The sequence below is a fragment of the Kitasatospora sp. NBC_00070 genome (genome assembly GCF_045041205.1).
Lineage (GTDB): Bacteria > Actinomycetota > Actinomycetes > Streptomycetales > Streptomycetaceae > Kitasatospora.
In genome coordinates, this window is the sequence record NZ_CP108248.1 from 461372 (window position 1) to 576714 (window position 115343).

General features: G+C 68.4%; 81 protein-coding genes, 1 tRNA gene and 5 pseudogenes. 42 read left to right on the forward strand and 45 right to left on the reverse strand.

Annotation, left to right across the window (positions count from 1 at the left end; translation table 11 throughout):
* The first annotated feature begins 33 nt into the window (after positions 1–33).
* Positions 34–1356, forward strand: coding sequence for a hypothetical protein (locus OHV05_RS37055; protein WP_331730647.1), 1323 nt, complete (start codon positions 34–36; stop codon positions 1354–1356).
* 4 nt (positions 1357–1360) lie between these two features.
* Here OHV05_RS37055 and OHV05_RS37060 read toward each other — a convergent pair whose 3' ends face one another.
* Positions 1361–2377, reverse strand: a complete 1017-nt coding sequence (locus OHV05_RS37060; protein ID WP_331730649.1) for an NAD-dependent epimerase/dehydratase family protein — start codon at positions 2375–2377, stop codon at positions 1361–1363.
* Between the two features lie 29 nt (positions 2378–2406).
* On the reverse strand, positions 2407–2976 hold the full coding sequence (locus OHV05_RS37065; RefSeq protein ID WP_405021681.1) for a hypothetical protein: 570 nt from the start codon (positions 2974–2976) through the stop codon (positions 2407–2409).
* Between the two features lie 20 nt (positions 2977–2996).
* Between OHV05_RS37065 and OHV05_RS37070 the strand changes: the two genes are divergently transcribed.
* Both OHV05_RS37070 and OHV05_RS37075 read left to right on the forward strand, forming a co-directional pair.
* Complete coding sequence (locus OHV05_RS37070; protein WP_405021682.1) at positions 2997–3470, forward strand: transposase; 474 nt, start codon at positions 2997–2999, stop codon at positions 3468–3470.
* Between the two features lie 119 nt (positions 3471–3589).
* Positions 3590–4069: pseudogene (locus OHV05_RS37075) on the forward strand (transposase); the annotation flags it as partial.
* Positions 4070–4501: 432 nt separating this feature from the next.
* On the opposite strand, the gene OHV05_RS37080 reads toward OHV05_RS37075, so the two are convergent.
* Complete coding sequence (locus OHV05_RS37080; RefSeq protein ID WP_331730653.1) at positions 4502–5386, reverse strand: SDR family oxidoreductase; 885 nt, start codon at positions 5384–5386, stop codon at positions 4502–4504.
* A 278-nt stretch (positions 5387–5664) separates the two neighbouring features.
* A tRNA-Lys gene (locus OHV05_RS37085) sits at positions 5665–5741 on the reverse strand.
* A 516-nt stretch (positions 5742–6257) separates the two neighbouring features.
* On the opposite strand from OHV05_RS37085, the gene OHV05_RS37090 reads away from it, so the two are divergent.
* Entirely contained in the window at positions 6258–6911 is a 654-nt protein-coding gene (locus OHV05_RS37090; protein ID WP_331730656.1) for a DUF4360 domain-containing protein, read from the forward strand.
* A 298-nt stretch (positions 6912–7209) separates the two neighbouring features.
* On the opposite strand, the gene OHV05_RS37095 is transcribed toward OHV05_RS37090, so the two are convergent.
* Both OHV05_RS37095 and OHV05_RS37100 read right to left on the reverse strand, forming a co-directional pair.
* The gene (locus OHV05_RS37095) at positions 7210–7641 is read right to left on the reverse strand and encodes a hypothetical protein (RefSeq protein ID WP_331730658.1); all 432 of its coding nucleotides are present in this window, start codon (positions 7639–7641) and stop codon (positions 7210–7212) included.
* A 364-nt stretch (positions 7642–8005) separates the two neighbouring features.
* Complete coding sequence (locus OHV05_RS37100; RefSeq protein ID WP_331730661.1) at positions 8006–9568, reverse strand: FAD-binding oxidoreductase; 1563 nt, start codon at positions 9566–9568, stop codon at positions 8006–8008.
* 297 nt (positions 9569–9865) lie between these two features.
* Between OHV05_RS37100 and OHV05_RS37105 the strand changes: the two genes are divergently transcribed.
* The 4 genes from OHV05_RS37105 (at position 9866) to OHV05_RS37120 (ending at position 17172) form a co-directional block, all read left to right on the forward strand.
* A complete protein-coding gene (locus OHV05_RS37105; RefSeq protein ID WP_331730664.1) occupies positions 9866–10588 on the forward strand; it encodes a type IV toxin-antitoxin system AbiEi family antitoxin domain-containing protein in 723 nt (240 codons plus the stop codon).
* Between the two features lie 1018 nt (positions 10589–11606).
* The gene (locus OHV05_RS37110) at positions 11607–13208 is read left to right on the forward strand and encodes a Vps62-related protein (RefSeq protein WP_331730668.1); all 1602 of its coding nucleotides are present in this window, start codon (positions 11607–11609) and stop codon (positions 13206–13208) included.
* Between the two features lie 180 nt (positions 13209–13388).
* Complete coding sequence (locus OHV05_RS37115) at positions 13389–16586, forward strand: amino acid adenylation domain-containing protein (RefSeq protein ID WP_405021683.1); 3198 nt, start codon at positions 13389–13391, stop codon at positions 16584–16586.
* A 127-nt stretch (positions 16587–16713) separates the two neighbouring features.
* On the forward strand, positions 16714–17172 hold the full coding sequence (locus OHV05_RS37120) for a hypothetical protein (protein WP_331730673.1): 459 nt from the start codon (positions 16714–16716) through the stop codon (positions 17170–17172).
* 23 nt (positions 17173–17195) lie between these two features.
* Here OHV05_RS37120 and OHV05_RS37125 read toward each other — a convergent pair whose 3' ends face one another.
* Positions 17196–18305 (reverse strand): hypothetical protein, encoded by a 1110-nt coding sequence (locus tag OHV05_RS37125; protein WP_405021684.1) that lies wholly within the window; start codon positions 18303–18305, stop codon positions 17196–17198.
* A 552-nt stretch (positions 18306–18857) separates the two neighbouring features.
* On the opposite strand from OHV05_RS37125, the gene OHV05_RS37130 reads away from it, so the two are divergent.
* Genes OHV05_RS37130 through OHV05_RS37140 form a run of 3 tightly spaced genes read left to right on the forward strand, consistent with a single transcriptional unit; the run spans position 18858 to position 24256 of the window.
* Complete coding sequence (locus OHV05_RS37130; protein ID WP_405021685.1) at positions 18858–22616, forward strand: response regulator; 3759 nt, start codon at positions 18858–18860, stop codon at positions 22614–22616.
* Positions 22582–23160, forward strand: coding sequence for a PleD family two-component system response regulator (locus OHV05_RS37135; protein WP_405021686.1), 579 nt, complete (start codon positions 22582–22584; stop codon positions 23158–23160). Before OHV05_RS37130 ends, OHV05_RS37135 begins: the two co-directional genes overlap by 35 nt.
* A 58-nt stretch (positions 23161–23218) precedes the next feature.
* The gene (locus tag OHV05_RS37140; RefSeq protein ID WP_405021687.1) at positions 23219–24256 is read left to right on the forward strand and encodes a BMP family protein; all 1038 of its coding nucleotides are present in this window, start codon (positions 23219–23221) and stop codon (positions 24254–24256) included.
* Positions 24257–24706: 450 nt separating this feature from the next.
* Here OHV05_RS37140 and OHV05_RS37145 read toward each other — a convergent pair whose 3' ends face one another.
* The 5 genes from OHV05_RS37145 to OHV05_RS37165 all read right to left on the reverse strand — a co-directional run bounded on the left by OHV05_RS37145 (position 24707) and on the right by OHV05_RS37165 (position 35197).
* Positions 24707–26167, reverse strand: a complete 1461-nt coding sequence (locus tag OHV05_RS37145; protein WP_405021688.1) for a hypothetical protein — start codon at positions 26165–26167, stop codon at positions 24707–24709.
* 53 nt (positions 26168–26220) lie between these two features.
* A complete protein-coding gene (locus tag OHV05_RS37150) occupies positions 26221–31218 on the reverse strand; it encodes an NAD-glutamate dehydrogenase (protein ID WP_331730687.1) in 4998 nt (1665 codons plus the stop codon).
* Positions 31219–31420: 202 nt separating this feature from the next.
* The gene (locus OHV05_RS37155) at positions 31421–33046 is read right to left on the reverse strand and encodes a sigma-70 family RNA polymerase sigma factor (protein WP_331730689.1); all 1626 of its coding nucleotides are present in this window, start codon (positions 33044–33046) and stop codon (positions 31421–31423) included.
* A gap of 441 nt (positions 33047–33487) precedes the next feature.
* Entirely contained in the window at positions 33488–33862 is a 375-nt protein-coding gene (locus tag OHV05_RS37160; protein ID WP_405021689.1) for a hypothetical protein, read from the reverse strand.
* Between the two features lie 39 nt (positions 33863–33901).
* Entirely contained in the window at positions 33902–35197 is a 1296-nt protein-coding gene (locus OHV05_RS37165; protein ID WP_331730693.1) for an alkyl sulfatase dimerization domain-containing protein, read from the reverse strand.
* A gap of 126 nt (positions 35198–35323) precedes the next feature.
* Between OHV05_RS37165 and OHV05_RS37170 the strand changes: the two genes are divergently transcribed.
* Positions 35324–36550 (forward strand): helix-turn-helix domain-containing protein, encoded by a 1227-nt coding sequence (locus OHV05_RS37170; protein ID WP_331730695.1) that lies wholly within the window; start codon positions 35324–35326, stop codon positions 36548–36550.
* A gap of 4 nt (positions 36551–36554) precedes the next feature.
* Here the strand turns inward: OHV05_RS37170 and OHV05_RS37175 are convergent, their stop codons facing one another.
* Complete coding sequence (locus OHV05_RS37175) at positions 36555–38807, reverse strand: hypothetical protein (RefSeq protein WP_331730697.1); 2253 nt, start codon at positions 38805–38807, stop codon at positions 36555–36557.
* Between the two features lie 150 nt (positions 38808–38957).
* Positions 38958–40493 (reverse strand): bifunctional diguanylate cyclase/phosphodiesterase, encoded by a 1536-nt coding sequence (locus tag OHV05_RS37180; RefSeq protein ID WP_331730699.1) that lies wholly within the window; start codon positions 40491–40493, stop codon positions 38958–38960.
* Between the two features lie 466 nt (positions 40494–40959).
* Between OHV05_RS37180 and OHV05_RS37185 the strand changes: the two genes are divergently transcribed.
* Together OHV05_RS37185 and OHV05_RS37190 are read left to right on the forward strand one after the other, a co-directional pair.
* Complete coding sequence (locus OHV05_RS37185; protein WP_331730701.1) at positions 40960–41211, forward strand: hypothetical protein; 252 nt, start codon at positions 40960–40962, stop codon at positions 41209–41211.
* Between the two features lie 610 nt (positions 41212–41821).
* A complete protein-coding gene (locus OHV05_RS37190) occupies positions 41822–47836 on the forward strand; it encodes a putative Ig domain-containing protein (RefSeq protein ID WP_331730703.1) in 6015 nt (2004 codons plus the stop codon).
* A gap of 730 nt (positions 47837–48566) precedes the next feature.
* On the opposite strand, the gene OHV05_RS37195 is transcribed toward OHV05_RS37190, so the two are convergent.
* Complete coding sequence (locus OHV05_RS37195; RefSeq protein ID WP_405021690.1) at positions 48567–49409, reverse strand: hypothetical protein; 843 nt, start codon at positions 49407–49409, stop codon at positions 48567–48569.
* A gap of 133 nt (positions 49410–49542) precedes the next feature.
* Here OHV05_RS37195 and OHV05_RS37200 point away from each other — a divergent pair, with 133 nt between their 5' ends.
* The 4 genes and pseudogenes from OHV05_RS37200 to OHV05_RS37215 form a co-directional block, all read left to right on the forward strand.
* Positions 49543–50268 carry a hypothetical protein gene (locus tag OHV05_RS37200; RefSeq protein WP_331730707.1) on the forward strand — a complete coding sequence of 242 codons (726 nt, stop codon included), beginning with the start codon at positions 49543–49545 and terminating at the stop codon, positions 50266–50268.
* A 352-nt stretch (positions 50269–50620) separates the two neighbouring features.
* Positions 50621–51364 carry a class E sortase gene (locus OHV05_RS37205; protein WP_331730709.1) on the forward strand — a complete coding sequence of 248 codons (744 nt, stop codon included), beginning with the start codon at positions 50621–50623 and terminating at the stop codon, positions 51362–51364.
* A 196-nt stretch (positions 51365–51560) separates the two neighbouring features.
* Positions 51561–51812 carry a hypothetical protein gene (locus OHV05_RS37210; RefSeq protein ID WP_331730711.1) on the forward strand — a complete coding sequence of 84 codons (252 nt, stop codon included), beginning with the start codon at positions 51561–51563 and terminating at the stop codon, positions 51810–51812.
* A gap of 240 nt (positions 51813–52052) precedes the next feature.
* Positions 52053–52462: pseudogene (locus OHV05_RS37215) on the forward strand (site-specific integrase); the annotation flags it as partial.
* 915 nt (positions 52463–53377) lie between these two features.
* Here the strand turns inward: OHV05_RS37215 and OHV05_RS37220 are convergent.
* Positions 53378–53791 carry a hypothetical protein gene (locus OHV05_RS37220; protein WP_331730712.1) on the reverse strand — a complete coding sequence of 138 codons (414 nt, stop codon included), beginning with the start codon at positions 53789–53791 and terminating at the stop codon, positions 53378–53380.
* A gap of 364 nt (positions 53792–54155) precedes the next feature.
* Here OHV05_RS37220 and OHV05_RS37225 point away from each other — a divergent pair, with 364 nt between their 5' ends.
* Together OHV05_RS37225 and OHV05_RS37230 are read left to right on the forward strand one after the other, a co-directional pair.
* On the forward strand, positions 54156–55154 hold the full coding sequence (locus tag OHV05_RS37225) for a DUF3048 domain-containing protein (protein ID WP_405021749.1): 999 nt from the start codon (positions 54156–54158) through the stop codon (positions 55152–55154).
* Between the two features lie 327 nt (positions 55155–55481).
* Positions 55482–56108, forward strand: a complete 627-nt coding sequence (locus tag OHV05_RS37230) for a GNAT family protein (RefSeq protein ID WP_331730715.1) — start codon at positions 55482–55484, stop codon at positions 56106–56108.
* 325 nt (positions 56109–56433) lie between these two features.
* On the opposite strand, the gene OHV05_RS37235 is transcribed toward OHV05_RS37230, so the two are convergent.
* Positions 56434–57867, reverse strand: coding sequence for a hypothetical protein (locus tag OHV05_RS37235; protein WP_331730717.1), 1434 nt, complete (start codon positions 57865–57867; stop codon positions 56434–56436).
* Between the two features lie 447 nt (positions 57868–58314).
* Between OHV05_RS37235 and OHV05_RS37240 the strand changes: the two genes are divergently transcribed.
* Together OHV05_RS37240 and OHV05_RS37245 are read left to right on the forward strand one after the other, a co-directional pair.
* Positions 58315–58521 (forward strand): hypothetical protein, encoded by a 207-nt coding sequence (locus OHV05_RS37240; RefSeq protein ID WP_331730718.1) that lies wholly within the window; start codon positions 58315–58317, stop codon positions 58519–58521.
* 747 nt (positions 58522–59268) lie between these two features.
* Positions 59269–59709, forward strand: a complete 441-nt coding sequence (locus OHV05_RS37245) for a CAP domain-containing protein (protein WP_331730720.1) — start codon at positions 59269–59271, stop codon at positions 59707–59709.
* Between the two features lie 300 nt (positions 59710–60009).
* Here the strand turns inward: OHV05_RS37245 and OHV05_RS37250 are convergent, their stop codons facing one another.
* On the reverse strand, positions 60010–62070 hold the full coding sequence (locus OHV05_RS37250) for a putative adhesin (protein ID WP_405021691.1): 2061 nt from the start codon (positions 62068–62070) through the stop codon (positions 60010–60012).
* A 265-nt stretch (positions 62071–62335) separates the two neighbouring features.
* On the opposite strand from OHV05_RS37250, the gene OHV05_RS37255 reads away from it, so the two are divergent.
* Both OHV05_RS37255 and OHV05_RS37260 read left to right on the forward strand, forming a co-directional pair.
* The gene (locus OHV05_RS37255) at positions 62336–62554 is read left to right on the forward strand and encodes a transposase (RefSeq protein ID WP_405021692.1); all 219 of its coding nucleotides are present in this window, start codon (positions 62336–62338) and stop codon (positions 62552–62554) included.
* Complete coding sequence (locus tag OHV05_RS37260; RefSeq protein WP_331730724.1) at positions 62544–62747, forward strand: hypothetical protein; 204 nt, start codon at positions 62544–62546, stop codon at positions 62745–62747. Before OHV05_RS37255 ends, OHV05_RS37260 begins: the two co-directional genes overlap by 11 nt.
* A gap of 361 nt (positions 62748–63108) precedes the next feature.
* Here OHV05_RS37260 and OHV05_RS37265 read toward each other — a convergent pair whose 3' ends face one another.
* On the reverse strand, positions 63109–64437 hold the full coding sequence (locus OHV05_RS37265) for a ricin-type beta-trefoil lectin domain protein (protein ID WP_331730726.1): 1329 nt from the start codon (positions 64435–64437) through the stop codon (positions 63109–63111).
* A 398-nt stretch (positions 64438–64835) separates the two neighbouring features.
* On the opposite strand from OHV05_RS37265, the gene OHV05_RS37270 reads away from it, so the two are divergent.
* From OHV05_RS37270 to OHV05_RS37280, 3 genes are all read left to right on the forward strand, one after another.
* Positions 64836–66212 carry an IS1380 family transposase gene (locus tag OHV05_RS37270; protein WP_331730728.1) on the forward strand — a complete coding sequence of 459 codons (1377 nt, stop codon included), beginning with the start codon at positions 64836–64838 and terminating at the stop codon, positions 66210–66212.
* A gap of 230 nt (positions 66213–66442) precedes the next feature.
* Positions 66443–67870: an IS1380 family transposase gene (locus tag OHV05_RS37275; RefSeq protein WP_331730285.1), complete on the forward strand. Its 1428-nt coding sequence runs from the start codon at positions 66443–66445 to the stop codon at positions 67868–67870.
* A gap of 656 nt (positions 67871–68526) precedes the next feature.
* Complete coding sequence (locus OHV05_RS37280; RefSeq protein WP_331730730.1) at positions 68527–68808, forward strand: hypothetical protein; 282 nt, start codon at positions 68527–68529, stop codon at positions 68806–68808.
* Between the two features lie 182 nt (positions 68809–68990).
* On the opposite strand, the gene OHV05_RS37285 is transcribed toward OHV05_RS37280, so the two are convergent.
* Positions 68991–69257 carry a hypothetical protein gene (locus OHV05_RS37285; protein ID WP_405021756.1) on the reverse strand — a complete coding sequence of 89 codons (267 nt, stop codon included), beginning with the start codon at positions 69255–69257 and terminating at the stop codon, positions 68991–68993.
* On the opposite strand from OHV05_RS37285, the pseudogene OHV05_RS37290 reads away from it, so the two are divergent.
* Positions 69189–69811: pseudogene (locus OHV05_RS37290) on the forward strand (transposase); the annotation flags it as partial. The gene OHV05_RS37285 and the pseudogene OHV05_RS37290 sit on opposite strands and share 69 nt — an antisense overlap.
* A 614-nt stretch (positions 69812–70425) precedes the next feature.
* Here OHV05_RS37290 and OHV05_RS37295 read toward each other — a convergent pair.
* The 13 genes and pseudogenes from OHV05_RS37295 to OHV05_RS37355 form a co-directional block, all read right to left on the reverse strand.
* Positions 70426–72120, reverse strand: coding sequence for an ISAzo13 family transposase (locus OHV05_RS37295; RefSeq protein WP_331730733.1), 1695 nt, complete (start codon positions 72118–72120; stop codon positions 70426–70428).
* Positions 72121–72387: 267 nt separating this feature from the next.
* A complete protein-coding gene (locus OHV05_RS37300) occupies positions 72388–72687 on the reverse strand; it encodes a hypothetical protein (RefSeq protein ID WP_331730736.1) in 300 nt (99 codons plus the stop codon).
* A gap of 316 nt (positions 72688–73003) precedes the next feature.
* A protein-coding gene (locus OHV05_RS37305) for an IS5 family transposase (protein WP_331730565.1) occupies positions 73004–73820 on the reverse strand; the annotation gives its coding sequence in 2 pieces (ribosomal slippage) (positions 73004–73472 and positions 73471–73820; 819 coding nt in all).
* A gap of 148 nt (positions 73821–73968) precedes the next feature.
* Positions 73969–74892 (reverse strand): annotated as a pseudogene (locus OHV05_RS37310) (transposase family protein).
* A gap of 64 nt (positions 74893–74956) precedes the next feature.
* Entirely contained in the window at positions 74957–75412 is a 456-nt protein-coding gene (locus OHV05_RS37315) for a hypothetical protein (RefSeq protein ID WP_405021693.1), read from the reverse strand.
* 472 nt (positions 75413–75884) lie between these two features.
* On the reverse strand, positions 75885–77015 hold the full coding sequence (locus OHV05_RS37320) for a glycosyltransferase family 4 protein (RefSeq protein ID WP_331730741.1): 1131 nt from the start codon (positions 77013–77015) through the stop codon (positions 75885–75887).
* A complete protein-coding gene (locus OHV05_RS37325) occupies positions 77012–78550 on the reverse strand; it encodes an oligosaccharide flippase family protein (protein WP_331730744.1) in 1539 nt (512 codons plus the stop codon). The genes OHV05_RS37320 and OHV05_RS37325 overlap by 4 nt, the downstream gene beginning before the upstream one ends.
* Positions 78547–79797, reverse strand: coding sequence for a glycosyltransferase family 4 protein (locus OHV05_RS37330; protein ID WP_331730747.1), 1251 nt, complete (start codon positions 79795–79797; stop codon positions 78547–78549). Before OHV05_RS37330 ends, OHV05_RS37325 begins: the two co-directional genes overlap by 4 nt.
* On the reverse strand, positions 79794–81692 hold the full coding sequence (locus tag OHV05_RS37335) for a hypothetical protein (protein WP_405021694.1): 1899 nt from the start codon (positions 81690–81692) through the stop codon (positions 79794–79796). The genes OHV05_RS37330 and OHV05_RS37335 overlap by 4 nt, the downstream gene beginning before the upstream one ends.
* Before the next feature lie 437 nt (positions 81693–82129).
* Entirely contained in the window at positions 82130–83275 is a 1146-nt protein-coding gene (locus tag OHV05_RS37340; protein ID WP_331730752.1) for a glycosyltransferase family 4 protein, read from the reverse strand.
* Entirely contained in the window at positions 83275–84030 is a 756-nt protein-coding gene (locus OHV05_RS37345) for a polysaccharide deacetylase family protein (RefSeq protein WP_331730755.1), read from the reverse strand. Before OHV05_RS37345 ends, OHV05_RS37340 begins: the two co-directional genes overlap by 1 nt.
* Positions 84031–84033: 3 nt before the next feature.
* The gene (locus OHV05_RS37350) at positions 84034–84339 is read right to left on the reverse strand and encodes a hypothetical protein (RefSeq protein WP_405021695.1); all 306 of its coding nucleotides are present in this window, start codon (positions 84337–84339) and stop codon (positions 84034–84036) included.
* A 187-nt stretch (positions 84340–84526) separates the two neighbouring features.
* Positions 84527–85261 (reverse strand): glycosyltransferase family 2 protein, encoded by a 735-nt coding sequence (locus tag OHV05_RS37355; RefSeq protein ID WP_331730761.1) that lies wholly within the window; start codon positions 85259–85261, stop codon positions 84527–84529.
* Positions 85262–85723: 462 nt separating this feature from the next.
* Here OHV05_RS37355 and OHV05_RS37360 point away from each other — a divergent pair, with 462 nt between their 5' ends.
* Positions 85724–86479 (forward strand): TetR/AcrR family transcriptional regulator, encoded by a 756-nt coding sequence (locus tag OHV05_RS37360; RefSeq protein WP_331730763.1) that lies wholly within the window; start codon positions 85724–85726, stop codon positions 86477–86479.
* A 572-nt stretch (positions 86480–87051) separates the two neighbouring features.
* Here OHV05_RS37360 and OHV05_RS37365 read toward each other — a convergent pair.
* The gene (locus OHV05_RS37365; protein ID WP_331730769.1) at positions 87052–87282 is read right to left on the reverse strand and encodes a hypothetical protein; all 231 of its coding nucleotides are present in this window, start codon (positions 87280–87282) and stop codon (positions 87052–87054) included.
* 552 nt (positions 87283–87834) lie between these two features.
* On the opposite strand from OHV05_RS37365, the gene OHV05_RS37370 reads away from it, so the two are divergent.
* Positions 87835–88488, forward strand: coding sequence for a transposase family protein (locus OHV05_RS37370; RefSeq protein ID WP_405021750.1), 654 nt, complete (start codon positions 87835–87837; stop codon positions 88486–88488).
* Positions 88489–89775: 1287 nt separating this feature from the next.
* Complete coding sequence (locus OHV05_RS37375) at positions 89776–89991, forward strand: hypothetical protein (RefSeq protein ID WP_331730774.1); 216 nt, start codon at positions 89776–89778, stop codon at positions 89989–89991.
* Between the two features lie 171 nt (positions 89992–90162).
* Here the strand turns inward: OHV05_RS37375 and OHV05_RS37380 are convergent, their stop codons facing one another.
* Positions 90163–90291, reverse strand: a complete 129-nt coding sequence (locus OHV05_RS37380) for a hypothetical protein (protein WP_331730777.1) — start codon at positions 90289–90291, stop codon at positions 90163–90165.
* A gap of 860 nt (positions 90292–91151) precedes the next feature.
* On the opposite strand from OHV05_RS37380, the gene OHV05_RS37385 reads away from it, so the two are divergent.
* Positions 91152–91772 carry a hypothetical protein gene (locus OHV05_RS37385; protein WP_405021696.1) on the forward strand — a complete coding sequence of 207 codons (621 nt, stop codon included), beginning with the start codon at positions 91152–91154 and terminating at the stop codon, positions 91770–91772.
* Here OHV05_RS37385 and OHV05_RS37390 read toward each other — a convergent pair.
* A complete protein-coding gene (locus OHV05_RS37390; RefSeq protein ID WP_331730785.1) occupies positions 91690–92520 on the reverse strand; it encodes an IS5 family transposase in 831 nt (276 codons plus the stop codon). The genes OHV05_RS37385 and OHV05_RS37390 overlap by 83 nt on opposite strands.
* Positions 92521–93006: 486 nt before the next feature.
* Entirely contained in the window at positions 93007–94803 is a 1797-nt protein-coding gene (locus OHV05_RS37395) for a hypothetical protein (RefSeq protein ID WP_405021697.1), read from the reverse strand.
* Between the two features lie 955 nt (positions 94804–95758).
* On the opposite strand from OHV05_RS37395, the gene OHV05_RS37400 reads away from it, so the two are divergent.
* Positions 95759–96613, forward strand: a complete 855-nt coding sequence (locus OHV05_RS37400; RefSeq protein WP_331730790.1) for an IS5 family transposase — start codon at positions 95759–95761, stop codon at positions 96611–96613.
* 47 nt (positions 96614–96660) lie between these two features.
* Positions 96661–97833, forward strand: coding sequence for an IS701 family transposase (locus OHV05_RS37405; protein WP_405021698.1), 1173 nt, complete (start codon positions 96661–96663; stop codon positions 97831–97833).
* Between the two features lie 23 nt (positions 97834–97856).
* Here OHV05_RS37405 and OHV05_RS37410 read toward each other — a convergent pair whose 3' ends face one another.
* The 6 genes from OHV05_RS37410 to OHV05_RS37435 all read right to left on the reverse strand — a co-directional run bounded on the left by OHV05_RS37410 (position 97857) and on the right by OHV05_RS37435 (position 102398).
* Positions 97857–98519: a hypothetical protein gene (locus OHV05_RS37410; protein WP_405021699.1), complete on the reverse strand. Its 663-nt coding sequence runs from the start codon at positions 98517–98519 to the stop codon at positions 97857–97859.
* A 636-nt stretch (positions 98520–99155) separates the two neighbouring features.
* Positions 99156–99905, reverse strand: coding sequence for a transposase family protein (locus OHV05_RS37415; RefSeq protein ID WP_331730799.1), 750 nt, complete (start codon positions 99903–99905; stop codon positions 99156–99158).
* A gap of 102 nt (positions 99906–100007) precedes the next feature.
* The gene (locus OHV05_RS37420) at positions 100008–100295 is read right to left on the reverse strand and encodes a transposase (RefSeq protein WP_331730802.1); all 288 of its coding nucleotides are present in this window, start codon (positions 100293–100295) and stop codon (positions 100008–100010) included.
* On the reverse strand, positions 100292–101380 hold the full coding sequence (locus OHV05_RS37425) for an IS110 family transposase (protein WP_331730804.1): 1089 nt from the start codon (positions 101378–101380) through the stop codon (positions 100292–100294). Before OHV05_RS37425 ends, OHV05_RS37420 begins: the two co-directional genes overlap by 4 nt.
* A gap of 182 nt (positions 101381–101562) precedes the next feature.
* Positions 101563–101862 (reverse strand): hypothetical protein, encoded by a 300-nt coding sequence (locus OHV05_RS37430; RefSeq protein WP_331730807.1) that lies wholly within the window; start codon positions 101860–101862, stop codon positions 101563–101565.
* On the reverse strand, positions 101859–102398 hold the full coding sequence (locus OHV05_RS37435; RefSeq protein ID WP_331730810.1) for a winged helix-turn-helix domain-containing protein: 540 nt from the start codon (positions 102396–102398) through the stop codon (positions 101859–101861). The genes OHV05_RS37430 and OHV05_RS37435 overlap by 4 nt, the downstream gene beginning before the upstream one ends.
* An 825-nt stretch (positions 102399–103223) precedes the next feature.
* On the opposite strand from OHV05_RS37435, the gene OHV05_RS37440 reads away from it, so the two are divergent.
* From OHV05_RS37440 to OHV05_RS37460, 5 genes are all read left to right on the forward strand, one after another.
* Complete coding sequence (locus OHV05_RS37440; RefSeq protein ID WP_405021700.1) at positions 103224–104702, forward strand: hypothetical protein; 1479 nt, start codon at positions 103224–103226, stop codon at positions 104700–104702.
* Between the two features lie 253 nt (positions 104703–104955).
* Entirely contained in the window at positions 104956–106056 is a 1101-nt protein-coding gene (locus OHV05_RS37445) for an ISAs1 family transposase (RefSeq protein ID WP_405021701.1), read from the forward strand.
* Positions 106057–106523: 467 nt separating this feature from the next.
* Positions 106524–108629 carry a putative adhesin gene (locus tag OHV05_RS37450; protein ID WP_331730819.1) on the forward strand — a complete coding sequence of 702 codons (2106 nt, stop codon included), beginning with the start codon at positions 106524–106526 and terminating at the stop codon, positions 108627–108629.
* A 635-nt stretch (positions 108630–109264) separates the two neighbouring features.
* On the forward strand, positions 109265–109768 hold the full coding sequence (locus OHV05_RS37455; RefSeq protein WP_405021702.1) for a hypothetical protein: 504 nt from the start codon (positions 109265–109267) through the stop codon (positions 109766–109768).
* A 366-nt stretch (positions 109769–110134) separates the two neighbouring features.
* Positions 110135–110599, forward strand: coding sequence for an SPW repeat protein (locus tag OHV05_RS37460; protein ID WP_331730825.1), 465 nt, complete (start codon positions 110135–110137; stop codon positions 110597–110599).
* Positions 110600–111021: 422 nt separating this feature from the next.
* On the opposite strand, the gene OHV05_RS37465 is transcribed toward OHV05_RS37460, so the two are convergent.
* A complete protein-coding gene (locus OHV05_RS37465) occupies positions 111022–111474 on the reverse strand; it encodes a hypothetical protein (protein WP_405021703.1) in 453 nt (150 codons plus the stop codon).
* Positions 111475–112145: 671 nt separating this feature from the next.
* On the opposite strand from OHV05_RS37465, the pseudogene OHV05_RS37470 reads away from it, so the two are divergent.
* The 3 genes and pseudogenes from OHV05_RS37470 to OHV05_RS37480 all read left to right on the forward strand — a co-directional run.
* A pseudogene (locus OHV05_RS37470) lies at positions 112146–112346 on the forward strand (transposase); the annotation flags it as partial.
* Between the two features lie 1039 nt (positions 112347–113385).
* Positions 113386–113721: a transposase gene (locus OHV05_RS37475; RefSeq protein ID WP_405021751.1), complete on the forward strand. Its 336-nt coding sequence runs from the start codon at positions 113386–113388 to the stop codon at positions 113719–113721.
* 102 nt (positions 113722–113823) lie between these two features.
* Complete coding sequence (locus OHV05_RS37480; RefSeq protein ID WP_405021704.1) at positions 113824–114066, forward strand: transposase; 243 nt, start codon at positions 113824–113826, stop codon at positions 114064–114066.
* Positions 114067–114300: 234 nt separating this feature from the next.
* On the opposite strand, the gene OHV05_RS37485 is transcribed toward OHV05_RS37480, so the two are convergent.
* Positions 114301–115107: a hypothetical protein gene (locus OHV05_RS37485; RefSeq protein WP_331730831.1), complete on the reverse strand. Its 807-nt coding sequence runs from the start codon at positions 115105–115107 to the stop codon at positions 114301–114303.
* Positions 115108–115343 lie beyond the last annotated feature (236 nt).

Here is a 115343-nt window from a genome sequence, read left to right on the forward strand (position 1 = left end):
AGTAGGCGCGACGGACGGGAGACCCCGGCAGTGATGACCGTGCTCGGCCAGCTGATCGAAGACGCCAACATGCCCTTCGGCCGGTTCTTAGCCCTCTACCAGCAGGCAGCCGCCGAGCTGTACGAGGCCACCGGCGAGAAGGCGTACGACGAGCCTGATGTCACCGCGATGACTGTGCACCGGTGGAAGGTCGGAGGAGTCGCGATGCCCCGCCACCCTGCACCCAGCATTCTCGAACGGATGTACAACCTCCCGCCGAAGCACCTGTTCGCCTCGTGTACCGATGGGCCACCCGCGACCCTGCTGGAACCCATGCTCGATGAAAGTGAACTACTCATGACTGCACGTCAGGCCGCCGCTCACGCTGGCGATGCCGCAGGAAACAACCTTCCCGACATGACTCTCGCCGAGCTGGAGGACGACGCCAGGGCTCTGGCCCGCGCGTACCTGGAGCTGCCTCCCTTCGCCGTCTTCGGTCGGGGTCGAGACCTCCTGGCCGTCGCCCAGGCGATGCTGGAGCGCACGCAGATAGTGGCCCAGCGCGCCCGCCTCTACCTGGTCGCCGGCCAGGCAGCTGCCATCCTGGCGACCACCGCCTTCGACCTCGGATCACTTCCCGCTGCAGTGTCCTTCGCTCGCTCGGCCGCCATGTACGGCCAGGTCATCGCGTACGGGCCGCTCCAGGCACATGCGCATGGAACGCTGGCACTCCTCGCTTACTGGGACCGTCGCCCGTCCCAGGCGGTCGAACTGGCCCGCGTCGCGAAGGGCTTCGACGGCCTGGGTGACACCGCCCGTCTGAGGCTCGGCGTCATCGAGGCCCGCGCGTACGCACACCTCGGCAACGCTACGGAGGCCCGCCGCGCTGCCGTAGGCGCTCTGGAGGTCGGCCGGGGTGAACGCGACGAGCTTCACGACGATGTCGCTGGCGAGTTCGGATTCACGCGCCGCCGCGCGCTGATGAGCAACGGCACTACCTACCTGCTGCTCAACGACAGCACCAACGCCATCAGGTCCACGGAAGAGGCGATCGGCCAGATGTCGCGGCCCGGCGGCGGCGCGTCGGACCTGAGCCCACAGGAGAGGACCGACCTCGCGCAGGCTCAGGCCGATCTGGCTCGCGCTCACATCCTCGCTGGCGAACTGGACGGCGCCAGCGAGGCGGTAACCCCGGTGTTCGATCTGCCGCGTGAGTGGCGGGTCGAAGGCGTCACGGATCGAATGCGCAGTCTCCGCGGGGACCTTGCTCTCGCGGGTTCTGGGCAAGCAACGGCTGAACTGGCCGAACGGATCGAGGCTTACGTCGCTGTCGCGGCCAGCGCACAGATCGGATCGATTCCGGCCATTGGGGCTTGACCGCTCAGGCGACGCTGGCGAGCACCAGTGCTTCCTTCTGCGGTCCGATTCCGTGGGCGTGGCGCCTGGGGTGGTCAACCAGTTCCCCACCTGCCTGGAGCCACGCCCACGTCTCCGCGATGGTCTGCTCGACCGGTCGGCAGTGGAGGCCGGCCGCGACGGCACGGCTGGAGTCGACGTTCCAGACGCCGAGGTGCGTCCGCCACAGCGGCAGTTCGGTCCACTGGGTGACCCCGTGGTCGATGAGCAGCTGTTCGTCGGCCCAGGCGGGTGCGCCGGTGCCGCCGGTGACCTTCAGGCACTCCTGGATGAGCGATTCGAACGTGATGCCGGTCGGGTGGGTGACGTTGAAAACCCCACCCTCAGCGGCGGCAGCGCGGTCCAGGGTGAAACGGGCGACGTCCCTGACGTCCACGGGTTGGATCAGCCGTCCGGCAGGTGCGGGTGCGAGGATGCGACCGCCCTGGGCAGCCCGTCCAAGCCACCACGGCAACCGGCCGACATACTCCCCCGGCCCGAGGATGACACCGGGGCGGAGGAAGGTGCAGTCGTCACCGAAAACTGTCTGGACTGCTCGCTCTCCTCCAGCCTTCTGAAAGCCGTAGATCGTCGGGGACCCGTCGGCCCCGGTGTAGCCGAAGTTCTCGTCGGCGTCCGGAGGGCAGTCGAGGATCGGCCCGTCTTCGGTCAGTCTCTCGTGTGGCCAGCCCTGGTAGACCGACACCGTCGACACATGCACCCACCGGGCGACTTGGGAACGCAGAACCGTGGAGCTGAACAGGACCCCCTGCGGGGAGAGTTCGGTGCTGGACGTGTCGATCACCGCGTCCCACGGGCCGTAACCGGCCAGACGCTCAAGGTCTGCGCGCTCCGTACGGTCACCGAGGACGTGCTGCGCACCCTCCGTTGGTGTCCCGGATCGGCCTCTGCTGAACGTGGTGACGTCCCACCCTCGCTGAAGCGCCCCTTCCACCACAGCTCGGCCAAGGAACCACGTGCCACCCAAGACGAGAATCCTCATGGCGCCGATCCTGCCCTGCGGGCCGCTCCCTACGCCAGCTCCTCCAGCAGCACATCGGGGCGCAGGCCGAACGTCCGGCGGCACCGTGGATGAGAGACCGGCCACTCGGCTGCCTCATCTACGGTGCGCAGGCTCCGAGTTGCCTTGTCCAGGTCAGCGTGGGAAGTCCAGCCGCAGTTGGCGCCGTCGAACACCTCGACCATCTGGACACCGGCTTCGCGCCCCTTGTTGAGTGTTCCGGCGTTGTACGCCACTCCGGACTTCGCGAGGGTGGCCGCCTTCGCCCACACCCTCACGGACACCCTTGCCCCGTTGCGGTAGACGACGTGCCCGAGCCGGTGCTCGGTGGAAAGGCGGTCCGCCAGGTGGCGAGCCGCTTGGCGCGCGGTGACGTTGCCGGCCGCCAGGGTGTGGTAGCTCCCGTCGGGCCGCACGGCGCGCGGCGCGGTAGAGGACGTTGGCCATCCTCTCCGCTTTCTCGGACCGCCGGAGGAAGTCGCCGTAGGAGTCCGCCGCCAGGGACTGAAGCGCGTCTCGGTGCTTACTGACGTCGGCGCTTCGGGGTGATTGGCTTGTTCGTGTAGCTGACTGATGGTCATGTGCGCGGTATGCCGTTGGTATGCGTTATGCGGATGGGGGCGGGCTGACGGCTGGAGGCCGGCAGCGTCGCGAGGCGGTGCGGCTGGAGGCCGCGGGGTTGTTCGCCGATGGGCTGGGGCCGCCCGAGGTGGCCCGCAGGCTACGGGTGACCTTGAAGTCGGCCTACCAGTGGCACCAGTTGTGGCGCGATGGCGGTGGGCAGGCTCTGGCCTCTCGTGGTCCGGATGGGTCACGGTGCCGGCTGTCTCCGCGCTGTCTGGAGAAGCTCGCCGCGTACCTGGAGCAGGGACCGGCCGCACACGGCTGGGACGAGGATCAGGTGTGGACCGGTGCGCGGGTGGCCACGCTGACCGGCCGCAAGTTTCACGTCACCTATAGCGTCTCGGGCGCCACCCGCCTGATGCACCGGCTGGGCTTCACCCCGCAGGTTCCCGCGCGGCGTGCAGCCGAGCGCGACGAACAGGCCGTGGCCGCGTGGAAGGTGGTGACCTGAGCGGAGGTAAAAGCGCCCGGGCGGCCTGTGGCGGCTGGATCTGCTTCGAGGACGAAGCCGGGTTCACCCGCAGGCCGCCCAGAGGACGCACCTGGGGACGGCGCGGCATCACACCGGTCGTGAAGGTGAGCGGCCGGGGCTCCGGGAGGGTCTCGGCCGCCGGCCTGATCGCCGTTCGGCCGGGCTCGCGCACCCGGATGTGCCACCGGCTGCGGCGCCACACCGGACGCAAGGGCGAACGCCGCAGCCTCTCCAACGCGACTACATCGGCCTGATCGACGGAATCCACCACCTGGTCAAGGCACCGATCGTACTGGTCTGGGACCGGCTCAACACCCATGTCTCGCACGCCATGCGCGACTTGACCAGCGCGCGGGACTGGCTGACGGTGTTCATCCTGCCCGCCTACTCACCCGAGCTGAACGCGGTCGAGTACCTGTGGGCCCACATCAAGCACAGCCTCGCGAACCTCACCAGCGTCGCCCTCGACCGGCTCGAAGCCCTCGTCCGCAACCGCCTCAAACGACGACCGAGCCGACGTCCTGGACGGGTTCCTCGCCGGAACCGGCCTCTCCCTCGACCTCCCACCACCATCACCTTGGAGCGCCGAGGTCAGTACTCACTACCTTGGACTGCTTCCTCCGGGACCATCCATCCCAGTATCAGGCCGTCCAGGTCATCGGGGGAACCTCAAGCGGTGGGGCACCCCGGGCCTTGGACGTCCCGGCAGGAGGCCGCCGCGTCGTGGCGCAGCGTCACAGCCGGCATGGACCCCGCCGCCTGGCGTCCTGCTCGACAACGCCCCTGACTCCTGGGTGGACCTGCTGCCGGTGGCCTGGCCCGGTGCTGGCCACCAGTCCCGCCCCGCTGCCGGTGAACTGGAGCGACGGTGCCCGTCATCACCGCCTCAGCCGTAACGGCCCGGCATTGCCTTGAGACGCCCTGGCGGGCGGGCCGCTTCGATGTGATCGGCGCACGCGAACACCGGGTGATGACCAGCTGTCATCTTCCAGGTCCTGGCGGCGTACTCCTCACGTCGGGGGTTTCGGGCGTGGCGTCGAACTCGTCGAGCTCCAGGAATGGTGAGGTGACCAGCCCAGGACGGAACGAGCGCGAGCGGAGTCCAGTAGCGCTCGGCAGGGCTGCTCCTCCTGTGCGACGCCACGCCGGTCGGCTCCGGGGAACAGGTTGCTGACCAGCTCACGGCTGTTCGGCGAGGCGGAGGGTACGTCGGCGCACAGCAGCAGCCGGTGGCATCCGGAGAGCGGCGCGTGCAGGGCTCGGTGGACGGCGTCGGCAAGGTCCCGGACATCCAGGAGGGCGCCGTACCGGCGCACCAGAGACGACTCGAACTCTGGCTGCTCGGTGAGCGCCTGATGTGTCATTCGGTGGGTTCCGGACGTGAGGAGGCCCGGCGGGCGCAGGCACACGGTGGGGGTACCGGTGGCGGTAGTGAACGCCGAGCACAGCTCCTCGGCCAGGAGCTTGGAGATCGCGTAGGGAGTGTCCGGGCGGCAGGGGTGATGCTCATCGATCGGCCGGCGGTCGGGGGCGGAGCGACCCGCGAAGTCCCCTAGGACATCGGCCGAGCTCATCACCACGACACGGGTGTGCCCGGCGTTCCGGGCCGCCTCCAGCACGTTGGCGGTGCCCAGGACGTTCGCCCGGAATATCTGCCAGGCCTTTGCGGTCTCCGTCAGGACGGTACTCGGATGGGCCGGCGGATGGTGTCTGTCGGGCCCTGCCAGGTGGACGACCGCTTCCGCGCGGCGTGCGGCCTTCATCAAGGCCGCCGTCTCCAGGACGTCCTGGCCGTCCCTGAGGTCGTAGCCGATGACGGTGTCGCCGTGCTGCTGGAGCAGGTCGGTGACCGCAGCGCCGACCGTGCCGCGGTGTCCTGTGACCAGAACGTCCATGCTCATCCCCTTTGGCCGGGCCCCGGCAGGGCTGGCTGGGCTTAAGCATTAGATTGTCCGGATAAGTACCGCTTTTGACAATCGCCATCTGCTTCCGGCGGAGAACGGAGGCATCTTGCCCCCGCAGCCGGAACGCACAGCGACAGGCAGGCCACAGCGGGTGGCAAATCCCCGGCATCCGCCCCATTCGGCGGCGATTCGGACCGCCCAGGATCCGATCTCCCCTGCGGTGCCATGCGGCACCGGACGGCCATGCCTGGCTTCGGTCCGGTGTGCCCTGGTACGCCGCCGGGGATTCGAACCCCGGACCCGCTGATTAAAAGTCAGCTGCTCTAACCAACTGAGCTAGCGGCGCCCAGAACGACCGTATCTCCAGTGGTCCCAGTCGGGCGGACAACGCGCCGTCGTACTTCGGCAGGTGACTACCGTCATCCCGCGATCACCCTGGCCCCGCACGAGATCATCCGCCCCGGAGACGAGCCCCAGTCTTCACCAGGCGGTGCCGTCCGCATGGATACCGGCCCCGAATCCGCCCGGGCAGCTTCTGGCCGATATCGCCACTTGTGCCCATGGCGGCCCTTCTTGACAGTTCGTCGCATACGCACGCGCGCGTCCCCGGGTCGCCCCGGAGTGGCCTGGCCCGTACACGGCCGATCGCCCCACCAGGTGCGACTCGTCCCACGACCCGCTCCCTGCCCCGCCACTCTGGCGATGTGGGCGCGGCCATCGCCGCCGCCGCCTTCCTCAAGCGAGGCCCGACGCCCGCTGTACGGCCCTCGCATCGCCGTGGTGTCATGGCCACGATCAAAATCTGGCCTCATTCGTCCACTCTCGAATCCGGCCATCCACTCGATCACCAAGGAGATGCCCCATGGCTCTGCGCGCATCGATCCTGACCGCCGGCGTGCTCCTCGCCACGCTCGCCGGCACGGCCCTGCCGGCCCAGGCCGCCACAGTCCTGCCAGCCAATCCGCCCGCGGACCACATCGTCATCGACGTCGCGAGCGTCAACGGCTCCGGCTGCCCCACCGGCACCGCCGCAGTGACCGTCGCAGACGACAACACGGCCTTCACCGTGACCTACAGCGACTACCTCGCCCAGGTCGGCCCCAACTCCCTGCCCACCGACCTGCGCAAGAACTGCCAGGTCAACCTCGACGTCCACGTCCCCCAAGGCTTCACCTACGCCATCGCCTCCGCCGACTACCGCGGCTTCGCCCACCTCGAACCCGGAGCCAGCGCCCTGCAGCGCGCCAACTACTACTTCCAAGGCTCCCCCCAGACCGTCACCTCCACGCACCGCTTCCAGGGTCCGCTGGACGACAACTGGCAGGCCACCGACAGCGTCGGCGTCGCGGCCCTGGTCTGGGCCCCCTGCGGCGAGAAGCGCAACTTCAACATCAACACCGAACTGCGCGTCGCCGCCGGAACCTCCAACCGCAACGCCACCAGCTTCATGACCATGGACTCCACCGACGGCGGCATCAACACCATCTACCAGCTCGCCTGGAAGACCTGCCCCTAACCAGCCCCGGCAGAAGCGCGGGTGCTGCGAAGGCCTGAGGGCCCGTCCCGTACCCGGAACACCTGCCGACACCACCCGATACCCGGTCCGGTCCGCCCTGCACTCCTGGCGGACCGGACCGAACCACGTCCGGCCCCGGCGAGGTGTCACCGGAACGGGGGAAAGGCGGTGGAAGGGCAGGTGCCGCCCGTCGTCATCCCTGCGGTGACCGTACCGGCCCGGCCCGGGATCGCTCCCGACCGGACGTGGCCCTGCCCTCACTACGGGATCGGGCGAGCACCGTCGTCCCGCCGTCCGCTCAGGACCCTCCGTGCTTCCGCTGTCCCGGGATGGTCACGACCTGCTGCGCCGCCCACTCGTAGCGGTAACCCGCCAAAATCCGGCGGGCGGCGGCGGAGTCCGGGACGTCCATCCCCACGTACCGGTGCGCCGAGCGGATGGCGGCCAGGGCCCGTTCGATGCTCCGGGGAGCCAACGGGCTCCCCGTGCGCTCGGTGGGGGTGCTCGACAGATGGAGAACGTAGGCGGCGACCGTCTCCCCCGAGGCAGGGATCGCCGTCCGCCCTTCCCCCCGGCACCACTCGTCGAAAACGGCCAGGTCCGCGAGGTAGGCCCGGCGGGTGGCTGTGGGCAGGGAGCAGCTGCCGGCGGTGCGCCGCCCCGCCTCGTCGAGCAGGTCGTTCACGTCGCGGGGGCGAGGCGGGGCGGGGTAACGGGGGCTCTTGGTCATGCTCTTCCCCTCTTCCCTCTGCTGGCCCGGACGGCCTGGATACAGTGACAGTGTTACATGGCCTGTCAACTAGTAACGTCGCGAGGTCGCACGTAGCAGCTGTGGGCAACTCGTCCATCGCTGCCCGCACTGCGCGTGCGGGAGAGGGGTGCGGGGCACCGCCCGGCTCGAGCGCCGCCGTGCTGATGCGACGGCGGTCGGTGGCGGTGCGGGCTGCCTGGGGCAGGCGTTGGGGGGCCTGGCGGGGCGGTGGCGGTCCCCCGTCGGCGGGGCCGGGGCTGTACGGCCGGTCCTTGCACTGTCCTGCGGTGTCCAGCTCGTCGGCCTGCCGGCCGGGCCCTGTCCGGGCCCGGCCGGAGACGCCTCAGTCCACGAGGACGCCGGGGTTGAGGACGCCGGCTGGGTCGAGGGCGGCCTTGGCCGCGCGCAGGGCCAGTGCGTAGGGATCGGGGCGCTGGCGGTCGTAGCCCGGTCGGTGGTCGCGGCCGACGGCGTGGTGGTGGGTGACGGTGGCCCGGTGCCGGAGCAGCAGGTCCATGGCGGCTGATTTGATCTCGTCCCACATCTCGACCTCCGCGCCCCGTCGCCCGGCCGCGATCACCGTGAAGTAGGGGGCGGCACCGTCCGGGTAGAGGTGGGTGAGCCGGCAGTGGATCAGGCCCTGTGTGCCGGTGATCCGGCGGATGGCGGTTCCGAGCTCCTGTTGGACGTCTTCGTAGAGGCCGGGGAGCCGGTCCCAGGTGCACGCGGTCTCGAAGGTCTCGACGATGGCGCTCATCCGGGCGAGCGCGTCCCGCTGGTACGGCATCCGCAGGAACGCCGAGCGCCAGGATCGCGTGGCCGTGCCCTTCGCCCCGGCCGCCTCGTGGAGTTTGCCACCGTTGCCCAGGGCGATGGCGACGGCTTCCTGGAGGTGGCCGGAAACGGGTAGCTGGGCGGACTCGAACCCCAGCAGGAGCATGGCCTTGCCCTGTGGTGAGGCGCCGGAGACGGCGGCCTCGACGGGGTCCAGCAGTCGGCAGTTGGCGGGGGTGAGGCCGGACTGGACGATCGCCCGGGCGGCCTCGACGGCCGGGGCGAAGCCATCGAAGGAGAGGGCTGCGGACTCCTTGAACACGGGCCGTTCCTGGAGTCTCATCCAGGCTTCCGTGATGACCCCGAGGGTGCCTTCCGACCCGAGGAACAGCGCGTCCGGCGAAGGGCCCGCTCCCGAGCTCGGAAGCCGCCAGGACTGGCTGACCCCGGCCGGGGTCACTACGCGCAGGGACTGGACGAAGGCGTCGATGCGCGTGGGCCCGGTGGCGAAGTGGCCGCCGGCCCGGGTGGCCAGCCACCCGCCCAGTGTGGAGAACTCGAAGCTCTGTGGGAAGTGACGCAGCGTCATTCCCTCGGCGCGCAGCCGGTCCTCCAGCTGGGGCCCGAAGATGCCTGCCTGGATTCTGGCGGCCCGGCCGGTGCGGTCGATCTCGAGGACTTGGTCGAGGGCGGTCAGGTCCAGCGAGATGACTCCCCGGTGGGTGTCTCCTCGGTACTCGACACCGCCGGTCACCGAGCTGCCGCCGCCGAAGGGGACTACCGCGAGGCCGGCGTCGGCTGCCCAGTCGAGCAGGTCGGTTACGTCCTGCTCCCGTTGTGGTGCGGCCACCAGGTCGGGCAGCGGGTCGACGACTCCGTGCAGGGCCCGCATGACGTCCCGGTAGGCCTTGCCGCGGGCGTGGCTCAGCCGCTGCAGCGGGTCCGCGGAGCACAGGTGGGCCAGAGGCGCCGGTGGCGCGATCCGTGCGGCCGGGAGGTCGAGTGCTTTCGGGTCCGGGACGGGCAGCGGTTGTCCGGGGAGGCCTGGCACCAGGCTTCCCAGCGCCGCGCACTCTCCGTCCGACAGGGCCTCGTCCGTCCAGCCCCAGCCCCACCACGATCTGGTGCGCATGCGCCCCCCTCAACTTACCCCCTGGTAATGTGCCTCACGGTAATCTCGCCGTCACGGCGAACGCAAGGGGTCGACCAAGGGCATGCCCGCGCGGAGCACGAGGATCAGGTCCTGGCCATCGCTACCGTGAGGCCCCGCCGGAGCGGGGACGCCGGAGCGGGCCGCACTGGGGAATCCTCTCTTTCGAGCACCCCACTGGGCAGCCATGGCCGGGCGCCGGGGCCGTGCACCGCCTCCGGCCGGGCACCATCGCGCCGCAGAGCCAGTCGGCCCGCCTGGGGATGTGAACCTGGTTTCATGAGACGCGCCGACGTGCTTCAGGTCATGGACGGGCTGGCCCGGGAACAGTGGGGTCTGGTCACGGCCGGCCAGGTGCGCGCACAGGGTCTGGAGGACCGGTGGCTGACCACCTTCGTCCGGGGCGGGGTGCTGACCCGGGTCCGGCTGGGCGTCTACCGCTTCACCGACCGGCCGCCGACGCCCTTCGAGGACATCAAGGCCGCCTGGCTCCACCTCGACCCCAGTGCGCCGGCCAGCCAGCGCACCGCCATGGACCACTTCTCCGGCGCCGTCTCGCACACCACTGCCTGCCGGCTGTGGGGCCTGGGGCTGCAAGCCCTGCCCAATCCCCCGCTCATCGAACTGACCGTGCAACACCACCATCACATCGGCGGCCTGAACCTGCGCCTGCACACCTCAACGGCCGGCCACCCGCTCGCTCATGAGGACACCGCCGTCCTCGACGGGCACCTACCCGTCACCACCGCCCGCCGCACCCTGGTGGACCTGATGCGCACCGAAACCGACCCCGTGGTTGTGGGAACCGTCCTGGCCGAGGCCGCGGACCGCGACTTGGTCGACCTCGATGACATGGCAGAACACCTCCGCCACTACGCTCCGCAGTACGGCCTGCCGACCGCTGCGTTCGGCGAACCGCTCATCGCCTACCTCCTGGGAAAGACCACGGACCGGGGGCGCGCGGCCATGGACCACCGCATCGGCCGGGTGTTCGGGCGCTAGGCCGACCCGGGCGGTGGACGGCACAGAGGCGGAGCGGGCCGATTCCCACCCATCCTGGGGACGCAGCTGACGGCGCCGTGTGGCCGGCGGGTTCGCCCGCTCGTCGGTTCGGGGTTCCACGGCCGCCGCAAGGGGAGGTTCGCGGCGGCCGTGGAACCTGCCAGGCTCGTCGCGATGCGCCGACCCTGGCGGAGTACTTCTGGGGGTTCAGGCATCAAAAGCCTGTCACCCCTGCGGCTGATGACCTGTCCATGCACTTCAGCCACCCGTACTCCACCAGTGCGACTGACACCCGTCCCTGAGCCATCAGCCGCACCTTTCCCACCGGTGAACAGGAAATCGAAGCATGCCCTGGCAGTCCCCTGTCCACGGGTTCTGCTGCGGCAGCGAAATATCGACTTCTCTCCTCCGGTGCCCCGGAACTGTATCCCGAGCCAACCGTTGGCCGAAAGGGACTGCGGCGGAAAAGTTCCCCTACTCCGGCTGCCCCGAAGTTTTCCACACAATCGGGCGGGGATCGGTCCCGGAACGTTACGCGTTTTCTGTTATCCGGGCTTCACCGTGGTGGCACGGCAAAGCAACGCACTGCCTTCGAGAACAGGGCGGCCGGAACACTTCCCGGCCGCCACGCGCCCTCGGCCGCACCACTGGCTGCCGACCGGATGCACAGGCTTGGCCGGACAAGTACCCAGCTCGCATATCAAGCCACCTTGCAGGCGGCCCGTAGACAGCCCTGCCAGGCGCGCTCTAGAGTCCTGGGCCACCGGTGATCCCGGTCGAATTCCTGACGCCCGCCGATTGTCTGTATCGGCTTTTCGGCTTTCTGTGACACGAGCTACCTGATCATCCGGCGCTCACTTGAGCGAACAGCGCTATCTGGGCCATCGAGTTTCCCGGAATCGTAGGCGCGGCCAGAGTTTCTTCTGAACCACCCGCCCCCGCCTCCGCGCCCAGTTCATCTCCACAGCAATTGCGTGCCATTCGCAACATTTCTTGCTCTTCATGATGAGGAGTTTCGATGAGCGCAGCCACCGAACAGCACCGGGGCAGGATCGGCGCCGCATTCACATCCACCCTGACCGCCATGACAGCGGGATTGGTGCTGGTTTCCGGTCCTCTCCTCCCCCAACAGGCCTCGGCCGCCGAATCCCTGCCCAGGATCGACACGGTTTCGACCGGTGCCTTCACCCAGGCCTGGAGTACGCCACAGGTGTTCGGGGCGCCCTTGGGCGTCTGGCGGCCCCAGCGTCCCCGGTACTACGAGAACGCACCATTCCATCCGCTCGGTGACATCGTGATGACCGCGACTGCAGACGCCCCGAAAGCCACGTTCCTGGTCAGGGACAATCCGGGGTTCGTCGATCCGCCGGCCGATTTCGCCATGGTGTGGAACGCGGTCGGCCTGCAGAGCACCGGTGTGCCACCGGCGTTCATCTGGCGCCCCGTCCCGAAGCCGGGCTTCACCTGCCTGGGCGACGTGGTGACCACCAGCGCGTCGAAGCCTTCGGCGGACGTCATCCGCTGCGTCCGCACCGAGTACACCCGGCCCGCGAGGAGCACCAAGCTGGCCAGCAGCTACGGATCCGCGATGGTCCCCTCTGACCGCTGGACGGACATCCTCGAAACGACTGCCGACCCGTCGGACACGCACGGGCTGCAGACCTCAGGCTTCCGGGTGTACAGCCCGCTGGGCAAGGGCGCGGACCCGTCCGGCTTCCGGGTTCTCGGGAAGGACTATTTCTCCAACGCGGGCATCGCCGGCAGCTGGATCCCCAACACCGGCGTGCCGAAGCAGTGGAGCGACAGTGAGCGTGCGAGCGTCGGGCTGAAGGTCTGGCTGGCCTCCGCCGAGGAGAACTTCCCTTCCTCGGTCGACCTGCACCTGGCCAACACCCACGTCAGCAACGGTTACCGGGTGACCAATGAGCCTCTCGGCTGTGCTTCCTGCACCAATCCGGCGTTCTTGAGGGGCACTCGCCCTGACGGCACCCGGGAAGGCACCCCGCCGATGTACACCGAGGTCGTGCACCGCACGAGGAACAGCAGCCCCACCAACATCACCGATGTCGTGTACTGGATGTTCTACCCGTACAACAACGGGAAGCGGGTGTGCATCGGGGTCTACACCCCCTTCGGCTGTGCGGGCGGGTACAGCACCTTCGGCAACCATGTGGGCGACTGGGAGCACGTCACCGTCCGGTACGTCGACGACCAGCCGTACCAGGTGACCCTGAGCCAGCATGAGGGTGACCAGACATTCCTCTACGGTTCCAAGTACCTCGAGCTGGATCTCTTCCGTCCAGTCGTGTATGCAGCGACCGGATCCCACGCGCTCTACAGCGCCTCGGGGAACTTCACCTACAAGAAGCTCCCGAACGGAGATTCCCTGGTCGACCGGACCAGCCGTGGAACTGCCTGGGAGTGGGCCTCCTACCCTGCCAATCAGTTCATCTGGCAGTCGGCGGGCACCTACGCCGGCTCCTGGAGCTGGCTCAACTACACCGGGCGGTGGGGCAATCCGGAGTCCACCTGCGTGGGATCTCCCGTGAACCAGTGCGTCCTTGAGAATGGCCCCGAAGGGCCCAATATGAAGGGCGAATTCCAGCCTGCGATTTCGTGAACCCGGCCTGTGCCCACGGGGCGCCCGGCGTCGAAAGGCGCCTGGTGCCCCTGGTGTGCTGAACGGCCGACAGCCCCCGGCCGGAATATGATCGGCGTACCCGGCCGGGCATCCGGCGGCACCGGCCGCCGCCCTCAGCCGCTCCCACCGTCCGCCCGGCACGATCCGGAGGTCTCGGCCGTGGAACATCCCGAGTACGCTCCGGGCCCCGCCCCGCGCCCGCTCCGCGTCCTGTCCAACGGTGACGGCTTCCAGGCGCTGTGGCCCGACGCTCTCCCCCTCCCCGCCGGATGGGACCCGGTCGGCGCGCCGGGTTCCCGGGAGGAGTGCCTTCTGGCGGTGGCCCGGTCCGGCCCGGCGTTACGCCCCTCGAACGGTGCTCCCGGCGTTACGGTCCACGGCCTGTTCCGACGGCGGGCGGCCCGCACCCCTGACGCCACGGCCGTCATCGGCGACGAGGAACGGCTGACGTACCGCGAGCTCGACCGTCGCAGTGACCGGCTCGCCCAGCGTCTGCGGGCACACGGGGTACGCGCGGACAGCGTCGTCCCGGTGTGCCTCCGGCGCGACGCCGCCATGGTCGTCTCGCTGCTCGCCGTGCTGAAGGCCGGCGCCGCGTTCCTGCCGCTCGATCCCGGCTACCCCACCCCGCGGCTGCGGCAGGCCGCCGAGGGGTCCCGGGCCGCCCTCGCGATCACCAGCGCCGACGAGCAGGACCGTCTTGGCCTGCCCGCCCTCACCCCCGAACGCTCCGCTCCGGACACCGTGGCGCCCGCCGAGACCTCCAGGCCCGACGACCTCGCCTACCTGATCTACACCACCGGTACCACCGGCACTCCCAAGGGCGTGGCGGTCAGCCACCGCACCATGCTCGTCACGATCGTCCGGGCCGCCCGGGCGTACCGGCTCAGCGGCAGTGACCGTGTCCTCCAGCTGGCCGCGCTCGGCTTCGACACCTCGCTCGAGCAGATCTTCGCGCCTCTGCTCAGCGGAGCCACCGTCGTCCTCGGCGGCCGTCGCACCTGGTCCCCCGCCGAGTTCCTCCACGAGGCGAGGCGCACGCGCGTCACCGTCGCCGACCTGACGCCGAGCTACTGGCACCAGGCGCTCGCCCTGCTCACGGACGGCGCGCGGGCGCCGGAGGACCTGAGGCTGCTGATCGTCGGAGGTGAGACTGTCCACGCCGAGGACGGCCGCGCCAGTCTGCGCCACTTCCCGAGCACCGCTCACGCCAACGCCTACGGTCTCACCGAGACCGGTATCACCTCCACCCTCGGACGCTTCCGGCCCCAGCAGCTGGACGGCGTCCAGCACAGCGTGGCGGTCGGACGCCCCCTGCCCGGCAGCACCGTGCACATCCTTGACCCGCTGCTGCAACCCGTGCCGCCCGGCCGACGCGGCGAGGTCTTCGTGGGTGGTCACGGGCTGGCCCTCGGCTACTGGCACGACCCCGCGCTGACAGCCGAACGGTTCCTGCCCGACCCGTACGCCCATGCCCCCGGAACCCGGATGTACCGCACGGGCGACCTCGGCTTCTGGCGGCCCGACGGCCAGCTCGAACTCATCGGCCGGATCGACGACCAGGTCAAGATCCGGGGCCACCGGGTCGACCCGGCGGAGATCGAGGGCCATCTCCGGAGCCACCCGGCCGTCGGCCAGGCCGTTGTCCTGGCCGGGAAGGACCGCGCCGGGACCGCCGCGCTCACCGCCTACTACACCCCCGCTCCGGGGGCCGATCCCCACCCCGGCCTGCGTGACCACCTCGCGGCCCGGCTGCCCGAGCACCTCGTCCCCGCCTCCTTCCACGCCCTCTCCCAACTGCCGCTGGACATCAACGGGAAGATCGACCGGCGGCGGCTCGCACAGACCGCCCTGGCTCCGGCCGGCCCCACCCGCGCCGGAGCGGACCCGCTCGCCGAAGCGGACCACGGGCTCGCGTACCTGTGGACCCAGCTCCTGGGAGTGGACTCCATCTCCCCCGACGACGACTTCTTCAAGCTCGGCGGGGACTCCCTCACCGCGATGGACATGCTCGCCCGCGCCCGGCTCATGTACGGCCTGGGGATCGAGCACCTCCGCGACCTCACCCGCGCCCTCCTCGCGGACCCCACCCTGGCCGCCGTCGAAGCGGCCCTCCACGAGGCGACCGTGCCCGGTCACCACCGCCCTCAGGAGCGGCCGGCCGACTACCAGGACGACGCCACGCTCGGCGTCCCCGTCCGCCGGACCCACACCGCCGCCGACCCGCCGGTCCATGCCCTGGTCACCGGCGCCACCGGCTTCTGCGGCACCCATCTCCTGCACACCCTGCTCAGCACGGCGGAGGACATCCAGCTGCACTGCCTGGTCCGGGCGGTCGACACCGACCACGCGCTGGAGCGGCTGCGCACGGCCCACTGGTCCTTCCTCGGGCGCGAGCTCGACACGTCCCGCATCCACCCGGTCGTCGGTGACCTCACCCAGCCGCTGCTCGGCCTGGGCCGCCGCCGCTTCGAGGAGCTCGCCCGCACCATGGACGCCATCCACCATCTCGGCGGCCGGGTGAACTTCCTCTATCCGTACCGCCAGCTGCGCGCTGCCAACGTCTCCGGCACCCGCGAGATCATCCGCCTGGCCGGGCACTCCCGGGGCATTCCGGTGCACTACCTGTCCACCATGGCCGTCCTCGCCGGTTTCGGCGCCGTCGGCACCTCGGACGTCACCGAGGACACCCCTCTCGACCATGCCCGGCACCTGGGTGTCGGCTACGTCGAGAGCAAGTGGACCGCCGAAGCACTCCTGAACAACGCCTCGGCGGCCGGCCTGCCGGTCACCATCTACCGGGTCAACGACGTCACCGGTGACCTGGCGGGCGGCACCATGAACCTGGGCACCGAACTGTGCGCCCTGATCAGGTACTTCGACGACACCGGCGAGTTCCCCGACGTCGACCTCCCCCTCGACTTCGTGCCGGCCGACCGATTCACCCAGGCCCTGGCCCACATCGCCACCCACGTCCCGGCCCGGGGCCAGGTGTTCCACCTCACCAACCCCCACCCCGCCCCGCTCGCCGCCCTCGCCCGGCGCATCCAGGCCCGTGGCCGGACCGTCTCCCACCTGCCGTACCCCGAGTGGACCCGGCGTCTGATCGCCCACACCACCCGGTACCCCGACCATCCCCTCACACCTTTCCTCCCCCTCTTCGTCGACCGCGCCCCCACCATCGACCGCACCATCAGCGAGATGTACTTCCGACCCACGTTCCCCCGGTTCACCACCGACCGCGCCGACCGCGCCCTCGCGGCCAGTGGCATCGAGATTCCCCCGGTCGACGACCAGCTCCTCGACTTCTACCTCGGCCGCCTCGAAGCCCTCGGCTACCTCGCCCCGTCGACGTGACCGGGCCCGCGCGGCGCACATCCTGCACGGCAGGCTGCCCGGGCGGTCGCGGCGGAGACGGGCCGTAGTTGTTTTGCTTGGGTTGACCACCACGAAGTGAAGATCATCAATACGGGAGGTGAGCGGCATGGCAGTGCCACGTGCCGTGGTGAAGACTGGTGACCTCCTGACGGTGACGATCCTCTCCCCCCTGGTCACCCCGATGCTGCCGAATCCAATCCCCCTGACGGGGAGCGGGACGGTCAAGATCATGGGAATGCCGATCTGCCTCCAACTGGACTACGCCTCCGGTATCCCGGTCGACTTCCAGGGGAACACGATCTTCGACTACATGTCCCCCCCGTTCACCACTCCCGGCCAGGGGATGCTCTTCCTCACGCTTCTGCCGGTCAACCTGACGACGCGCATGGTGAACAACGGCTCACCGGTGATGACCTCCGGAAGCCTGATCAAGCTGAACTTCAGCGTCGTCGTCCCGGCGATACAGATCACACCGGCCGGCGTCACAGTGAACGACCCCATGGTGCGGAAAGAGGGCATGGGCCGGATCACCCCGGTGCCACCCACGAAGGTCTTCTCGAGCTGAGCCCCGGCGCCGCACCGGAGCGTTCACCAGAGCGGCGACTCGCGCCGTGCCTCGGCCGCGGTACCGGTATGAGCGGACGGCCCTGCCAGGCCCGTCTTCCTCAGGAGGGCCGCCACGTGGCGCCGTGCCACGTCCCAGCCCCCGACCGCGGGGACGATCCGCCACCGCAGCCCGCTCTCCGCCGTCTCGACAGAGATCCTCCCCTGGGCGAAGACCCGCACCCGCCGCAGGTCGAGCATGACGGCGGACACGCCCTTCCGGGAGAGGATCATCCCCGGATCCGGGGCGCAGAAGATCCGGTACCTGACACCCCCCCAGTCGAGCTCCGGGGGGAGGTCGATGCCCAGCCCGGTCCAGAGCTCGAGGTCGGACCTCAGGCCGGTCACCACATCCCCGTTGGACGCGACACCGGCGCGCGTGCGCGACAGCCGGGCCATGACGCGCTCGTACTGGTCATCCCCGAGTCCCACGTACCGCTTCTCGTCCGTGCGCAGGGCCGGCGTCAGCCCATGGCCCGCGCCCTCGGAGAAGGACGCTCCCCAGGCCCGGGCTTCGGCCGGGAAGTCGTTGATGATGGCGAGGTCGCGGTACTGATGGCCGCACGGCGGAACCTCACCGGCGGCGTGGGCCCCGTGGGACAACCGTCCGCACCCGGGGCGGAAGCACTGGACGACCTGACGCTCGATCAGGTCGGCGTAGGTGAGCCGCTCCCCGCACTCGGAGCACGTGGCGAACCTCGGCGGTTCCGGCAGAGCGATGATGCGGTCGGCCGGTCGGCCGGGGGTCTCGGCGGGACGCGCCGGATCGACCTCGGCGGGCGGGACCTCGGAGCCGTGGAGCACGGTGAACCCGCTCGGTTTTCCCCGCCAGACCCGCTGGAGCGGCCGGGTGACCAGGTGGGACCGGAGCGACTGCTCAACGGCCTCCGACCAGCCGTCGGTGTAGGCGATCTCGGCGGGGAGCTTCGCGGCGGGGAGCGGCAGTACGACATCGCCCTTCGCGACGACGCGGCCCGCCCGCTCGAGGGCGTCGACCAGTGGTGTGCCCTCAGGGACGTCGGAGAGGTGGACCTGGGATCCGTCCCGCCCGATCTGCCAGAACCGGACGGTGACCGAGGTGTCGCCTTCCCGCACCCCCCGGGCGACTCTCCAGGCGTTCTCCCGCTGTGCTCTCCTCTCCGCTCTGAGGCGATCAGCAGGATCGGCAGAATCCGTGGGGTCCTCCTCCGGAGAATTGCCCATTGGCTCTCCGCCCTTCGGCTCAGTTCCGGCATTCCGTTCCTCGAACGTCCTTCGAATACCGGCGGCGAACCGACCGCGTCGCCGCCTTCCGGTCTCACCGCCGGAATCGCTCGGGCGCACGGGATCAGGGAGCCCGGCCGCCCCTCCAGCGTGCTTTCGCCGGGGCTTGCTGTCCGCCCCTTATGGGCAGACTTCCGTGACATGGACTACCCGTCCCAAACGTCGCACCGGAAGGGCAAGTCCGGGCGATGCCGGCGTCGATAGGATTCCGGGGCCGGGCGGTGCTGGGCTGGACCGTTCTGGCCGACCGCGGCACTCCGTCTACCTTGGGGAGCGGAGATGGACTCTCCCGCGCCGGGATCTCCGCCCAGCGGAAATCAGAAGCGCTTCGTACACCGGATCTGGCACAAACTGCTGGTGCTGGGGATCGTTTTCGCGATTCCCATGACGCTGGCGACGGTCTTCCTCGTCAGCCAGCAGAACAGCGGCATCGACACGGTGGACCGGGAACTCGAAGGGGTGCGCTATCTGCGCCCGCTGAGCGCGCTGTTCGATGAGGTCTCGCTGCACCGGACGCTGTCGCTGCAGGCCGCCTCGGGCCAGGAGCCGGCCGCGAGCATCCCGGAGCTGAACGAGCGGATCGACGCGGACTTCAAGAGCCTCGTCGCGGTCGACGTCGATCTGCAGAAGAACCTCAGAACGACGTACGACGAGCTGGGTGCGCAGCAGAAGTTGAATCTGCTGCCGGACACGATGATCGCCGACTGGGAGCGTGTGAAGCAGAGCCGTAGCCCCCAGGCTGCGGCCCTGGACGCGCAGCTCATCACCACCCTGCTGGAGATGCAGAGCTACGTCGGGGACACCTCGACGCTCATGTTCGACCCGGATCTGGACACGCACTACACGATGGCGGCGTTCCTGTCCTCGGCCCCGGCTCTGGGGGGGCAGCTGCACAACGTCGGTGACACCGTCGACGGACTGCTCGCCCGCAACGTCCTCAGTGCGGACGACCGGACCAACCTCACCCTGGCCACCAACATCGCCACCCAGAACCTGGCGGTCCTCAGCGACGAGCTCAACCGCGCCTTCAAGAGAACCTCGGACTACAACGACAACCCGTCGCTGCAACCGAACCTGCAGCCGCTCCTTGACCGGGTCGGGAAGACCGTGAGCTCCTGGGTGATCGCGACCAACGACCGGGTGGTGCACCCGGCCACGCCGACCATCCCGCAGGCCGAGTACGCCCGCCTGACGTCCGAGGCGCTGAAGGCCACCACCGCCCTGCAGGCTGCGATGTACGACGAGCAGGTGCGCATGCTCAACACTCGCAAGGCGGGGTTCGAGCGGACCAACCTCATCGACCTGACGGCGGTTGCGGCGGCGCTGACCGTCAGCATCGCGCTCGCCGCCTACACCTCCCGGCGCCTGTCGCGGAACCTGTCGGCAGTCGCCACCGCCGCGCGGGAGCTGTCCACCGGTGACCTTCACCAGCGGGCCCAGGTGCGCAGCAAGGATGAGATCGGAGCGCTGGCCTTTGCCTTCAACACGATGGCCGACCGTCTCCAGGACAGTTACACCGCGGTGGAGGGGCAGGTGCGCGTCCGGACCGAGGAGCTGCAGCGGCGTACGGACGCGTTGACCCTGCTGGAGGCCTCGGCCACTGCGGCGAACGAGGCGACCGACTGGGAGGAGCCGCTCGCGACGATCCTGGGACTGCTCCGGGAGCACATGGGCTGGCGGGCGGGCCGGGCATACGGTGTCGCGCACACCGAGGACGGCGGGCGCACGCTCGTTCCCTCGCTCGGCTGGGCGGGGACCCTCGAGGTCTCCGACGCGGCCCGGCGGGCGCTGGTTGAGGGCGTGCCGTACGGGCCGGTCCCGGCGGGCCCGGTGGCGGCCGACCCTGCGCAGGGCGCCGCCGGGATCATCGCCTTCCCCGTGTTCGCCAACGGTCTGGTCGAGGCGGTCCTGGAGTTCATCACTCCCACCACCGAACCGCTCGGACCGACCGACACCGCTCTGATCGCGAACGTGGTCACTCAGCTCGGGCGGGTGGAGGAGCGGCGCGGTGCGGCGTCCGCGCTGCGGGGTTCGATGGAGGCAGCCGAGGCGGCCAACCGGGCCAAGAGCGCGTTCCTGGCCACCATGAGCCATGAGATCCGGACCCCGATGAACGGTGTCGTCGGCATGACCGAGCTGCTGATGGACACGCCGCTGGACGCGGAGCAGCGCAACCTGGCCAAGATCGTCCAGAACAGTGCGGACAACCTGCTGACGATCATCAACGACATCCTGGACTTCTCGAAGTTCGAGGCGGGCAAGTTCGATCTGGAGGACATCCCGGTCAACCTGCGGGAGTGCATCGAGTCGACCTTCGACGTGATCGCGCCCAGGGCGGCGGAGAAGGGGGACATCGAGCTCGCCTACACGATTCAGCCCGACATGCCGGACGAGGTGATGGGTGACCCGGTCCGGCTGCGGCAGATCCTGATCAACCTGCTCGGGAACTCTGTGAAGTTCACCGAGTCCGGGGAGATCGTCCTCCACGTCGAGCGGATGGCTCCGACCGACGGGCACGCCTCCCCGGTCGAGGGCGCCGACGGGCTGCTCCTGCACTTCACCGTGCGGGACACCGGCATCGGCATTCCTGGCGACCGGATCGAGAAGCTGTTCCAGCCGTTCGAACAGCTGGACAGTTCGACGACGCGACGGTACGGCGGCACCGGCCTGGGGCTGGCGATCAGCCGTCGGCTCACCGAGCTGATGAGCGGCACGATGTGGGCCACCAGCGAGGTCGGGGTGGGCACCGAGTTCCACTTCACGATCGGTTCGCGGCAGGTTCCCGAGCCGCTGCGCCGGCGGCCGGTGCTCACTCCGCACAAGCTCACCGGCAAGCGCCTGCTGGTGGTCGACGACAACCGCACCAACCGGGCGGTGCTCACCGCACAGGCGGAGGCGTGGGAGATGTCGGTGCGCTCCACCGCGGACCCGCAGGAGGCGCTCGGTTGGATCCGGGCCGGGGATCCGTTCGACGTCGGGATCCTGGACATGCAGATGCCGCGGATGGATGGCGTCACGCTGGCGCACGAGATCCGTGCGCACCGTTCCGCGGCCGAGCTGCCGCTGTTCCTGCTGACTTCGCTGGGCCGGGCGGACGTGCCGCCCGAACGGCTCAGTCCGTTCGTCGCACTGCACACCAAGCCGGTGAAGGCCGCCCAGATCCACGCTGACCTGTGCCGCGCTCTGCTGCCCGAGGAGGAAGCCGCTGCGGCGGTGCTGGAAGCGGACGAGGCTGTCTCGGCGGACGTTCTCCGTAAGGACCAGGCGGCACCTGCGGTCGGCAGCTCGTTCAACCTGCGGATACTGATCGCCGAGGACAACGCGGTCAACCAGCAGTTGGCACTGCGGATGCTCGCCAAGCTCGGCTGTGATGCCGACACCGTGGACAACGGCGCCGACGCGGTGGAGGCGGTCCACGAGCGGGTCTATGACGTGGTCCTGATGGACGTTCACATGCCGGTCATGGGCGGGCTGGAGGCGTCGCGGAGGATCCACCAGGAGATCCCTGCCGAGCGTCGGCCGTGCATCGTCGCGCTGACCGCCTCCGCGATGCGGGAGGACCATGACGCGTGCATGGCCGCCGGCATGGACCACTACCTCAGCAAGCCACTGCGTCTGGCCGAGCTCACCGCAACACTCGGGCGGTGCAGGCCGCTGGCCGCGTACCCGGCTGAGCCTGCCGCGGAGACGCTGCCCGAACCTGCGGCTGTCACTCCGGCGCCGGCTCCCTCGGCCGCGGTGGCGGAACCGTCGCAGGCGCTGCCAGTGGCGGATCCGGAGGACGGTGCGGCGGTGCTCGACGAGGCGACCGTGCGGGCGCTGGCGGCCTCCCTGGACACCGCCTTCGCCGTCCAGCTCATCGACACCTTCCTCGAAGACGCCCCTGGCCTGCTGGACCAGCTGCGCAGCGGGCTCGACACGGGGGACGCCGAGCTGGCCCGCCGGGCCGCGCACACTCTCAAGTCCAACGCCAAGACCTTTGGGCTCGACCGGCTCTCCCCGCTGTGCCAGGAGGCCGAAAACCATGGGGCCGCAGGACGCCTGACCGAGGTGTCCGGCCTCTTCCCCCGTATCCAGGGCGCGTACGACCAAGCCCGTAGCGCGCTCGGTGACATCCGAAAGGCGTTCCACGATGGCAATTAGCAGGCACATCCTCGTCGTTGACGATGACCGCACCAACCGCATGATGATCACGTACCGGCTGCAGGCCGGCGGACACCAGCCGGCCAGTGCCGAGAACGGCGTCGAGGCTCTCGCCGCGCTCAAGGAGAGCCATTTCGACCTGGTCCTGCTCGACCTCCTGATGCCGGACATGGACGGGTACACCACCTTGCAGATGATCAAGAAGGACTCCGAGCTGCAGTCGACCCCAGTGATCATGATGTCGGCGGTGGGCGAGATGGACAGTGTCGTGCGCTGCCTGGAACTGGGCGCCGAGGACTACCTCGCCAAACCGGTCGACCCCCTGGTCCTCGCCTCGCGGATCAACGGAATCCTGGCCCGCGAGGACGTGCAGAAGATCCAGGCCGACTTCGGCCGGGTGATCGAACGGCTGGCCGACTCCGCCAAAGCCGCAGGCCGGGGGGAGCTGCCCACCGGGGCACTCGACGACCTGGTCCGCGACGGCGGACCGATAGGCCGGCTCGCCGACGAGATCCAGCGCTTCGCAACGGCAGAGGAGCGGTGACATGCCTACGACGTACAGAGTCTCAACGAAACCACTCCTGGGAATCACGGCCCTGGCGGTGGCGACGCTGCTCACCCTGGCCTCGTGCGGCTCCGGCGGCGGCTCCGACCGTCCCAAGGCGTCGGGCCCGTACAAGGCCTGCATGGTCGCCGACACTGGCGGCCTCGAGGACCGCTCCTTCAATGCCGAAGCCCTGGCCGGCATGCAGCAGGCCGCCAAGGCCGACAAGTCCATCACCGTGGACACCGTCAACTCCGCCTCGGCGAACGACTACGCGGGCAACATCGCGAAGTTCGTCTCGCAGGACTGCGACCTTGTGGTGACCGTGGGCTTCTCCATGGGCGACGCCACGTTGGAGTCGGCGAAGCAGAACCCGTCGCAGAACTACACCATTGTTGACAGCCAGTCCACTCCCCCACAGATCAAGGGCCTGCAGTTCAACACCGCCCAGGGTGCCTTCCTCGGCGGCTACTTCGCGGCGGGCATGACCCAGACCGGCAAGATCGCCACCTTCGGCGGCGCCAAGTTCCCGAGCGTGACGGTGTACATGGACGGGTTCTGGGAGGGCGCGCAGTACTACAACCGCGAGCACAGCACCAAGGTCGAGGTTCTCGGCTGGGACGAGCCGTCTCAGAGCGGCACCTTCACCAACCCCCAGAGCTTCACCGACCCCGAGGGCGGCCGCCAGATCTCCCAGGCGTTCCAGGAACAGGGCGCCGACATCATCTTCCCCGTCGCCGGCGGCACCGGAATCGGAGCCCTCACCCAGGCCAAGGCCAGTAACGGGAAGATGAACGTCATCTGGGTCGACAACGACGGCTTCTACTCCAACGCCGACTACGGCTCGGTGATCATGACCTCGGTGGTGAAGGGCATCGCCAGCGCCGTCAGCACCGTGGTCACCGCCGCCGCCGACGGCAGCTTCAACGCGACCTCCTACGTCGGCACCCTCGCCAACCACGGCACCGACCTGGCGCCGTACCACGACTTCACCTCACGGGTCCCGACCAGCCTGATCAGCGAACTCACCGCCACCCGGCAGAACATCATCAACGGCACGATCAAGCTCATCTCCCCCAACCAGCCCGCCCCCTGAGCAGGACGAACTATGCAGGCATTGCCCAGACTTGCCTGCGACCACCGGCCGGGGGACGACATCTGCTCGTGGTGGCCGGCCCGCTGGCCACCACGGGCGCTGCCCCGTGCTTGGCCACCCGGCCTGGTGACAGTTCACTGAGCCCTGCCCCAGGCTGTCAGCCGCCGATCAGGGGATGGAGTCGGCGGTGTCGGGTTTCCCCCCTGCACACGATGCTCCTGGTCTCGGCAACGGCCGACGGCCGCATCACCCGACCAGTTCCCGCGGACGGGATCCGCGCCCTGCACGGACCACCTTGACCGGGAGCCAGCCCGCGCCGGGGCGCCCGGCCTGTGCAAGACAATGGGCCGCCGCTTCCTGCGACGGCCCCGAGCTTCTCCTGGCACTCTCCGCACCCGCCGCGCAGCGGGCTGGCACTTCCTTCACCCCGACATGCCGTTCAGATGCGAATCACCTGACGCTGACACGGCCGCTGAAAATTGCTCCGATCATTTCTTTCAGCTTCTCCTGGAATTTGCTTCGCGGAGGGAAGCTTCTGTCGACTGTAACCACGCAGGTCCTGTCGGTGAAATTAACCGACAGCTCTCCGATCGGAAAATCATCTTCGCTCCAAGTGAACCCCGCCATCAAGAGGTTAATTGGGAAAAATTTCGGGTCTGCATTATTTTGCACAATGCAGAATACATGACCGACAGCATGAGCCCTGAACCAGAGGACTTTGAGGGCAGTCTCCTCTTTGCTCTTCAGTGCAAATTCCAGCGATTGTACACTCTTCAGCCTGGATGCCCTGGAGATTTCCTCCAAGGAAATATTCCTTGCCCTCGGAGGGGCCTTGTCGAGCCTAGTCTTCGTCACCGCACCGGACGCACCGGACGCACCGGACTCCTGCTTCCCGGCCTTCACGCCCTCCATCTCGGTGACGATTATATCACCAGAGAAAGCCGAAAGGATCTCATTGCACAAGTTGTCAAACCGCACATCAGAGCGCCCTCTCGTATACGTTACAAATATCGTATTTTTTCCTCTCATCCTCCTTATTATGCTCAGTTCGGCGGTTGCACTGAAATCTTTTCGGAAATTTGCGTCATCTCGCAGTCGGGCCGGAGGGCTGTCATCTATCCAAACACCGCCACCCTCTTCTCCCAGCTGCCAGACGCGAAGCCTCCTCCGGTGAAGCCGGCCGTTTCTTGGGGCCTCCCGAGTGAGCTCTTTCAAGGCATCGGCGTTTCTTGCTTCCATTTCAACTGTAGTCGTCTTTAGTTCAAGGTCGACTGAACGCAGGTACCGAAACATGTAATCATCACGCGCATCGATGCTTTCCAGTTTCTTCGCATGCTCCTTTGGCGGATTTTCGTCAAGCGAAATCTTCCAGAAGTACTCGCCGTCCGCCAGGCCCTGCCAGAGGTAAGGAAATCTCTTCTCCAGAGGCCTTACCATGACTGGCCCGGTCCTCCTTTTCCCGAGCGCCCCTCCCCGCCCTTCTCCACCTGTGCCGCCAGCTGCCAGTTGCTTGAACTTTTCTTCACCCACCAATCCTTCGATGCTCAGTAGCGACGGAGGGCCAGAGCTGTACTTGTAGAAACTACTACCGCCTGCCCCAAGCGTCCCCCACCACCAGTTTTCGGCATGTTTATGCTGCTGAAAGATGTCTCTTTCGGCTGCATACTCCACGAATTCCCAGAATTTCAGCAGGAAGGCTTCAAAATTTTCACCCAGATACTCGTCTTCGGAAATCATTTCCGTTCGGATGCGGTCTAGATCCTCCCGCAACTCGGCGCCACGCCCCGATGTAGCCTGGCAGAATTCCGAGAATTCATCCCAATTGACTGCCCCCGCATATGTGATCGAGTACCATTGGCTGACCAGGATTATCATGTGGTTCTGCGTTACCATCTCCCGAGAGATCGCCATTTCGATTCTTCCCTCCGAACTCAGGGGCAGGCCGCACGCGCCTTCGGGCTCTGTTATTGACGCCGTCCGCGATGGGCGGAGTGGGCCGGGACGACCGTGGGGGCGAGGCCTGGGTGGCACTGGCGGCAGCCGCAGGTGCTGAGCAGGGAGCGCAGGGCCCGGAGACCGGCGGAGACGACGCTCAGGTCGGCCGCGCCCAGTCCGGCTATCTCGTCGAGGACGGGCAGGGCCTCCTCGACAGTGTCGTGGTTCTGCTTGAGCCAGGCCTCGAAGCGGTCCTGCGGGCCGCTGGACTGGGGGGCGGCCGCGAGGACGTCGAAGATGAGGGCGGCCTGGGCGTTGTAGAGGTCGTCCAGCAGGGTGCCGCGGGCGGTTGCCTGCCAGCGGTCGGTACGGGGCAGGGCGCTGATGTGGCTCCGCAGGGTGCCGAGCCGGAGGTTGTCGACGACGCTGAAGTAGCAGCGCCCGACCTCGAGCGATGACAGGCCGCTCTGCCAGGCGATCTCGACGATGTCGAGGGCCGGGTACGAGGCCGGCAGGGCGGCGACCGCGGCGGCGAGCTGCTCGGGGACTCCTTCGTCGGTCAGGCTCCGGGTGGCGCGGGCGAGACCCTCGGCGTCGCTGCCCCGGACGAGATCGGCCAGGTGGGTCGCGACGGTCCGTACGCCGTGGGAGAAGTCCGCGACTTCGGCGGCGACGTCCAGCGGGTGCGTCCGGTTGAACAGGTACCAGCGGGCGGCCCGCTCGCCCAGGCGGCGGCAGGCCAGGCGCATCCGGGTCTGGGTGAGGGCCGGCACCTGGTTGTCGAGGGCGCTGATCTCCTTGGCGAAGGTGTCCAGGCCGAAGACGGACCAGCCGGTGACGTGAGCGCGGGCGATCTCGGCGACCGGGGCCCTGGACTCCTCGGCTACCCGGAAGACGAAGGTGATACCGGCGTTGTCGATCATCTTGTTGACGACCTGCGTGGAGATGATCTCGCGGCGCAGCGGGTGGGTGAGGATGCGGTGGCCGTGCGCCTCGCGCAGGGCTGTGGGGAAGTAGGCGGTCAGTTCGTCCTGGAAGAAGGGGTCTTCCGGGAGGGTGGAGGTGAGGAGTGCGTCCTCGGTGATGGTCTTGGTGTAGGCGAGGAGGACGGAGAGTTCGGGTTGGGTGAGGCCCTTGCCGTTGCGCTGGCGTTCTTCGAGGACGCGCTCGGTGGGGAGGAACTCGAGTTCGCGGTCGAGGTGGCCGTCGGCGACGAGCTTGCGCAGGTAGCGGATGTGGTCGTTGAGCAGGCTGTCGGAGTCGGCCACGGCGCAGGCGAGGGCGGCGTTCTGGGAGTAGTTGTTGGTGAGGACGAGGGTGGCGATCTCGGTGGTCATCCCGGTGAGCAGGTGGGTGCGGGTGCCGGAGTCGATCTCCTGGGCGGCGCGGGCTTGTTCGAGCAGGATCTTGATGTTGACTTCGTGGTCGGAGGTGTCGACGCCGGCGGAGTTGTCGATGGCGTCGGTGCAGATCAGGCCACCGGTGCCGGAGCTGCCTTGGAGGGCGTACTCGATACGGCCGAGCTGGGTGAGTCCGAGGTTTCCGCCTTCGCAGACGACTCTGGCTCGGAGGTCGGCGCCGTTGACGCGGATGCCGTTGTTGGCCTTGTCGCCGACGTCGTGGTGGGACTCGGTGGTGGCTTTGACGTAGGTGCCGATGCCGCCGTTCCAGAGCAGGTCGACCGGGGCGCGCAGGATGGCGGAGATGAGGGCCGCGGGGGTGAGATGGGTGGTGCTCTCGGGGAGGCCGAGGGCGGTGGCGGCTTCGGGGGTGACCGGGATGGACTTGGCGGTGCGGGGGTGGATGCCGCCGCCGGGTGAGAGGAGGCTGCGGTTGTAGTCGTCCCAGCTGGAGCGTGGCTTGTCGTAGAGGCGGCGGCGTTCGGGGTAGGAGCTTTCGGCGTTCGGGGTGGGGTCGAGGAAGATGTGCCGGTGGTCGAAGGCGGCTATCAGGCGGATGTGCTTGCTGAGCAGCATGCCGTTGCCGAAGACGTCGCCGGACATGTCGCCGATGCCGGTGGCGGTGAAGTCCTGGTTCTGGATGTCGAGGTCGAGCTCGCGGAAGTGGCGTTTGGCGGATTCCCAGGCGCCGCGGGCGGTGATGCCCATGGCTTTGTGGTCGTAGCCGGCGGAGCCGCCGGAGGCGAAGGCGTCGCCGAGCCAGAAGTCGTATTCGGCGGCGACGCCGTTGGCCGTGTCGGAGAAGGCGGCGGTGCCCTTGTCTGCGGCGACTACGAGGTAGGGGTCGTCGCCGTCGCGGCGGACTACGCGTGGGGGTGGGACGACGGATCCCAGGATGAGGTTGTCGGTGATGTCGAGCATGCCTCGGATGAAGTTGCGGTAGCAGTCGGTGCCTTCTTCGGTGAAGGCTTTGTGTTGGGTGGGGTCGTATGTGGTCTTGACGACGAATCCGCCTTTGGCTCCGACGGGGACGATGACGGCGTTCTTGACCATCTGGGCTTTCACGAGGCCGAGGATTTCGGTGCGGAAGTCCTCGCGGCGGTCGGACCAGCGCAGGCCGCCGCGGGCGACGGGGCCGAAGCGCATGTGCACGCCTTCGAAGCGGGGTGCGTATACCCAGATCTCGTACTTGGGCCGGGGGGAGGGAAGGTCGCGCAGAGCGGCAGTGTTGATCTTGAAGGAGAGGTAGGGCTTGGGCTCTCCTTCGGGATCGGCCTGGAAGTAGTTGGTGCGCAGGGTTGCGCGGATGGCGTCGCTGAGGGCGCGCAGGATGCGGTCTTCGTCGAGGGAGGCGACGGCGTCGAGGGCGGTGTCCAGCTGGGCTGCAACGGTGTCGGAGGGGCGGTGTCCGCCGGCTGGGTCGAAGTGGGTCTCGAAGAGTTCGACGAGCAGCCGGGCGATGGGGGTGTTCGCGGCGAGGGCCTCTTCGATGTAGGCGGGTTCGAACTGGAGGCCGGTCTGGCGGAGGTATTTGACGTAGGAGCGGAGGACGGTGACCTGGCGCCAGGTCAGTTCGGCTTGGAGCACCAGGGCGCTGAAGCCGTCGTTTTCGATGCGGCCGGACCAGGCGGCTGCGAAGGCGGAGATGAACCGGTCGCGGTCTGCTCCTTGTTGCAGGGTTTCGGCGTGGGGCACGCGCAGGCCGAAGTCGAAGATCCAGGTGCTCTGTCCCTGGGCTCGGCGGAGTTCGTAGGGGTGTTCCTGGATGACCTCGACGCCGAAGCTCTGGAGGAAGGGCAGGACTTCGGCGAGGGTGATCATCCGGCCGACCCGGAAGATCTTGAGGTGGTACTCGTCGGCGGGCTCGCCGTCGCGGTGGTAGACGGCCAGGGCGGAGTCGGTGGTGTCGTCGGCGTGGATGGCCTCGATGCGTTCCACGTCCGCGACGGCTTCCTGGGGGGAGAAGTCGGCGCGGTAGCCCTCGGGGAAGGCCCGTCCGTAGTCGTGGAGGAGGGATGCCGCTCGGGCGCTTGGGGTGGTCTGGTCGAGGACTTCGGCGAAGCCGTCGCGCCAGGAGCGGACGGCGATGATCAAGCTGCGTTCCAGTGCCCGTTCCTCGACCTGGACGAGTTCGCTGTCCGGTGCGGTGCGGACGACGAAGTGGAGCCGGGTGAGGACCGACTCGGTGGAGTGGACGCTGTAGTCGACGGTGGTTCCGGCGAGCTCCTCTTTCAGGACGCTCTGGAGTTTGAGGCGTACGGCCTCGGTGTAGAAGTCGCGGGGCAGGTAGATGATGGCGGAGAAGTAGCGGCCGTAGGTGTCCTTGCGGAGGAACAGGCGCATCTGGCGGCGTTCCTGCATGTGGACTACGGTGCCGGTGATTGAGGCCAGCTCGTTGACGGAGCTCTGGAAGAGCTCGTCCCGGGGGTAGGACTCGAGGATTTTCACCAGGCTGCGGCCGGAGTAGGACGCCGGGGAGAAGTCGTGGATCTCCAGGATCTGACTGACTTTCTGCCGGACCACGGGGATGTTCTGGACCGATTCGGAGTAGGCGCTGGTCGAGAAGAGGCCGAGGAACAGGTGCTCCCCGGTGACCTGTCCCTGGTCGTTGAACGTCTTGACGCCGATGTAGTCCAGGTACGCCGGGCGGTGGACCGTCGCACGGGTGTCGGCCTTGGTGAACATCAGCAGGCCTTGCTCCTTGACCGCCCGGGCTTCGACGGGGAGCGTGAAGGTGGTCCGGGGCGGGCCGTCGTCACGGCTCGGCCGCAGAAGGCCCAGCCCGCTCCCGGTTACGGGCAGGAGTGTTGTCGTGCCGTCGGCGTCACGGCCGACCTCGTACTGGCAGTAGCCGAGGAAAGTGAAGTGGTCGTCGGCGAGCCAGCGCAGCAGCTCGCGTGCAGTACCCAGTTCCTCGTAACTGACGCCGGCCTGCTGGGCCGCGCGCAGCCAGCGGATCCGGTCGACAACGTTGACCTCGTGGGTCTCGTCCATGCCGGCCGCCGTACCGAGCGCGGCGGCGCGCATCTGCGGCCAGTCGTCGACGACGGTGCGGACGTCGGCGAGTATCCGCTCGAGGTTGCTGCGCAGCTGCGGGAGCCGGGCCGGCGGCACTTGGCGGTCGATCTCCAGGTGGATCCAGGATTCGATCTGCGCGCCGGGGACGGACTGGTGCGCGTCGAAGTGGCCCGCTGACCGCAGTGGGCCTCCGCCGTTGTGCTCGACGGCGAGGATCGGGTGGAAGACCATGTGGATGCCGTGACCGAGCCGGGTGAGCTCCGCTGCCACGGATTCGACCAGGAACGGCATGTCGTCGGTGATGATGTCGACGGCCGTGCGCACCTGGGTGTTGGTGTGGGCGCCGGTGGCGGTCTCGATGTCGGCGATGTGGATGACGGCCATGCCCGGTGAGCGGGTGGTGGCGAGTTTGACGCAGGTGCGGACGGTGCCGAGCAGTTCGTCAGGGGTTCGGTCGTTGAGGTCGTCGGCTGGTACCTGTTGGTAGAACGGCTCGACGAAGGCTGGCAGGTGGTACGCCGGGGTCTCCGAGGGCTCCTGGGGTTCGGCGGCCAGGAGGACTGTTTCCCTGAGGAGTTCGGCCTTCGTTGCAGTCGGTTGCGCCACCATGACCTCGCTTGTCCGCGCTGGTGCGGCAGGTGTCGGGCACGGGCCGGCAGCCGCACCGGTGAGCGGCGGTGGGCAGGTGAGGGTGCCGGCGATCCGGACAGTGTCGGCCGCTTGACGTTCTGATTCTTCCGGGGGTGGCGGGTGCTGCGGGTGTCCGGAAGGGAGACCTTCCGGACACCCTGGGTGGGACCGGAATGCCCGGTCAGCGGGGGGCGGCGAGGTCGAGGGTCCAGAGCATGCCGTCGGGAGCGGGCGCGGTCCCCACGCCGGCGGCTGTGAGGCGGCAGTCGGTCATGTTGTTGAGGTGGGGGGCGTCGCTCGCCCAGTCGTTGAAAACGGTGGCCGGACTGTTGGTCTGGTGGTCGAGGTTCTCTGCCCAGCGGCTCCACGGGTAGCCTTCGGCCGTCAGCCGGCTGTCGGCCCGGTTGTTCTCTGGGCTGGCGTGGTCGAAGTAGTGGCGGGCGGCCATGTCCTCGGAATGCTTCTGTGCTGCCGTGTGGATGCGCCGGTCGATGGTGAGCGCGGCACATCCGTGCCGGGCCCGTTCGGCGTTGATGAGATCGATGAGCTGTTGCTCCAGGGATTTCACCGGGGGTGCCGAGGATGCCGGGTTGGTGGAGGCCGGTGCCGGAGCCGGCGGCGAGGGTGCGGGCGGCGGTGCCGCCACGGTGGGCGTGGTCGGCGGCGCCACGGTGGGGGTGGTCGGTGCCGTCACGGTGGGCGTGGTCGGTGCCGTCACGATGGGCGTGGTCGGCGGTGCCGCCACCGTATCCGCCGAGGTGGGAGTGGCGACCGGACTGGGGCTGGGAGAGGTAACGGGGATGGCGACCGGGGGGGCTGCCGTCGGAGCGGGGGTCTTCGGGTCGGGCAGCACGAAGAGCGCGATGATCAGGGCCGCGGTGCCCATCGCCGCCACCACGGATGCGGGGTGGCCGGCACGCGGACGACGACGGATCCCCCCGGCGGCCTTGCGCGTGATCACATCGGTTGTCCCCTGGGGTGCGGCGGCCGGTGCCGCTGCGGTGGCACTCGCCTGCGGCAGCGCGGGGAAGACCTGCTCGAACCCGCTGGCGGGGATGAGGATGCCGATGCTCGCGAGCAGCCCTTCGGCCGGCATCAGGCCCCGCTGCTGGACCGCGCAGTGCGGGCAGTCCCGCACATGCCTGGCGATCCGCTTGCGCCACAGTGCGGCAGGGCGGCCGTCCCATGCCCTGGTCATGGCGGTGAGGTCCGGGCAGCATGGTTCGGCGGTGAGGGCGCGGACCACTATTCGGCAGGTCTCGAGCTGGTGCTTCATGCGCTGGACCTTGACCGCGCTGTGCTGGGGTGACAGCCCGGTGGCTTCGGCCAGCTCGGCCCGGGTGATCGTGCCGGCCGTCTCCAGCCACCACAGGGCGAGCAGAGCGCGGTCGTCCTGGTCGAGCCAGCGGCCGGCCTCGGCTGCCTCCCGTCGCTGACCGGACAGGCCCAGTCGCAGGATGGCCAGGTCGACGAAGTCCGCTGTGGGGTCGGCGGTCTGTTCCACCGCCTCGATCGGGATCGCCGGCGTGCGCTGCTGGGCCTCCCAGTGGTTGCGGACCTCGTTCATGGCGATGGCGATCAGCCAGGAACGGTAGGCCGCCGGGTCCCGCAGTCCCGCCAGGGCACTGACGACCCTGGTCATCGTCTCCTGCACGATGTCGTCGGTCTCCGCACGCCCTCCGACGGCCCGGCCCACGATGTTGTACACGAGGGGCAGGGAATCGGCCACGATGTGGTCGAGGGCCTGGCTGTCGCCGGACTGGGCGGCGGCCACCAGCCCGTCCAGGAGGTGGGGGTCCCTGAGCATGATGAAGTCCTCGTCGTCACTCCCGGCGCGGGATCCCTGCTCGAAACTCCTAGATCAATCTAGTTCACGCCTTCGGCGGGACGGGCGGAACGGCGGCACCGGCGGCCCGATTGGAGACCTCCCTGGCCGATTCTGGCACTTGGCTCGCGGCGCATCCGTCCGGCTCGTGCGCGCGCACCGGCGGACAATACGCCGCCGGACTGGGGGTGCGCAGCTTTTCGGCACGTGCCCGTTGAAGGTCCTGTACCGGCTAGGTGCGGCAGCTGCGGCGCTGAGAACGCTCCGCTCTCGGCGCCGACAACGCTGCGGTCGTCCTGCGCACCTACGGGCCCCGCTGCCCGCCCGTCCCGGCGGGGCTCGGCCGCCCTGGGCGCGCCAGGGCGGCACCGTCCTGGCTCACGGCCTGGAGCGCAACGCCCGGGTGACCGTGGGCCCCGGTACTCATGCCTTCCGCAGTACCGCCCGCCGGTGGAAGGCCGGCCCGGCGGCCGCCACCAGCAGGCCCAGGACGGTCCCGGTCACCAGCTCGGGGCGTTCCACCACCGGTCCGAGGGCGGCGTCCGCAGCGACACCCGCCACGACCAGGACGGTCTTGGCCACGACCATCGGCGCGACCCTCAGCTGCCGTGCCCCGGACGGCCGGTGGCGGGCCCGCCACCGGCGGAACAGCTGGAACAGGGCCGGCCCCACGGTCACCAGCACCGCGCAGCGCACCAGGTGCAGCCACCAGGAGACACCTCCGCTGGCCACCCACACCGCGCCGAGTACGAGCCCGGCTCCCAGGTAGGCGGCGCGCGCGGCCTGATGTCCCGTCACGTCCACGGTGTGCCTGCCATCATCTCCCGTCTCCTCTGGTCAGTTCGCACTGTCGTCCCCGGTTTCGGTCTCACCGAGCCGCGCCGCTGTCGCTGCCTTGCTGCGCGACTCGGTGGCCACCCAGGTGAACAGCCCCCGTGCCATCAGGGACTGCTCTGCGTCGGCCCTGGCCTGGTACACCTCGGCCCGCGCCGCGTGCTGCCGCTCTCCCGACGGGGCGGCCAGGACTGCCAGTTCGGCGAGGTGTCCGGCGAGCCGCAGCTGCCCGAGGTCACGGTGGCGCAGGGCTGCGTCGGACAGCGCGGTCGCTCCGCCGGCCAGCTCGGCCAGTGCCCGCGCGACCTCCGCTTCGGGGGCGGGCTTCAGATTCGCCGGGTTGCCGTCGTACCAGCCGGCGTACTGGCGCCAGATGTTGCGGACGACGAATTCCGGGTCGTCGTAGACGGCTCTGAGGTAGGGGCGGTCGGCCAGATGGGCGGGCGGACGGACGCCCTGGATCAGTTCATCCAGCCGCGCGCCGGAGTTGAGGCCCTCCAAGGTCTGGGTGACGAGGCTCTCCAGCCAGTGCGCGGTCTCGGTCAGCGCCTGCCGGATCCGTTCGGCGCCGAACACGGGGGCGCCGTGCGAGGGGAGCATGATCTCGGCGCCCAGCCCCGCCATCCGCCGCAGCGCATCGGCCCACTCGCGCGGGTAGCGCTGAACCTTCTGCGGGTTCCCGCAGTTGGGGCTCGCCCAGATGAACATGTCGCCGGGGCAGAGCAGCCGCAGCCCGGGGATCCATCCCACGGTCGCGTCGTCCGTCTCACCCTTGACGTGGAACAGTTCGAAGGTCAGGTCCCCGCGTTTGAGGGCCATCGACTGGCGGTAGGTGACGTCGGGCCGACGGTAGTGGGTAGGCCACTCCAGCCCGGGGGCCTGGAACTGCCGTTGGTTGACGATCGCGTTGTAGCCGTTGGTGAGCGCGTAACGGTCGAACCGTTCGCCGATGCGTTCGTGGGCGACGACCATCACGCCCGACCCGGGCTCGGCGTCGAACGGCCTCAAGCCGCTGACATGGTCGATGTGCCCGTGCGAGAACACTGCGGTGGTGACGGGCTCCCTCGCCCATTCCCGGACCGAGCTGTGCAATTGCTGCGCGTCGAAGGGGTTCCCGGTGTCGAACAGGACCACCTCGCCACCGGTCCGGAAGACCATCACGTTCCCGAACCCCGGGTACCAGCCGACCCCGTCGGCGACCTCCAGCACCCCCGTTCCGGAGAGCCCGGGGCTGGCGATGCTGTCCTCCGCAGCACCGTTCCAGATCTTGTCCGCGTAGTCCGTGACGGAGAAACGCATGGCACTCCCTGGTGAGTCGTGAACCGGTCCGCTCACTCTCACCCAGGCATCCGTCCCGGACAACCCGCTGTCAGACCAACCGCGCCCCCCTACCCTTGGGACATGTCACAAGGTGGCTCTTCCGGCGTGCAACACCAGGCCTGGCAGCTCGCGGCCCGCCTCGGCCCACAAGTCAACCGGCTGGCATGGGAGATGGTGATGCGCCAGCACGCCGAGATCCCAGGGTTCGGCCACGTCGCCGACGAGCTTCTGGACACCGAGACCGCCGCGGCCGCCCGGCACGCGCTACGCCTGTTCATCCGGGCCGCGGCGGACTGCACGGCCATCGCCGCCGGCACCGGCCTGCTGCAGGAGCAGGCCGCGGAACGGGCCGAGGAGGGAATCCCGCTCCGCCGTCTCCTGCAGTCGTACCAGGTGGGTTCCCGGGTGCTCTCCGAGGCCCTCGCAGAAGCGGCCCGGCCCGGTGAGGAGGCCGCGCTGCTGTGGCTGACCCGGCATCAGGCCGAACTCCTCGGTACCCTCACGGAGCGGGTCACCGAGTCCTATCTCGGCGCCCTCGGCCGCGGCTCCACCGGTTCCCAGGAACTCGCCCGTGCCCTGCTCAGCGGCAGTGGCTACCGTGAGGCGGCTGCTCGGAACGGGCTCTCGCTCGGCTCCGAATACACCGTCGTCGCGGCCTGGCTGCCCGGCGCCGCAACGGAAGTACCACTGCGTCGGCTACTGCGCCGGCTGACCGCCCAGCTGGAAGGCCTGGCGGACGGCCCCGTCCTCGGGCTCGTCCAGGCGGCGGGGGCACATCTGCTGGTGCCAGCCGCACTGCCCCTGGCGACGGTCCGCAAGCGGCTGGCTCCGAGCCCGGCGGAGGTTTTCGCCGCCGGTTACGCAACCGCGACCTGCCCCGGCGCCGTGGCGAACGCCGCTGCCCGGGCCCTTCGGATCGCGTCTGTGGCCGGGTGGGGCGGTGTCCATGGGATCGAGGACGTCCTGCTGGACTACCACCTGTCCGCTCCCTCCGACAGCGCCGCAGAGCTGGGCGGCCTCGTCGAGACGCTCAGCAGGCATCCGGGGCTGTTACCAACCGTCCGGGCCTTCCTCGCCTGTGACCTGCACAGGCGCCGCGCGGCTCGGCAGCTGAACGTACATCCCAACACCATCGACAACCGCCTGGCCCGGGTGAGTGAGCTGCTCGGCGTCGACCCGCGCACCACCCGAGGCGTCCAGCTGCTCGGAGCAGCTCTCAGCGTGCACGGTCGCGGGGGGCCGTCCGCTCCGGGCTCTCCTCCCTGGGAGGTTCACCGTGCCGGATCGGCGGAGGACGCTCCGGCCGTCCCGCCGGGATACGACCATCGGTGACATCTCATTGCCCTGCGTTTTCCTGGCCGGCGTTCTCAGCTGCGTCCGGCGTATTTCTCTTCGGGAAGAACTTTCTCCATTTCTCTCCCATGCGTATGACCGTCCCCCTGACCAGAGTTTTCCTGATGATCTCGCCTTCCCGTTTCTTCAGTGCATCCAGGTTTTTAATGGCGGCGCCGAGGTTGATACCGTCGGACACGCGCATCACCTTCAGATCGTCGTCATCCCCGAGTTCCAGCCAGATGCTTCCTGGTTCGAGTCCGTACCGAAGGCGGTCGACCCCCTTGCTGACCTGCTTGATCATCATCAGGCGGTCTTCCGGAACTGTGTCGAAGGCGATGAGATCCGGCGGGCTTCCCAGCTTGCCGAGCTGGAGGCAGTCAACTCTGACGATATGTTTGCCATCATATCCGAGGGCTTCGCGCGCTGCTTTTCTGAGGCCTCCCAGTTTGGCAGCGTCAGCCTCGAGCGTATTCCGCTTGAGGGTCCCTAGAATCTTCTTCTCATTTTCACGTTCCACCTCCTGGGGATCAGGTGGAAGCTCCTCCTCGGCCATCTTCCATTGACATCCGCCTCTCTCCTCATTGAGCACTCTGATGAGATCAATGATTATCTCTACGGCCGTGCTGCTATAACCGTTCGGGGGCACCGGACAGGAAACCCGGACCAGCAAAATGACTCTCTCCCCGTGAGTCTGTCTGTCTCTCTCCAGGGAAATAGACCACTTCTTCGCCCTGGCACCGGCTGCCTCCAGACTGCTCCAGATGTCATCGTCTTTCATCAGCTCCGGAGAGAGGACGACACCCCAGGTTATCTTGTTGCAGACGATCTCGTGAAAATTCTTCCGGGCGGAGCCGTCCCTGGCCAGGAATACATCCTTCTGCAGCTCGTTCAGAGCACGAAGATTGTCGGTGAGCAACTGCGAGGGGGCGACTGCCACGGGCGACCGGGGGCGACGCGCGACCCTCTCCTTCTGCGCTTCCGCCGAGGTTCCGGCCGGCGCGTTGCGCCCGGGACCGGCACCGCGCCCGCCGGGCGGGCCGCCGGCCCCCGCGAGGGCCGGCGCGGCACGGGCAGCCGAAGCGGGCAGGGAGAGCGCCCGGAACCGGAGGCACCCGTACTTGTGCACCGCCTGGTAGAAGCGGTGCTCGACGACGTTCTCATCCACCCCCTGGAGCTCCACCTCGCACTTGCCGTCGCCGCGGACCCTGGCGATCCGGAAGTGCCCCCGACCCGGCTGCAAGCCCTTCTCCCGACAGGAGCTCTCCAGCAGGAGCAGAAACCTGTCATCCGGCCGAAAGGAACTCTCCCCCTCCTCCGTCAGAAGTAGCATGCGGCCCGCCTGACGGAACTCGATCAGCGGCCGGACGTTATCGGCATGCCGCGAAATCTCGGCGATTTTCCGGGTGTTCCTCTCGTGGATTAGTTCGGCGTCCGCCGACCCCCGTCCAGCCGCCCGACCGCCTGCACCTACCGGAGCACCGGATGCCGCCTGCGAGCGTATTCCTGGTGCCGCGGAGCCATTCGAAGCCACCCCGCCGGAAATATGGCCACCGAAGCCAACATTGCTTCTGAATTCATCGATATCCACGGGCCCGGATATACTGAGCGCGACGTTCTCCCCCGGGGAATTCGACCTGTTGAGGTAAAGCTGGCCCCACTTGCCGAACTCGAACCAGGCGGGAATCTCCTTCCCGGCCTCGTCGCCTTCTTTGCGGCACAGCCAGTAGACCGCCGTACCGGTCGGGAGTTTTCCCTGCGCGAACGGCCTCGTGCTCCGCCCGCCGGGGCTGGCTTCCCCCTCAAGCGTACTGATCACGCCCCTGTTGTTCTCCAGCGCCCGCTCCGCGAGCTTCTCCCCCCAGGCCGCTTGTACGGTGTCCCGGTAGACGGCGGTACTCGCGGCCAGCCCGACGAATTTCTCGGCGATCTCCTGGACACCTTCGCTGAAGGCCAGCTCATCGGCATCCATACCGGTTATTGCCAGAAACTCGTCGTACACCTCCCCGATCAGCTCTATCCCCACGTCAATGAACTGAGTAGCAATCATATTGAACGTGTAGATTATCCCCTCGAAGGCTCTCGAGTTGAGGTTCTGGATCTGCTGGAGCAATTCGCCGAAATACTGGTCGGCTGCTACCAGGTCGTCATCATCAGCCAGAGCCTCCAGAACCTTCTCCGGCTCGCGCTCCATGCTCTCCCAGAGGCCACTGCTCGCAATGCATATCAGGATCCGGCCAATCGCTGTCGTCTCCATCGCCGACCTCTCTCCTCCGCACCGCGGGGGCAGCGTTCGTCCGGTGCACGCCCCTCATGGTCCTCTGCCGACGGGGCCGCTCCCAGCGTCCAGGAGGCAGTGGGCTGGACAGCGGCGTCTGCCCTTGCGGGACGCCCGGGGTTCCCCACGTCACTGCTCGCCCCGTACGGTCCGGCTCCGCAGCCAGCCTGAGGCCTGCTCGGCCGGCATCGCCGGGGATACCAGCCAGCCCTGGACCGCGTCGACTCCGAGCGCCTCGAGCCGGCTCCATGTCCGGCCGTCCTCGACCCCCTCGGCGACCACGGTCAGCCCCAACGACCGGGCCAGGCCTACGGACCAGGCGACCAGCGCGGCGTCCCGTTCGTCCGTCGCCATGCCGGAGACGAAGGACTGGTCGATCTTGATCTCGCTGACCGGAGAGCGCCGCAGCCGCTCGAGCGAGGAATGGCCGGTGCCGAAGTCGTCGAGCGACAGGGACAGACCCATCCGGAACAGATCGGACAACTGCTCCGCCACCCGGTGCCAGCCGTCCGGCAGTGACCGTTCGGTGATCTCCAACCGCAGCGCCCCGGGTGGCAGCCGGAACCGCTCCAGGCGATCGGCGACCCCGTCCACGAACCCGGGAACCAGCAAGTCCTGGGGCGAGATGTTGACGGCGATCCCCGTGCGAATGCCTGCGGAACGCCACTCCATCGACTGCCGTGCGGCGGCGTCGAGTACGTACCCGGTCAGGCAGGGCATGAGACCGGCCTGCTCGGCCAGCGGGATCAGGTCAGCCGGGTCGGTCCAGCCCCGGCGCGGGGTGTACCAGCGCAGCAGGCCCTCCACCCCGACCACGGTGCCGTCGAAGGCGACCTTTGGCTGGTAGTGAAGGACAGGTTCCCGCTTGGCGAGCGCACCTGTCAGCTCTGCGAGCAGGCTTTCCTGGGCTTGGCCCGCACTATGGCGCCGGAGGAGGCCGGGTGACTCCGGCCTTCTCCGGTACTGTTCCCGGCCCAGGGCGGCATCGGCTCCTCGCAGCAACTCCTCGGCGCTGCCGGCCTGATCGGGGTAACAGCACACCCCGACGCTGACGCCGGTAACCACTGGAACGGCGGACGGCTCCCGGGCGGCCAAGACCATGACGGCCAAGGCGTCGGCCAGGTCCCGCAGGACGGGGAGCGCCGGGGACCCGGGCAGCAGCAGGGCGAACTCATCATCTCCGATGCGCGCGGCCAGAGCGGGCCCTGGCCCGCTCTGGCCGGGGGAGGATTGCAGCGACGGTGGGGCAAGGTTGGGCAGGAAGTCGGTGAGCCGCCGGGCGGCGTGGACCAGGGCCCGGTCTCCCGCGTCGGCCCCAAAAGTAACGTTGAGCGCTCGGAAGCCGTCGAGATCGAGAAGGATGAGACCCACCTTGGTCCGGCTTCCCGTACATCCGTCGGCCGAGCTGCGACGGATCGCCTCCTCCAGCGCCTTCCGGAGGGCCGCACGGTCGGCCAGTCCGGTGAGCGGATCGATCCCTCTGGCGGAGCTGCCAGGCAGCGGAAGCCGCTCGACGGAAATCGCGTGCCGCTGGCTGGGAAGGTCGGAGAGGGCGAGCGCGGCCATGGCCTGAAGCTGATGGACGGCGGCGACGATCTGTGCGCGGATCGAGCGGCCGGCCGGGCGGGGCGCAGCCGCGGCGGGGCGCAGCCGGGGTTCTGGCATGTGTCCCTCCCGTGCTGCGGGTATGGGCTGTCAGGCCAGGGTCGCTGACACCATCGCGAGCAGGTGACCGTAGTGCGACCGTAGCACTGGTGCTTCCATAGTCGAGTCCCTTGTGGGGGCAGAAGAAAGGGAACAGGCTTGCTGGTGCCTTTTCGGCGTCCTGCCGGGGCTCGCTCTCGTTGAGAGGTGACCGGTGGGCCGCCATGGAATCGGAGGATCGGGTAAGCGGTAATACACACCTGCCTTTCAGTATTGCCTTTCCAATTTCCCACAAGGGCAGGCTCTGTCAGCCATGGACCACCCTCGTAGATCTGGGGCAGCATGGACCTTCGGAAGACTGCCGAGTCGGACGCCGACGAGGGCGAGTGGCACGCCTGCCCGCGCTGCTGAGGTTCAGGCCGGATCGCCCTGCCGCCTGGGCGGCGGGACCGTCGCCGCGATCTGTCACGTCGGCCGGTTCAAGAAGGTGGCCCGGCTCAACCGGCGGCTGCGGGTGACGCCCCCGGCCGACCGGGGTCCGGCCTGGACGTGCTTCAGTGCGCACGCCATCGAGCGCGACAAGATCTTCTCCGAGAGGTTCAGCACTCGCATCCGGGTCCGCCCGCAGTTCGAGGTCGCCCTGGCCGCCGCCCGGCTGATCAAGGTCCACTCCCTGGACTGCCGGGTGCTGTTCATCGTCTACGGGATGAAGCGTCTGGCCGGGTCGCCGCCGAACTGACCGTGCGGGCCGACCGCCTGACGCCCACGGCCTGGTCCTGGAGATGCTCACCTCGGGTTGGACGTCTGCGCCTGCTCGAGCAGGGCGTCGAACGCCCTGGTCGGCGCCGTCATGATGTCGTGGGGACCTGGCCGCTCCCAGGGTCCGGAAGGCAGAGGGCGGACAGCGGCCGCTGCCCTTGTGGGACGTCTTGGCGTGCCGGTGTCCCCTCTCCTGTACACGGTCCGGCTCTATGGGCCCTCTGCCCGTCGCCCGCAGGCCAGCAGGGAGCGGTTCGACTGCCCGAACGTCCGCCCGATGGGAACGCGGCCTGCGGTGGCGGCCATGGGAAAATCTCATCACCGGTCCGATGCGCGTACAGGGCGGCGCCAAGAAGACCACGTGACGGAGAAGAACGTACGGCAATTCTTTACACGCCCAGACATACCGCTCCGAGAGAAGTCGCAGCGAGTCGCGCCAATCTACCTGAGACCCGTATCGCCGGCCTCTTGCACGACTTCCTCGCGGGGAGGGATAGCGATCCAGGATGCTCCTTCTTGACAGGGAACCGCCAAGAAGGCAGTAGGACCATGCCTCCTGCCTGCGATTTACTACAGCGAGGATCAGGGTGATGACCACAGGAGCCTTTCGGCGCATGTCCGGCGGCCAGTCGAAGTCGGCCGCTCGCACGCCGCTCGCACGCCGGGCGGGCGGCTGGTGGCTGCCGATCATCGTGGTCCTCGCCCTCATCGGCATGTCCGTCGCCTTCCTGTCGTCCGCCCAGAAAGCAGGGGCTGTCGGAGTAACCCCGCCCGGGTCCTACCTGTACACGGATGGCCGGGCCACCGCTTTCGGGCCGGAGTCGATCCTCCAATTCGACCGGTCGACCGGGAGCCTCGTCTCGAGCATTCCCATGCCGGGCGGCGAAGCCCTCCAGCAGCTCGTGGCCAGCCCTGATGGAAGGCGGCTGTACGCGATGTACGACGGCGGCGGCAACAAACTCGTCGTGGTGGTCGACACTGCCCGGGCAGCAGTAGTGAAATTGATCACCCCCGGATTCGATGTCTTCGACATGGCGATATCTCCGAATGGCTCCAAGCTCTACCTCGTGGGCGATACCGCTACGACATCAATCCTGCAGTCGTACAACCTCGATGGGAATAATTCAACCTATACCGGCACCACCGTCATCAATACCGCCAGCCCTGCTGAGACGGTCGGGCGCGGCGTGTCCGTAAGTCCGGATGGCAGCCGCATATACACCTCCCTCCTCGACATCACCGGAGGCTCACGGAACCGCCTCACGACGATCGACGCCTCGACCAGTACCGTGCTCAGGGACACCACCCTCCCGAACGGATTCGCAGGGCGTTCAGCCGTCTCCCCCGACGGCGGGCACATCTACGTCCCCGTTGCCACCACCGGAGCGACCTCGAGGCTGGTCTCCGTCCTCGCCAACACCGGGGCGATCGACGGGAACATCACCGTGGACGAGGACGCATACGACGTCGTCGTCACTTCGACGAAGGCCTACGTCATCACCCAGGATCACGGGATCTCGACCGTCACCCTGCAGCCTCTGGCAAAAACCGGCACACTCCTGTACGGGAGTGGCGCGTCCGTACTGAGCCCGGACGGCACGAGGGTGTACGTCACCCCCAGGCCGTTCGACAATGTGACGGCAGGTCAGATCAGAACCCTGGACACGGCCAACGACCAGACCACGTCCCCCTCGTTCGCCCAGGCATACGGCCAGGTGAGCGCCATCGCATTGGCGAACGTGCCCGCATCCACCTCAGCCGCCTACTCGGGGTCCCCTCAGGCCGTCGGATTCGGGAACGACCTGCCACAGCCTCTGGTCGCCGTGGTGAAGGACTCCGCCGGAGACCCCATCGCAGCGAAGACCGTCACCTTCGCCCTCCCACCCGGGCTGACCTTCCCTGGTGGCAGTGACCAAGCCTCTACCGTTACGGACAGCAGCGGCCTGGCAACGTCACCGACCATACACGTGAACAACCCTGGTGATTTCTCCGCAACCGCCCATGTGGACGGAATCCCGAACGACGCGCAGTTCTTGCTGAAGGGCCTCCAAGTCGCGTCCATAAGCCCGTTCATCGGCTCCGTGAACCAGTCGGCTCAGATCGGAACGGCCTTCCCAAATGCCCTCAGTGTCACCCTGAGGGATTCCCAGGGAGGATTCATGCCGGGCCGGCCCGTACGGTTCGATGCTCCGGTGACCGCAACCGGCCCTTCCGGGACTTTCGCCGGTGGCCTCACGACCGTCACGGTGAACACGAACTCGTCCGGAAACGCCATTCCCCCGACCTTCACGGCAAACAATGTGGCCGGGACGTACCAGGTCACGGCACAGTACCTCGGCGGTCTGGCCACGACGTTCACCCTCACCAACACCCCGGGGCCGGCTGCCTCCCTCTCCCTGGAACCCGCCGGGGCCTCTCCGCAGTCGGCCGTCGTCAAGACGGGCTTCGCAACGCCCTTGTCGGCCCGTGTCTACGACGGCTTCCACAACCCGGTTCAGGGCGCGACGGTCACCTTCACCGCGCCGGACCCGGTCTCCGGGCCGACGGGCTCCTTCCCCGGCGGGAACGGGCAGACGGGTACGGCGGTGAGCGACGTGAACGGGTACGCCACGGCCCCGCCCTTCACAGCCGGTGACCGCGCCGGCTCGTACCAGGTCACTGCGACCGCCCCAGGTGCTTCGTCGGTCTCTTACAGTCTGACGAACACCGCCGGTGCCCCCAGCGCGATGAGCCCGTTGCCGGACAGTTCCCCGCAGCTCACCCGGGTCTTCACCGCATTCCCGAACCTACCAGCCGTCAAGGTGCTCGATGATTCGGGCAATCTGGTCCCCAACGCACCTGTGACGTTCACCGTGCCCGCCACGGTGCCCGGCGCCGGCCCGCCGTCCGGCTTCTTCCCCGGCGGGGTGACGACGGCGACCGCCACCACCAACGGCGATGGTGTGGCCACCGGTCCCCAGCTGACGGCGAACGGATTCAACGGGGACTTCGACGTCTCCGCCACCACACCTTCGGGGGGCGGCACCGTCGGCACGACGCTCAAGATGACCAACGGACGCGACCCGGTCTTCACCAGTCCCGTCGGAGGCGGTATCACGCTCACCACCGGCCAACAGGTGAACAGCATCCCGATCCACGTGGCGGACATCCCACCGTCCGCGAGTCTGACGATGAGCGGCGCGCTGCCGAACGGGCTGACGTACCAACCGGCCGGCTCGCGGGATGCAACGATCTCCGGTCAAGTGGCTGCGGACGCAGGCGGCACCTACGTCCTCGACTTCGCGGCCACCAACGTCTTCAGCACCACGCACCTGGTGTACACCATCACGGTGAACCAGCTTCCCGCGTTCACCTCCGCGGCCGACGCGACGTTCACGACCACTGCCTCCAACACGTTCTCGGTGAAAGCCAACGGCTATCCGAGGCCCACGCTCAGCCTGGCCCCCCAGCCGGGCGACACCCCGCTTCCTGCCGGAGTGGTGTTCCTCCCGGGGAGCGGGACCGACTCCGACAGCGGGGTCCTCACCGGCTCCGCTCCCGCGGGTACCTACCACCTGACCTTCAAGGCCAGCAATGCCGCCGGTGACGTGCTGCAGCCATTCACCCTGACGGTGCACCAGGCACCCGCCTTCACCAGCGCCGACACCACGGCGTTCACCACGGGCTCGGCCGGCAACACGTTCACCGTCACCACGAGTGGCTCCCCGGCGGCGGCCCTGAGTCTGGTGAGCAGCAAGCCGGCCTGGCTGACCTTCACCCCCGGGCCCAACGGAACGGCAGTGCTGACCGGCAACCCCACGGAGGCCGGATCCTTCCCCCTGAAGTTCCAGGCCACGAACGCCGACGGGACAGCCACGCAGGACTTCACCCTGACGGCCAGCCGACCGGCCGCGATCACCAGTGCCAACAACACCGCCTTCGCTACCGGTGCCGCCGGTTCGTTCACGGTAGCCACCACCGGCAGTCCGACACCAGCAATCGCCATCACCCCACAGCCCGGCGACGACACACTACCGGCGAGCCTCACGTTCACCGACAACAACAACGGCACCGCCACCCTGGCCGGCGCCCCCTCCGCAGGAGGCGCCGGTGACGGCGGCGTCTACCACATCACGATCAGCGCGACGTCGGCCGGGCCGGGTGTTCCCACCACCACCGCCACCCAGAGCTTCACCCTGACGATCAATCAGCCACCTGCGATCACCAGCACGAACAGCACGACGTTCACGTCGGAGACGGCGAACTCCTTCGCCGTCACGACCACCGGCTACCCCAAACCGACCGTGACGGCGGCAGGCCTCCCGGCCAATACCACCCTCGTCCAGGGGTCGGACGGCAACTACATCCTGGGCGGCAACCCCGCCCCGGGAGTCCATACCTTCACCCTGACCGCCCACAACGGCTCCGGTGACAGTCCGGCACAGACCTTTACCCTGACCGACACCAAGAACCCGGCCATCACCAGCCCCGACAACGTCACCTTCACCGCACAGATCGAGAACACCCAGTTCACGGTCGCCACCACCGGCTACCCGACGCCAGCCCTCTCGATCACTGGGACCCTACCCCTGGGCGTCACCTTCACCGACAACGGCAACGGCACCGCCACCCTGGCCGGCAACCCCTCCACCACTAGCACCAGCACCATCACCATCACCGCCTCCAACGGCAGCGTGGACGCCACCCAGGTCTTCACCCTCCGTGTCACCCAGGCACCGTCCTTCACCAGCCCGACCAGCACCACATTCACCACCAGCGGCAACAACTCCTTCACCTTCCAGACCGCCGGCGGGCCCAACAACGTGCTGACCCAGACCGGCACCCTGCCCCCGAACGTCACCTTCGCCGACAACGGCAACGGCACCGCCACCCTGACCGGCACACCGCCCACCAGCGCCACCGGCAACTACCCGCTCAACATCCGGGCAGCCAACATCGCTGGCTTCGCCACCCAGGACTTCACCCTCACCGTCAGCGAGGGCGCCGCATTCCTCAGCGACGACCACATCACCTTCACCACCAGCGCCAACAACTCCTTCGTCGTCCAGGCCAGCGGCTCCCCCACCCCCACCCTCAGCCAGGGAGGTGACACTCTGCCCGCCGGTCTGACCTTCACCGACCGCCACGACGGCAGCGCGATCCTCTCCGGCACGCCGGCCTCCACCGGGACCTTCAACCTGACCTTCACCGCCCACAACTCCCTGGGTGACACCGTCCAGAACTTCATCCTGACCGTCACCCAGGCCCCGGCCATCACCAGCGACGACCACACCACCTTCTCCGCCGGCGCCCCCGGCACCTTCACCGTCACCACCGCCGGCTCCCCAACAGCTTCACTCAGCCTGGGAGGTGACACCCTGCCCGCAGGCGTCACCTTCACCGACAACACCGACGGCACCGCCACCCTCGCCGGCACGACCTCCGCCACCGGTGTCTACAACCTGACCATCACCGCCCACAGCACCGCCGGTGACACCGTCCAGAACTTCGCCCTCACCATCAACGCCACCCCCGTCATCACCAGCCTCGACGCCACCACCTTCTCCGCCGGGGCTGCGGGCACCTTCACCGTCACCACCGCCGGCTCCCCCACCCCCACCCTCCTCCAGACCGGCGCCCTGCCCGCAGGCGTCACCTTCACCGACAACACCGACGGCACCGCCACCCTCGCCGGCACTCCCGCCTCCGGCTCCGCCGGTACCTACCCACTGACCCTCACCGCCCGCAACAGCGCCGGCAGCAGCGACCAACCATTCACCCTCACCATCACCCAGAAGCCCGTCTTCGCCTCCGACGCCGGCACCACCTTCACCACCGGCGCCCCCGGCACCTTCACCATCGTCACCAACGGCTCCCCCACTCCCGCCCTCACCGAGACCGGTGCTCTGCCCGCAGGCGTCACCTTCACCGACAACACCGACGGCACCGCCACCCTGGCCGGCACCCCCACCGGCGACATCCAGTCCACCACCCTGTTCCCACTGATCGTCACCGCCACCAGCCCCGCCGGCACCACCACCCAGAACTTCACCCTGACCCAACTCCCCTCCCTGAAGATCACCACCACCACAGCCCCCGAGGCCACCGCCGGCACCACCTACAGCACCACCCTCGCCGCCGTCGGCGGCACCCCTCCCCTCACCTGGCGCCTCACCAGCGGCACACTCCCAGCCGGACTCGCCCTCGATCCCAGTTCCGGCACCATCTCGGGCACTCCCTCCGCCGCAGGCAGTAGCGACCTCACCCTCACCGCCACCGACAGCGGCACCCCCGCTCAGACCGCCACCCAGACCCTCGCCCTCAGCGTGAAAGCCGCCGCCACACCGACCCCCACACCCACTCCCATCCCCACCGATAACCCCACCGGCGGCACCAACACCAACACCGATACCAGTACCGGCAGCCCGGTGGCGGTGACCAGTTCCAGTGCCACCCCCGCCAGCACTCCCGCCTCGACGACCGCCCCCACCGCCTCGTCCACCAGCAGCACACCAACCACCGCCGGTGAACTCGCGAAGACGGGCACCATCATCGCCTCCGTCCTCCTCATCGCCATCGGACTACTCCTCACCGGTACCGCCCTCTACCGGCGCACCCGCCGATAGCCCGGCAGGGCACGAATGAACGGTGCTGTTCCTCTCCGCTGGTACGCGAGGAACAGCACCGTTCATCCATGCGTCCCTCGATACCGGACTTCGACTCCTGCAGAACCCGACCAGATCGACCTGGCCGGACTCTGCTCCGGGGGCCTCCTCCTCAAGGCCCGGACATGGAGCTCCCCTTGATGGCAGCTCACCGGCCGAGTGGTTCGGCCCGCCGGGTGTCCCCTCACGGGGGCACTTCCCGGACCGGCCGACGGGTTTCCGCGCCAGCGGTCTTCGCCGCTCGACCGCCGCCTCCAGCCGTACCGTCAGCTCGCGCGCCTCCGGCAGGGAGGACCTTCGCAACCGGAGGGGCCACCGTCCGCCCGCCATCACTCAAAAAGTACGTACCGGGCGGGAGCGGCGAACGCACAGACAATTGGGACGCGGCGGAGGGGACGGCCCAGGAGCGTCACTACTTGGGGCTTACCAACAGCATGCTGTCCCGTACCCGTAAGACGGCGAAGGTCGCGAGTGCGCAGCCCGGTACGCGCGAGAGCGACTTGGCCGGGTTCCGACGGCACGGGGCGCAGCCGGGATCCGCCCGTTGTTGTGTCTGCCCCGAAGGCGGCCGTTCAGGCCCGCGCGGCTTCGAGCCACTGATGCGAGCTGGGTCCCGCCCTCGTCGTCCGGATCAGCGGCGACGGGCAACGGGCAACGGGCAACAACGCTGAACGGTCCCTGAGGACAGGGGTCACCGTCCGAAGCGGTCCAGGACGGTCGACGGGCGATACTCGTCCTGCTGCTGCGGGGTGGCCAGAGCCCTGGGCGGCGCGTTCTTGGAACGCTTCCGGTGGAGGACCCGCAGACAGCCGACGAGCAGGACCGCCGACCATCCAGCGGTGACGACGAGGGTGGTTTCAGAGTCCGGTGTGCCGACGCCGGCAGGATCAGCCTGGATGCCGACCGGGCTCCCAGGACCGGTGGTGGCCCTGTCGGTGGCTGTTCCCGAGGGGCCGGAGCCGAGGGCGCCCGGATTGGTCGACGGTGGAACGATCGTGCCACCAGCGCCGCTCCAGGCGATCGCGGGGGCCTCCGGGAGCGGCGTGGGGACGGCCGAGGCCGCCAGCTCGGGCGAGATGATCGGGATGCCCAGGCTGAAGTCGGGGATGGTGCCGTTCACGGAGAGGGCGGCGACGCTGCCCTGGGGGAGTACGGGGGTGGCACCGCCACTGTCCTGGATCATGTCGTAGCGGTAGGGCGTGAACCCGGTGCGCTCGTAGGTGGAGTACGTGACCCCGGTGAGGAAGTGGGCGTTGGTCCCCGGTCGGGACTCCTCGTAGGTGGCGAAGGTGTTGCGGGCGCTGTCGGTCCAGCCGGCGAAGACGAGGGTGTGGCTGGCGGACAGCAGGATGTCGCCGGGCAACAACTCGTCCTTGGTGATGGGGTGTGAGACGACGGGCAGGTTTCCCGTCCAGAAGTTGGTGTTCTGGTCCAGCCGCCAGGCCATGGAGACGTATCCGGAGCAGTCCTGACGGTAGCTGCCGAGGGCGTCCGTCCACCATTTGGTCTGGCTGTACGGGACCGCTTCCGCCACCCACTGCTGGGCCCGTTGGAGGACCTCGGCCCGTGTGATGGGCCGAAGCAGTGAGCTCGAGGAGGAGCCGTACGGGGGGGCCGAGGAGCTGTTCCCACCGATGGGCGCGGCGGGTAGGACGGGGGTCGCAGGCATGAAGACCGTGACGCCGGCTGCGGGCAGTGAGATGGGGCTTCCCGGTGCGGGGGTGGTGGTCGGCGAGCCGGCCGCGGGCGTGGGTGTCGTGGTGCCTGCGGCCGTGGTGCCCGCCGTCGTGGCGGGACTGCCCGGGGTGGTGGCCGGCGGGGTCCCGGTGCCGGGAGCAGTGGGCGAGGAGGGTTGTGAGCCACCGCTCGGGCCCGTTGTGCCGGTCGAGCCGCTGGGGGAGGCCGGGGTGGAGCCGGTCTGTGAGGGGGTCGAGGGCTGTGACGGTGTGCTGGTCGAGCCAGTCGGTGAGGAGGTCGAAGGCTGTGAGCCGCTGCTCGTGGCGGAGGGGGTCGAACCGGTCGGCGTGGAGGTCGAAGGCTGTGAGCTGCTGCCCGTGGCGGACGGCGTGTCCGGCTCGGTGGGCTCGGCCGACGGTTCGGAGTCTCCGGTGGAGGGACTGCCGGTGGCCGATGACGTCTGCGAGTCTTCGGGTTCGGGCGTGGCCGGTTCGCTGGGGGTTGGACTGCTGCTCCCCGTTCCGCCGGGGTCGGTGGGCGACGTGGTGGCCAACCCGGTCAGGGACGTGATCGTCTCGGTGAGTTGCGCGACGGTGGAGGAGAGCGGGTCCCCGCCCTCGGCCGAAGCCGTCTGGGTGGGCAGCGTCACCAGCCCCAGGACCAGGCATACGCCCGTCACCGCCGTCACCCGGGCCCCACGGCGGCGATGGCTATGAGCAGAGCGCCCTTCGCTGGCCATCCAGCTCCCGCCTCCTCCGTCCGGTGCCCGTCTGCCACTTTCGGTACTCCGATTCACAGCCGAGAAGGAAACATTAACTCCGGCTCATCACCGGCAAGCCGTCCTGCCGAAAATCCTGCCGGATGGGGAAGGCGCGGTGTCCGGTCGGGCGGGCGGCCATGAGAATCCGCCGCTCGGCGCACCTCAGGGTCTGCACGGACGGGCAATTCCCTTTATGCGGAACATATGCATTCCAGGTAATTATCAGATCGGTTCCTCGGCGGCGGTTCGGCCCGTCGAGGATTAGACTCGGCTGTGGTTGGTTTTCTCACTCGTCGCCTGGGAGTCCCATGAAAGCCGGCGGTCGGCCCAAGCGCCGGAAGCCCGTACGGTACAGGGCCAAGGACTCCAGGAGCCTCACCCGCAGGTCGCTGTCGGTCTTCGCTGAGGTCCTGATCACGCTCGGCCTCGTTCTGGTGCTGTTCGTCGTCTACCAGTTCTGGTGGACGAACGTCACAGCCGGCCAGCTGGCCAGCAAGGCCCAGATCGACCTTCGGCAGGCGTGGCGGGCGACGAGCACCCCGGCTCCCGAACCGACCTCCTTCTCCGTCGGCGATCCGATCGGTGTCCTGCACGTCCCCGCGATGGGCAAAGACTTCACCGTGGTCGTGAAGGAGGGGACCACCACCGGCGTCCTCAATGAGGGGGTCGCGGGTCACTACACAAGCCCGGTGGAGTCGGCACTGCCGTGGGAGGGGCCGGGGAACTTCGCGCTCGCCGCCCACCGGGACGGCCACGGGGCGAAGTTCCACAACATCGACAAGCTCAAGCCGGGCGACACGATCGTGCTGGAGACCGAGCGCAACTGGTACATCTACCAGGTGGACAGGACGCTGCCGAAGACGTCCAAGACCGATGTCGGGACGATCGCGGCGGTCCCCGCCAAGGCGGGGTACACCGAGCCGGGCCACTACATCACCCTCACCAGTTGCACGCCGGTGTTCACCTCGCTGTACCGCATCATCGTGTGGGGCCACCTCGTGGACACCTTGCCGACCGACCCACAGCACTTCCTGCCGGCCGCTCTCCTCTGACACCGCGCTGCTGTCGGATCCGGCGCCCCCGCCGCCTGCACCGATACCGGGTAGCTTCCCGCGAATCTGCTCTTTCAGCTATGCCTCGGAAGGCAAGGATGCGCCACTCTCGAATGACCCCCCGCAATCCCTCGCGGGGTGCCCCGTACCGGGGCACAGCCGAGCCACGGCTGCAACAGCCCAGAGGAGCACCCCAGTGACGAAGACAAGTGAGCAGTCCAACCTGCCCCGCACCCGGGAGCCTTTGGGGACGGGGATCCGGCTCATCATCGGCGACGCGGACGGGAAGATCACCATGGGGCTGGAACTGTCCCATCGGGTATTCGCGCAGCTCGCCGAATTCGGGAACGTCACGGTCCTGCGTGACGATCTGGAGGTCGACGTCTCCCAAGCAGTGGCCAACTGCGAACCGCGCGTACGGTTTCTTACCTTGAGCCTACCGGGATAGCTGTTCCCGGAAGTGAAAGGAGTGGTGAGCCGTGCACCGAATCCAGCTCCAAAGGTCTGGTACTGCCAGTCCACGCCGGGAACCGGAACCCCCCGATCTCAGAACCCCTGCGGGACGGCCCCTCCCCTACTGAGCCCGCCCTCCCCGCGTGGGGAGGGCGGGCCCACCACAACCCGCACCCCGGAATGTGGGACATCACTCGAGTTCGTCTGGTTCCGGGCTCCCGCCTCGGCGGAGGAGCTGGAGGTGTTCGAGACCGATGTGCTGGCGGGGTTCGTTCTGGCGAGTGCCTCGGCTGGCTTGGCGGACGGCACCTTCCGCGGGGATGTCGGGCGCCTCGAGCAGATGCGGACCTGGTTGGGTCGGCCGCTGTGGGACATGGAGCCGGTCGACGCCGATGCGTACTTCGGCCGGGTGTTGCGGGGCTCGCCCAGCGGCACCCGGCCGGCCCGCTCTCAGGCTCTGAGCACGCACTCCATGTCCCTGGAGCTGCGGCACCAGGTCGAACTCCATCGGTCGACCGGCCGGGCTGCCCCGTGCCCGGTCAACGAGATGAACCGGCCGCACGGTCCAAGGACGCCAAGCTGAGGATCCCGCCGTCCGGACCGGAGGTCGACCAGCTGTTCGGCGGCTGGGCAGGTGAGCTGGCCGGCCAGCCGGTCTCCCTGAAGCTGCAGGATCTGGACGTCATCTGCGTCGTGCTCGGCTGCGAGATCGGCGACCTGCTGATCCCCGAACCGTAGAAGGTCGTCCGTCCGGGACAAAGCAGTGAACAGCAGGCCGCAGCGGTCGGGGCCGCCGCCCCTACGGTGGCGCCCAAGCCCAGGGACGGCCCCTGCCGCCGGGCTGAGGGCGGCCGTGAGGGCGAAGTCCTGCCCCGGCCGCCTGTCCTGGGGCCCGCTGTTCAGCGCGCGCTGCGGAGCGCGCTCGTCCTTCGCGAAGGGGGCACGAGATCGCGTCGTGCGGCAGCTGCTCGGGCCGGTGGCCGGTGTGGGAGGGACACTGCCGGCGACCAGGCGAGGATGCGCCGCGACCTGCGGCCCATCCGTCCCGGCAACGAGGCCGCCATCGAACTCAAGCCGCCGGCCAGCCGACCTCGTCGAGGACCGTACCCGTACCATCAACCACCTGCGCGGCACTCTACCGAGCATGCTCCCGGCCCTGGAAAGGGACCTGGGCCTGGGAAACGTCGGCTCGCGGCGCTTCGCACCAGCTCGGGAGCCGGCTGAAGGAGACGATCGACGACCGCACCGCCCGGCTGAAGCGCCTCAGGGCCCGCAGCCACCTGACTGACCTGTAAAACCCAGGCCCCCGGAAGGGATCTCAGGGAACCGGCCGCCCCTGCCGATGCACCCTCCCGGCAGGATGGCCCTGCTCTCCGAAACTACGGCGAAGTGACAAGTGGCTCTCTGCCATCAAAGTTACGCTCGGCCGGGGAGAGCGGGGCGGGGTCCGCGGAATTGAGCACTCACGTGAGGCCAGACGAACTCAAGTGATGTCGTACAAACAGAGCCGCCCACCGGAGGGGTGGGGCGGCCTCTCGTCCGACCGGCGGCCGGCAGTTGTCACCTCCTGCCGACGTAGACCGAGGCCTTGATCATGGCGATGTCGGGGTTGTCGCTCGGGTCCGACGGCTTGGCGAGCCATACCTCGAACCGGAACAGCCGGGCATCCCGTAGGTCGATCTTGATCGACTTGGCCACGGATTCGCGCCTGCCGAAGGGCACGCAGAGCGGATGGTCGTACCCGATGAAAGTCCGCCCGGCCGGCGTGTAGCACATGACGCAGCAGAGCACCGGCTCCTGGAAGTAGGCATTCCGGAACTCGAAACAGACCTCGCCGGTTGGGCAGACGAAGATCTCCGAAGCTCCCCCGCCAGAGACCGGCCAGTGCTCGTTACTGCGTATCTGATGTTCGTAGTACTGGCCGACCAGGACGGGGAGCTGCGTGTTTCCCCTCTCAATCGTGTAAAACACCATCCCTCAACGCTGGCAGAGCCCCCGGCCGGAGTTCTGCCCGCCAGACCAGCCGATCAGGCACACCGGCACGCTCCGGAGCCCGCCGGGGCAGCAGCCGCGGCCGTCCGGGCAGCGACCCACCCCTGCCCTTCCCGGCGGCGGGCCGGGGTGTTGCCCTGGGACCAGTGTCCGGCGCAGGTCCGGCACACCCGAGCCGGACGAGGGCGGCCCGATGACTCCAATACCCACGAGCAGACTCCGGACGGCCCTGGACGCCGTCCGGACCGCGTCCAGGAAGGTGCGGATCTGGTGGGCGAGACAATCCCTGGCGAGCCGGCTGGCCATCGGGTGCGGGTGTGCGGCGGCCCTGGGGGCAGCGATCGCCCTGGCCGCCCCGGGTGGCGGGGGATCGGCAGAACCACCTGCAGCCAACCCCACTTCCACCGCCGCGAGCCCGGCCGACACCCCGGGCCCGTCCCCCGGCTCACCGTCCCCCGCACCCGAGACCGGGGCTGGAACCCTGCCTGGCACATCCCCGCTGACCGGTCTGCCCGGCGGAGCCGGCAGGGTCCTGGCGGTGAAGATTGACAACATCGTCAACTCCCGCCCCCAGACCGGCCTGAACGCCGCCTCGGTGGTCTACGCGATCGAAGTGGAGGGGGGCCTGTCACGGTTCATGGCCGTGTACGACTCCAACCACCTCCCACCGACGGTCGGACCAGTGCGCAGCGCCCGGGAGAGCGACCTGCAGATCCTCCAGCAGTACGGGAAGGCGGGCTTCGCGTACTCGGGGGCGCTGACGAAGTTCCTTCCTGTGCTGGCGTCGGCCGACGTGTTCAACGCCTCGGCCGACAACGTCCCGGCCCCCTTCTTCCGTGGTAGCTCTCGTCCGATTCCGTACAACCTGTACCTGAAGCCGGAGCAGCTCATGTCCACCCTCCCTGGAGCGGCGGAGGCGAAGGACATCGGTTTCAGGTTCGGCCCGGCGCCGGCAGGCGGCACCGAGACGACCGACTACACGGTGCGCTTCCCGGCGGCGAGGTTCGGGTTCACCTGGTCGCCCGAGTCGGGGAAGTGGCTGGTGTCAATGGACGGCACCGCTGCCACCAGTACCGATGACGGTCGGTTGGGCGCTCCGACTGTGGTGGTGCAGCGGGTCGCGGAGACGACCTCGCCGCGTGGGTTCGAGGACTCGCCGGGTGTCCTCTCCCCGTTTGCCCCGACGGTCGGCTCGGGAACGGCGACGGTACTGCGGGACGGCAAGGCCTTCGAGGTGACCTGGTCCCGGCCCGACGCGCCGTCAGGGACGGTCTTCGCGCTCGCCGACGGCCAACGGATGGCCTTTGCACCAGGCCCGGTCTGGGTCGTGCTGGCCCCCGGGTGATCCCGGCCGGTCCTTCGGACGGACCCGTGGGGCAGGGCCAGGGGCCGGTCCTGGCCGGCGGCGCACCAGCGCTGTCGGGGGCTGTTCCGTCCCCGGGCGGCCGTTGACGTTCCCGGCAAGGTCGGTGCCGCGTTGTGCGCTGCCTGTGCCGACGCCGGAATCTTCCCAACCGGCCGCTCTCATGGGCGCGGCTTCGAGTCTGCCGTGACCGCAGCCTGGAGAGCGCCGTCCGATGGCGGTGGCCGCAGGCCGGTCACCGGCCGTCCACGTCCGTCACCCCGGTTGACGCACCCTTCCGAGGTGTTCGTGAAAGGCGCCGCTACGACGATGAGTGCACGACTGCCCGAGCCCGTGGTTCTGACCGGAGGCCGCATCCGTGTCGAGCCCCTCTCCCGTCGCCACTTGGCCGATCTCTTCGCAGCCGCTGGGGGCGACGAGGAGGTCTGGCGTTGGCTCCCCGTCGCGACCCCTCGGACTGTGGACGAGCTCGACGCGTTCCTCAGGGCGAGGATTGCCGAAATGGAACGCGGGGAGCGCGTCGTGTTCGCGGTGGTAGAGCTGGCCGGCGGCCAGGCTGTCGGGTCCACCAGCTTCCAGCGGTTCAATCTGGCGGATGAGAGCGTCGAGGGCGGCTGGACCTGGTACGGGCGGGCGGCCTGGCGTACTGGGGCGAACCTGGAGACCAAACTGCTGACACTCACCCATGCCTTCGAGGAGCTGGGGATGAACCGGGTCGCGTGGCAGACCGATCATCTCAATGACCGCTCCCGCACTTCCCTCCTTCGTCTGGGCGCACGGTACGAGGGCACTCACCGGGCTGACCGCAAGCGCGCCGACGGCACCTTCCGCGACAGCGACTACTTCTCGATGCTGCGTGACGAATGGCCCGCCGCCAAGGAGGACCTACGGGCCCGCCTGGGCGTCGCTGAGGGCACGGCGGGAGGGGGTCTGTAAAAAGAACGGCTCTGCCTCACATCTGGTGGTAACGAAACGCAACCGCCGTCGCAGAAGGTGATGGTCCCAGGTCGAAGGCCGTACGGGCGGGGCAGGTGGCCCCGGAAGCGTGCGGTCCTCCGAGATGGAGAGCCCCGTGAGCACGTGACGCCACCCGGAGGTCGAAGCATGGCGACCTGCCACGCTCACCAACACCCGCCCGGCCTACCTGACACTCCGTCACCACCGGATGTGCGACAGAGCCGTTCATTGGACAGACCCGCGAACGGCGATTTCCGTTCCCGATGTTCCGCCAGGCCCGATGCGCTTCCGTGGTGGCGGTGGTTCACTTGACGGCGCTTTTGATGAGCTTGGTGAGTTCTGGGTTGGGTGTCGGGCTGACGATGGTGGTGCTGTTCCACGCGCTGGCGAGGGCTTCGCCGGCGGAGCGGCGGGGGTCGGGGCGGAGGTGAAGTGACTGATTGTTATCGGCGCCTCGGTAGCGTCTGGCTTCGCTGGTACCGGCGTCGACCAGGAGGTTCGCTTGGCCGTTTTTGATCACGAACAGCCGGCTGTTCGAGTCGGATCTGACGGAGTGCCCGGCGAATTTCGCGCGTTGGCCCTTGTAGAGGACGAACCCTTCGATAACGTCCCAGGTCCTGACCGCCAGGGCTGCTTCGGGGTAGCGATCTTTGATCGCCTCCTCGGCAGTGGCCGCGTCACTGGAGAGGTCACCGGTGAAGACCTGCGGCCAAGACCGGGGATCGCTGCCAGCGGTACTCTTATAGAGGGTTTGGCGCGTCCCGTCGCCGGTGATCGAGTAGATGGTTGCGCCGATATCTCCCATCAGTGGAGACCCCTCGAACGTCGCCCGCCGGCCCCAGTAGAAGAGCGGGCCGTGTGGGTACTCGAACCGCCATTCTCCTTTTTTGAAAGAAATCGACCGATAAACTTCTTCGACCACAGCCGATTCTTCGGCGGGGCGAGGGGTTCCGCCGCGGGCTTTCTTCTCCCGGCCCGGGATGCCGGGGGCGGGCGTGGTGTAGGGGAAGTGGCTGAGCATCCTACTGGTGTGGGAGGCCACGCCCTCCCCCAGCGCCTGGCCGTCGGCGGGCGGCTCGGGGTCCTTCCTGACCCGGGTCTTCGCCCGTGGCAGCGGGGCGGGGATCTTCTCTTCCCTGGGTTTACGGGTGGCCATCTGCTGCTGGAAGACGGCCTGGCTGAACCAGCTGTCGGGATTCCAGAACCCTTCGGCGCCCATGGGGCTGTTGGTGAAGATGTAGACGGCCGCAGGGTTGGTGCGGTACCCCCAGCCGGGGACGGCGTCGTACGCGTTGGGCTCGTACATGCGCAGGTGCCGTTCGGCCTCCTCCGCCCACGCACCGGCGGCGGCATCGAAAGCAACCACAGCCTGCGCGGCCCGCGCGGTGGGTACGCTGAGGACGAAGGCCAAACGGTCCGGCAGCCGGTCGCACAGGGCACTGAACTCCGGCCCCAGGAGCTCCTTCCACTGGGTGAGGAGCTCGCCCCTACGGGGGCTTTGGGGGTCGAGGCCGAGGCCCTTCCACTCGGTAGTGCCAGCGAACCAGCATGCGGTCACGATGTCCGCGAGGGCCTTGCGGCTCGCGCAGACCGAGTCGACCTCACACTCGTCGTCGGTGTCCTTGTCCAGGACGACCGTGGTCCACCACACGTCAAGCCGCTCTGCCGCCGGGCCGGTGACGCTCTCCTTAGGAGCCAGGACCTCCCACAACCTGAGTGCCAGCTCATCGTCGCTCACGTCCCGCCTCCCACATCCGATCAAACACACGTTTTTGCCTATCAGCCTCCCCCGTCCTCACCCGCATCGGCGGGTCCCCGAGGGCACCATTCAGGGAAGCCAGGCCGCCACACCCTGCCGTCACCGTGACACCAAAACGAACGGCTGTACTCACCAGCCATTCCGAGATCATGGCTCTGACCTGTGGTGATGATGTTTGAAAGGGGCTCTGAAGAGGACGGCTGCGGCATTTCTAGCCGCAGGTACTGCCATCGGGGCTCTCGCCATACCAATGGCTTCAGCCGGCGCCGGCCCCTGTGGTGAGCGCGTTGGCCGCCCCTTCGGCTCAGGCGACGCGCTCGCACTCAGGAACCTGGTCGAGGTGGCCATCGAGGGCAAGGCGGGTCCCTGAACCGTCCTGGGCCCTGTCCTCCAAGCCCCCGTGTCTTCTGTCCGGCGACCGATCTGGTGTTCTTCATCTACGACCCGGTACGTGCAGCTCCAACCCCGGTCCGGCTCAACGGAGACACCCTGGCCATGTCGGTAGGAGAGTGGAAGGACGTCGATTTCTCCGCTCCCAAGCCGGGTCAGAAGCTCCTGGAGGTCCGTTACGGCTTCCTGGAGAATCCCCTGCCGGCGACTGTCGTGGCGTCCGCCATCCGAACCGAGCGCTGATGAATGCGGGCCGACGCGACTCCGCCGTCCCCCGGAGCCTCGGCGTGGGTACTCCTGCCTCGGCCTCGCCACTCGCTTGCGGTCGGCCACTCGGCATCCGCGCGCGGCCGGCCTGGAAGCCGCGGGTGCCGTAGGCCTCGGGCGCGGAGCGCGGACGAGACGATGACGCGCTCCGGGTCTGTCGGGCTGTACCTACGGCCAAGCCGGCCACCACCTCGGCCTCGGGTGGCTTGGATTTCTGTTATCGGGCCGGTGCGGAGTCTGTCTCCTGGTCTGTAGACCCTTTGCGGGCAGTCGCAGAGCACACGAGAACAGGCGAAGCGTATGCACAGTCAGCCCCCTTACAACGACACGGACCACTCAGCGGAGCAGCTGCCGACGAGACGTCATCGTCGGCCGTTGTTCTCGCGCGGCCGACGCGTTGCCTTGGCGGGTGCGGTCGCCGTAGCGATCGCAGCGGGCGGTTACGCCTGTACGGGGCAGGGCGGGACGTCTGACGCGGCCGACGGGGCAGGCGCTTCGATGCCGGTGGTGCCTTCGATAACGGAGGGTACGTCAGGCATGCCGTCCGAATGGCCGACGGCAGTTGTGGGTTCGGCCACTGCCGCGGCACCATCGCCTGCACCCACGCCTGCGGTGACCGCGGCGGCGACCGCGACGCCGAAGGCGGCGGGAAGCCGCTCGCCGGCGGCTGGTCGCCCGACTTCGACTTCGGCTGGACGGCCCGCTCCGGGAGGCGCGCCGTCCGTGCCCGCGGTGCCGCCGCCTCCGTCGGCCGGTGCGACGGCACCTGCTGCGGAAACCGCGCAGTACGTTCGGGAGGTCGCCGATCTGGTCAACGCGGAACGGGTGAAAGCTGGCTGCACTGTGATGGTGAAGGTCAACAGCAAACTCACCCAGGCTGCCCAGGCCCACTCCGAGGACCAGGACCGCAGGCAGACGATGACGCACAGCGGATCGGACGGCAGCCAAGCGGACGCCCGGATCAAGGCCGCGGGTTACTCCTGGAGCAACTGGGGTGAGAACGTCGCAGTGTCACCCAGCGCGACCGCAGTCATGGCCGCCTGGATGAACAGCCCCGGACACCGTTCCAACATCCTCAACTGCGCCTACCAGGACATCGGCGTCGGCTTCTCCGCCGCCAAGGGAGGGCCGTGGTGGACGCAGGTGTTCGCCACACCGCGGTGAACCTTCTCCACCGGCAGGGCCAGCTGCTGACCAGGCAGAAGTTGCGGCTGACCCGTTGCGTGAGTGAGCTCTTTCAGCGTTGTCTCTCGAACGCGAGGATGACTTTGGCTGCTGCCGTCAGGCGGTTGAGGTGGGGAAAAGCTGCGCCGCCGTTTGACGGCACCCGGGCTCCAGGTTCGACGGGGCGGCGCAGTCGGGTGTGGGCCCGGCTGAGCGGTTTCGGCCCGGTGGTGAAGGCGTTGCGGGTCGGGTGGTTGGCCAGCGCGGCGAAGGTTGCGCCGTCACCGGGCCGGCAACCGTTCACGTCCGTCGGCTGAGTTCGGCGGGTGGGGGGCCCGTCCAGCCGTTCACGACCACCCCGCGGCGCGTCGGCTTGAAGGTGCTCCAGAGTGCGTCGTGGAGGGCGGTCAGTTCCTCCGAGACGGCCGCGATGTCGGGGGCCAGTGTCGCCAGTTTCGCCGTGATCGCCGCGGCCGGTGCGCCGGGCTTCAACGTCGCACTCGATGACCTGAGCACGGCGACGGCATCGCTGACGAGGCCCTGCCACTCGTGGAGCGTGGCGACGGCCTGAGAGAGCCCTTCCACGTGCGTTGAGAAGTCGAAGCTCACACGGATGCGGTCCGCGATTTCGCCGGCGTAACTGTCGTACCCGTCGATGATGCCGGACACCGCCTCCCTCAGGGCCTTGGTCGGCGGCCCGGTGCCGCCGGAGTAGCAGGTGGAGGCCGGACCGGTGAAGAACTTGGAGATGGCCGTGAGGTTGCGGTCGATGCTGTCGAGGTGCTGCTCCCGGTCTTCCAGGTAGATCTTGACGGTGGTGAGCAGTTCGACCAGGTCGCTGCCTTCATCCCCGTACAGGTGCTCAGCAGCCTTGATGGCCTCCTGGTACTCCACCCACCAGTCTTGGCCGCTTGCCGTGCTCAGCACCCCGGCCCGGGCCTCGGGGGAGAAGGACATGAATTCGGAGACGGGGAACGTACGGGCCTTGATCCTCCGCTCGACCTCGCCGGGGAGTTCGATGCGCGCGTTCACCCTGATGCCCGGTGTCTGCTCCAGGGTCTCGCCCTCCTGTCGGCGCATGGCCATCTCCGTGCGCCGCTTCGGCTCCTTCACCTCTGACGGCGCACGGCTGTCGACGGCCTTCTCCTCACTTGCTGTGCGCGCTGTCATGTCAGCCTCGCCCCCGCCCAGACAGGCCGCGAGGAAGACCACGCGGTGGACCTCGTCGCCTGGTGAGGTGCCGGGTAGGGGCCTGCGCTGGATGCGGCCGATGGCGTCCCTGAGGTTGGTGAGCCTGACCAGCTCAACGCCGACCCGGTAGTTCTTCACCGCGCTGCGATGGGTGGTCAGCTCCGACAGCTCGTACTGCGCCTCGTTCGTGAACGCGGAGAGCTCATAGTTGGGGATCGGCTCGCCGGCTTCGAAGGTCCGCACCGGTGCAGACCGCTCCCGGCCGGCGGTAACCAGGTCCCTGAACGCGATCTGCTCCCCGTCTGGCACCTGGGTATGGATGGTCATCCCCGGCGGTACATTGAACGTGTCGCCGCCAGCAGCCTCCGCACCGTGTGCGGAAATCTGCACCACGATGATCTTTCGCCCGCCGGCTGGTGCCTTCTTCTCTTCCTCCCCGGTCCACCGAGTCTCGGCGTCCCGGAGGGGGACCTTGCGTTCGGGCACCTCGCTGCGCGGGTCCTCGGTGTTGCGGACGAGGATCTTGCGTTCGGGCACCGGCTCGTCCACGGGTGCCGCGGTGGTGCGATCCGTACCCAGTGCCAGGAATTTCCTCGGGCGCAGCAGGGCGATGCCGTAGCAGGCGGGGCAGGTGTAGTCGGTGTCGGTGAGGTGGGCGTTGAGGTAGGCCCGGCAGCAGCGGGGGCAGATCCAGAGGTCGTCGCCGGGGGCCAGGGCGGTGATGGTGCGGTCGGGCCGGGGGCGGGTGCAGGTGGGGCACTGGCACCAGGCGCGCACGGCGGTCCTGGTGACGGGGTGCAGGGCCAGGATGCCGGGAGGATGGGTTCTCCAGGGGATGTCGACGGGGGGTGGTTCGGGGTGTGGGTGGTGGGCGTAGACCCAGCGGCCGGCCATGTTGTCGTAGGCTTCCCAGAACGCTGCGGTCAGGGCCGGGTCCTCGGCGCGCCGGACGGGGAAGTAGCGCACCAGTGGCTCGACGAGGGCGAGCAGGGTTTCGACGCTCCGCTCGTTGTAGCCCGTTTCGGTGCAGTCCCGGGCGAAGGCGTCCAGGAAGCCCTGGTGCTGCTGGTCTGCCCGGTCGTCCAGGATTGTGCCCAGACCGTCGTGCTCGGTGCCGGCCTTCAGCCAGTCGTCGGGCAGGTAGGACTGCAGCCGCAGGGTGGCGTCCACGAACGCCTTGCCTTCGCGGATGCAGGTCTTGATCACCTCAACGCTCTCCGGTTCGGCCACGGACCGCCCCTTTTCCTCAAAGCCTCTGCTCCTTCCATGACACCACCTCGAGTTGTCCCGGCATCGGGCGCTGGGATGCCCGGCACCGACGGCTGCGCTTCGGGGCACCGTTGGACGGGATGGGGTGGTCGGGTGGTGTCGTGCGACGATGCGGACGCGGGAGGTGCTCGGGAAGACGTCCGCCGACGCTCGGTTCGCGGAGGAAATGACGGACCGCCAGGCAGCCGACGCGTTGCGGGCCCGGGTGGGCTGGAAGTTCTGCTTGTCCCTGGAGTTGGCTGATCCGGGCTGCGGCGCTTCGATGCTCAGCGAGTTCCGCGCCCGGCTGGCACAGGGCGGCAGGGGCGAGCTGCTGCCCCACCCGGGACTTGCCGACGCCGGCTACGTGAGTGTGGATCACATCCTGGCCGCCCGTGCCCCGTGACCCCGAGGCCTCCGACCTCATCCGCTTCACCATCGCCTGGGAGCACCAGGACGTCACCTGCCCCATTGGAGCCGTCAGCCGCGACTGGAGGAACGCCGGCAGTGCCGACGGCCTGCCGATCATCCAGGCGACCTTCAAGATGCCCGACTGCGGCCCCGGTGCACCCGCTCAGCCACCAACGCCCGTGGCCTGACCTTCCGATCCCGGCCACAGTTCGAGGCCCGGCGTCGCATCCGCGGAGAGCAGCCACCGAGACCTGGCGCGAGCAGTACGCTGCCCGCTCCGGCGTCGAGGGCCCATGTCCCAAGCCTCTCGCCGCTGTTACGTCCACCGCACACGCTATCGAGGCTCGGCCAGGGCCCACCTGCGCTACTCACCGCGATGGCCCTGAACCTCGTCCGCGTCGACGCCTGGCTCACCGGAGCCCCGCTCGGCAGCAGTTCGACCGAATCGGTCCAGGAGCTGCTGGCTTACAGATCCCCCAACGGCTCTTCCCGCCGATGCCACCGTGGAGTGGTGGCATCGGCGGGGAGAGCCGGGCTCTGTCGGGGAGGTCAGTTGTTGACGATTTGCCATTTCTGGTTGGTGTTGGTGTTGCAGGGCCAGGCGACGATGGGGGCATCGTCGGCGGTGTTGAAGGCGTAGTCGTCGAGGCAGAGGTCGGTGGCGGCGTTGTAGTAGTCGCCTCCGCTGCGGGGGCGCCAGATCTGTTCGGGGGATCCGTTGCAGGTGGTGGCGTAGACGGGGGCGCCGTTGTAGTTCCCGGTGGGGGCGACGCACAGGGTGGGCTTGTCGTCGCCGGCGCGGGTGGTGAGCTGGCCGTCGCCGTTCCACTGCCATACGGTTTTGGTGGTGGCGCAGTTCTGGTAGCGGACGGGGGAGCCGGCGTTCTGGGCGGGGGCCAGGCCCAGGCACTTGCCGCCGTAACCCTTGATCTTCGTCCAGGAGGCCGGGGGCATCATCGACACCACCGTGTCGACCCGGTATCCGGCGACCCCGCTGTAGGTGACGTCGGCGTCGAAGTAGGCCTTCTTCGTCGTGGGGTTCCAGGAGATCCCGGTGGGCAGCTTGGGCGGCGCACTCTTGTCCCGGTAGTAGGTCTTGCCCTTGAGGATCATCTCCATTCCGAGCAGACCCTCGATCGGGACATCGTCGTTCACCAGTGTCATTTTGTTCGAGGGTATGGTCGGATCCATCCTGATGTGGCAGGTGCCGCCGAGGACGCCGGTGGTGTGTTCCTTGCCGGAGACGTTGACCTTGCGCAGGACTTGTTCGACCCGGGCGGCGTAGTCCGGGGGAACAGTGACCGTCTGCGGGCTGAGGCTGACGGTCTGGGCGGTGGAAGTCCCGGTGGAGGTGCCCCAGTTGTAGGCGTAGCCGATGGTGTAGCTCTGGTCCACACCGACGCTGTTCGGGGAGACCTTGAAGGTCGTGGTGTGCGAGGTGCTGATGGTGTTGCTCAGGTTGGAGGTGAAGGTGCGTGTGAGGTTCTGGCTCCAGGCGGGGCTGGTGTACTTGTCCCCGCCCGTGCCGGTGCCGACCAGGGCGAACTCCGGCTTTCCCATGGACGCGACGGCCGTGACCGGTACGGAGGAGGTGCCGGCGATCGTGACCTTCGAGCAGTCAACTCCGAAGAGCACCGCGGGAATGAGGTACTTGGGGTCGCCGAGGCCATAGCGGTAGTACCACTCGGGCAGGTTGGCCCGGACCAGGTCGTTCAGGACGATCGCGGGCTGGCCCTCGGAGTGGGAGGTGAAGGTAACCCCTCCATCGTCAGCATGAGCGGTTTGAGGGGGCAGGGCGGTCAGCAGCAGCGCCGCGGACGCCGCCGTCATCACGACGGTGGGGACAGCCCTGGAGCGGGTGTGAAGGATTGTGCGCAACTTGGTCTCCGTGATCCGCCAAGGACCGCGGACAGGCTGTCCGCGGAATCGGGATACGCGTTCCGGTGAGGACGGGTCACTCCTCGGACACGCGGCGGTACCACCCAGACGGAAAACAACCCAGACCCGGTCCCAGGGCTCGTGACCCTCCGAAGGGACCGCCCCGGACTTCCGCGAGGGGCCGTGCAAGGAAGCTGCTGTGACCGCAGCGTTCCACCACCCACCCCACACCCACCACCCACGACAGCACACATGGCCGCAAACGCACCCCCTTAACCTCGGGCTTTCATGAGGCCAGCTGTCCGACGGGTGGTCAGGAAAGCAGAAAGGGCCTCTGACCAGCGAGAATGAGGATTGTCTAGGTCCCTGTTCCCGCCCCGGTCGGAGGCACTTTCCAGGTGAGTAAGCGTATCGGGTCGTATCCGCGTGTCCGCGTCGAGGGCGGTGGCCGCGGGGTGGTCTCGCAGTCCGGCGCCGTGCTGCTGGTCGAGACCGCCCGCAAGACAGGGTTGGACGCGGCGATATCGACGGCACTGGCGCCGTGGCGCAAGGCTCGGGCCGTCCATGACCCGGGCAAGGTCCTGCTGGACGTCGCGCTCGCGGTGGCCCTTGGCGGGGACTGCCTGGCTGATGTCGCGATGCTGCGGGCCGAGCCCGCCGTGTTCGGCCCGGTGGCCTCCGACCCGACCGTCTCGCGCCTGGTCGACACCCTCGCCGCGGCCGGGCCCCGCGCACTCGCGGCGATCCGGCGGGCGCGGGCCGAAGTCCGCGAGCGGGCCTGGCGGTTGGCCGGCGAGGCGGCCCCGCACGTGGGCGGCGAGGTGACCGTGGACATCGACGGAGTGCTGGTCCTCGCGCACTCCGAAAAGCAGGACGCGGCCAAGACCTGGAAGAAGACGTTCGGGCACCACCCACTGTTCGCGTTCGTCGACCACGGCCCAGGCGGGTCCGGGGAGCCGGTCGCCGGGCTGCTGCGGCCGGGGAACGCCGGCAGCAACACGGCCGCAGACCACATCGAAGCGGCCCGGACGGCACTGGCCCAGCTACCGAAGAAGTACCGGCGCGGACGCCGAACCCTGATCCGCACCGACTCCGCCGGCGGCACCCACGACTTCCTGAACTGGCTCACCACACGCGGCCGGTGGCTGTCCTACTCGGTGGGGATGACCATCACCGGCGGCATCCACCAGGCCGTGCTGAAGATCCCGGCCTCTGCCTGGACCCCCGCAGTCGAACCCGGCGGAGAGATCCGCGACGGCGCCTGGGTTGCCGAGCTCGCCGGCGATGTCCTCAAAGGCTGGCCGAAGGGGATGCGGCTCATCGTCCGCAAGGAACGGCCCCACCCCGGAGCCCAGTTGCGCTTCACCGACGCCGACGGCATGCGCCTGACCTGCTTCGCCACCAACTCCACCGGCACCCCGATCGCCCGGCTGGAGCTGCGGCACCGCCAGCGGGCCCGCGCTGAGGACCGCATCCGCGCCGCCCGCGACACCGGACTGCGCAACCTGCCCCTCCACCAGGCCACCCAGAACCAGATCTGGCTGGAGATCGTCCAGCTCGCACTCGACCTGCTCGCCTGGATGCCCATGCTCGCCCTGACCGGCACCGCCCGCCGATGGGAACCCAAACGCCTACGGCTGCGGCTGTTCTCCGCCGCCGCCCAGCTCGTCACCACCGGCCGCCGCCGCTACCTCCGCCTGGCCCGCCACTGGCCCTGGACCGACACGATCACCAGTGCCTTCGAGCGCCTGCACGCCCTGCCGGACCCCGGCTGACCAGCGACATCACCCCATCCCGACGAACACCAGACAACATCCGGAACCGTGGAACCCGGCGCCCAACCGACGCGCCAGTCGGGCCCTCGGTATTTCTATAGGCAGAAGACCCAGCCTTGGGTATTCAGCCGATCAGGGTGATCTGACGCTCAATTAGAAGAAGGTGCCTCTGGCCTGCAAGGATGCGATTGCGACGTCGTATCCACAGCAGGAACAGGTGCACCTTCTCGGTGAGTGAGCGTACAGGGTGGGACCGGCGGCTGTCTGTCGCCGCCGACGGGAAGGGCCTGGTCGGGCACGCCGGGGTGGTGCTGCTGCACCAGGTCGCGGACCGGGTCGGGTTGACCGCCGCACTGGGCGCACTGTGGCCCGGCGGTGGGAGCGCGACCTGGCGTGACCGCGCGCACCTTCTGCTCGGCCTGGCAGGCGCGATCGTGCTCGGCGCGAAGAACCTGTCCGAGGCCGAGCAACTGCAGGCCCACCACACCGCCCTGCTCGGAACCCCGGCGTCGGACTCCACCGCGTACCGCGCCCTGGCCGCGCTGGACGAGAGCGCGCTGCACCGGATCGCGAAGGCCCGCGCGCGAGTGCGCCGCCACGTGTGGGGCCTGCTCGCGCTGCGGCCGGGCGGCTTCCCGTGGCTGGTGGTGGCGGGCAAGCGGCTGACCGGGTGGATCGTCATCGACATCGACGCCACGATCATCCTCGCCGCCTCGAACAAGACCGGGGCGGCGGTGACCTTCAAGAAGACCTGGGGCTTCCACCCACTCGCATGCTGGTGCGCGAACACGCAGGAGTCGCTGTCGATGCTGCTGCGGCCCGGTAACGCCGGGTCGAACACGGTCGCCGACCACATCACCGTGCTCACCGCCGCGCTGCGGCAGATCCCGCACTCCTCGCAAGCGAAGATCCTGGTCAGGGTCGACGGCGCGGGCGCGACCCACGACCTGCTGGAGCACCTGGAAGCGCTGAACACCGCCCGCCGCACCGTGCGCTACCTGGTCGGCTGGACCATCACCCAGGACGACGAGAAGGCGATCGCCAAACTCCCCGCAACGGCGTGGGAGGCTTCCCTTCGCCAGGACGGCGACATCCAGGACGGCTACGGCATCGCGGAGTTGACCGGACTGAGCAACCGACCGGGCTGGCCCGAGGGGATGCGGCTGCTGGTCCGCCGGGTCAGGCCCGCCGGCCGCCACAGGAAGAAGCTCACCGCGTTCGAGCTGAAGACGGGCTGGAAGTACTCCGTGATCGCGACCAACATCCGGCACATGTGGGGCATCGCCGGTTCGCACCAGCCGCAGTGGCTGGATGCCGTCGCCCGTCAGCACGCCGTGGTGGAGGACCGGGTGCGAGCGGACAAGGCGATGGGGCTGCGGAATCTTCCGAGCAAGTCGTGGGAGGCGAATCGCGGTTGGATGCTCGCCGCGAACCTCGGCCACGACCTGGACTGCTGGGTCCGCCTGCTGGCCCTGCACGACCAGGATGACCTGGAGCGGGCCGAGCCTGACACGATGCGCTACCGGCTCTACCACCTGCCCGCGCGCCTCGCCGCCCACGCCCGTCGCCGCCGGCTGCGGATCGAACGCACCTGGCCCTGGGCCGACGTGTTCGTGCTCGCTTGGCAGCGGCTCACCCAGCTCCCGGCCGTCACCTGACTGCCGGTCACCGACCCGACGACCTGGAAGGAGAGCACCCCCGGACCCGTGGAATCCGGCGCACCCGCAGCGTCATGCGACGGCCCGCCTCACCGGCATCGAGGACATTCCGGGCGAACCGCCGAGACGATCACCGAGCACCAGCCGCTGACGAATCGAGGCCAGCCCGGACAAGCAGAAACGGCCCGCCAGCCGAGCTGACGAGCCGTCATGCAAGATCGAGGTTAACAATCACGACAGCTACAGATCGCCACCTGACGGATATCCGTGCTGGTCGGATGGGCCGAAGCCGCTGTCAACGCTCTCCGAAATCTGGTTCTGGACCACTATTTGGGATGCTGTTGGTGATCTTCAATAGTGAGGGTGAGATTGCTGATGATCAACGTCGCCGGCCCTGCTCACCTGCTGTTATGACCTGGAGGTTTCGGCTGGGTGAAGGGGTGGGCTGCGTTGGCGACGGATTCCTGGTCCGGCGCGAAATTCCGCATCTGACCGCAAGAATGGCTCGGGGCGAGCAATCCTCGGGGCACGGCCGCGATGTGGGTGCGGGATCATCTGGACTCCTTGCGGCGGTGCGACGCTTGGACCGGATCGAGCTGGTGGGCGAAACCATGCGCGCGGGCTCTGGAGGAGTTGGCAGCCGCTGATGAGGAATGATGGGGTCCGCCCTGGTCACGGACGACTCGGGCCATCGCTATGACCCGGCGGTACGTGACAACCGACTTCCCCGGGAGACGAAGGAACGCGAGCAGTACGCAGTGGCGGTCGGTGAGGACGGCAAGCACCTGCTCCACGCCCTGCCTGCTCCGGATGATCCCGCCAGACTGCGTTCATTGCCGCAGGTGGAAGTCCTGCGGCAAGTCTGGGTTCACCAGTACTGGTACGACGAGGTAGGCCGCCTGGGCTGGCGCGGCCCCCAGCAGACCCGTGCCGACTGAGCCGGCGCCACAGAGTCCCCCAGCGCCCGGGCAGACCGGGACCGCCCGCGGCACATACCGTCCCCGGCCACCGGGACGCTCCCGCCGGCCGGGCCGAGGCTCGTGGAGTGCGAGAACACCAGGGCGTGCCCGGCCCTGTGGGTCGGCCGTGGCACGAGCGGTCCCGCGGCATCCGGCGTCGGCTACGCGCGCTTGTACCTGACACGCGAGGCGGCGAACAGTTCCGCTATCTCGCGCCGCTTATCCCCACCGTACTCAAGAGTGAGCGTCACATCGGTGAAGAGCCTCCCGGGGTCGGCTGTGGCTTTGCCCATGGACAGCCCTGGGATGTCGTCGCCCAGCTTCATCCTGTACGCCGCCTCGGCGGTGTCACGGCAAAATCCGCCCGGCTCGGCGCCGAGCCTGGCGAGCGAACCGAGGCCCGTACGACCTGGCGCAACGGCCACCACGACAAGACCCTGACCACGCGGGCCGGCGACTTGGACTGGCCATCCCCAAGGTCCGCACCGGCAGTCTCTTCCCCAGCCCGCCGGAACTACGTCACCGTATCGACCAGGCGCTCTACGCGGTCATCATGGAGGCCTGCGTGCCGGGCGTGTCCACCCGCTCGGTCGACGACCTGGTCAAAGCCCTCGGCGCGGACACCGGTATCTCCAAGAGCGAGGTCTCGCGGATCTGCGCCGACCTGGACGAACAGCTCACCGCTTTCCGCACCCGGCCGCTCGGCCACACCTGCTTGCCCTGCACCTACCTGGACGCGACCTACTGCAAGACGCGGGTGAACCACCAGATCGTCTCCCAGGCCGTCGTCGTCGCCAACGGCATCACCGAGGACGGCGGCCGCGAGGTGCTGGGGCTGATGGTCGGCGACAGCGAGACCGAAATGTTCAGGGCCCAGTTCCCGCGTCACTCGCGCGAACGCGGCCTGACCGGGGTCCGCCTGGTCATCGGCGGCCACCACAGCGGCCTGGTCAAGGTGATCCGCAAGGTCATGCTCGGCGCCGTCAAGTCGACCCCCGGCACCGATCCCGACCGCGCCAGCTTCACGATTGCCCTGGAATCGACCCGCGACCAAGTCGTCGCCGCGCGCGGTGTCCTGACCGACGGCGCCGGCCTGGTCGGTGGCATCGGCCGCGCGGGCCTGGCCGGCCTTCTGCCCGCCTGCCGTCCACGGGTCAGCACCCGCACCCGTTGTCCCGCTACACGCAAGAATCGAGGACAGCAGGCCCCTGGCCAGTACGAATATTCAATCCATCGCCATCAGCGTCCACGGCGCGCAGCCGACAGTGACGCCAGTCACTGCCCTCTGGGCCCGAGACCGGCACCAGCCTGCCATCAGCCCAGGACCTGCCCCCGACATCCCGCATCGACCGCACCTTCGCCCTCCTGAGGTCACAGTCCGGCCGCTCATGGAGCCCCAGCGAAGTCGCCCAGACCCTCGGAATCACCAACATCAACAGGTTCTGCGTCCAGATGGCCCGCCGGGCACGGCAAGGGCTGATCACCAGGACCCGCAGAGGGGCCTACACCCTCGCCGACGATCCTTTCAATCCACCCCTTCCGCTCCTAAAACACGGCCTTAGCCTGGGCTGATATCGCTTAAGGGCCTGCCGGAAATCAACTCGCTGTCTTGATCTCTGCCGGTGGTGTGATGCCGTGGCGGGCAGCGAGGCCGAGGAGGTCGTCCAGGGTTGCCAGTCGGGTGTCGGCGGGCTCGATGGTGTGGCCGACTTCGTCGAGGAGGCGCCGGGTCTGGCTGACGACCCGGTTCAGGCTCTGGGGAACCACTGCGAAGAGCGGGGCGATCGTCACTTGCGGAAGCCGGTGTCGTTCGTAGAGGAGAGTGGCCAGGAGCCGGTCGACGAGGGTCAGGCCGGGTCGCCGGCCGGTGTAGCGACCAGGCGCGGGTGCTTTCTGCTGGTCACCGCCGCGTCGTTGGTGGAGGTCTGCTTCCCGCTGGCCTTCTCGTGCCGCGCTCAGCGCGGCGATAAGCCCGCTCCACTGCTCGTCCGGCATGCCGGTCAGGGCCGGGTGGACCAGCCATGAGCGGCCCGGGCCGGGCAGGTCCTGGGGCGGGATCGGTGGGACGCCGTCGCGGCAGTGCTCCTCGGGGCGCAACGTGTAGTTCCAGTCACCGTGCCAGTCGTGGCGGTCCAGCGGCAGGGCGGCCATCTGTGTGTCGCCGATCGTGATGCCGGTCGGGTAACTGTTGGTGTCCAGGGCGGCGGTGACGGTCAGTCCGGTACTGGTGGTTGTCGCGGCGATGCAGTTCAACACGACTTCGTGGCTGGTCAGGGGGCGTCCGCGCCAGTTCATGCTGATGTGGGCGAACAGCCGGTGCTCGATGCGGTTCCACTTCGATGTGCCTGGCGGCAGTGTGCAGACGGTGACGGCCAGGCCGCTCTGTTCGGCGAACGCGGCCAGCTCGGTTTTGAAGGACCGGCGCCGGTAGCCGTTGGACCCGCCGGCGTCACAGGTGATCAGCAGCCGTCCGGCCTGCGGGTAGGTGTCCTTGCCGATCGCGGTCCACCAGCGCCGCAGGGACTCCACGGCGAACGCGGCGGTGTCGTGGTCGATGCCGACGTTGACCCAGCCGGTGTTCGCCGACACGTCGTAGACCCCGTAGGGGATCGCCTTGCCCAGCCTCTGGTCGGGGAAGTCGTGGGTGCGTACCGGGACCGGCTGCCCGGCCCGCGCCCACTCGGTGCCGGCGTTGCGGTACTCGCCGATCAGCTCTTTCTTCTTCGTGTCCACCGATACCACCGGGTCGCCGGCGGCCTGGAAGGCTTTGACCTGCTCGTTGATGTAGCGGAACTGCCCGTCGCGGTCGGGGCTCTGCTTGCCCTCGATGGTCTTGGCATTGCCCTGCAGGCTGAAGCCCTCTGCGTGCAGCAGGCCGGCGACGGTGTCGGCCGAACAGCGGTGACCGGCCGCCGTCAGTTCCCGGGACAGCTTCCTGGTCGACTTCGTCGTCCAGCGCAGCGGCGACATCGGATCCCCGCGCATGTCCGGCTCGACCAGCGCCAGCAGCGTGGGCACCAGTTCCGGGTCCAGGTCGGCCAGCCTCTTGCGGCCCCCGCCAGGCCGGCGGACCCGACCGGTCGGCTCCACCGCCCCGTCCAGTTCGTCCACCCCGCGCGAGACGGTGCCCTCGCGCATTCCCGCAGCCCGAGCCACCACCCGGATCCCGCCGTGCCCCAGCGATCGCGCCTCAGCACCCGCCAGCAGACGGCGTTGCCGCTCATCCAGATGCGGGAGCATGACCTCGAACTTCGCCGTCAGCGACGCCTCGATCTCCACAGATATGCCCATACCACAACAACGATGCCCAGAACGGGAAGCAACGCTTTGTTCTCCGGCAGGCCCTTTAACCACCCGGCCTTGGGTCAAACCCGGAGCGGTTCACCCCCGGAGCCGTACCGCAGTTGTAGTGCCCGTCGGGAGTACGGCCAGTGTGACCCGAAATGGGAGGGCCTGAAGCACCGCAGCGGTGGTCCAGGCCCTCCCATTCAGCAGAATGCGCAGTCGAAAATTCGGCAGCGGACCGTTCCCTCCGCGACTGCGACGTTAGAGCTGCGGTCAGCCGCAGTTTGCCACCAGCGTCCCTGTGTAGAGGGGAACCGGCGGAGTGACAGTGAGGATGCGCTTGGAAGTGAAGGAGACCTCCTCGCACTTCACCTTGTTCTTCTGCGCGAACTTCTGCATCTGCTTCTGGGTATTCTGGTGGGCGGCGGTCCCGGTCGAGCCGACGGAGGTGAAGGTCTTGCTGACCACCGTCGCAGGGGCGCCACTCTGCTGGGCAGCCGAAGCCGGAGAGGCGACGGCGAGCCCCAGCAGGGAAACAGCGCCAAGGGCCACGAAAGATGCGATCTTACGCATAGATGCTCCTCATAAGTGACATCGATTGGCCCCTGGGTTTCTGGGGCCGCCAGGCAATGATTACCCGGATCATCAGGCGGGCCAGTCGATTTGAGGTTGATTTGAGCATTTCGCCTAAAGGGGGTCCATGAGACACCTTCGGTCATTTTTGAGCAGCGCTTATGAATGATTGCAAAGATTTTCCATTGTGACAGTCGGCAGCGCCCCTCCGGTGCTATGTGCACTTCCCGGTGGAACCGCGGTCCGCGAATCCGGGCCCGGCGCAAGCGCAATCCACAAGCCCCCTACCACCAGCGCGAATGCCTTAGACCGTGTCTCATGTGGATATCTTGGCGAGCTTCTTGTAGCAGGTCAGGGCTGCCGCGAGGCCGAGGAAGGCGGCGAAGTGGGAGCCCTCTCGCTCGTATCTGACGGTCAGTCTGCGATAGCCGAAGAGCCAGGCGATGCTGCGTTCGATCTTCCATCGGTGGCGGCCGAGCCGCTCCGAGCTGTCGACTCCCGGGCGGGCGATGCGGGGTGTGATGCCGCGCTGACGCAGCCAGGCGAGGGTGTCGGCGGAGTAGTAGGCCTTGTCGCCGCGAAGCCTGTCCGGGCGTCGCCGACGAGGTCCGCGGCGTGACCTCACCGCCGGCAGGCCACGAACCAGGGGCTTGAGTGCCTGGCTGTCATGGACGTTGGCACCGGAGACGCCGACGGCCAGCGGCAGGCCCCGGGCGTCGGTGAGGACATGGAGTTTGCTGCCCTTCTTGCCCCGATCGACCGGATTGCGCCCGGTCAGCGTGCCCCTTTTTCGCGCGGACCGAGGCGGCATCGATGATCGTCGACGTCCAGTCCACCTCACCACGCACCCCTAGCTCGTCCAACACCGCACGGTGCAGCCGTACCCACACCCCGGCCTTCGACCATGCGGCGAACCGCCTGTGCGCGGTGGCCGGCGAAACGCCGAACGTCGGCGGCAGATGCCGCCAGGCACACCCGGACGTCAGAACGTAGACCACGGCCGTGAACACCGCCCGGTCCTCCAGCCCCGCCGTCCCACCACCTTGACGGCGGGACGCGAACGACGGGATCAACGGCGCCGCCAGCCTCCACAGGCCATCCGGCACCAGCCGATGAGACAGATCAACCACCATGAGCCCCATCATGCCGCAGATCGTCCAACCCCCACATGAGACACGCTCTTAACTACCCGGCCTTGGGGCTCCCCCGATGTGAGGACACGTCTTACGACCTGGTGCGTGATTGTGGCGGCGATGTGACCGTCTGGGTGAGAGCCGTTGGTCAGGTGCTGGGGGTCCGGTCGGAGGCGGGGCCAGCGCGGTGAGGTAGGTGGCCGGGAGGGTGTCGTGGCGGTGGGTCCAGCGGGCTGGTCCCTTCCAGGGCTTGTGGTCGGCGAGGGTGTGCTCGACGGGAATGTGCTGGGACGAGTGGTCGTGGCGGGCCTGCTCCCGGGCCTCGTGGACTTCCGGCGCGGCGATCTTCGGCTTGCGCGGCGGTGTGACGGCCTTGCCGGGGTGATCCTTGCGGAGGCCCGAGCAGCCATCGCGGAGAAGCACTTGGGCCTTGGGAAACTGCTGGAAGAGGTCGTCGATGCCTTCTCCGCGTATCGCGGTGGCGTCGTGCATGCGTCCGGGGCAGGGGTTGCCGGCCCGCAGGGTGCGGCCCTTCGCGTCGGCAACGACGGTGGCCTTCATCGTGTTCTGCTTCTTCTTGCCGGAGACGAACGCCCTCCGGCCACCGCGGTGCGGTGCCGGGCGGCGGACCTGGACCTCGGTGGCGTCCAGTCGTAGCGCGGCACTCCCGGCCTGGGCGTGGGCGAAGACGTCCGTCGGGGTCCGCAGCCGGACCCCGACCCCGGGACGGCCGGGCACTGCGGAGCCTCGGGCCGCGAGCAGGCCCCTGACTCGCCGATCGCCCGGCTGATCGTGGAACAGTCGACTCCGACGAGCACGGCCAGGACAGCGTGAAGCAGATCGTGTCGCGGATGGATGAGCGCCGCGGTCACCCGGTCAACGAACACGGGCCGATGCCTGCACCCGCGCCGGCTGCCCGCTGCCGCACGCCACCGCGGACGGCGTCGCGCCGCCCTTCGACCGCGGCCTGCCGCGGAGCGGCCAGTTCGATGGCCAGATCCGCCAGGTGCCGCCGCGAGATGCCGGTCAGCACCCGATGGCCGAGGACCGCACGGCTCACCTTGATCGTCACACCGCCAGATCATGCCGCCCGCAACACCGCTGGTCACATCGCTGCGCAACCACGCACCAGGCCGTTAGGTACGCGCGGATTCCAGCACATCGCGCAGCGTCTGTTCCCGCCGTACCACCAGGTGCAGTCCTACCGTGGCGACCGCACGGGTCAGCAGCCCGGCGGTGCCCTGCGACCAGCGCAACGGCTCCAGGTCACCCTTCGCCAACGCGGCCATTGCCCGCCTGGTCTCGACCGGGTAGCGCATCGGGTGGTGCAACAGGAGTTCCAGCCGTTTGCCCAGCACCTTGGTGGGCACCGTACCGGCCACATTGCCGGCACGTACGCCAACCTGATCGAGGGCGTCGGCGAGCAGAACGTTCAGCCGTTTCTCGCAGTGGAGCGCGGCCAGGGCGGGATACGGGACGGTGCGCAGCCACCCGATGGTGGCGACCAGTGCTACGGCGTCGCGGCCTAGTACCGCCAGCGCAAGGTCCAGTGCGGCTGTCTCACCTGCGGTGCGGGCCGCAGTCTGACGCACAGCGCGAGTATTGGTGTGGCTAGTGGGGGCGAGGTGGGTCGTCATGTGGGGCTCAACGCCTGTGAAGGGCGACAGGTATCGGAAATGCGGCACCAGGGGTGATGGGGAATCGGGAACCGAGCCGGTTGCCCACTGGTTCGGCCAAGCCGGGCGCGCACGATGACGGGGTCGGGCCTGGGGCCCGGGGCCCGTCCCCACTGGTGGTCACGAATTTCCGGGCTGTCCGGCGCCCGTGGTGGTGGCCCTGATCCTGCGTGACAGCGGTTGCCGCCGCTGTGTCGGGCTCCTGAGGCTGTCAGGAGCGTTGGAAACGTGGTGTGTCGCTGGCCGGTGAGGCCTCCCGAAAGAGTGGCGCTGTCATTGCGGTGGGATCCGTGGTGGCGCCTGGGCCCCGGCGTCCTGCCGCTGGACAGCTGCCAGGGCGCCGGTGACGACAACCGTCGCAGTCAGGGTCGCTTCGGGGCATCCGCCCTTACTGAGCCAGCGCTCGTTCGAAAACGAACGCCGTTCGGTCGGCCTGCCGGTCCCATGACAGGTCGGCGGTGACACGTGCGTGACCGACCTGTCCGAGACGGCGCGCCAGCACATCGTCGCGGAGCAGCTCACCCAGCGCGGAGGCGAGCGCGTCGACGTCGCCGGGAGGTACCAGCAGTCCGTTGCCACGGTGGGTGACGAGCGAGGGGATTCCACCCACTGGTGTGGTGACCACGGGCCGGCCGCAGGCCATCGCCTCGGCGAGCACGCTCCCGAAGCTCTCGAACGCGGTGGGCAGCGCGAGCACTCGGGCCCGCTGGTAGGCCTGGGCCAGCTCTGCGCCCTCCAGCCGCCCGGCGAACTCGACCCGGTCGGAGATGCCCAGGGTCACGGCCAGATCGGCGTAGTGATTCAGTGCGCTGCCCGCGCCGACTACCGTCAGCCCGACGGGGCAGTCCGGCGCGAGCTGGGCCACGGCCCGCAGCAACTGGTCCAGCCCCTTGTACGCTGTCGCCGGCTCCAGGGAGCCGACGAACAGGAGCCGGGGCTCCCGTACGAGGGGAGCAGGCGTGAAGCAGGTCAGGTCCACCCCCGGTGAGATGGTCGTGGCACGGCTGGCAAACAGTCGAGGTTGGTCGGCAGCCACGTAGTCGGAGCAGCAGATCAACTCCTGGGCCCGCCGTACCGTCCCTGTGAGCACGGTCCTCTCGTATGCTGCCAGCAGCGCGTTGGTGAGCCGGTTCCCGTGGCGCATCCGGCCCGTGTGGTAGGTGAGGACGAACGGGACGTGGGAGTTCGCCCGGGCTGCCGCGTCTGCGAACAGTGGTACTGGGGCGTGTGCGTTGACCAGATCGACGCGGTGTGCGGCGATAAGTGTCCGCAGGGCCTGCTGCCAGGTGGGGGAGAACGGTGTGTTCGAGAACCGTGCCAGAACGCGCAGCCGGTAGACCGGGATGTCGTCCGGTCCGGTGCACCGGCCGGGTGCCGTCCCCGGGTCGGCCGTCGTCGCGATCAGGACCCGGTACCCGTGCCGGCGCTGGAGCTGGCGGGCCAGATTCCAGACGTAGCTCTCAACCCCGCCGATGTGTGGGGGGAAGTACGGGCAGGCGAGAAGGACGGTCCGCCTCATTCGGGCCTCCAGCCGTTTTCCGGCGCGTTCCGCGGCACCAGGCTAGTCCCGTTCCTCGCACATGACTGGTTCGGAAGGACCGACGAAGTGACCAGTGCTCCGGTGGGTCCAGGCCGATGTGCCTGGCGTGCCGCCATCTTGTTCGTGTCGAACGCGAGTGCGCCGTCCTCGGACGACAGCGCAGTTCGCGGCGGCGGGGTAGAGGCGTCTGGGCGCTCTGCCCGCCGCGGCCGGGCGATTGCGCCGGCCTGACGGGACGGCCTGGAATGGGCCGCAGACGGCGCAACCGGTGCGCGGGCGCCCAGCAGCGCCAGCGAGCAATAGAGGCCTGCCACCAGGTTTCCCGCCGTCCATGCCCACCCCAGCCAGACCAGGCCGCGTGGTGCCAGCGCGATGGCCAGCCCGATGGTCACCGTGGCGTAGAGGACGTTCCCGACGACCAGGTGCTTGAGCCGCCGGGCAAGTTTCAGGGCGAAGCTCGCCCAGGTGTTCATGGCCACTGCCACCGAGGCCACCGCCAGGACCATCAGCAGCGGTCCCGCCCCGGCGGCGTACTCCGCTCCGAACAGGCGGAGCATCGGGACGGCTGCGACGACGACAACGGCTGCGGGGATCTGTGCGCCAGCCATGACCAGGGCCGAGCGGCGCAGCAGGGGGACGAAGCGCGATTCGTTGTTGGAGACTTCGGCGAACAGTGCCTCGCCGACGGAGTAGGAGATGGCGTACAGGAGGGTGGCGATCTGGAATGCGGCGAAGTAGAACGCGGCCTGGGCCGCGCCCAGCCGTTGCAGCACGATCAGGGGAAGGACCAGCAGGGGTGCCAGGTTGAGCAGGCTCGACCCGTAGCTGGCGAGGGAGAAGCCCAGGTGATCGCGCAGATGTGTGTCCTTGGCACGCAGGCGCGGTCGGAACTTCAGTTTGCGGTACATCAGGATGAACGAGGCGAGGGTGCCGGCGAGGTACCCGGCGCCCGAGGCCGCGATGATGCCGAACGCGCCGAGGCCGAGGAGCAGGGCGGGGAGCGCGAGTTTGCTGAGGCCCTGCACCAGTCCGTCGGTGATGACGTTGTACTGCGGCATGCGCTCGCCGATGAAGACGGCATCGGTGAGCAGACTCAAGGCGACGCACACGCAGAAGAACACGAACGTGGCGGCGTGGAGCGGGTCTTGCCGGATGAAGAGCAGTTTCTCCCCGTACCGGGGAAGTCCGATCAGGTAGGCCGAGCCGGCGGCGCAGGCGGCGGCGCCGACCAGGAGGCAGCACCGTGTCAGCTGTCCGTTGCGGGCACGCCGCGGCGCACGGAAGCGCACCAGTGTGCTGTTGAGGCCCAGGAGGCTCGTGTAGGCGATCAGGTTGGTTGCCGAGATCAGTGAGGTGGCCAGGCCGACCTGGACGGGGGTGTAGAGACGCGTGACGATCATCCAGAACACGAAGCCGAGGCCGGCCATGGTGGCCGTCGACAGCAGGAGGAGGGAGGAGTTCCTCACCACCTGGTCCGCGGTGTCCGGGGGTATGTCTTCCACTGCCGTGCTCATGAGCTGCCGTGTTCCTTCTGGGCGCCGTCGGGCCCCTCATGCGTATTGGGTGCCGTACCCGTCTGGGCTCCGGTGGAATGGTGCTGTCCTGCGGGGGCTGGGAGGACAGCCCGGTAGGCGTGCAGGAGCGCACTCAGGTGTGCGGGCCAGCCGAACTCCGCCAGTGCGTAGCGCCGTGCTTCGATGCTCATCAAGCGGCGGGTGCGGGGATCTGCCGCCAGTTCGGCGAGGGCCCGCGTCCAGGCCGGAGCCGTGCGGGGCAGCAGCCGGGCCTGGCGGGCGTCGAGCCGGTAAGGGGCGTAGCCGGGATCGTCGGTGGTGAGGACCGCCAGACCGCTGGCCATCGCCTCTTGGACGGTCAGCGGGAATCCTTCGGCTCTGGAGGGCAGCGCGAACATGTCGCAGGCGCGGTAGGCCTCGGCGAGCAGCGTCGGCGGCAGCGGGCCGAGGAAGTGAACACCGCTGCGGCCCACCAGTGCTGCGGAGCCGCCGCCTTCCCCGGCGAAGACCAGGTCGTAGCGGGGATCGGGATCGGCCCGGCGGGCCTCGAGCAGGAGGGCGTAGCCCTTCTTGGGGACCAGGCGGCCCGCGAACAGGGCCAGGGGACGGTCCGGGGGGAGGCCGAAGTAGCTTCTGGCCAGCCGCCGTTCGGCAGGCGACACCGCGGGCCGGAACAGGTCTGTGTGTACGCCGTTGGGGAGGTGGACGCTGTTCTCCGCTCGTGCTCCCAGACGTGCGGTGAGCTTGGCGACCGAAGCGTTGAGGGTGAAGACCCGTCGTGCACGGCGTACGAGAAGCCGGCCTGCGGTGGCGTAGATCGCCCGCTGGACGCCGCGCACCAGTGGCGAGGGGTGCTGGACGAGGCCGATGTGCTGGGTGAGCAGGTAGGGCGTCGTGGTGCGTGCGGTGGCTGCCAGGGCTGCCCAGGAGGTCATGTAGAGGCTGTCGTGGACGTGGACGACGTCGGCCCAGCGGGCCCAGCCCATCATGGCGGGCAGCAGCCGGGGTGAGAACAGGGGGAAGGGGACGCCCAGGTGCCGCTCGGCGCCGTTCCACGCGGCGATGCGGACGACGGTGACGCCGTCCTGGGTCGTGGTGCTGCTCTGCTTCCCGCTGGTCACAACGGTGACGTGCGCCCCTTGCTCGGCAAGGCCGACGGCTTCGTGGCGGACGACGTTCTCGATGCCGCCGAGGTGGGGCGGGTAGTAGTGGCAGACGAACAGTACGCGCAGGTTCGCTGTGTTCATTGGAAGACCGCGGCTCCTTCGCTGCTGTAGATCTGGTTCTTGGTGGTGTGCAGGAGACCCAGGGGGTAGCGGTAGGTGATGAGGTCGCCCTGGAAGAAGATGGTGGCCCGGTGCTCGGTCACGGTGCTCGTGCCGAGCAGCACGTAGCTGTCGGTCTGGATGAGGGTCGGGTAGATGTCCTGGAGGGAGCGGGCGTCGATCTCGCTCTGCAGCCGGGCGTAGGTGAAGGTGTCCGTCTGGAGCTGCGAGGCGATGTCGTACGGGGGGTGTTTGCTGATTTCCCCTTGGGCCCAAGCGGAAGCGGAGCGCTCGGCCGGGAGGGTGTAGTAGATGTCGTAGTACTGGCCGGCGTTGCTGAGCTGCAGTTGGGGCGGGTACCCCCCGAGGAGGGTGGGGAGCATTCCGGTGAGGTCGAGGAAGAAGGCGATCGCCAGGGCGCAGGCCAGCGGGACCAATGCCTGGCGTGTCCAGTGCAGGAGCCAGAGGGTGGCGGCCGCGATGAACGGGACGAGGACGAAGAGTCCTTGCTGGAAGGCGCGCAGCACGCCGTAGTCGACGGACAACTGTGGTAGTGCGGTGAGTACGGCGATGATGGTGAGGGTGGCGAAGGCGAGGCAGATCTGGTCACGGGTGGGACGGAAGGGGCGGCTGCGCCGGGCGAGGATTGTCACCGCCAGGCCGGTCAGCAGGAGCAGCTGGAGCAGGACGGCGGCGGACGTGCGCACGAAGGTGTTTGCGGTGGCCACGTCCAGGCCGGTGTCCTGCAGGGCCTTTCCGGCCGCGGTGAGCGGGAGCTTCTGCTCGCCCAGTGCCTCGGTCGGGTATCGGTCCACCACATCGAGCGGCAAATACTGCCCTGCGGCCCGGCCTGCCGCCGTGTCGCGCAGTGTCTGCGCGCGGTACTCGCCGAGGCGCTCGGCGGGACTCGCGGAGACGCCGCTGAACAGGCTGTAGGAAGTGTCGGAAGATCCGTTGTGGCTCTGCCCGGGGTGCAGGATGTCGGAGAGGGCAGCGGACAGGGTGCTGCGGACCTGGCCCCCGCTGTGTGTGAGAGGGCCGGACCAGACCACTGCTGCGACAGCGACGGCGCCCACGATCCACCAGGTCACGAACCCGGGCGCGGGCCGGATCCGCCCTCGGGAGCGGGAGCGGCGCCGGGCCAGCCGCCACATACTGTCCGCCGCGCAGCTGAGGGCCAGCGTCGCGACGAGGACGTACGTGGTGGAGTAGTGGGAGAGCACAATCCCCATGAGCAGGACCAGGAGCATCACCCGCCGGGCGGACCGTCGCCGGTGCCGGTCAGTGATCACGATCAGGGCGCACCCCAGCAGGACGAACGCGACTTCCTGGCGTCCCAGATAGACCATGTCGGTGAAGAAGGTGGGAAAGGACATGAAGTAGACAACCGACAGCAAGGCGACCAGCTGCGGTGCGACGTTGCGGACCGAGCGGTAGACCAGCACCGGGGTCAGGGCGAACAGCAGCGGCAGAACGACCTTGAAGACATAGACGCCGGGGATCGCGGTGAGCCGTGTGATGGACGCGGGCAGGACGGTGATGCTCAGGCAGGCGTTGTAGGCGGTGGGGAAGGAGTCGATCCGCCAGCGCCCGGCATCCAGCGCGAGGACGAAGACCTTGTACTCACTCTGGATGTCGTGCCCCGTGATGTACCAGCCCCGCAAGGACACCAGAAGCAAGGTCGCAGCCGCCGCGAGGTAGATGCCCAGCTCCAGCACACCGGTCGGGCAGATCCGGCGGCGGGCGAACAACAGGACCAGGAGCACGGCGACGGCACCGAGCGCGGCGACGCTCACACCGTTGCCCAGACCGTTGTTCAGCCGGACCGCGCCCGCCACGGACAGCGCCACCGCAAGAGCACCCAGGAATACCACCATGACCAGATCCGCCCTCGGCCGCCGGGCAAGACCGCTGGGCGATGTTCCCCCGCGGGTACCGCCCCACGTCTGATCGAGACGGCGGGATCCGGGAGCCAGCAGGCGGACGAGCAGCGCCGCGCAGGTGAAGGACAGAGCCAGCGGCACCCGCTCCAGCGGGCGGTCGACCGCGACCAGGGGCAGAACCGTGTTGACCAGCAGTCCGACCACCATTGCGCTGACCAGGGACAGGCCGATAGCCAACAGCACAGCGCCGTCACGGGTAGAGGCCACCCTCGACGCGGTGCCGGACCAGAACACAGCCGGCGCACCGAAAATCACCCACAGCCCAGCCGGTACCGTGACCACGGCCGGGACTCCCGGAGGGAGCAGCACCGCACCCGCCGCCACGGTGGCGAGGACAACCGCCGTGGACCCGGTGACACGGACGGGAGCCCTCATCGGGCGTCCGCGAGGAGCCCCGGACCAGCGGGCCCGTAGACGTCCGTGTAGACCTTCTCGACGCGTTCGGCGACTGCCTGCCAGGTAAAGCGGCGCGCGGCGGCCGCGCTGCTGCGGGCCAGCCGCAGCCGCAGGGCAGTGTCACGGGCGAGCCGATCGATGGACAGGGCCAGGGCGCGCGGTTCGGGAGCGGCCAGCAGACCGATGCCGCGCACGAGCTCGGCACTGCCCGGCACGTCGGTGGCCAGTACCGGAAGCGCCGATGCCATCGCTTCCAGGGCGACCAGCGGCATCCCCTCCCGGTCGGAGGGCAGGACGAAAGCATCGGCCCGGGCGTATGCCTGCCGCAGGTCGTAGTTCAGCAGACTGCCCGAGAACCGCACGCTCGGCTGCCCGCCCGTGCTCAGGCCGAGGCGCCCGGCCTGAGCGAGCAGCTGAGGCCGCAGGCCTCCATCACCGACCACATTCAGCCTGACCGGCTCCCGAACCAGGTCCATCGCGTCCAGCAGCCGCGCGACGTTCTTCTGCGCGCTGAGCCGCCCCACATACAGCAGCTCCAGAACGCCGGGCCGCGATTCGCGCTCAGGGACCTGCCGGAAGTACTCATCCCCGACACCGTTGGGTACGACGAACACCCGCTCAGCCGGAACACCGTAGGTGGTGTGCACAAAAGCGGCCTGGGGCTCGGTGAACACCAGCACCCCGGCCGCGGCGCGCAGCACTCGGCCGAACATCTGGCGCTTGTACAGCGGGAGCAGCAGGCCAAGGGGTCCGGAGGCGTCGACGTCCAGGTGGAGGTGCACGAGAAACTTCTGGCGGCGCAGCCGCGCAGCCACAGCAACCTGTTCGGGTAGCAGAGCATGAGCCACGTGGAGGTGCAGGACGGCCGAGCGCGGGGCGCGGAGAAGTGACAAGGGCAGACCTGGAGCCACCGCGGTGTGAGCGATTTCCACCGCTCGGTGCCGCCGTACGGGAACGGAGCCGGAGGCAGCCCTCCGGGTGCCCCGCTGCGAGCCGATCGCCGTCGTGACGACAGACACGTCATGGGTCCGGCGTTGCAATTCGGAGAGGTGCTCGACCACCCGTTCCATTCCCCCCAGATGCGGCGGGTAGTAGGGGGTGATCTGGAGGATCGTTCGCATTACGGCACCACCGGTTCGGTCAGTTCACGGTTGGTTACATATCGCACGTCCCGCCGGTTGCCTATGTGGGCCAGCACCCGCTCCAGCCGCCGCCAGTCACCCCGCGCTTCGATCTCCCAGCTGTGCCCCCACAGGTGGAACACACCTCCGCGGCCAAGACACTGCTCGAACCAGTGGATGGCCAGGTCGTCCCAGTTGAGGTACAGCCGCGCGGCAGTACGCAGCCGAAGCCCGGAGCGCCGCAAGGCCAGCGGTCCGTCCACACGGTGCGCGTAGGCATTGACAGTGGTCAGCAGCTCGAGCGGCGGCCCGGGCCGCAGCGAGTTGCGCATCACCGTCCGGGCCAGCCGGAACCCGATCTCCCTGACCTGACGCACATGGGTGGCCGTGTACGCCCCACACGGATAGCAGAAGCTCGTCACCGCAGATCCCGTGATCCCCTCCAGCTCCTCCTTGCCCGTCCGGATTTCCACCGCCGCCTGCCGGCTGGGGAGCATCGGCAGCCGCTGGTGGGTCAGCGTGTGAGCGCCGATCTCAAAGTTCCGGTCGGCGAGCTCACGGATCCCCTCCGGAGGAAGCCGCTCGGCAGGGCGGATCTCCACATTGCGCGGTGCGATGTAGAAGGTGCCCGCGATGCTGTACCTCTCCAACAGGGCAGCGAGCCTGCGGTCAAGGCGGTGCCCGTCGTCCCAGCTGGTGGTGACCTCACATCGGCGCAGCGCCGGCCGGGCCGGGACAGTCCCATTCGCTTTCATAACTCAGTCCTGGAGTGCGGGGAGCGGCACGCTCCCGATGCGGTAATGCAGAGTCTGTGGCCGGCCGGCCAGGACGACCGTGACCGTGGCCGGGTCCGTGCCCGTAGGAAGCTGGACAGTCAACGGCACAGGTGCGTCGCGACGGATCATCACGTCGACCGCGGCCTGCGCCGTGACCTGGCCCGCGGCGTCCTGCACGCTGGCCAGCACCCGCAGTTCGGGAGGCTGCTCGCCATGCCCGACCAACGAGACGGGGACCGCAACGGTACCCTCGCCGACGACCGGCGGACCGGTGAAGTAGAGCTCCACGTAGGGCGCCGACTGCCGTGTGTAGGACTCCCTCAGGACACGGCGCGCAGCGGGGGAAGACCACACCGACACGGTGATCGCTCCCACGGCGATAAGCAGGACCGCACCGAGCACGGGCCGCAGCCGCCGTCGCGGACGCCTCAGGCGTGACAGCTGGTGCGGGACGTGGCCCTCGTGCGGCACCGGATCACCTGGCGACGGCGCGGCGGGCGGGGGGCATGCCCCCGCCGAGGTGTGTGGACGCACGCAGGCGGTGTTCGAAAAGCTGAACCAGGTTGGCTGCTCCGTCGTGCAACGCGTTCAGCTTCACTTCTCCCCCGCGCTTGCCGTACTCGATTGGGACTTCCAAGCACCGGTAGCCGGCGAGCATCGCGGCGTTCTTGATTTCCTGGGAGAACGCCATGCCCGAGGAGCGTACGTCAAGACCCTTCCAGATATAGCTGCGAAACACCCACATCCCTGATTGGGAGTCGTGGAGCCTGTTCCGGAAGAGTGTTCGACTGACCGCGCTGAGGCCGCGATTGGCGATCGAGTGCGAACGTTTCATGGCCTCCCTGTTGTCGTGATACAGCCGGTCGGTCGTGAGGAACTCCGCCTCACGGCGGATCAGGACCCGTAGCAGGTCGGGGAGATCGCCGAACGGATAGGTGCCGTCGCAGTCCCCGGTGGCGATCACCTCGCCCCTGGCGGCCGCGAATCCGGCTTTGTAGGCCTGGCCGTAGCCGCGCCGATGTTCGTGCACGACCCGGGCACCCAGGGAGTGCGCGATCTCAGCCGTACCGTCGGTCGAGGCGTTGTCGACCAGGACCACCTCGGGCTCCCAGCCTGCATTCGCGAGCGCGGTCATGGGGATGGATGCCATGACAGAGGGCAGATTGGGGGCTTCGTTGAGCGCGGGTATGACGATGGACAGGGTTTTCATGGGGGCTCCAGCTGGCTTGTCGCATCTGGTGATGGGGAGAGGTCCCCGCCGGGTGAGCCGTCGCGCATCGCCGACCGGGTGAGCTCGCGGCCCGGAGAGTTCCGGTGCCGGCTCGCGGGGATCCCGCAGGTGTGCTGGACCTGTGAAGTTCTCTGCCGGCGATACGCGTGCGGGGCGGGGTGTTCCCCGGTCGCGGGTCAGCCGTGCCCGGACCCGGCGGAGGTGTGCGGGGGGCCGTTGCGAGCGGACTCCGCACGGTCGGCCTGCGGGGCCGCGGGGTGTACCCGTTGCCTCGGCGGACCGGGGCAGCGACAACTTTGTTGCGCTGCTACGGCGGGTCTACGCGGACGATGCGGGGGTAAATTAACGCTGTCCGTTTAGGCTGTATATGTACAGGTTGCATCCGACATACCCTGGGGTCAACAGGTTCTTTCAGTTGATCCGACTTCTCCGGAGGTGGACATGGCTGATGAGGCACCCCCAGACGCTGGCGACAACGAGGATGACAGGGGCCGCCAGACAAGGCTGAGCCGCGAACGTGTACTGGGCGCAGCCCTCGAACTGGTCGACCACGAAGGCCTCTCCGCACTGAGCATGCGCAGGGTCGCGGCCGAACTGGACGTAGAGGCCATGGCCCTCTACCGCTACACGTCGAGCAAGGACGGACTGCTGGACGGCCTCGTCGAGGCCCTCTACATCGAACTGAACGATGCCCTGGCGAACCCCACCACCGACCCCCACGGGAAGAAGCCACGCACTCCTTCGAGCACTCCCCACTGGCGCGCCGAACTGCATCGCATCGCCAGCGCGACCTACCAGGTGTCACTGGCGCACCCCCACGCCGTCCCCCTTCTCGCCACCCGGATGCTGGCGGTGCCGCTCGCCCGCCGCCCGCCCGCAGTCCTCAAAGACCACGAGCGCATGCTGGAGCTGCTCGTCGAAGCGGGCCTCGACGCCCAGGACGCCGCAACAGCGTTCCGAGCTGTCACTGCCTGGATCCTCGGCTACATCCTGACGGAGCTCCGGGCAATGGTGGACGACCCCGACGAGTCCGATCCCGCGTTCCGCCTGGGCCTCCACCACATGCCCGTGAAGGAGTTCCCCATGCTGCGGGCACTCGCCCTGGACCTCTCCGTGCAAGGCGGTCTCAAAGGGTTGTCCGACGGCCTCGAAGCACTGCTCGACTGCTTTGTCCCCGGGGTTGCCGACGACCGCTGAAGACGCGAACCACCTCCTCGGCCAGGCGGCCGGTGAGATCTGTCGATCCCCTGATTTCGTAGAGGATTTCCTTATGCGGCCAGGTCCTCCTGATGGCGGCTGGCTCGTGCTTCGCTGATGATCCGTTCGAATTCCGCCGGCGGTAGTCCGCTGGCTGCGCTGTGCCTGCGGCGTGTGTTGTAGAAACTGGTGATCCAGGTGGCGATCTTCAGCCGGGCCTCGGTGCGGGTGGCGAACCGGTGTCGGTGCGCGCATCCCAATGAGCGGTCGAGTCGTCGCGGGGCACCGGACGGCCAGTCTCCGTGAGCCACAACAGCGGCAAGCCCATGACAGCCACACCCGGCACCCCTGGGTGTCCCGATCCTACGAATGATCCGAACGAACCCCGCTACGAAAGGTATGGACCTCATGCCGTCCTCGGGTGAGGGGACCGTGGCCCGCTGGGCGGGCACTCCAGCGCCCTGCACAGCGCCGGCTCCCACCTGGTCGCGCGCGCGTTGGCCAATCCGGAGGTGTCTCTGCCACGGCTCTCCACGTCGGTGGACGGCTCGCCGTCCGTCCACCGGTTGCCGTCAGAAGAGGATCGCCGTGCTCGCGGGCCCAGCGAGAGTTTCGCCGGGGTAATGCGCGACCGGCTCGGGAACGACCGGCGACCCCGGGCCTGTGACCGGTGTCGCGAAGTGGATCTCCGGCGGCGCAGGAGGAGTCGGCGATGACGAGCACGCGTAGGACGGAGAGGCCAGCGCGATTCCGGCGAGAACCGGCACGATGACGAGCACTGAGCGGATCAGAGAGCTGTTCATGGATGATCTTTCCTTTGGTGGCAGCCGACGGCTTGCGGTTCCGCTCACTGTGGACGCAGATCAGAAAGTCGACAAGGCCATAACTCGATCCGTCGCTAAAAAGTAGCCTTTCGCACCCGCCCCGTCCCACGCCCCCGGTGACCCGCCTCGCAGGGAAGACTTGGGCTCCATCGGATGCCCTCGCCCACGGATGGACTCCCACCTCACCCGCGAAGGTGACGTCCCCGACCAGCTGCCTCGCGGGCCGACCGGTCAGCCGCTGTCAACGCTCTCGCAAAGTTGGTTCTGGATCACTTTCCGTGCCAGGGCCACAGAGGGAGGGTTATTCACAAGCTTGCAGGCATCGCTGCCGTCCTTGATCAACAGCAACGACCCCGCTCTGTAGTCTGACGAGTTCTCACACAACATCGGACTGCACACAGGGCGGGGTCGTTGAGCTGGAAGGTTACAACCGGGCTGGATGCGGAGCAATTGACCGAGCTGGTGGCCCGGATACACGCCGTGCCGGGCGTCGACGGCCTTCGCTCGCGGGGACGCCCGTTTGTGCTCGGGATGTACAAGTCGGTGGTGATGGTGCTGTTCCTGCTGCGGCAGAACCCGGTCCAGCAGGCGGCGGCGGAGCTGTTCGGCTGCAGCCAGTCCACCGTCTCGCGTCGCCTCGCGCTGCTCGGGCCTTTGCTGGAGCAGGTCTTGGCCGGCTTCGTCCCCGACCCGGCCGAGGCGACCGCGGGGCGGGCGGTGCTGGTCGACGGAACCCTGGTCACGACGTGGGACTGGGCCTGCCAGGGCACGGAGTTGTTCAGCGGCAAGCTCCGCGACACCGGCTTCAACCTGCAGATCGCCGCCACGCTGGACGGGGACCTGCTCGCGGTCTCCGCGCCGATGCCGGGGTCGTGGCACGACGCCCACGCCTGGCGGGAGTCGGGCCTGCCGGAGACTCTCGCCGACCGCGACATAGTCGGTGACCTCGGCTATCTCGGCCTGGGCCTGCTCACCGGCCACCGCAAGCCGCCCGGCCGGCCACTCCCCGAAGCACACAAGGCCTTCAACAGGGATCTCTCCGCGCTACGGTCCGCCGTCGAACGAGCCATCGCCCATCTGAAGGACTGGAAGATCCCCGCCACCCGCTACCGGGGCCCGCTCACCGCCTTCCCCAAAATCGTGAAGACCGTCACCGCACTCGCCTTCTTCCGAATGGCGTGGTGAGCCTTGTGAATAACCCTCAGGGTCACCGAAGCCGCGATCATGAACCCTCTGTGGCCCTGGCACGGAAAGTGATCCAGAACCAGTCTTCAGGAAGCATCAACAGCCGCAGGACGGGCAGCACTCCACTGACATCTTCAGAACCCTCCCGGTCGTTCCACCCCGAGGCCCTTCCCCGGGAGTCCACGGGTCCAGGGACGCTCACCGGTAGCACTTCACCTCTCCGACCCCGAGCGATATACGTGCTGGCTGAAATGGAAAAGTTCGCCCGCGTGCGACGATCCCGCGATCGAAACAGAGAGGAAAGGAAACGCATCCACATCGACAGGCAAAATTCCAGGGTTTTCAGGACGACCGATACCGACGGCGCGATGGCCAGCATGAGACGGCAGCCGGGCACCAGATTTGCTGACGTGCGCGGGCACACCGGAACTTGTCCGGGCCCTGGCCTCGACCGGCCCAGGAAGCCCGACAGGGGCGTCAGTAGGGAAGCTGGCGTCCTGACGGCGTGCGCAGATCAGGTTCTGGCGCGGGCCGGGAAGGGGATGGCTTCCGGATTCGGATCTGGTTCATCGGAACTCCCTGGGACGGGGCCTTTGGGATGCCGGGCAGACGACCACCGGGCCCTTGCAGCGCCACGGCTTCTGCTGCCGATGAACCCGATTGTGCCCGCAGATCCTGATAGCTGGCGGACAAAGTCCGGTTAATGCACCAACGGGTACCCGAAGCCGCCCCATCGGGAACGCTTCTCTTCCTCAAAGGAATCCTGTTGGCAGTGACCCCGCAATCCAGCCCCACCCACCCCAATGGTTCAGCCGGCCCAGGGCAACGATGCCAAGCTCACCGCCTGGGTGGCAGATACACGGCCGAGCTGCCTTCGACCGCCTCCGGCACCGCGTCCTTCTGCAGTGATTCACACAGAGCGTCACCACCACTTACAGGACGGAGCGGAATTCCTGACACTCCCTACGGGACAGAGCCGTTTGCTGGACAGTCCTCTTGTCGGCGTCAGGGTGTGCCCGTCGATCAACGCAGCCTTGTCGGGGGCCGTGCTTGTTGGCCGCGGTCATGTCGGAAGGCCAGGTTGGCCCTGTGATGGGTTGAGCTGTTCGCCCGTATTTTTAGGGACAGGCGTGTGGACACCCAGGTGCCGCCACGGGTATGCCCGCCCCTTCGTGCCGCTGCCCGGTCATGACTGGTGGCCCAGGGTGGTAGTCGATCGGGTCAGGAGGTTCTACCCCGCGCCCGGAAAAATGAAGCAGCATCGGACGCGAGTCGAAGGAGCACACAATGCGGAAGAAGATCGCACTGGTAGGCGCGAGCGCCCTTCTGGTGGTGGCTGGGACGGCCGTGACCGCCGAGGCCGCTAGTGGCGTCAAGGTGAACGTCTGTGGCAACTCCTTCAATGGTGGCCCAGCCGGTGGGCAGTCCTGTACAAACGGTCAGGTCAAGGGCAACACCGGGACCCTCCCTGCATGGATCCTCAAGCTTCTGGCCACTTCCTGAGCCGACTGCGGGACGCCGGTGATCCCAGCGAACCGGCTCGCGGCACTGGCGCCGCCAGCTGTACCAACATCGCCGCCAGCCTCCGCGAGATGTCCCTCCGCCCCCCTCGAACGGCCGCAAGTCCTGGGCTCAGGGCCGTTGCAGAGTCCCGTGATCTTGTGAGTGTGCCGGTCAGGCGATGCCCAGGAGGTCGAGCGAGCGGGTGAAGGACTCGTGGGAGGTCTGCCGAAGGCTGGCAGCGATGTTGCGATGCCCGTGCTGCCGCAGCGTGTTGATCGCCAGGCTGCGGAAGGTTGCCATGCCCTCGGGGCCGTGACCGGTGCGGATCTTCGAGGCATCTTCGGCGAAGGTGGTGTCGCGGACGAAGTGCAGCCGGTTCTCGATGGTCCACTGCGATCTGGCCAGCCGGCCGAGCTGCTCGGGCGAGGTGCCGTGCCACGATCCGGCGGGTCATCGGCCTTGCCGTCCACGGCGATCGAGTCCGAACCGACCGGATCGGCGCCGGTCAGGTCGGCCAGCCCGCCGGGGCAGATCAGGCCGATGACCCGCCGGATCGTGGAGGCACTCGGTGCGACACGCACGCCCAGCGCTCCCGCGACCCGGGCGCCCAGGCGGGCCAGGGTGTGTTGCGGAGCGTTCGCAGACCACTGGCCGATGGCCGCGTACGAGCGCGCGCTGGCGACCACCGCCGAGGCGGCGACCAGTGAGCACCGCCACGAACGGGTGACGACCCCTCGACGTCGACATGGATCGGGCAGCAACCGCAACCGCTCCACCAGCGACAACTCCGCCACGCGATCCAGAGCGGGCGACTTGGTCAGAGAGACAGTGGCTGACTGACAGCACATCGAAGCTCCGGCGGTTCAGGGCGACAATATCCGTTTACGATCACCGGTCTGTCCGCTCAGCCTGGATCCACCGCGCGGGTTGTCAGCGGTGTGAGGGGCTGGAACGAAGAGATGCCTTGTGACCTGGGATGATGGGAGTTCTCTAGGCTTCCATCGCACCGGATCAGCAAGGCATCTCGTAAGTGAGAGCGTGGTGGTGAACCATGCTGTAGCTCGATGAGCTGGGTTTTCCGGTTGGGTGTGGTGGTGGCCGGGGCGGGGCAGCCAGCGGACGGTTGGTTCTGTCTGTCCGGGAGGTGCATGGTGCCGTCGGTGATCGCTTTGCTGGAGTGCCGTGAAGCGCGGGCGCGCGAAGAGCTCGAGTCCTGGCTGGAGGTGGTGCGGGAGGCCGAGGAGCACGCTGTCGCGGCCCGGCAGCGTGTGGACCACGCGCGCATCGCCCGTGAAGAGGTGTTGCGCGCGCTGGCCGAGGAGGGGGAAGGCGCCACCCGGCGCGCGGAGAGCGGGCTGGGAGCGGCATCCGCGCAGAGCGGGGAGGATGACCCGCCGTCAGGATCGGTAGCGGTGCCGGTGACCGTGCCGCAGGCGGTGCCGGCCGGGGCGGGTGGGGGTACTGACCGTGACCCGCGGCCGCCGGCCTGGCGGGCCGGTCTGGGCGAGGAGGTGCTGTCGGGGGTTTACCGGCAGGTCTTCGCCGTGGCTGCGGCAGCGTCGGGGCCGGTGACCGTGCTGGAGCTGACGCGGGCGCTGGGCCGGGACGCGACACGGATGAACGAGGTGGAGAAAGTGCGGCACCGGGCCTATGCGCTGGAGGCGCGGGGCCGGTTGCTGCGTGAGCGCGGCGGAGTGTTCAGGGCTGTGGCGGGTCCAACCGGTGGGCTCGCCGCTCCGGCCAGTGCAGCCGCTGCCGCGCCATCCGCCGGGTCAGCGTGACCAGGCCGGCCCACCACACCATCTGCTCGTGGTGATCGGGGCGGCGCTCATGGTCTCGGTTGAGCCGGCGGGCCCGTGACAGCCACCCCAGGGTGCGCTCCACAATCCAACGGCGCGCGAGCACCACGAACCCCGTCTGCCCGTCGCTCCGCCGCACGACCTCGACCTTCACCCCGTGCCGGGCGAAGGCCTGCGCGAGGGCCTGGCCCTGGTAGGCGCTGTCGGCCCAGACCAGCTTCAACAGCCTGCCCGGCGCGGCCATGAACCGCTCCAGCAACTCCGGGGCGGCCATCGAGTCGTGCACGTTGGCCGCGGTGACGCCGACTTCCAGCAGCAGGCCCAGCGTGTCGGTCAGGATGTGGCGCTTGCGTCCGTCGCGTGATTTCGCGCCGTCGTAGCCGCGGCTGTCGCCGGTGACGGTGTCCGCACCGTCCACTGACTGCGCGTCGATGATCGCGGCGCTCGGCTCGGCGGGCCGTCCCTGCCGCTGTCGTTCGATGCGACGCAGCCGTTGGTACAGCTCGCGTACGTAGCCGTGCCGGCACCACCGCCGGAAGAAGTCGTATACCGCCCGCCACCAGGGGAAATCGGCGGGGACAGCGCGCCATTTCGCCCCGTTGTCGACGACGTACCGGACCGCGTCGACCATTTCCCGGTGGCAGAACGACTCCGGTCGCCCACCTCGGCCCTCCAGCCAGGCCGGGACCGGCATCGACGCACGGATCTGGACCCACTCCGCGTCAGTCATATCGGTGGGATAACGCTCGGCACGCCTCCCGGCAGCGATCGCCCCGTACACGTGCACGTAGCAGTCACACGGAAGAGGGACCGGAATAGACCACGCGGCATCGGAAGTGGTCAACTGGATACGCAGCGGGTCTCCTTGGACGACTTTGGTCTCGACAACCGCGTCTCTACCGAGGGACCCGCTCTTTCATGCCTACCTCGGCACCAGCACCTGCGTGCGAGGCATCACCCACCCGGGGTAGCCGAACGCCAGTCGCTTCACCACCACGCTCTCAGCGGCATCCCACCCGGCTTCCGGCCTGGCCGACACCTGATGACCGCCTCCGGCTACCGCCTCGAAACGATCGTCCGCTTCACCATCTGGAACGACGTCACCGGCGTCACCGGCTTGCCCGCAAGCACCTGAACCAGCACCCCACCAGGGCCCGGCACGTCCCGACACGGAGTCAGATGATCAAGCACTCGACAACGTGACAGCACCCGCCGGTCAGCTCCTGCGGCGCTGGATCCGAACGTTCAGGACCTTCGCCCAGGACTTCAGGGCCAGACGCTCTGCCTCCTCCAGCGCGTCCTTGGAGTACCGCAGAATGGGGCCGAGCAATGGGACGGCCGCTGAGAGCGTCTCGTGCTTCAGGGGGATGCTGGCGGCTAGGGCGGACCGGACGAGGTCCGGGATTTCGCCCGTCCGCGCGAACCACACCTGACGTTCGTCGAAGATCCAGTAGTCGAGCTCGACCGTGGGTGGTGCCTTGGCCTTCCTCAGCTCCTGGATCACGGCCGCCACCACGGAGCGGTTCTCCTCGGTGATCGACTCGCGTCGTGCCGAGCACCGCCTGGCGAAACCCTGGCTATCGCCCTTGACCAGGGCCTTCTGCTCCGTTCTCGCCGAAGTGGCGGGACGAGGCGGGGCGGCAGGAGGCGGGGCGAACCGGCTGGGGGCCAGCATGAAGAGCGCCTGTCTCAGGGCCGGCCCTGCGGTCGCGTCGTCGCCGCCTTGGCTGTAGGTGATGACCGCTCGTGCGAGCGGGTTATCCGACCTGGCCGAGAGTTCGATCTGGCCCTTCGCGTACACCGGCATCCGGGCCTGCCGATCCTCGTCCTGGTCCTCGTCGCCAGTGACATCGCTGAACCTCGGCTTGACGATCTCGTCGGCCTCCTCGGCGATCAGCCACAGGAATCCGACCCCGGGCACCTGCCAGAACTGCACCGTCTTTCCGCCGCCGCCCGGGGGCAGAGCCGCGGCCAGGACCAGCTTGTTGTGCTCGTTGGTGTAGTTAGCGATGGCCCGGTAGTCGACCTTGTCCGTTCCCGTTCCCAGCAGGTTCGAGACAGTGCTCCGGATCTTCTCGTGGCTGAGCTTCGGGACGCTCTCCCTCCGGCGGACCGATACCGGTGTGTGGGTGTGGGCGAGACCGGAGGTGCCGTCGGTCTCCAGCAGGTCGGGGTCGACCTCCAGCGGAGGAGGCTCGGACACCGAGTTGCGCGGCGTGCCCCTGGGGGTGCCGGCGGGCGTCCCCCCGGGGGTCCCGCTGGGGGAGTTGCCAGCCTTCAGGGACGATACGGTCCTGGCATCGCTGAGCTCCGTCTGATCATCGAACATCCAGTCGAAATCCGCCGGGCTGGTCGCGCTGCCGCCCGGGGCCGGGGCGGCCTCCCGGTCCCGCTCGGCCGCCCTCGGCTTCGGGTCCGCCACCGTCACCGGAGCGCCCTGCTCGGCCTGAACGGCGGCCTGCTGCCGCCACGCAGCCTTCTCCCGCTCATGGGCGGCCTCCCGGTCCCGCTCGGCCGCCCTCGGCTTCGGGTCCGCCACCGTCACCGGAGCGCCCTGCTCGGCCTGAACGGCGGCCTGCTGCCGCCACGCAGCCTTCTCCCGCTCATGGGCGGCCTCCCGGTCCCGCTCGGCCGCCCTCGGCTTCGGGTCCGCCACCGTCACCGGAGCGCCCTGCTCGGCCTGAACGGCGGCCTGCTGCCGCCACGCAGCCTTCTCCCGCTCATGGGCGGCCTCCCGGTCCCGCTCGGCCGCCCTCGGCTTCGGGTCCGCCACCGTCACCGGAGCGCCCTGCTCGGCCTGAACGGCGGCCTGCTGCCGCCACGCAGCCTTCTCCCGCTCATGGGCGGCCTCCCGGTCCCGCTCGGCCGCCCTCGGCTTCGGGTCCGCCACCGTCACCGGAGCGCCCTGCTCGGCCTGAACGGCGGCCTGCTGCCGCCACGCAGCCTTCTCCCGCTCATGGGCGGCCTCCCGGTCCCGCTCGGCCGCCCTCGGCTTCGGGTCCGCCACCGTCACCGGCAGAGGATGCGGATGCTCCCGGGCAAAGTCGGCGGCCAGCCCGGCCACAGCGGTCGCCGGGTGGAACGGCGCGCCGCACGAGGTGCAGGAGGCGCCCTGCCCGCGGAGGCAGGCATTGTGGATCGCCGCGCCGCAGCTGCTGCAGTGCGCAGTCGCTGAGTCCGTTCGGGTGCAGTCCGTGGCGGCGCAAGGCATGTGCGATCACTCCTCAAACGCGCTTGGTCGAGCGGTGGGCTCTCAGGCACCGCCCGGAGCCGTGTGCTGCTACCGGTGGGCGGCACGTGGTTCCCTCGGTACTCCAATTCTCCAGCTCCGCACGCGCGTTCCACGATGCTGCGGGTCGTACGATCAGGAACCGGGGTCGGCCTGAAGAGCTGCCCGGGGCACGCCCTCTGGGTGGATCAGGCCCTCGTCGTATCCGCTCACCGGCACGGTGGCGCCCGAGGGGGCAGCCCCCCGGACGGCGTTCAGGGGTGCTGTCACGTTGTCGAGTGCTTGATCATCTGACTCCGTGTCGGGACGTGCCGGGCCCTGGTGGGGTGCTGGTTCAGGTGCTTGCGGGCAAGCCGGTGACGCCGGTGACGTCGTTCCAGATGGTGAAGCGGACGATCGTTTCGAGGCGGTAGCCGGAGGCGGTCATCAGGTGTCGGCCAGGCCGGAAGCCGGGTGGGATGCCGCTGAGAGCGTGGTGGTGAAGCGACTGGCGTTCGGCTACCCCGGGTGGGTGATGCCTCGCACGCAGGTGCTGGTGCCGAGGTAGGCATGAAAGAGCGGGTCCCTCGGTAGAGACGCGGTTGTCGAGACCAAAGTCGTCCAAGGAGACCCGCTGCGTATCCAGTTGACCACTTCCGATGCCGCGTGGTCTATTCCGGTCCCTCTTCCGTGTGACTGCTACGTGCACGTGTACGGGGCGATCGCTGCCGGGAGGCGTGCCGAGCGTTATCCCACCGATATGACTGACGCGGAGTGGGTCCAGATCCGTGCGTCGATGCCGGTCCCGGCCTGGCTGGAGGGCCGAGGTGGGCGACCGGAGTCGTTCTGCCACCGGGAAATGGTCGACGCGGTCCGGTACGTCGTCGACAACGGGGCGAAATGGCGCGCTGTCCCCGCCGATTTCCCCTGGTGGCGGGCGGTATACGACTTCTTCCGGCGGTGGTGCCGGCACGGCTACGTACGCGAGCTGTACCAACGGCTGCGTCGCATCGAACGACAGCGGCAGGGACGGCCCGCCGAGCCGAGCGCCGCGATCATCGACGCGCAGTCAGTGGACGGTGCGGACACCGTCACCGGCGACAGCCGCGGCTACGACGGCGCGAAATCACGCGACGGACGCAAGCGCCACATCCTGACCGACACGCTGGGCCTGCTGCTGGAAGTCGGCGTCACCGCGGCCAACGTGCACGACTCGATGGCCGCCCCGGAGTTGCTGGAGCGGTTCATGGCCGCGCCGGGCAGGCTGTTGAAGCTGGTCTGGGCCGACAGCGCCTACCAGGGCCAGGCCCTCGCGCAGGCCTTCGCCCGGCACGGGGTGAAGGTCGAGGTCGTGCGGCGGAGCGACGGGCAGACGGGGTTCGTGGTGCTCGCGCGCCGTTGGATTGTGGAGCGCACCCTGGGGTGGCTGTCACGGGCCCGCCGGCTCAACCGAGACCATGAGCGCCGCCCCGATCACCACGAGCAGATGGTGTGGTGGGCCGGCCTGGTCACGCTGACCCGGCGGATGGCGCGGCAGCGGCTGCACTGGCCGGAGCGGCGAGCCCACCGGTCAGGGCTCGGTCATGATCCTCGACCTGTTCAGTCAAGTAGCTGATTGACCATGGCCGTTGGGGCGATGGTCAGACTATGGACCTACAGGTCATGTCCGCGCTGGACGCGGACCTCGCGGAGTTCACCAGCGATGTCTTCAGGTACCTGGCCTACGAGGGTCAACGCGGTTACGGACACCAGTACTTGCGTGGGTTGATGCTCGACGGCAAACGCAAGTCGGTGGAGCCGATGGCTGAGCGCCTGGGCATCCCGCGACAGAATCTGGGCCATTTCGTCGCCCAGTCCACCTGGGACTACTGCGAGGTGATGCGGCGGGTCGCGGCACGGGCGGTCGCCGTGATCGCGCCGACGGCCTGGCTGATCGACGACCATCCGTTCGTCCGCTACGGGCATGGCACCGCCGGGGCGATCGTGCAGCACTGCGGAGAGCGCAACCAGCACCTGTGCCAGGTCGGAGTGTCCGTGCACGCGGTGTCCGGACGCGGGTCGACCCCGCTGCACTGGCGCCTGTTCCTTCCACAGAAGTGGGCACAGGATCCGGTCCGGTGCGCGAAGGCAGGAGTCCCGCCCGGGCTCGAGCACCGCACCAAGCAGCAGATCGCCCTGGACCTGCTCGACGAGCTCGCCGAGTGGGGGAACGTCCCGCCCCTGGTCATCGCCGACAGCGACTACGGCACCAACGTCGCGTTCCGCATGGGGCTCACCGCCCGCGGTATCCGCTGGCTACTGGCGGTCCAGGGAGACACGGTGATCCTGCCCGCCACGGGCACGCCGGTCACCGCCTGGGCAAAACGACGCCCCACCATCGCTGTTGACACCATCGCCGAGACCAACCGTCACCGCGCCACCCGGTTCATCTACCGCGCCAAGACCGCGAACCACCGGGCCCGGTCCGGCTGGTTCGCCGCCATCCCCGTGCACATCGCCGGGATCATCGAACGCGGACACGTCGCGGAAACCGACAGCCGGCTCCTGCCTCAGCGCACCCTGCTGATTCAGTGGCGACGCAAGCACGGCGGCGCAGTGTTCCGCTCGTGGATCACCGACCTGCCCCCGGATACTTCACTGTCGACCCTGGTCAGGCATGCCACCAGCCGCTGGCACATCGAGACCGACTACCGGGAGATGGAACAGGCCCTGGGCCTGGGCGACTACGAGGGCCGCACCTACGGCGGATTCCATCACCACGTCACCCTGGTGTCAGCCGCGCACCTGTTCTGCCTGGAGCAGCACCTCAACCCAAAAGACCAGGACACGCCCTGAGCCTCTATCAGGTCGTGTCCCTCCTACAGATCGCACTGATCACGACCCTGTGGCGTTGCCCAGCCTGTCACCGCAACCCGAACGACCTCACCCCACTTGGTCAAGGACCATGACCGAGCCCTGCCGGTTGGACCCGCCACAGCCCTGAACACTCCGCCGCGCTCACGCAGCAACCGGCCCCGCGCCTCCAGCGCATAGGCCCGGTGCCGCACTTTCTCCACCTCGTTCATCCGTGTCGCGTCCCGGCCCAGCGCCCGCGTCAGCTCCAGCACGGTCACCGGCCCCGACGCTGCCGCAGCCACGGCGAAGACCTGCCGGTAAACCCCCGACAGCACCTCCTCGCCCAGACCGGCCCGCCAGGCCGGCGGCCGCGGGTCACGGTCAGTACCCCCACCCGCCCCGGCCGGCACCGCCTGCGGCACGGTCACCGGCACCGCTACCGATCCTGACGGCGGGTCATCCTCCCCGCTCTGCGCGGATGCCGCTCCCAGCCCGCTCTCCGCGCGCCGGGTGGCGCCTTCCCCCTCCTCGGCCAGCGCGCGCAACACCTCTTCACGGGCGATGCGCGCGTGGTCCACACGCTGCCGGGCCGCGACAGCGTGCTCCTCGGCCTCCCGCACCACCTCCAGCCAGGACTCGAGCTCTTCGCGCGCCCGCGCTTCACGGCACTCCAGCAAAGCGATCACCGACGGCACCATGCACCTCCCGGACAGACAGAACCAACCGTCCGCTGGCTGCCCCGCCCCGGCCACCACCACACCCAACCGGAAAACCCAGCTCATCGAGCTACAGCATGGTTCACCACCACGCTCTGATAGTTTCCCATACCGCTTCGGCGGTCTTCGCATCGTTCGATGATCCGAATCTGCTCGCGCCCGCCGGTCTCGTTCCGGCGGTGCGGCTGCTGGAGCGGTGTGACCTGCCCGCTCTGGTCCGGGCGAACGTGCGGATCACCGGGTCGGCGCACGGCTCCGGCGCCCACGCGGACGCCAAAGCCGTCCAGGTCGTGGCCGGGATGCTGGCCGGCGCGGACAGCATCCCGGCCACGACCTGGACGTCCTGCGACACGGCGCACTCCCGAAGCTCTTCGGCGGAGTACGGGCGCCCTCCACGCTCGGCTCGTTCCTGCGCTCCTTCTCCTGGGGCCACGTGTGCCAACTGGAGTCCACCGCCCGCGCGTTCACCTGCAACCTCGCCGCACCGGACGGCCACCCGGCACTCACCCCTGCCCACCAGCGGGAACCCACCTCGACACCGCCCCAAAGATCACCGCCGAGCACTCACCGAATGCCCGGCGGTGGATCCAGGATCAGTGAGCCTTTTCAGCTGTAGACCGTGAGGGTGAGGATCGCTGCGACGGCTGACGTGAGCCAGTTCGGGCTGCAGCGGGCGTGGCGGAAGATCCGCCAGGTTTTGAGCCGGGCGAAAGCGCGCTCGACGGAGACCCGCAGGCGGGCATGGACCTTGTTGAACGCCCGGTACTTGTCGGGCAGTTCGCATCCGGCGGCGCGTTTGACCGGGGTCTCGAACGTGCCGCCGGCGCCTACGTAACCCTTGTCGGCGAGGACAGGGATCCCGAGTTCCTCGCAGATCGTGATGATGCGGTGGGTGCGGGCGGCCGTCAGGTCCGCGGTGCGGCCCGGCAGTGCGGGCGAGAACCACAGGATCGTTCCTGTGGGGTCGGTGACCACCTGGATGTTCACGCCGTGGCGACGGTGCTTGCCGGAGTAGTCGCCCTCGCTGTCGCCGACGCGGTCGCATTCGGCGAGGGTGCCGTCGACCAGCACATACTCCGGCTGTGCGGCGCTGAGGGTCTCGGCCAGGTCCGGCGCGTGTTCGGCGAGAAGGCCGATGACTGCCCGCACGTAGGCGTGGGCGGTGCCGACGCTGATCCGGAAGCCGGCCGCCAGCTGGGCGAGGGTGTCGTGCTTGCGCAGGTAGACCAAGGCGAGCAGGGCCCGTTGGTGGGGCGGGAGTTTGCACCGGCGGTCACCCTCTCGGGTGACGATCAGCATGGTGACCAGCTCGACGAGTGCGTGGGGCAGGTCGAGTGCGGCAGGATATGCGACCAACGGGGCTTCCCGGCTGACGAGTTGAGGCGTAGAGAACCTGCTCAACGGCCAGGAGGCCCTGTCTGTACTGAAGTTGAATTCGTGATGTCGGTCTGAAGGTGATCAGCCGTCCATGATCAGGCCAGTGGTGGTGAGGCATCCGTCGATGAGGTGAGGGCGGTACTGGATCTTCTTCAGGCCGCGTCTGACGGCTACGGCGAGCTGGTCGAGGTCGGCGGCGGCGAGGTTGCCGATGGTGCGCTTGACCAGCGACCAGATGCCCTCCTGCGGGTTGAGGTCCGGCGCATACGAGGGGAGCTGGAAGACGGTCAGCCAGTCCTGGTTCGCCTGGACGAACTCCTGCATCGGCGGCATCAGGTGGGCGCGCAGGATGCCCCTATGGTTCGTCAAGCAGCAGGCACCGTCGTTGTGGTCGCCGAGGGCCGGATGTGCCGGTAGAGCTCTCGAGCGACGTAGCGTTTGAGGCAACGGATGATCTCGCGCCTGGACATGCCTTCGGCGGTGCGTCGTTGCAGGTAGGCCTGGGTGCGTTCGTCCCAGCGTATGCGGGACTGGACGACGCGGTAGAGCGCGGCGTTGGCCTGTCGGTGGCCGCCGCGGTTCAGCCGTCGGCGCTTGGTCTTGCCGGACGACTGCTCGACCGGACTGACACCGCACAGGGCGGCGAACGATGCCTCATCTGCGAGCCTGTCGGGGTTGTCGCCCGCGGCGATGAGGAGGACTGCGGCGCTGTCGGGCCCGACGCCCACCAGCTCCAACAACTGTGGCCGGCTGGCCCTGACGGCCTTGGTGGTGCGTTTGGTCAGCTCCTTCACCTCCTGGGCAAGGTTCTGGACCCGGCAGGCGAGCAGGCGCATCGTGAAGGCCGCCTCGCTGTGATCACCGTCAAGTGCCGCGCAGGTCGCGATCAGGGCCGCGTTGGTCATGCCGCTGAGCTGTTCGCGCAGATCGGGTTCGAGGACCAGGAGAACGGCCTTGAGCTGGTTCATCGCCTGGGTGCGCGCCTTGACGGCCGATTCCTTCGCCAGCCGTAGGACGCGCATGTCGGCTGCGGGACCGTCTGCGGTCTTCGGCGTGGTGGTGGCGCGTCCAGACAGGACGGCTCGTGCTGCCGCGTCCGCGTCGATGGCGTCGGTCTTGCCGCGCTTGCGCCGGGTGGAGCGGTCGGGCTGGTTGACCTCGACGACCTTGATGTCCTCCCGGCGCAGGGCACGGGTGAGTGCGACTCCGTAGGAGCCGGTGCACTCGACGCCGGCGCGGCGGACGACGCCGAACGACCGTGCCCAGGAGATCAGTTGGCGATAGCCGACAGCCGTGGTCGGGAACTCCTGATGGGCGAGAGAGGCTCCCAGGGTGGTGATCACGGCGGCGACGTGGATGTCCTTGTGGGTGTCGACCCCCAGGATCACATCCTCGGCCGGCGTCGGAGCGTGCTGCGCGGTGAGTGCGGACTGGGGCAGGCTGGTGACGGTCACAAGGCTCCTCGGACTGGGGCTGGTGGCCGACGCCGGTCCGCTGAGCGGTCAGAACTGTGATGGTGCCTTGTGCGGCAAAGCCCCTATCGGGACACGCCCACCAGGCCGGCGGCAGCAAGCACCGCTGGGGCCGGATGCCGACAGATCCTGTGCAAGGCACCTGCGGCCAGCTGTCCCACGGGTCAGGCTTCCGGTCCCAGCGGCACATCGGAAGTCTCACAGTTGTCCCACACGAGCACGATCGGGCCGCCGAGCTGGATGTGCGCGCGGACGAGCAGGTCCCGGTAGTCCTGCCAGGTCAAGCCCTTCTTCTCCCCTTTGCGGCCCCGGTAGACGTGGAAGCTGCAGAACATCCGGGACCGCTGACCCGTCTTGTAGCAGCTCAGCCCCGCCATCGAGACCCGGCCGGCTCCCCGGCCGCGCACCCGCACGACCGGCGTGCAGCCGATCCTGCCCCAGGTCCTGGCACGCGGCGGCCTCATCGACTGCCCGGCTTCGTCCTCAAAGACGAGCCAGGCCCCGCGGGCCGCCGCGACGCTTTTACCCGCGGCCATGTCTCCTTCTTCCACAGCTCGACGGCCGCGTCGTCACGCTCGATCGCCCGGCGGGCCGGCTGCTGCCAGGACCAGCCGTGCCGCTTCAGCAGGACCCAGGTGCCCTCCACCGTGTAGCTCACGTGGAACAGCCGGCCGATCAACGTCTTCACCCGCGCGAGCGTCCACCGCTGGTCCGCCCACCCGTGGACCAGCGGCCCACGCTCCAACTCCCGTTCCAGCCGGGTGATCTGGGCATCGGACAGCTCCGGACGACCGGGCGAGCCCTTCGAGGCGACTCCCGCGGCACCGTCCTCGCGCCACTGCCGGCCCCAGCGCTCCACCGAACGCACGCTCACCCGCAGCGCCCCCGCGATGTCCCGGCTCTTCTCCCCGCCCTCGAAACGTTCCACAGCCTGCTGCCGGATACGCTCCCGCGCGGCTCTCTCCGCGTCGGTCAAACCACCGCCCTGTGCATACCTCACAGCACACGACTACCGAGGCCGACCCTCCACCGGCAGGCGAACGCCACTGCTTCACCCATCCGAGCGACATCACGGATTCAACTTCAGTAGCGCAGAACATCCGCTCGATCCGTCAGATCACCCGATCAGGTACCGAGCTGAAAAGGCTCAGTCGGCCGACGGCTTCGCGCAATTGAGGAAAGCCTCAACAGTCAGTCCCTGGATTCCCCTGCCGTGACCCGCATTTAGGTCAGGCACTCACACAGGCCCGGAACCTCCTTCGGGTTGCTCACGAAGCTGGTCACGGGCGGGCGGATCAGCGATAGCATCGCGGCTCCACTCGCGGGTCGTGGGGGTAGAGAATCAAAGGATCTTGGAGCCATTCCCGACGTACTCTCAGAGGCAGCACCGGGCCGACAGGCCATCACGAAGCGTCCGCCCCAAGGCCACAGGGGCGTTGACCATTTCACTTTGGGTCCGAGTTTACCATCCGGGTTCACGAAAGCGAATAGAAGACTTCCCTTTCGGGTGGGTGGCGGAGACGAGAAAGCTGCCCAGGGAGGAGGCTTTCTCGTATCGCTCCCAGTGCAAGTGGAAGCCCTCGATGCGTTGATAGAATTCTGCCTGATATGCGTACCATGGCACCGATTGGACACTTTCGAACCCAATTATGCCCGGTAGAAACTGAGAGATATCCGCTAAATGCCTCACGGCTGAAACCTTTTGAGGATTCCCATGGATGAATCATTTTCTAGTGCCGGATCAAGCGGCCCCAAGGCCCCTCTGGCGACTGCAACAAGGCGAAAGATGATCAGCCGACCCGTGGCTTCCACGATGCTCGGAGGCATGGCCGCCAAGGCAGAAATGTACTATGCAGATCAATCTGGCGGCGACACGATAGTCAAGAGAACTGATCTGTCAACCGGAGCGGCGGACTCCCTGCAAACGATTCCCGGGCATTCTATCGGATCGATGGCGGTGGACTCCTCTGGGAACGTCTACCTCGCCGAGAAGGGTCAGAAGACGATCTGGAAGATATCCGGAGATTCCAGTCGCACCCTGACGCGCGTCGACAATATCGTCACCTCCGGAATAACCGACCTCGCAGTCACCGACACTGGTGTGATATTTGCTTCGCTGGTCGGGGCATCCGCCGCTAAGCTTTCTCCTTTCGGAGGAACGTACTCTGTGACGTACATACCAGATCTCGGGCTCCCGACCTACGGCACCGATGCAACGGCCGTAGCCGTCGACGGAGCCGGAAATGCGTACATCACGACAGGAGCCGTGGCCAGCGCGGGCGACCCGATACAAGGCGCATCGCATCTGTGGAAATGGTCACCCGACGGCTCCGTCAGCAGCCTGGCTGATTTCAACGATGCACAATCTGTTGCCGTTTCCCGTGATGGGGTCGCATATGTCGGGGACAATGCTGACGCCTACTACGATTCCAGCCTGCATGCAGCGGTTAAAAGCGTCAGTGGAACGACCAAGAGCAACTGTATTGACTCTGATCAGGTGGAGACCAACCTGCATGGAGTCGCCTGGATGGAATACGACTCGGTGGCGAACGAGCTCTACGTCGCTGGAGACGGAACTCTCACGGACTGGTCCACAGAAACCTATGACCTCACACCTCATGCCGCAGTGGCCTTCGCTCACGGAACCGCGCCCTCCACACCAGGCAACCTGGCTCTCGGCTCCCTGACACGAGACGGCACCGCAGCCACCATGACCTACAGCACGGTGAGCGGCATGAACGTCACCTACACAGGCCGTGCAGTCGATGCCTCGAACCCGAACAACATCGTCACCGCCCAGTGCGTCGACAGGAACTCCCTGACCCTGACCGGCCTGGACCCAGACACCCGGTACAAGGTCAGCGTCAGAGCGACCACCCCAGGTGGCATCACCGGTGCTGCGACAGCAGACGTCATGCTGTACCCGCACCACAGCTCAGACGGTCACACGTGTGCAGCAGGAACCACGCTCGCACCCGGCACTGTCTACACCACCGGTACCGGTAACGACATCACCTCCCTGACGATGCAGTACGACGGCAACCTCGTGATGTGCGACGCTTCCAATCAGCTCATCTGGGCCTCCAACACCAGCGGCAACGGCGGTGCCACCGCCACCTTCGGCACTGACGGCATCCTCAGGATCTCCAAGAGCGCAGCCAACGGTGGGAGGGAACTGTGGTCCTCCGCCAACGACGCGGTCACCGGCGCCACCTTCAAGTTCTCCGGATACGAACTCAGCATCCTCCGCAACGACGGCAGCCTCGCCTGGACCACTACCGGCGCACGGACGCCCCTTACCTGATCAATACGGTGGAGAAGCCCCTCGTCGTGCGGGGGACGCGTCCCAGGGCTGATTCATAGTCCGACCAGGTGACGTTAGTGCAGGTCACGGATGGGTGATGGGCCCGCAGGGACCGTCACGTACGCATCGAGGCTCCGGTTGGCGGGGTGACCGACCAAAGTCGCCCTGTGCCACCGGAGCCTCAATGTGCCGCCAGTCTGCCACTGCCTGCCTGATCAAGTCGCCCAGCCCCGCCGCGCGTGAACTGTCCGTGTTGACGGATCGGTTGACGGCTCTGCCCGATCCGCGCGACCGTCGTGGACGGCGCCACGAGCTGACCCCGATGCTGCTGGCCGCCGCCTGCGCGGTCCTGGCCGGCGCCCGCTCCTACCTTACGATCGGCCAGTGGGCCCGTCACGCTCCCCAGCACACCCTTGTCCGTCTCGGCATCCGCGCCCACGGGCCGCTCGGGGTCCGTACGCCGCCGTCCACCTCCACCCTTCGCCGCGTGCTGATCCTGGTGTGCCCCGGCGGCCTGGCCGACCTGCTCGGCACGGCTCCAGGCGGGACCGACACGGTGGCCGTGGCCGGCAAGACCGCGCGCGGCTCGCGCACCGAGACACAGGCCGCCGCCCACCTGCTCGCGGCCGTCACCGGGGCCGGGAACACCGTCACCCAGCTGCGGGTTCCGGCCAAGACCAACGAGGTCACCGGCTTCGCCCGCCTGCTGGCTCCCTTCGATCTGACCGGCGTGACCGTCACCGCCGACGCCCTGCACACCCAGCGCGAGCACGCCCGCTACCTGGTCGAGGACAAGAACGCGCACTACCTGCTGCTGGTCAAGGGCAACCAGCCCCGACTGCACGCCGCTCTTCGGTCCCTGCCCTGGTGCCAGGTGCGGGCCCGGCGCTACGACCGCGAGCGCGGCCACGGCCGCCGGGAGACCCGCTCCACCCACGTCCTTACCGCCACCGATCTCCACCTGGACTTCCCCCACGTGGTCCAGGCCGCGAAGATCCTGCGTCACCGAACCGATGTCCGCAAGGGCAAGGTCACCCGCCAGACCGTCTACGCCATCACCGACTTGACGGCCCAGCAGGCATCCCCGCAGAAGGTCGCGCAGCTCGCCCGCTCGCAGTGGACCATCGAAAACCGGCTCCACTTCGTGCGCGACACCACCTTCGCCGAGGACGCCTCCAAGATCCGCACGGGGCACGGCCCGGAGAACATGGCCACCCTTCGCAACCTTGCCATCGACACCCTCCGTCGGGCCGGGCACCGCAGCATCGCGGCCGGCCTGCGCGAGGTCTCGTACATGCCTCACAGCCGCCCCCCTCGACCTACTCAACCTGCCCTGAACAGCAACAACCCGTAGCCACGATGACTATGAATCAGCCCTGACGCGCGGGGGGGGGTGGGTTCACCGCTCAGGAGCAACAGTGTCGGGAGCAGGTCCGGTTGTCGGAATTTCCCTCCGCCTTGGTAGGCGGCCTGATCTGCGGCGATGTCACCTACCCGGCTGGCCAGGGGACCAGCGTCAGGACTCAGGGCAGGACCCCAGGCGAGGACTGGCCCGCAGGCGCCGCGGCCGGCGCCAAGGCCGCTCTGGCGGTCCGCCCGGGGCGTCGGCTGCCAGTACGTCTGGTGGCCGCCATCGTGGCCGTGGGGAACTTCCCCGCGTGGCCCCGTATGCGGCGCGGTTGTCGTCTGGGCGGGGCTGTGTGGCGCGGGTGTGGTGGTTGCCGGGTCTGCCCGGGAGGCCCTTATCGCGGGGCCCTGGTGGCGGGACGCTGGAGCAGGAGCGGCAGACCTGTGGTTCCCGGGCTGGTGGAGGTGATGGCGGTGGACGAGAGTACGGCGCGGCAGTTCTGGGCGGCGGCCGGCGAGGCGCCGGACGAGATCGCCGACGGCCTGGGCGCCTCGTGGATCCCGGGCTGGGGCGATGGTGGGAGTGCCGAGCTCGCCCAACGGTGGGCTGATGAGGTCGAGCGCGAGGCGCTGCTGCTGTTCTGCTGGTCCTGGGAGTACCTGTACGGGAGCGCGTTCGAGAGTCTGTGCCGGGACCACGACGCGTCCTGGAACCTTGAGGCCCACAACCTCCTCGCTCTCCACTCCCCCAGGCCCCACGGACCAGGCTGGGTGGTGCGGGAGAACCAGATCCGGATCCCCGTGTACGGCCGCACCGACCCGTGGTCCACCGCACCGGTCGCCTGGCAACGTACACCCCCCACAACCACCACGTCCGCGCACGCAGCCAGCGCCGGCGACCCGGCGCCAGGATCCGCAGCACCAACGTCCACAACCACCACGCGCGGCCAGGCCTCAGCCGCACCCACACCCGACCTGCGGGACCGGCAGGGCCGTGGTGTCTCCGAGCCGATCCTGATGCGGTTCGGCGAAGGCGGGCGCCCGCCCTTCCACAACGTCTACGCCGACGATGACGGCCGCCTCTACACCGTCCGCCGCGGCACCCGCGCCTACCTGCGCGGCGCCACCGGACCCCTCCGCGACCAGGACGTGCGCACCGACGACAGCGGCATCATCCACCGCACCGACCTCACCGGGCACCCCATCACCCTGGCCGAAATAAAATCCCAGAAACGCAAAACCCCGCCCACCAGGGCGGAAACACCAGCCCCACGCCCGAAATCCAGCCCTCTCACCCGCTCTGACGACACCTACATCGTCCTCGGCCACGGCAAACCCGGCCTTGACGAAACCTTCGTACCAGACCTCCAGATCCAGTTCTACACCCCTCATGGGCATTCGTCGCGAGGGGCACTGATCACCGATATCGCGCAGGGGAAGATGACTGTCGCACTACCGGCCCCTGTCGAACCCGGCGATACGATCAGCAACTATGCCCTGGGCCCCCCAACGCCGACTGACATACTCCGGAGAGCCGAAGTCATCCGTGAATTCCCCCAGGCAACCGTCCTCCTTGTCGGCGGGCCACCGCTGCAGGACGTCACCGGGCTCTGCTCGCAGCCCGGAGTTTGTTTTGCCAGGCAGACAGTGAACCACGGGCGGCATGACGCCGGCTGCACCGGGCTCTTCGGGATGAAATTCCTCGGCAACAAGCTCCTCCTCCCGATATGCCGAGGCTCCCTACCGTCAGGGATCAAGCCATCTCAATCCATGCATGACACTGCCACCGCCCTGATCGAGGAATCCATCGAATCACGCACCGGCAAGCGGCCAGGAAGCCGCGTAGAAATGCTCCAGTCTGCACTGACGGACCGGGAAACCTACGAAGCCCTCCCGGCATACGCCAGAATACACATCGCGACATACGGGTTCCAGGACAGTGAATTGGGTGCAATGCAAGCCGACTACGTCGCCCGGGAAAAGAAGACCAGCGTCACCGCAGGGCTCGACCCGCACGAAATGCGGTCGGCTGTCCAAGAATTCACAAAATCCGTCGAAGCGGCAGCCCTGACCGCTAAGACCAGCGCGCAACCCGAAAAGGCGGCCGCCGAAAAGGAACTGGCCGCCAAACTCTCCACAGCATGCGAACTCGCCACGAACACCGCAACCGACCTCCTCCGCATCATCACCAGCGCACAGCACAACGACATGACGCGGAAAATGCGGGCCGATGACAGCAGCCGGACCACACCGCCAAAAGACCCCGCCGCCGAACCGCCTGCCACATCCGGAGGTGCAGGGCTGTTCGGACGCCTCACCTCTCATTTCAGATCACCACCGGAGCCGCCTGTGGCAGACGGCGGCCCTTTGAGGGGAATCCACATCTGCAAAGCCGAACTCAGGCAGATCATCGACGAGGAAAACCGCATCCAGGCCCAGGTCGGCGACACCTACCCAGCCGACTGCCCGCCCCTCGGGGCCTTCATCACCCTCACCCGCGCCATCGACACCCTCCTACGCCACCCCCACATCAGCTCAGCCATCGCCAAAGCCGAACTCCGCGAAGCCGGCCTCCTCTGACCCGGCAAGCCACCGCGCAGGACGCGCGGAAGCAGGCCGACGGGGATGAGGGTGTCGCGGATGTGGGCGGCGCCGGTGGTGGTGGTGGTGAGGCGGGTGGTGAGGATGTGGGGGTTGGCCGACCCGGTGCGGGCGCGGTGGTCCAGGCAGCGTTTCAGGGCTGTCCAGGTCGCGGTGTCGAGCGGGGTGGGGAAGTGCAGGGTGCGGCGGCCAGTGTCCACGGCGGCGTCGGCCAGGTGGCGCAGCTCGGTGGTGGTGGCGGCGTGGAGGAGGGCGGCGGTCGGAGGCGGTGGTGATGGAGATGCCGAGCGCTTCGGCGATGGTCTTGAGACCAAGAGCAGCGGGGTCGCCGGCGGCCGGGGTGGGGACCGTGCAGGCCACCGTGTGGGCGGCGCGGGCGGCGCCCGCACGGCAGGTGGAGGGGGCGGCGTCCTCGGCTTCAAGCACGCGGCTCCCCCGGCACCGATCCCGACCGGGCCAGCTTTACCGTCGCGCTCCAATCGGCTCGCGATCTGGTGGTCTGCGCAGGCGGCGTCCTGCCCGAGGGTCAGGGCCCGGCAGCAGCCGGAGGTATCGCCAATGCCGTCCTGGCCGCCCTCCTGCCCAGCCGACGCCCGCGCATCAGCGCCCGCAAGGTGAAGTCCCCGACCTCGCGCTACCCGGCCAACCCGGCCACAGCGCACCCGCTGACCAGCCAGAAGATCATGCGTCTGGACATCGAGATCCATCGCGAAATCTCCAGGCCCGACGCCCCACTGGCGGGCGGCAGCTCGAACGGACAGACCGGAGCCGGCCGCAGAAACCAGGTCCTCCAGTTCCTGCGGGCCTCCCCGGACCGGGCCTGGCACGCCACCGAGATCGCACAGGTCCTGGGGTGGACGAACTACAGGAGCGTCTGCACCCAACTCGCTTACTGGGCAAGGGAAGGCCTCCTGCAGAAGGTCGCCCGCGCGACCTACACGCTCGCGCCGGCCTGGATGCTCCACGATCACCAGCAGCCCCGCGCCATTGACAGACCCGTCGGCCGCTTAACTTCGCGGCCTTGCCGGTTGAACGGGGTGACCTTCCCAAGTCGCCTCGTGCCACCGGAGCCTCGATGCGTACGTGACGGTCCATGCCGGCCCATCACCCATCCGTGACCTGCACTAACGTCACCTGGCCGGACTATGAATCAGCCCTGGGACGCGGACCGGTCCGAGCCGTCCGCAGAGCACTGTGCCCGGGACGTGGCCGCTTCGGACCATCCCCGTGCCCCTGTACGACGGTCGCAGGCTCAAGGGACGATCCAGCGAGGTGCCGCACACAGCTCGCTCCCCTGAGTCCGGTGAGCGGAACCGCCCCTGTCGCCGTACGGGCCGGAGGGCGTCGGCCTCCATCGGCGTCACACGTGCCCGTGCCGCCCTTGTCGCAGCGTCGGCCAGGTGCCGAAAGGATGCCCGATCCGCCCTGTTGGCCAAGGCTTCCCCGGGTATGTCGTCGGCACGTACCCCTCTTTGGAGGTCACCATGGCATCAGTCCACCGCCCTTCCATCGACGAACATCCCGACCTGATCGAACTGCGCGCCGCCCACGACCGGGCCGCCGTCACACCGCGTGCCCAGGCGATCGAGGCCCTCGCCCTCGTCGCAGGGCTCTACCTGGCCGCGTCCCCGTGGATCGCCGGATTCAACGGCTTCACCTCCCTCGCGGTCACCAACCTCATCTGCGGTATTGCCTACATGCTGCTCCTGGGCGGCTTCGGCACCTCCTACGAGCGCACCCACTCCATGGCCTGGGCCGCCGCCGCGATCGGCGTCTGGACCTGCTTCGCCCCCTGGGTGGTCTCCGGCGACCTCGCCCACACGCGCTCCGTCACTAGCAACCTGATCACCGGCGTCGTCGCCACTCTCCTCGCACTCGCCGCCACCTCGGTGGCCACCTTCCGCACCGGTGACGGGTCGGGCACCGGAAAGCCCCGGACCATGCGGTGAATCGCCCGGGCGTGGCGCTGAGGGTGCAGGCTCCTCGCGGGCCGCACCCTCAGCGCCGCGCCACCACCGTGGTGCACGCAGCCCCGGCGCCGTGGACGCCGTCACCCACGAGCGGGGTACCGGGCAGGTGCCCCGCCCGTGGTGATGCCCGTCAGGCGTTCGCCGGTCTCCCGAGGTCGATGTCCGAGCCGCGGAGTCCCGCGTGTTCCACGGGACACCGGCCGGCCGAGCCAGGTGCCGGCGCGTCGCGGCGGTCAGTGGGGTCCCTGTGCGATCCCGGCGCCCGGCATCGCCGCGCTGCCCGGCACCGAGGGGTACGTCGTGTTCAAGGTCGACGGCCGTGCGGTCGGCGGGATCGGTGGAGTGATGGCCGGACGGTGCGATGAGTTCTTCCCGGGGCGCTTCGGGCCTGGCAGAAGCTCCTAGAAACCACCTCGGTGGTCGGTGCGGCTGGCTGATGCCACCACCGTGGCCCGCCGGGGGTTCTCGGGGGACCCGTAGCGAACTTCCAGTAGCTGCTGCCCGGGCTTGAGGGCCGAGAACTTGACGTCCTTCCAGTCGGCCACCGACGTGGCAGCGGTGTCTCCGCTGAGCCAGATGGGGACCACGCGCGCGAGCCCGGGATCGTAGACGAAGAACGCCGACCCGGCCGGCTGGCGGAGGAGGCGAGGCTTGGAGGCGAGGGCCAGGGCGGGTATGGGTCCCACCTTCCCTTCGACCGTCGTCTCAACCAGGTTCATGAGCTTGATCCCGCTCGACCTGACGATGCTCTCGGTCGGCGTGCCCATTGCGGTGGCGGCGCCGGCCGAAGTTGCGGGAACGGCGACAGCTCCCAGGGCAAGCCCTGCTGTCAGAAGTGCCGCTGCCATCTTCATATAAGACTCCTGTACTGGTCGTTTCGGCCCGCGAAGTACCCCGCGGGTCATGGGCAAGCAATCCGCCGCACGGTTGTCCCGCTGCGGATCCACCTGTCGGCAAGGCGGGAGACCGGGCATCCCGCCTCGCGACTCACAGTGCCGCATTCATGCCGCAGTATGGCAATGAAATAGAAATGATGTCCGAATGAGGGAGAATGGACATTTGAAGACGCGGGGAAATCGGGGTCCCTGTCGGGAGTTCTCCGAGCCCTGGCGAGCAGGGCCTCGGAGCTGGCCGAATCCGGCTCCAGCCGACGGGCAGGCCGAGTTCGGCCGGTGGCTGTTGACCGGCCGTCCACCCGGCGGACAGGGAAGCATCCGGTCCGAGATCGACAGGGCGGCGGCACCACCCCCCGGGACGAGCGGGCGGTGTTCACCGCGGTGGTGTACGTGCTGACCTGAAGTTTCCCCGTAGACGACTCTGCTGGCCAATTCACAGGGACTGCTGCGGTGATCGTCCTGCCCGTGGGACCGTAGTGGTGCGTACACGTCCTTGAATGGGGTGGGGGTCGGTGGTGTCGATGTGGCCGAGGTCGGGCTGCGAGGTCCCGGTGTTGACGGCGCAGGTCGCGCGCGCCGCCTTCCCGAAGGGCTGCCTGGCGATGCGGATGCGGGATGTGCTCGGGGAGATGTTCACCGACGTTCCGTTCGCGGAGTACTTCGCGGTGCGCGGGCATCCGTCGATCTCGCCGGCACGGCTGGCGGTCGTGCCGGTGCTGCAGTTCGCGGAGGGGATGACGGATCGCCAGGCGGCCGACGCGGTACGGGGCCGGGTGGACTGGAAGTTCTGCTTGTCCATGGAGTTGACCGATCCGGGTTTCGACGCGTCGGTGCTCAGCGAGTTCCGCGCCCGGCTGGCGCAGGGCGACCGGGCCGAGCTGTTGCTCACACGGATGCTGGAGGTCCTGCGGGAGCACGGCCTACTGGTCAAGGGAGGCCGTCAACGCACTGATGCCACAGACGTCTTGGCGGCCGTGCGGCTACTCAACCGTCTGGAGTTCGCGATGGAGACGATGCGGGCGGCGCTGGAGGGCCTGTCCGTGGCAGTGCCCGTGTGGCTGGCCGGTCACGCGCCGGGCGCCTGGTGGGAGCGTTATGCCCAGCGTGCGAGTGACTACCGTCTGCCGCAGGGCGAGGCGGCCCGTGCCCCGCTGGCCTGCACGGTTGGCTCGGACGGCTATGAACTGCTGGACGCGGTGCACGCAGCGGACGCGCCCGGCTGGCTGCGGGAAATCCCCGCGGTTCGGGTCTTGCGGATGGTGTGGCCGCAGCAGTACTACCCGGACCAGGGTGGGTCCCGATTGCGGGGGAAGGGGGAGCTGCCGCCCGGCGCGGTGGCGATCAGGAGTCCGTACGACATCGATACGCGCTGCAGCGTCAAACGCGGCGTGGGCTGGAACGGCTACAAGGGCCACTTCACCGAGACCTGCGAAGCGAACCGCCCGCACGTCATCGTCCACGTCGCCACCACGGCGGCAACGACCGCTGATGTCGAGACCGTCGCCGCGCGGCACGCCGACCTCGCCGACGCCGACCTGCTGCCCGACCAGGAACTCGTCGACGCCGGCTACGTGAGTGTCGACCACATCTTGGCCGCCCGGGCACAGCACGGAGTCGAGCTCGTCGGCCCGCTGCCCCCGGACTCCGCCTGGCAGGCCCGCGACCCCGAGGCCTTCGACCTCGCCCGCTTCACCATCGACTGGGAGCATCAGAAGGTCACCTGCCCCAACGGAGCTGTTAGCCGTAACTGGAGGAACACCAGCAGCACCGAAGGTCTGCCGATCGTCCAGGTGACCTTCAAGATGCCCGACTGCGGGCCCTGCCCCCGACCGGTCCCGGTGCACCCGCTCGGCCACCAACGCCCGTGGCCTGACCTTCCGAGCCCGGCCGCAACTCGAGGCCCAGCGTCGCATCCGCGAAGAACAGGCCACCGATGCCTGGCGCGATCAGTACGCCACCCGCTCCGGCGTCGAAGGCACCATGGCCCAGGCCTCCCGCCGCTGCGACGTCCACCACGCCCGCCACCGAGGCCTGGCCAAGACCCAAGGTCCACCTGCAGCACGTGCTCACCGCGATGGCCCTCAACCTCGTCCGCACCGACGCCTGGCTCACCGGAACACCACTCGGCGGCAGTTGGACCTCACGACTCACCACCCCGCGACAGTCGCTCACCCTCGCAGTGTGAATTGGCCAGCAGAGTCGTAGACCTGGACACCTGGAGTCTGGGACGTGAGGGTCCAGAGGAAGCAGAGCGAGGTGAGCTTCAAGCAGGGCAAGCGGTACTCGCAGGAGTTCAAGCGGGACGCCGTGGCGTTGGCCCGTTCCTCCGCCAAGACGGTCACCGAGGTGGCCCGGGACCTGGGGGCCAGCCCGGAAAGACTGCGGAACTGGGTCAAGCAGGATGAAACCAGACCGTCACCGGGGGGCGGGCGAGTTGACCGGCGCCGAACGCGAAGACCTTCACTGCCTGCGCCGGCACAGCCTCGAACAGCAGACCAGGGTCTGTACGGTGACCGGCTCTGTCTCACATCCGGTGGTAACGAAACGTAACTGCCGTCGCTGAAGGTGCTGGTCCCAGGTCGAGGGCCATACGGCCGGGGCTGGTGGCACCGGAAGCGTGCGGTCCTCCGAGGTTGAGAGCCCCGTGAGGGTGTGACGCCACACGGAGGCCCGAAGCATGGCGACCTGCCACGATCCGCTCACCGACACCCGCCCGGCCTACCTGACACTCCGTCACCACCGGATGTGCGACAGAGCCAGTCGCGCTGGACAGACCCGAGCGGTTCATTGGTGTGGGCGTAGGCCGGCTTCGGTTTCGAGGGCTTGGATGAGTTTGGCGTTGGTGAGGTCTTCGGTGGGGATGTCGTAGCTGCCGGGGTCGGCGTTGATCTGTTTCTTGACGTAGCTGATTCCTTCTTTGAGCCATGCGTGGTGGGCCTGGGCCTGGTTGGTGGCGGCCTCTCTGGTGGTCCAGGCGGTGGATGTGGGTTCTGGCTGGGTGAGGGAGAACGCGTAGAGGATCTGTGGGACGGGGCGTGTGACAGAGCGGGTCCAGAGGTAGGGGTTGGCGGGGACGTTACTGATGACGGGGGTGTCGGGTACCACGGAGGCGGCGTTCATGGGGGCCGGGCCGGCGTTGGTGGCACCAGTGGCCGTGACCACCGTGGTGGCGTTCGTGGGGACGGCGTACCAGGTGGAGTCAAGATCCGGCGGGCCCCCCGCGGTGTTGGTCTGGAACAGGCCGCCCACGAGGGCGTCGTGGGTCAGCCACTCTCCGGGGTGGTGACCGGGGTACGGGTAGGGATAGCGGAGCACACGGTTGAGGATCTGAAGTGCCTTGTTACGGACAGAGTCGCTGTACTCCTCACCCTCTACGCGCTCCTTCGCGAGCTCGCCGAGGTTGGCGACGTAACTGCCGCACTGGCCGTTGGCGAGCTGCTCCAGCACGTTGCCGAACGGCACATCACCGTCCTCACGCCAGCCACTCAGCCCCTTGGCCGCAGTGAGCGCGCTGAAGAGCAGCGCATCGTTCGTCTCAGTGATCACGTCCCTGGCGAACGTGGCGATCTTCTTAAGGTCACTGGGGTCCATCGCATTACCTCCGGGTCGTGAAGGGGCAGTCAGCCGCAGTGCGCTGGGGCCAAGCCACACCCACTGGTCTTTCTCCGTATGCCCGGGGGCCCGCCAGCTGGCCGGCTTCATCCCCGGGTCGCCGGACCGGGTTTCCCGGGCGCGTGCACGGCGGTCCACCCCTCTGGTGGGTCGTCGTCGGCATGATGCGGGCGTCGCCGATCTGGAAGTCCTCGGCGCTCAGCCAGCGGCGATTT

What these genes read in the sequence shown, in the direction of transcription:
- OHV05_RS37055 (WP_331730647.1), top strand. Translation starts at nt 34, where the DNA reads ATGACCGTGCTCGGCCAGCTGATCGAAGACGCCAACATGCCCTTCGGC.
- OHV05_RS37060 (WP_331730649.1), bottom strand. Translation starts at nt 2,377, where the DNA reads ATGAGGATTCTCGTCTTGGGTGGCACGTGGTTCCTTGGCCGAGCTGTG.
- OHV05_RS37065 (WP_405021681.1), bottom strand. Translation starts at nt 2,976, where the DNA reads ATGACCATCAGTCAGCTACACGAACAAGCCAATCACCCCGAAGCGCCG.
- OHV05_RS37070 (WP_405021682.1), top strand. Translation starts at nt 2,997, where the DNA reads ATGCGTTATGCGGATGGGGGCGGGCTGACGGCTGGAGGCCGGCAGCGT.
- OHV05_RS37080 (WP_331730653.1), bottom strand. Translation starts at nt 5,386, where the DNA reads ATGGACGTTCTGGTCACAGGACACCGCGGCACGGTCGGCGCTGCGGTC.
- OHV05_RS37090 (WP_331730656.1), top strand. Translation starts at nt 6,258, where the DNA reads ATGGCTCTGCGCGCATCGATCCTGACCGCCGGCGTGCTCCTCGCCACG.
- OHV05_RS37095 (WP_331730658.1), bottom strand. Translation starts at nt 7,641, where the DNA reads ATGACCAAGAGCCCCCGTTACCCCGCCCCGCCTCGCCCCCGCGACGTG.
- OHV05_RS37100 (WP_331730661.1), bottom strand. Translation starts at nt 9,568, where the DNA reads ATGCGCACCAGATCGTGGTGGGGCTGGGGCTGGACGGACGAGGCCCTG.
- OHV05_RS37105 (WP_331730664.1), top strand. Translation starts at nt 9,866, where the DNA reads ATGAGACGCGCCGACGTGCTTCAGGTCATGGACGGGCTGGCCCGGGAA.
- OHV05_RS37110 (WP_331730668.1), top strand. Translation starts at nt 11,607, where the DNA reads ATGAGCGCAGCCACCGAACAGCACCGGGGCAGGATCGGCGCCGCATTC.
- OHV05_RS37120 (WP_331730673.1), top strand. Translation starts at nt 16,714, where the DNA reads ATGGCAGTGCCACGTGCCGTGGTGAAGACTGGTGACCTCCTGACGGTG.
- OHV05_RS37130 (WP_405021685.1), top strand. Translation starts at nt 18,858, where the DNA reads ATGACGCTGGCGACGGTCTTCCTCGTCAGCCAGCAGAACAGCGGCATC.
- OHV05_RS37145 (WP_405021688.1), bottom strand. Translation starts at nt 26,167, where the DNA reads ATGGCGATCTCTCGGGAGATGGTAACGCAGAACCACATGATAATCCTG.
- OHV05_RS37150 (WP_331730687.1), bottom strand. Translation starts at nt 31,218, where the DNA reads ATGGTGGCGCAACCGACTGCAACGAAGGCCGAACTCCTCAGGGAAACA.
- OHV05_RS37155 (WP_331730689.1), bottom strand. Translation starts at nt 33,046, where the DNA reads ATGCTCAGGGACCCCCACCTCCTGGACGGGCTGGTGGCCGCCGCCCAG.
- OHV05_RS37165 (WP_331730693.1), bottom strand. Translation starts at nt 35,197, where the DNA reads ATGCGTTTCTCCGTCACGGACTACGCGGACAAGATCTGGAACGGTGCT.
- OHV05_RS37175 (WP_331730697.1), bottom strand. Translation starts at nt 38,807, where the DNA reads ATGGAGACGACAGCGATTGGCCGGATCCTGATATGCATTGCGAGCAGT.
- OHV05_RS37180 (WP_331730699.1), bottom strand. Translation starts at nt 40,493, where the DNA reads ATGCCAGAACCCCGGCTGCGCCCCGCCGCGGCTGCGCCCCGCCCGGCC.
- OHV05_RS37190 (WP_331730703.1), top strand. Translation starts at nt 41,822, where the DNA reads ATGACCACAGGAGCCTTTCGGCGCATGTCCGGCGGCCAGTCGAAGTCG.
- OHV05_RS37200 (WP_331730707.1), top strand. Translation starts at nt 49,543, where the DNA reads ATGAAGACCGTGACGCCGGCTGCGGGCAGTGAGATGGGGCTTCCCGGT.
- OHV05_RS37205 (WP_331730709.1), top strand. Translation starts at nt 50,621, where the DNA reads ATGAAAGCCGGCGGTCGGCCCAAGCGCCGGAAGCCCGTACGGTACAGG.
- OHV05_RS37220 (WP_331730712.1), bottom strand. Translation starts at nt 53,791, where the DNA reads ATGGTGTTTTACACGATTGAGAGGGGAAACACGCAGCTCCCCGTCCTG.
- OHV05_RS37230 (WP_331730715.1), top strand. Translation starts at nt 55,482, where the DNA reads ATGAGTGCACGACTGCCCGAGCCCGTGGTTCTGACCGGAGGCCGCATC.
- OHV05_RS37255 (WP_405021692.1), top strand. Translation starts at nt 62,336, where the DNA reads ATGACGGACCGCCAGGCAGCCGACGCGTTGCGGGCCCGGGTGGGCTGG.
- OHV05_RS37280 (WP_331730730.1), top strand. Translation starts at nt 68,527, where the DNA reads ATGGGGTCCGCCCTGGTCACGGACGACTCGGGCCATCGCTATGACCCG.
- OHV05_RS37295 (WP_331730733.1), bottom strand. Translation starts at nt 72,120, where the DNA reads ATGGGCATATCTGTGGAGATCGAGGCGTCGCTGACGGCGAAGTTCGAG.
- OHV05_RS37300 (WP_331730736.1), bottom strand. Translation starts at nt 72,687, where the DNA reads ATGCGTAAGATCGCATCTTTCGTGGCCCTTGGCGCTGTTTCCCTGCTG.
- OHV05_RS37320 (WP_331730741.1), bottom strand. Translation starts at nt 77,015, where the DNA reads ATGAGGCGGACCGTCCTTCTCGCCTGCCCGTACTTCCCCCCACACATC.
- OHV05_RS37325 (WP_331730744.1), bottom strand. Translation starts at nt 78,550, where the DNA reads ATGAGCACGGCAGTGGAAGACATACCCCCGGACACCGCGGACCAGGTG.
- OHV05_RS37330 (WP_331730747.1), bottom strand. Translation starts at nt 79,797, where the DNA reads ATGAACACAGCGAACCTGCGCGTACTGTTCGTCTGCCACTACTACCCG.
- OHV05_RS37335 (WP_405021694.1), bottom strand. Translation starts at nt 81,692, where the DNA reads ATGGTGGTATTCCTGGGTGCTCTTGCGGTGGCGCTGTCCGTGGCGGGC.
- OHV05_RS37340 (WP_331730752.1), bottom strand. Translation starts at nt 83,275, where the DNA reads ATGCGAACGATCCTCCAGATCACCCCCTACTACCCGCCGCATCTGGGG.
- OHV05_RS37345 (WP_331730755.1), bottom strand. Translation starts at nt 84,030, where the DNA reads ATGAAAGCGAATGGGACTGTCCCGGCCCGGCCGGCGCTGCGCCGATGT.
- OHV05_RS37355 (WP_331730761.1), bottom strand. Translation starts at nt 85,261, where the DNA reads ATGAAAACCCTGTCCATCGTCATACCCGCGCTCAACGAAGCCCCCAAT.
- OHV05_RS37360 (WP_331730763.1), top strand. Translation starts at nt 85,724, where the DNA reads ATGGCTGATGAGGCACCCCCAGACGCTGGCGACAACGAGGATGACAGG.
- OHV05_RS37365 (WP_331730769.1), bottom strand. Translation starts at nt 87,282, where the DNA reads ATGAACAGCTCTCTGATCCGCTCAGTGCTCGTCATCGTGCCGGTTCTC.
- OHV05_RS37370 (WP_405021750.1), top strand. Translation starts at nt 87,835, where the DNA reads ATGTACAAGTCGGTGGTGATGGTGCTGTTCCTGCTGCGGCAGAACCCG.
- OHV05_RS37375 (WP_331730774.1), top strand. Translation starts at nt 89,776, where the DNA reads ATGCGGAAGAAGATCGCACTGGTAGGCGCGAGCGCCCTTCTGGTGGTG.
- OHV05_RS37380 (WP_331730777.1), bottom strand. Translation starts at nt 90,291, where the DNA reads ATGGCAACCTTCCGCAGCCTGGCGATCAACACGCTGCGGCAGCACGGG.
- OHV05_RS37390 (WP_331730785.1), bottom strand. Translation starts at nt 92,520, where the DNA reads ATGACTGACGCGGAGTGGGTCCAGATCCGTGCGTCGATGCCGGTCCCG.
- OHV05_RS37400 (WP_331730790.1), top strand. Translation starts at nt 95,759, where the DNA reads ATGACTGACGCGGAGTGGGTCCAGATCCGTGCGTCGATGCCGGTCCCG.
- OHV05_RS37405 (WP_405021698.1), top strand. Translation starts at nt 96,661, where the DNA reads ATGTCCGCGCTGGACGCGGACCTCGCGGAGTTCACCAGCGATGTCTTC.
- OHV05_RS37430 (WP_331730807.1), bottom strand. Translation starts at nt 101,862, where the DNA reads ATGAGGCCGCCGCGTGCCAGGACCTGGGGCAGGATCGGCTGCACGCCG.
- OHV05_RS37440 (WP_405021700.1), top strand. Translation starts at nt 103,224, where the DNA reads ATGGCCGCCAAGGCAGAAATGTACTATGCAGATCAATCTGGCGGCGAC.
- OHV05_RS37460 (WP_331730825.1), top strand. Translation starts at nt 110,135, where the DNA reads ATGGCATCAGTCCACCGCCCTTCCATCGACGAACATCCCGACCTGATC.
- OHV05_RS37465 (WP_405021703.1), bottom strand. Translation starts at nt 111,474, where the DNA reads ATGAAGATGGCAGCGGCACTTCTGACAGCAGGGCTTGCCCTGGGAGCT.
- OHV05_RS37485 (WP_331730831.1), bottom strand. Translation starts at nt 115,107, where the DNA reads ATGGACCCCAGTGACCTTAAGAAGATCGCCACGTTCGCCAGGGACGTG.